The organism is Achromobacter sp. JD-1 (genome assembly GCF_038594925.1).
GTDB classification, from domain to species: Bacteria; Pseudomonadota; Gammaproteobacteria; order Burkholderiales; family Burkholderiaceae_B; genus Achromobacter; species Achromobacter spanius_C.
On record NZ_JBCGCS010000004.1, the window covers coordinates 1 to 110,097 of the forward strand.

Sequence of the window (110,097 nt, forward strand, 5' to 3'; positions counted from 1 at the left end):
AAGGCCTGAGCCCGGTGCAATACCGAGCTCAGGCCTTCGGGCTTTAGTTGACCGTCCAACTTCTGGGGGTCAGTTCATTTGCCCGGGTTTTTTCATGGCCGTCGGGCAGACGAAAAATCGGCCGATGAAGGCCGGGCTCTCTGCTATTCTTGCGCGGATTCCCCTTACGCCCAACCGATGCCGCCATGTCCGCCCGTATCCTGAGCTTGCATATCTACCCGATCAAATCCTGCGCCGGCATCGACCTGGCGGAGTCGCCCATCGACCGGGCCGGCCTGGCGCATGACCGCCGCTGGATGCTGATCGGCGCCGACGGTCAGTTCATGACGCAACGTCAGTGGCCGGCGATGGCCCTGATTCGCACGGCGCTGACCTCCAGCGCGCTGCGTGTCAGCGCGCCCGGCATGTCCGATCTGGACGTGCCTTTGGATGGGTCGGGTTTGGAACCCGGCGCCCAAACCGTGGCGGTCTGGAGCGACACCATTTCTGCCCAGCAAGAAAGTGCCGAGGTCGGGAAATGGTTTTCCGAATTCCTAAAAACGCCGTGCCGGCTCCTCAAGGTGGACCGCGCCGCCGCGCGCAACGCCAAGCCCGACTGGGTCTCGCGCTGGGTAGACGCGCATCCCGACCTGGCCGACGCTTTCGTGGGCGAACACCATTTCGGCTTTGCGGACGGCTTCCCGTTGTTGATCGCCAATCAGGCGTCGCTGGATGACCTGAACGCGCGTCTGCAAGCCAAGGGCGTGGCGCCGGTGCCCATGGACCGTTTCCGCCCCAACATCGTTGTGGAGGGCGAATGGGAACCGTTCGAGGAAGACCATACGGCCATGATCACGGCGGCTGGCGTCAGGATGGCTTTCGTCAAACCATGCACCCGCTGCTCGATTCCGGATATTGACCAGCGCACCGCGCAGCAACACGACGAGCCCGGGCGTACGTTGGCGGGCTATCGCAATCTTGAAATCGGGGTAGTGTTTGGCCAGAACGCCATTCTGGATGCGCCGGCTGGCGGGCGCCTGAAGGTGGGCGACGCGGTCGAGATCGAGCTGGATTTCTGACCGGTCGCCGGGCTGGGGGTGGGTCTGAAGCCGGTTACGCCGAAGACAGTTTCAGGCCGATCAAGCCCAGCACGATCAACGCCACGCTGACGATGCGCATCCAGCTTGTGGATTCGCCGAACAGCACGATGCCGGCCACAAAGGCGCCCACGGTGCCGATGCCTACCCAGACGGCGTAGGCGGTGCCCAGCGGCAGGGTTTTCATGGCCACGGCCAGCAGCCACACGCTGATGGCCATGCCGCCCGCCGTAATCAGGGACGGCCACAGGCGAGTAAAGCCATGGGTGTATTTCAGGCCCACGGCCCAGACGATTTCAAACAGGCCCGCGAGCACCAGGATGATCCAGGTCATTGACGACTCCTCTTGTTGCGTTGCCGGCGTTGCACCGGCAATAAGGGGTCGTCCCCGGATAAAAAAACACCGGTCGTTTGACCGCGCGCAGCAACGGGCCGTCCCGCTGCGGCAAAAATTATAGAATACCGGCTTCCAACGGCAAAACCGGATGCCGGGTATCACCTTAGCTACACGTCGCGGACCGGACCGCGAACCAGGACATTTTCATCATGCAACGCATCATGCTGCGGGCAAAGCTACACCGCGTCACGGTCACCGAAGCCGACCTTCATTACGAAGGCTCTTGCGGCATCGACGAAGACCTGCTGGACGCTGCCGGCATGCGCGAGTTCGAACGCATCGAACTCTACAACGTCACCAATGGTGAACGTTTCGACACCTACATCATCAAGGCGGCCCGCGGCAGCGGCGCCATCTCATTGAACGGCGCCGCGGCGCGCCGGGCGCAGGTGGGTGATCTGTTGATCATCTGCACCTACGGCCCGATGTCCGAAGAAGATTCCGCTACCCACAAGCCGCAAGTGGTGTTGGTGGACGACGCGAATCGCGTCAAGGAAATACGCAAGTTCCCGGCCTGACGCCGGCCCGAGCGCAGCGTCATCCTGGCCCAGCCGGCTGGCGTTCCCGTCAACTCTGAACCGTTTCATCATGAGCTTCCAGGTCATCATCCAACCCAGCAAGCATCAATTCCCGGTCGAGCCCGGCCAGACCGTGCTAGACGGCGCCTTGGCGGCGGGCATCGTGCTGCCTTATAGCTGTCGCAACGGCGCGTGCTCCACCTGCAAGGGCAAAGTGGTGTCCGGGGAGTTCGACGCGGGGCAATATCCGGCCCAGATCCTGTCGCCGGAAGAACTGGCCGACGGCTACACGCTGTTTTGCCAGGCGCGTCCGGAATCGGACATGGTGGTTGAGTCCACCGAAGTCCGCCTGGCCAGCGACATCCAGATCCGCAAGCTGCCATCGCGCGTGCAGACGCTGGAGCGCGTGGCTCCGGACGTTACGGTGATCAAGCTGCAACTGCCGGCTTCCGAACAGTTCCGTTATTACGCGGGGCAGTACATCGAGGTCATTCTCAAGGATGGCCGCCGCCGCAGCTATTCCATGGCCGGCGCGCCGCATACCGGCAGCCCGCTGGAACTGCATATCCGGCACATGCCGGGTGGCTTGTTCACCGACCACGTGTTCGGCGCCGGCGAAACGCAGATGAAAGAACGCGAGATCCTGCGGCTGGAAGGGCCGTTCGGCTCTTTCTTCCTGCGCGAAGACAGCGACAAGCCTATCGTGTTGCTGGCCAGCGGCACGGGTTTCGCGCCGGTGAAGGCCATCGTCGAACACATGATCCACAAGAACATCAGCCGTCCGGTCACGCTGTATTGGGGCGGCCGTCGCCCGCAAGACCTGTACATGGACGCGCTGGCGCAGTCCTGGTCCGGCTTGTTGCCGAACTTCAGCTATGTGCCGGTCGTGTCCAACGCCGTGCCGGAAGACGGCTGGACCGGTCGCACCGGCTTTGTCCACGAAGCCGTCATGCACGACATCGCTGACTTGTCCGGCCATCAGGTCTATGCCTGCGGCACGCCGTTGATGGTGGATGCCGCCCGCCGCGAATTCAGCGTGCAGAATGGCCTGCCGCCGGAAGAGTTCTACGCGGATGCGTTCACGTCCGAGGCCGACCTGGCGAAAGCCGCGTCGTAACCAGACGGCACGAGCCACGGGGGGGCGAATTCACAGGCTGAAAAGCTTGGTGACTTCCGCCCCTTTTTTATACGTAGGCGTAGGCAAATCGGCAGGGTAAACTGCCTTGGCAGCGGCTTGCCAAGGGGGCGGACATCGGGTCCGTGGCCGATTTGGCACGCAAGGAGCAATGCGGGCATGAAAGTAGCGGTATTGGGTAGCGGCATCATCGGAATCTCCAGCGCCTGGTGGCTGACTCAGGCCGGCCACGACGTCGTGGTCATTGATCGCTGCACCGGTCCCGCCCAGGAAACCAGCCTGGCCAACGGCGCGCAGATTTCGGTGTCCTATGCCGAACCCTGGGCCAATCCCCAAGCCCCGTTCAAACTGCTCAAATGGATGTTCCAGGACAATGCGCCGCTGCTGTTCCGGCCGCAGCTTGACTGGCGCCAATGGATGTGGGGGCTTTCCTTCCTGCGCGAATGCCTGCCGAGCCGCCTGGCGCCGAACATCCGCGCCATGGTCCGCATGGCCGAATACAGCCGGGCCACCCTGCGCAGCATGCGCGCAGAAATGGGTATCGAATACGACCACCTTGAGCGCGGCATCCTGAATTTCTATCGCGATCCCCACGAATTCGAAACCTCGCAACGGGCCGCTGGCCTGATGCGTGATTTCGGCGTTGAACGCCGCGTGGTCACGGCTGACGAAGTCATTGCCATCGAGCCGGCGCTGGCCCCGCACAGGAAAACCATCGTCGGCGGCGACTACACGCCCGAAGACGAAAGCGGCGACGTCCATTTGTTCACGGTCGCGCTGGCCGAGCGTTGCGCCCAGGCGGGCGTTGAATTCCGCTACAGTACGCGGGTCACCCGCTTGCTGACCCAGGGCGGCGCGGTGCAAGGCATTGAAATCATTGAACCTGATGGCCGCTATGGCGCTGTCTCCGCCGACGCCTACGTCGTGGCGATGGGCAGTTTCAGCCCCAATCTGCTGCGGCCCTTGGGCATCCCCTGCAACGTCTACCCGGCCAAGGGCTATTCGGCGACGTTTCCGGTCATCAAGCCGGAAGCCGCGCCCATGGTCAGCCTGACGGACAGCAGCCACAAAATCGTGTTCTCGCGCTTGGGCGACCGCCTGCGCATGGCAGGTACCGCAGAGCTGTCGGGATATTCCCGCGGCTTGAATACCGGCCGCTGCGAGGCCCTGACCCATCTGGCGCAAGAACTCTTTCCTGACGCGCTCGATTTCGATCGCGTCAGCTATTGGTCGGGCCTGCGCCCGTCCACACCTTCAAATGTGCCCATCATCGGCCGGACCCGCATCCCCAATTTGTATATCAATACGGGGCACGGTACGCTCGGCTGGACGATGGGTGTTGGCTCAGGCCGGGCTTTGGCCGATCTGCTCAGCGGACGGCGGCCAGAACCGGAATTCCCTTTTCTTGGTCTGTGAACCTATGAAGAATCTGCAATTGGCGGGCGTTGCCCGCGCGATGTTCGCCAGCCGGCGTGCATGGGTATTCGGCGCCGCCATGGCGCTGGCGGGCGTGGCGCATGCCGCTCCCGTTGAAATCCAGGTCTGGCACGCCCTGTCGGACGCCAACAAGGCCGAGTTCGAAAAGCTGGCCAAGCAATACAACAAAGAGCAGGACCAAGTCAGCGTCAAGCTTCGTGGTTTCAAATCGCAAGATGCCTTGAATCTCGAAGCCGTATCGGCCGTCAAGGCCAAGAAGGCGCCGAATCTGCTGCAACTGACCGACAACCATTCACCGGAAGTCGTGGCGCAGCACAAGGCCATTCTGCCGATGTACGAACTGCTGGCCAAATACCCCATCAAGGACTTGAATTGGTTCGTGCCGGGCACCAGCAGCTTCACGCGCGACAGCAAGGGCCGCCTGCTGGCATTCCCCTGGATGGCCGAAGTGCCGGTGATGTTCTACAACACCGCTTCCTACAAAAAGGCCGGGCTGGACCCGAACAAGCCCGCCCGCACCTGGAGCGAGCTGCAAGCCGAACTGCTGAAGCTGCGCGACGTGGCCGACATCGACTGCCCCTACGCGTCGAGCGACCAGGTCACCGTGCACCTGGAGAACCTGGCCCCCATCAACGGCCAGCAGTTCACCAGCAACAACAATGGCCTGGACGCCATTACGAAGAAAAGCGCCGCGCCCGCGATGCAGTTCGACACGCTTTACATGCGCCATATTTCGTTGATGGTCAGCTGGAAGCGTTCGCTGCTGTTCATGGCGCACACTGGCGACGCTTCGGCCGACAAACTCTTCGCCAAGGGCGAGTGCGCCGTGCTGACTGCGAATTCCGGTGCGTTCGGCACGTTCGTGAACACCAAGTCGCTGTCGTTCGGCGTGGCGCCGCTGCCTTACTACGACCAGGCCACCAAGTCCGCCGGCCAGCCGTTTGTCAGCGGTTCGGCGCTGTGGGCGCTTGAAGGCCACCCGCAAGCCCAGGAAAAGGCCACCGCCCAGTTCCTCGCGTGGTTGTCCAAGCCGGTCGTCGCCGCTGAATGGCATCAACGCACGGGCTTCCTGCCGCTGACCGAAGCCGCGTTCCGCGCGTCCGACGTGTCGTTCTACAAGAGCATCCCGGGCGCACAGTCCGTGATCGCCTCGATGAGCAACCGTCCGGCCAGCAACAGCCGCGGCTTCCGCATGGCGAACTACACGCGCATCGAGCCAGTGTTGAATCAACAACTGAACGACGCTTTCGAAGGCAAGGTTCCGCCCGTGGCGGCCTTGAACAATGCCGCCTCGCAAGCACGCAGCATCGCCGCGCAGCGCTGATCTACCGCAGTGAATGGCAGCGGATACGCTGCCGGCCGCGCCCCTCGAAACCCGCTCCGGAAGGATCGGGTTTTTTTTCGTCCGTGCCCAGGCTCGTCGAGGGGGATCAATTCATCCATGCGTACATGCCAGTCTGGCGGCACGCTCGGCCGTCGTCCACCATGCCGTTCATGCGTACCGCTTCCGGTGCGCCTTTTGCTTGCGGTGAGGCATGGTTCGAATCTTCTTCCTGGCGGCAGGCCTGTCCTGCCTGGGGGCTTGCACTAGCTGGCCCGCCAATGGTGGCGCGGGTTCCGCTTGGCAAACCAGCGGGTCCGCCACACGCGGCTTCCGTTTTGATTGGCGCTTGTCGGGCGAACCGGCGGTGGCGCCCATGCAGGTCTTCGACGATGGCAAAGAGGTCTGGCTGCAATTCGCGCCGGGCCAGGCCTTGCCCGCGATATTCGGCCTGCGTGAAGGGCTTGAGCATCCGCTGCCGTATACCCGGCGCGAGCCTTACGCGGTGGTCGCGGGCTCATGGAGCGCACTGCGGTTTCGTGGGGGCAGGTTATCGGCCCGCGCTGAACGTGATGTTGACGCGTCCGTCATTCCCCCTGCATCTACATCTACATCTGCATCTGAGTCTGCATTTGCATCAGCCTCCGCGCTGCCCGATGCCACGCCTTCGGTGGCCATCCCGCCGTCGGGCGTAGGCGAATTGGCTACCCGTGGGCCCTTGGGCAGCGCCGGTGGCGCCCCGGCAAGAGCGGCAGCCGCCGAGTTTGATACGGCCGTTGACGGGGTTCCGACGCATACCGCGCCTGCCATGGCCGCTTCCGTGCCGCCGCTTTCCAGAGATGCCAGCGCACCGGCCCGCTTCTATCGCGCCGCGCCTCCCGACACCACCTTGCGCGCCGTGTTGGCGCGCTGGGCCGGCGATTCCGGTTGGACGTTTCATCCGCAGCACTGGGCCGTGGACGTTGATATCCCCCTGTCCGCCTCGGCTGAATTTTCCGGGGACTTCAAATCCGCCGTCCGTGAATTGCTTAGTGCAACTGAACTTGGCGATAAGCCCTTGCAGCCGTGTTTCTACGGGAACCAGGTGCTACGCGTGGTGCCCCTGGCCCAATCGTGTTCTCGCGCGGTCGTCATGCAAGGAGGTGGGGCATGAGCATTTTTCGCATGATCTGCGTTGTCGCAACCGGGGCGCTGGCGGGCTGTGTGGCGTCTCAACAAGCTGCGGATCTGAACCGCGCGGCGAAGGATCGTCTTGCCGTCGTCTCGGGCCGTCATCAAGCGTTTGCCGATGCGCTGTCCGACCGTCAGGCGCGCATTGCCGCGCAGGACGTGGCCGCGCCCTGGGTGGCCGGCGCGCCGCAGCCTTTGGCTCGCGAAGTGTCGTTGCCGTCCGCCTTGCGCGAAAACGTGCCGACCACGCTGATGCTCGCCGACGAAACCGACCTGTTTGCGCTCGCACAGCGCTTGGGCGCCGCCACCGGCATTCCAGTGCGCGTGCAACCGGAAGCCTTGCTTTCCATTGAACAGTTTCTGCCGCGCCTGGCCGTCACCGGAGGTCTGTCCCTGCCCGCACCCAACCGTATGGAGGTCCAAGACGGCCCTCTGCCGCTTGCCGACTTGCTCGACGCGCTTGCCGCGCGCTTCTCGGTGCATTGGCGGTACGTGCGCAACGCGCTGGAATTCTATCGAACCGAAACCCGGGTGTTCGATGTGCGTGCGCTGTCGCTTGCCAGCGCGGTCAATGTGAGGTTGGGCCGATCGGGCAGCGAAGACGGCGAGGGCTTTGAAAGCACTTCCAGCACCACCTTGTCGGCCAAGGAGCACAACGCCCTGGCGGTCCTGCGCGCAAGCATCGTGCCGTTCCTGACCCGTTCGGGCTTGGTCGCCGACGCCGTGGACGGGGCATCTTCAATTGTTGTCACCGATACGCCCGAAGCGCTGGAGCGCGTGGCGCACTTCCTGGAGCGCGAGAACAAGGCCATGACTCGCCGCGTGCGTCTCGTCTTCGAGGAAATCACCGTCATCGTCAAACAATCAGCATCGGGCGGCCTGGACTGGAATGCGCTTTACGCCGCGGCGGGTTCGTCGGCGCGCTATGTCGTACCTGCCGCGGCCGCCTTGGGCGCGGGCACGCTGGAAGCCTCGGTAGGCAGGGGCCCGCTGCAAGGGTCGCAAGCCATTGTTTCCGCGCTCAGCACCATGGGCGCGATCGTTCGGCACAGCAAGGTCCCTGTGCTGACGCTGAACCGGCGGCCGGTCACCCACGCGGTCCGCACCACGTTCTCGTACATCGATCGTGTGCAAAGCACCGCCGTGCCTGGCACGACGTCGGGCGGCGCCAACGGATCGCTGCCCGCCGTGTCCATTACCCAGAAAGAAGAGACCGTGGGCTCGTTCCTGACGCTTGTGCCGGACATCCAGCAAGACGGCCAGATCTTGCTGTCTGTCGCTTACGACAACGCGGTCGCGCAACCCTTGAAAACCATCACCTTCGGCGAGCGCGGCAATCAAGTCCAGGTGCAGCAGATCACGATTGATGGCAATGGCACGGTGCAGCAGATTGAACTGCGTCCAGGGCAGCCCGTCATCCTGTCCGGCTTCGACCGCAGCACTGATCAACACAACCGTCAGCGTCTGGCGCCCGGCATGCCCCTGCTCGCGGGAGGGCAGGACAGCGCGGCGCAAGAGCGCGAGACCACATTGATGCTGGTGACGGCCCAGGTTGAAGAAGGGTTTTGAGGCGCCATGAAACGAGCTCCGGTTCCCTTCCTGTTTGAATGTCCCGGCGCCAGCCACCAATTGGCGTTCGGCCTGCGGTGGTTGGCGCTGATCGGTTCCGACGTCCCAGCGTTGGCGCGCGCCCGCGGTCGCCGGCTTCGGGCCACGCATTTCATCGTGGGTGGATCACCCGCCACCATGGCGGGCTTTGGCCGCTTGCGTTCAACGTGGCGCAAGGGGCGGGGCAAAGGGGCGCGGCATCAGGGCAGTGCGCATATCCAGGCGGCGGCGCAACTTTATGCATTGTTGTATCCGTTGGGTGGGCATTGCCTGATCCACCTTCCTGGCGGTCGCTATTGGTTGGCCGCGGCACAAGATGGTGTGGTGCTGTCGCAGGCGGACCGCATATTCAATTCGCTGGATGATGCGGTGCAGGCCCAGGCGCGGCTACGTGAGCAGCGCCCAAACCTGGCTGAACACGATGCTGATGCGATATGGGCGGCATTATTGCGTGCCGTGAATCCCGGCGCTCGCATGGTGCGCCTGGCGTCACGCTGGGCGGGGGTGCCGTTTGCCCTGCGTCTGTTCCTGGTGTGCGTGGCGGTGTCGGCCCTTGCGCCACCGCTATGGCGCGCTGTGTCGTCCTACGCGCTTTCTGAGCAACGGGCCTCGCGGGCCGAAAAGAGCGTGCCGGCGGGTCAGCAAAACCCTTATCAGTCGATGCTCGGCACCATGGCTGCACACGAGCCTCTTGAAGTTTCGCGGCTGCTGCGCAGTGTGGGCGAACTCCCTGTTCAGGTGGAGGGCTGGGCGCTGCGCCGGGCGCAATGTGATGCCCAAGCCAATGGGTGGCACTGCGCGGCGGTCTACGTGCGCGCACATCCCCAAGCCACGAACCGTCGGTTGCATGCCCGCCTTCCGGCAGGGTGGCGGGTGTCCTTCAAGCCATTGGACGAAGCCACCTTGACCTGGCGCGTCGAGTCACCGCCTGTCCCCTTGACCCGCTTGATGTTGCCCAGTGCATTGCATGTCGACACCGAGCTTGTCGCCCTATTGCAGCGCTTGCGGCCCGCCTTTTCGTCCATGACCTTGGCGCCCGCCATCGCCTTGTCAACCCCCGCGTCTGCCAATGCGGACACCACTCATGGTGCGCTGACGGGTCCACTGCCCGTCTTGAGGCGGCGCGCATTGCGCCTGCAAGGCCCTTTGCGATCGCTCGCGCTGTTGCCCGCATCCATCGCGCCGGCGCGTTGGTCGCGCCTGGTGGTTGATGTGCAGTCCCAACACCGGCCCACCTTGGCTGCCAGCACGCTGGTCGCCGAGCTTCAAGGAGATTTGTATGAACAGGATTAGGCGCGCCGTTGTCCGTGGCCCGCGCACTGCGGTCTGCCTGGCCGTGACCTTGTCCGTGTGCGCGGTGACGCACGCGCGGGCTTCACCACCTGTTGAAGACGCACAGGCGTGGCCAGAAGTGGAAACGGTGCGCACCTTGCTGCGGGCCGACGCCGCCGCCGCGCTGGCGGATTGCAATGTGCCGGGGATATGTCGGCCCGGCGCGGAACCTGCGGACCCGGAAGAGCGCGCGTCACCGCAGCAGGACGACATCCGCGTGGCGGCCATTTTTGGGTCTACACGGCGGCTCAACGTTGACGTCCTCGTCAATGGCGCGTTGCTGCGCTATCGGGCGGGCCATGGCGCGCCCGTGGCAGGCGCGGTGTCGGCTGGCGCGTACCGATTGCTTGCCGTGGAGGGCGCTTGCGTGCATCTGCGTCGCGACAAACTCCACCGTACCGCGTGCCTTGATGCGGGCAGGGCCTACCCATGACCCCGCCGACCACGGCGCCGGTGCCGCCTGCCTTGCACACCGCCGACGATATTGCCGGTTTGAATCCGCCTTTTGCGCGGGCGCTGGCACGTGAATTCGACCTGGCCTCCTTGGCGGGCAGGCTCTGTCCGGTCATGCTGGACAACGGCGATGCGGTCATTTTTGCCGTCAAGGAATATGTACAGGGCGACGCTGTCGACGAACTGCAGCGCATGGTGATTGCGGCGGGATACCGCTTGGCTGATCCCGCGCGCTATGCGCTGCCCGCGCCCTTGTTGCTGATGATCGCACGCGGGCAATTGACGGCGGCTGGACTGGACCGGCGTGGCGCCGCCGCGCAGGCCGAACGTAGTTCCGGCTTGGCGGCCTTGTTTCTGGATATCGTCCGCTGGGGTGTCCAGCAAGGCGCCAGCGACGTGCATATAAATGTGAATCGACGGCAAGAGGTCTGCGACATCCGCTACACGATCAATGGCGATTACGTCGGCACGCAGCGGTTTGCGGGGCTGTCCAACGAGACCTTGCTGGAGGTGCTTGCGGTGGCATGGATGGACGTGCGCGGCGGCAACGGCGCCGTATTTGATCCCACGATCGAACAGCAAGGCCGCATCGCCTTTACCGTCGATGGCGTTCCTGTGGTTCTGCGGTGGGCGTCGTTGGCAACCGACGCCGGGCCGGCGGTCTGCCTGCGCATCCTGCGTCTGGACGCCACCGCCGACGGCAACCTGCAAGCGTTGGGATATACGTCCCAGCAATTCTCAACTCTGTTGCGCGCCCGCGACCGCGATGGAGGCGCCATTGTGCTGGCCGGGGTGGTGGGGTCAGGCAAATCCACCACCATCGCCAGCCTGATGCGCGGCATTGATCCGACGCGCAAGGTCATCACGCTGGAAGATCCGGTGGAATACATCATTGCCAATGCGTTGCAGAATACCTTGGGCAGCGCGCTGGCTGAATCCGCCTGGCCCGCGTTCGATGCCAAGCTCAAGACGATCAAGCGATCCGCAATGAACGATCTGCTGATCGGCGAAATCCGCGATGTCAACACCGGTCGCGCATTCATGGACCTTGCCAGTTCGGGCGTCAGCCTGTACGCCACCACGCACGCGGGGGCGGCGGCCATGATTCCCGAACGTCTTGCCTCCGACGCCATCGGCGTGTCTCGGGACTTTCTGGCAACGCCTGGCATTCTCAAGCTGCTGGTCTATCAAACCCTGTTGCCGCGCTTATGCACCAGCTGCGCCTTGCCGATAGACAGCCTGTGGCGGGGGCGCGAAGCGGCGACCTTGTCCGAAGGCGCACCAGATTGGCGGGCATGGACAGAAGGCATCCTGAACGCGTATCAGCTGGATGGCTCGGCGCTACGGGTCAGAAATGCGGCGGGGTGCCCGCAATGCCGGCGTGCGCAGCTACCTGAATTGAACGGTACGGCAGGCCGTTGCGTGGCCGCCGAAATGATCGAACCCGAACGCACGGAGGGCTTTCTGGACCGTGTGCGCGCACGCGATAACCACGGCTTGAGCCAAGCGGCGAAGCAGTCTGGATCGGACGGCGGGGCCTGGCGTGAATCGGCCCAACAGGGCTCGCGGGCGCTGCACCACGCATTGCACAAGGTCAGCATTGGTGATGTGGACCCGCGTGCGCTGTTGCGCCGCTTCGATCTACCGTTGACGCCAAGTGAGGTCCAGGCGCCTGACGCGCGTCAGGGTATCGCCAGGGGGCGCTCATGAGCAAGCCGATGCCACCGACACGCTTGGGGGCGAGAACGGCGTTTGAGGCCATTTCGACACGGCTCGACGCCTTGCGCTTTCGTCCGCTGCGTGCAGACTATTTCGGGTATCTGGCTGACCTTATTGAAGGGACGCAAGGACGAAAGAGCCTGCGCGACATCTTCGAGGACGACGCGCGACGCTACGGGCCAGGAACGGTTCGGGGCCGCCTGTCGCGCCATTGGGCGGCCGCGTACCAGGAAGAGGGCGGGGACCTGGGCGTGGCGTGGTGGGGCACGGTGCCGCCGGCTGAATGCCAACTGCTCAGTTGCGTGCAGGAGGAAGGCGGTGATCTTGCCGTCGCGCTGCGAGATTTGGCAGGCGCCGTCCGGCTGGCGGGGCAGGCGTGGCTGGCGGTCATGTCCGCCGCAGCGGCGGGCCTGGTGGCGGCAGCGGTTGCGTTCGCCTTGCTTTGCGCCATCCCGTACTTCAGTGCGCCCCGGTTGCGGGCGGTCTTCCAAATGGTGCCGCCCGAAGACTATGGGCGCCTGACGCGCAATCTCTTCCGACTGGCCCAGGCCCTGGATCAATGGTTATTGCTCTGGCTTGTGCTTAGCCTGGGCGTTGCCGTTCTAAGCCTGTGGTCGCTACCGAACCTCACGGGGGGCTTGCGCTCCGTGCTGGATCGTTGGCTTCTGTGGCGCTTGTATCGCGATTTTCAGGCGATCCGCTTCTTGTGCCTGTTGTCGGTGCTGGTCAGGCAACGAGGCGCGGCGGACACCCGGCTTCGTCGCGCGCTGTCTGTGCAGGCCCGGGGGGCGCCGCCTTGGATGCATGCCCATCTGCAGGCCATGTTGGAGCACGTCGATGCGGGCGAAAGCGGCCCGGAAATATTCGCCACCGGCCTGCTGGATCAAGAAACGTGGTGGTACATGGCCGACATGATGGACGCGCTGGGGCTGGAAGCCGGCTTGGCGCGCGTGCGCCAGCGTGTCGAACTGCGTCTGCTCGCGCGCGTGCGCCAACACGCGTCCGCGTTGCGCTGGTCGCTTCTGATCGTGTCGCTGGCGACGGTCTTGGGCATCACCCTTTGGCACTACGGCGTCATCGACGAATTGCGTCACGCCCTGACCAATTTCTATGCAAGTCAGTAGTACTTCATGCGCGCGCTTTCGGGTTCCGCCCGTACGCGATTGCGCTATCAACCCACGGAGGCAGTGATGCAGCATGTAAGGAATATTCAACCGGGCGCCAGACGCCAGCAGGGATTCTCCTTGATGGAGGTGTCTATCGTGACCGCCATCGTCTTGTTGATTGCGATCGTCGGTATTCCGGCAATCGGTTCATATGTCATTGAAAACAAGGTGCCGAAGGTCGGCGAGGAGATCCAGCGGTTCATTGCCAGCATGAAGATCAATGCCCAGGGAGGTGGCGTCACCCCCTATTTGGGGCTGGACACAGGCGCAATGGCGAATGCGTTGCGAGATTCAAGCGTGCTGGCTGTTCAGGGCAGTGGCGCATCGGCGCGGGTCGTGCACGGCCTGGGGGGCAGCGGCACGGGGCGCAACGGCGTCGTGGAAGTGGCCGCGGCCGCAGCAGGTGGAGGAGGGCTTGGATCCGCGTTCGTTGTCACCTTGACGAACGTCAGCCACGCCGCCTGTCCGGCGTTGGCCTCCGTGTTGCAGCGGGTCTCGGACGTCATTTCCATCGGCGGCGGTGCCGGTGAGACGGTCGTGAAGGATGCGCTGGCGACGCCCGGGATCCCGTACCGCGCCGCGTCGGCGCAGGTGCAATGTAGCCAGGGCGAGGTCAACACTTTCGCGTTCACGGCAAGATGACGCCGGCCATCGTTGTTGGAAAAATGGCACCGCGCGGGCCCGCGCGTCCGCGCCAACGCGGCTTTTCGTTGATGGGGCTGGCGTTGACGCTGGCGCTGACATCCATGATTGCCATCTGGGCGTCAAGCCGGCTGGTCCAGCGTATTGAGGACGCGGCGGCCCGTTCAACGGGGGTTTGGCTGACGCAGGTCAGGCAGGCGGCGGCGGGCGTGCTTGGGCAACACTTCGCCGCACTGGCCAAGGGAGAGCCCCCGCAGGGCGAAGCCGGCGTGTCACTGTTTGTGGATCCCTATGCACCCACGGTTGCCGAATTGCGCGCATCGGCCCACCTGCCGGCCGATTTTCCGGAGCGCGCGGCGATGGGGTTCACGGCGCAGATCAACATCGCCAAGAGCGAAGCCTGCCCGGGCGAGCGATGCCGGATCGACGCGTTGGTCTATAGCGTCAAACCTGTGCTGAAGGCCGGGACGCATGCCCCCGACTTGATCGGCATTGCCGCCGTCATTGACGCAGCCCAGGGGTATGGCGGAGCTGTGTGGCCGGAAGCGCCGGGCCGCGTTCGAGGCGCCGCCTTCAGCTTTCCGAATCCCTTGGCGGCGGGCGCTTCCACGCTTGCGCCGGGCACCGTGGCGCTTTGGGCTGGTGCCGGGGCGCAGGCCGAGACCGATCGCCCGCCAGCCATGCCGGACCTGAGCGCCTACGTCAAGATCGGCGACGTGCGCGATCCCAGGTTGGGTGGCGCACTGACGGTCGCTTCGTCCATCAGCGCGGGCGCTTACCTTGCCGTGGGCGCGCGAGCCGTGGCGCGCCAGCCTTGCTCTGTGGCGACCGGCACGATCGCGTCTTCGCACGATGGCGAGTTGCTGACCTGCCAATTTGGCCTCTGGCAACGCGCCAGTAGTGGTTTTGGCGGCGCCTATAGCTCCAACTATCCCCATGGGTGCAGGCATTACTCCGGCATTTCCACCGCAAACCCTGTGACTGGTCAGTGTTCTTGCCCCCCCGGCTTTGCGGCCGTGATTGTCTCCGCGGGCGGAAAATGGACCGAAACCGAGGGGTGGACCACGGGGTACGTCTGCGTCAGGTAAGGCGTCATCAGGCACCTTTTCCGCGCTTTCGCGCTAAGCCTCTATAATCAAAGATTCGCCTAAATCTGCGTCATCCACGATGAAATCCTCCGAGATTCGCCGCCAGTTTCTGCAATTCTTCAAGTCGAAGGGACACACCATTGTTCCGTCGTCCTCGCTCGTTCCCGGCAACGACCCGACCCTGCTTTTCACCAATTCGGGCATGGTCCAGTTCAAGGACGTGTTCACGGGCAAGGAATCGCGGTCGTACACGCGCGCCACGTCATCGCAGCGCAGCGTGCGCGCGGGTGGCAAGCACAACGACCTGGAGAACGTGGGCTATACCGCCCGCCACCATACGTTCTTCGAAATGCTGGGCAACTTCAGCTTTGGCGACTACTTCAAGCGTGACGCCATCCAGTACGCCTGGGAACTGCTGACGCAGGTCTACAAGCTGCCGGCCGAGAAGCTCTGGGTCACCGTGTACCAGGAAGACGACGAAGCCTACGACATCTGGGCCAAGGAAGTGGGCGTGCCCACCGAGCGCATCATCCGTATCGGCGACAACAAAGGCGCGCGCTACGCTTCCGACAACTTCTGGCAAATGGCCGACACCGGCCCCTGCGGGCCGTGCTCGGAAATCTTCTTCGATCACGGCCCCGAGATCTGGGGCGGCCCACCGGGATCGCCCGAAGAAGATGGCGACCGCTTCATCGAGATCTGGAACCTGGTCTTCATGCAGTTCGAGCGCGACGCCGAAGGCAACATGCCGCGTCTGCCGCGCCCCTGTGTCGATACCGGCATGGGGCTGGAACGCATCGCCGCGGTCTTGCAGGGCGTGCATTCCAATTACGAAATCGATCTGTTCCAGAAGCTGATCCATGCCGCCGCCCGTGAAACTGGCGTCAAGGACCTGGAAAACAATTCGCTCAAGGTCATTGCGGACCACATCCGCGCCTGCTCCTTCCTGATTGTCGACGGCGTCATTCCCAGCAACGAAGGCCGGGGCTACGTGCTGCGCCGCATCGTGCGCCGCGCCTTGCGCCATGGCTACAAGCTGGGCCAGACCAAGCCGTTCTTCCATCGCCTGGTGCCGGATCTGGTTGCCGAAATGGGCGAGGCCTACCCGGAACTGGCATCCATGGCCGACCGTGTTGCTCAGGTGCTCAAGCAGGAAGAAGAGCGTTTCGGTGAAACGCTTGAACACGGCATGCGCATCCTGGACACGGCCTTGGCCAATGTGCCCAAGGGCGGCGTGCTGGACGGCACGACGCTGTTCACGCTGTATGACACCTACGGTTTCCCCGTGGACCTCACCGCCGACATCTGCCGCGAACGCGAAGTGGAAGTCGATATGGCGGGCTTCGAGGTGTCGATGGAGCGGCAGCGCGATCAAGCCCGCGCCGCCGGCAAGTTCAAGATGGCCGAAGGCTTGAGCTACGAAGGCGCCGATACGCGCTTCGAAGGCTACGAAAAGCTGGAGCTCGACAACGTCAAGGTCACGGCCTTGTACGTGGACGGCACGCAGGTTCAGGAAGTGAAAGCCGGCCAGAACGCCGTCGTCGTGCTGGACGCCACCCCGTTCTACGCAGAGTCGGGCGGTCAGGTCGGCGACACCGGTCTGCTGGAAGCGGATGGCGTGCGATTCGCCGTCGCCGACACCCTCAAGATCCAGGGCGGTGTTTTTGGTCACCATGGCGTGCTGGAATCGGGCTCGCTGTCGGTCGGCACCACGCTGCTGGCGCGTGTGGATGCGGTGCGCCGCGCGCGTACGGTTCGCAACCACTCGGCCACCCACCTGATGCACAAGGCATTGCGCCAAGTCTTGGGCGCGCATGTGCAGCAGCGCGGTTCGCTGGTCGATGCCGACAAGACCCGCTTTGACTTCGCTCAGGATTCACCGCTGACCGCCGAGCAGATTGCGCGCGTCGAGGCGATCGTCAACGCTGAAGTGCTGGCCAATCAGCCCACCGTGGCCCAGGTCATGGCTTACGACGACGCCGTCAAGGGCGGCGCCATGGCGCTGTTTGGCGAAAAATACGGCGACACGGTGCGGGTGCTGGACATCGGCTTTTCGCGCGAACTCTGCGGCGGTACGCACGTCAGCCGCACGGGTGACATTGGCCTGTTCAAGATCGTGTCCGAAGGCGGCGTTGCCGCGGGCGTGCGCCGTATTGAAGCCATCACCGGCGACAACGCGCTGACCTGGGTGCAGAACCAGAATGCTTTGCTGACCCAGATCGCCGGCATGTTGCGCAGCACGCCGGCCGATGTGCCGGCGCGTATCGCGCAGGCGCAAGACCAGATCAAGGCGCTTGAAAAAGAGCTGGAGCAATCCCGCAACAAGCTGGCCGCCAGCGCCGGCAACGACCTGGCCACCAGCGCCGCGGTGGACGTCAAGGGCATCAAGGTCCTGGCCGCCAGCATTGGCGACGTGGATCCCAAGGCGCTGCGCGGTATGGTCGACAACCTGAAAGACCGCCTGAAACCGGCCGTCGTGTTGCTGGCCACCGGTTCGGCGGACGGCAAGATCAGCGTGGTGGGCGGCGTTACCGCCGACCTGACCGATCGCATCAAGGCGGGTGATCTGGTGGGTTTTGTCGCCAGCCAGGTGGGCGGCAAGGGCGGTGGCCGCCCCGACATGGCCATGGGCGGCGGTACGGACCTGGCTGCCTTGCCGGCAGCCATCGCGGGCGTGCAGAAGTGGGTTGACGAGCGTCTCTGATGAGCGAGGTGCAAACCGGGGGCGATGCCGGCACACAGGCGCCGGCCTTCCAACAGGAAGTCGATGCCAGTGGCCTGACGTGCCCGCTGCCGATCTTGCGCGCCAAGAAGGCCCTGGCGCAGATGGCAAGCGGCGAGGTGTTGCGCGTCGTCACCACCGACCGCAACGCCATTCGCGACTTTCAAGCCTTTGCCCGCCAGACCGGCAATGCACTCGTCGCGCAGGAAGAGGCTGAAGGCCGCGGCGTGCATTATCTGCGCCGACGCTGATGTCTTTTGCCGGGTAGCGCCCGCCGTCAGTGGGCGCGTTATCCGGTACGCATCCGCAAAAGGCCCGCTTATATCAAGCGGGCCTTTTTTTGCCCAAGCGGCGGGCTTACTTGTGAATGGCGGCGACCACTGCCTGGGTGATCGTGAAATCCACCAGATCCCCTTCCTTGAGCTGTTGCAAGCGTGCTTGCAAGGCAGGGTCCTTGACCTGGATCGTGCGCATACCGCCCTGCGGCCCCTTCAAGGTGACCAGGTTGGCGCTCTTGTTGATGTGCCAGATTTCGGCGGTGATGGTGGTTTGGCGGCCCATTGCGCCGCCCGGCTTGGCGCCCGGGGCGCTGCGCGTCGCCGCCGTTTCGGTCTTGACCTCTGGGGCGCCCGAGCCCGCGGGGCGTACATCCACGCCGACGGATTCGTAGTAATCCAAGGTCAGCATGTCGCCGGGCTTGATCTGCTGGAAATTGCGGACGTCGGGGCCAGCGACGACCTCGACCGTATTGCCGTTGGCGCCTTGCAAGGTGATGGCGCGCGTGGTCGGGTCCACGGCGGTGACCTTGCCTGTGGCGGTGGTCATTGCCGCGCCGACGATGCGGGCGGAGGCCGCAGTGGGCAGCGCCAGCGCGCCCAGTAACAGGCCCGTCAAGGCCAGGCGTGCAACGGGTTTGAAGACGGATGTCGGGTTCTTCATGGTGTGGCGCCCTCCAAGAGAGGAAGTGTTGGGGAAAAAACACGAACGAACAGGCGTAGCGATGCCGGGGGGATGAAATCCGTCGTCAGGGTGAAGGCTGAAAAACAGGGGGGATGCCGTGCCGAAGAGGCACAGCGAAAGGGCGACAAGCGTGGGGTCTGGCGTAGGACGACATAAATCCGATCTCTCCAACCGGGCTATTTCTTCAAACGCACTAAAGACGAATCGCAGGAAAATGCGGGTGAAAGCGTCGGCAGGCGGCTACACTTTGGCCTGCGGCGGGCTTCGGCCCGTTTTGTAGAATACCCGCATGCGGTGTTTTACGATACAAATTGCGCCGCCCCGAACTGATTCAGCACCTGCATTTGCCAGCCGGCTTGTTTAAGTGCTAGAATTTCCCGTTTTTCACAACTAATTCAAGGGATTACCTATGGTGGTGATTCGCCTGGCCCGCGGTGGGTCCAAGAAGCGTCCGTTTTACAACCTGGTGGCCACCGATTCGCGTAACCGTCGCGACGGCCGCTTCATCGAGCGCGTGGGTTTCTACAACCCCGTCGCTAGCGAAGGCACGGAAAACCTGCGCATTGCGCTGGATCGTGTGCAGTACTGGACTGGCAATGGCGCCCAACTGTCGCCCGCCGTCGAACGTCTGGTCAAGGACTACTCGGCCAAGGTTTCCGCCGCGGCTTAATTGCCTGCGTCGTAGCCAAGCCGTTAGTTCAGCTGTAAAAAGCTACCATTCTTAGCTGTTTCATAACTATCAAGAGCGCGATACATGTCTGATGCCGCAACCTCTAACGCGGCGCCTACGGATTTGATCGAGCTGGGCCGCATCACTGCAGCCTACGGTGTGAAAGGCTGGGTTAAGGTGCAGCCTCATTCGGCCAATGCCGAAGTGCTGCTCTCAGCATCTCAATGGTGGTTGACTCGCCCTGTGCCTGAATTGGCGCGGGGCGCTGTCGCGTCTGCGCCTGTCGCAATCAAGGTGTTGCAAGCTCGCTCCCAAGGCGCCACGGTGGTGGCTCAATTGGCGGGTATTGCCGACCGCGATCAGGCTGAAGCCTTGCGGGGCTACTCCGTACAGGCCCCGCGCGGTTCTTTTCCCGCGCCGGAAGAAGACGAATACTACTGGGTCGACCTCATCGGCTGCGCGCTGTATACCAGCGCCAACGGTGATCCCGCGCTGATTGGCGTGGTGGACGAAGTCCTTGATAACGGCGCTCATGCCGTCTTGAAGGTCTTGTGCCAGAAAGTTGGAGCCGAAGGGCCCGAACCCATTCTGAACGCCAAGGGCCGACCCGCCGAAATGCTTGTTCCGTTCGTACGCGCGCACATCCACGCCGTCGATCTGGCTGCCCGCCGCATTGACAGCGACTGGCCGGCGGATCTTTGATGCGATTCGACGTCATTACGCTCTTTCCCGAAATGTTCGGGGTGGTGCGCGATCTGGGTGTCACCGGCCGGGCTCATACCCAGGGCCGGTGGTCTCTGCATGCGTGGAATCCCCGCGATTTCACGCAGGACGTCCATCGCACGGTAGACGATCGCCCTTATGGCGGTGGTCCGGGAATGGTGATGATGGCCGCACCGCTCGAGGCGGCCGTCAATGCCGCCCAGCAAGCGCGTGCCGCGCAAGGCCTGGGGCCTGCCCCCGTGGCATTGCTGGCGCCGGTGGGTCAGCGTTATGACCAGGCTGGCGCTGAATCCCTGGCAGCGGGCGACGGAATCATTCTGATCTGTGGCCGCTACGAAGGCGTGGACCAACGGTTCATTGAACGTTGCGTCACGCATGAAATTTCGCTGGGCGACTTTGTGTTGTCCGGCGGGGAAATCGCCGCGCTTGCGGTGATAGACGCCGCGGTGCGCCTCCTGCCCGGCGTGCTGAACGACGGCGACTCAGCCTTGCAGGACTCGTTCAACGACACCTTGTCCGGTTTGCTGGACAGCCCACACTACACGCGCCCCGAAGTCTATGAAGGCGAGTCCGTGCCTGCGCTGCTCTTGAGCGGCCACCATGCCAATATCGCCCGCTGGCGGCGTGAACGTTCGCTGGCCCTGACGGCGGCGCGCCGCCCCGAGCTGATTGAATCCGCTCGGGTCAAGGGGTGGCTGAACAAGGCGGATGAGCGCTATCTGGCTGAATTGGCCGGCACTTACGACCCCGCTTCCGACGCGCCCAAGCGCCGTCGCAAGCCTGCGTCAAAATCCCCCGCGCAATCCCCCGCGCAATCCCCCAAGACGCCCGACGCGTCCTGATCCTTTCCGTTCTTCAAACTTTTCATGACCGCTAGGGATGTTCCTAGGTTGTGAGTGTTTCGCATGCTCCTTAGTATTGAAAATTACATATAAATGAAATTTTCATATGAGCAGATCCGACTCGGCCACCCCACGGTCAGCCCATTCCGTCCTTGAGCATCGCGCCTCGCTGTCGCCGGCAAGGGCGGCTTCGGTGGCGGGCCGGCCGGAATCCGCCGTGGACATGTGGCTGGGCCAGCAACTGCGGCAGTTGCGCAAGCAGCAAGGTCGATCGCTTGCCGACGTGGCGCGGGCCTGCGGAATGTCCCTTGGACTGCTCAGCCAGATCGAGCGCGGGCTGAGTTCCGCTTCGGTCAAGGTGCTGCACCTGCTGGCGCGCGAATTCCAGGTATCGGTGAATTCGCTGCTGCGCAATGCCGAACATACTCAGGGCGAAGACGGTGGCCGCGTCGCGCGCGCAGGCACCCATCGCTTCATTGATCTCAGCGAAAAAGGCATCAGCAAAGAGATGTACACGCCGCCCGCCTGCAGCAGCATGGATCTGTGCCGCGCCACCATTGAACCAGGCGGTTCCACTGGCAACGAGCTTTTTGTGACGGGGCAGGGCGAGCAGATCGGTGTGGTGCTCAAGGGTTCGCTTGAATTATGGGTGGGCGACCGCGTGATGCTGCTGAATGAAGGCGACAGTTTTTGCTATGCCAGCAGCACTCCGCGGCGCTGGCGCAATCCCGGGTCGCAGACGACCGAGGTCATCTGGGCCATTTCCAACATCACTCAACCCGCGGGGGACGACACGCAACAAGCGCCGTAAGCGCGCAGCATCCACATCGGCGCGATGACTCTGGGGATTGTCGCGCCACCGGACACGCCACGCGTTGCCCGGACTTCTTTGCCACGATGAGGAAATGTCATGAAATTCAAGACTTTGGTTGTCTCTGTATTTGCAGCATTGTCCATGGCCGCGGGCGCGCAAGCCCAAACGGTGTTGAAAGTGGGGTCCACACCCACCGGCAGTCCCTTCACTTTTCTGAACACCAAAACCAATAGCATCGAAGGCGTGATGGTCGACATCGTCAAGGCCGTTGGTAAAGAGGCGGGCTTTGAGGTGCAGATCGAGCCCATGGCGTTTTCCGCATTGATCGGATCGCTGACCTCAAAGCGTATCGACATCGTGTCAGCTGCGATGTTCATCACCCCTCAACGCCAGCAGATTGTGAGCTTTTCCGAGCCCGTCTACCGCTACGGAGAGGGCTTGATGGTGTTGAAGAGCGACAACAAGGAATACAAGTCGTTCGCCGACATGAAAGGCATGACGGTCGGTGTGCAGGTGGGCACGGCTTTTGTCGAACCCGTTCAGAAGAGCGGCGTGTTCAAGGAAGTGAAGCTGTATGACAACCCGCCCGACATGATGCGCGACGCCAATGCCGGCCGCATCCAGGGTGGTTTCATGGACTACCCGATTGCCGCGTACATCCTGACGCAGGGTAACCATCCCAACCTGAAGATGGCGCAGTCTTACCAGCCGACCGTGATGGGCAGCCTGGGGCTGGCCACGCGCAAGGAAGACACGGCGCTGCTGGACCGCATCAATAAAGCGCTGGCCAAGCTCAAGGCGGACGGCACCATCGATGCCATCCTGAAGAAGTGGGGCCTGTCCGGCTCGTGATGCCGGGCTGATCACAAGCAAGCGTTTTTGCAACGGCCAGGCCGGCGCGTCTCCGCGCGTCGGCGGGCGGGACGCCTCCTGCGTGCCCGCGGGCGGTCTAGTCGGGGTGGGGTAGTTCATGACGGAATTCTTCAACGACGCGGCAGAGTACATGCCGATATTGCTGGAAGGCGCCAAGCTGACGATCCTGGTCACGCTGGGCTCGCTTGTGCTGTCAACGTTGCTGGGCTTGGTGTGGGCGCTGATGCGCGTCTCGGGAAATAAATTCCTGTCCAAGTTCAGTGCCGGTGTGATCAATCTGCTGCGCGGTATCCCTATCATCGTGCTGCTGTTCTATATCTATTTTGTGATGCCCGACATGGGGGTGTCGCTGACCGCGGTGCAGGCCGCCATCATCGGCCTGGGCGTGGCGTACTCCGCCTATCAGGCCGAGAATTTCCGCGCCGGCATCCAGGCGATTGACCGTGGCCAGATCGAAGCCGCGATGGCCATGGGCATGAGCTGGAGCATGACGATGCGGCGCGTGGTCTTGCCGCAGGCCGTCAAGATCGTGTTGCCGCCTTACGGCAACATCATGATCATGATGCTCAAGGACTCGTCGCAGGCGTCCACAATCACAGTGGCCGAGCTGGCCCTGCAAGGCAAGCTGATTGCGGTGTCTACCTTCAAGAACGCCACCGTGTTCTCTTTGGTGGCGCTGATGTACCTGGTGATGTGCGTGCCCTTGATCTTGCTGGTGCGCCACCTGGAAAAACGGAGCACCACCAAATGATCGAACTTCGCGGAGTCCGCAAGAGCTTCGGCTCGCTGGAGGTGTTGAAAGGGATTGATGCCGACGTCAGCAAAGGCGAGGTGGTCTGCGTGATCGGTCCTTCCGGTTCGGGAAAATCCACGATCCTGCGCTGCATCAATGGGCTTGAACGCTACAACGCCGGGCACATCACCGTGGACGGAGAGTTGGTCGATGCCGACGCGCCGTCCATCGTGTCCATCCGCACGCAAGTGGCCATGGTGTTTCAGCGCTTCAATTTGTTCCCGCATCGCACCGCGTTGGAAAACGTCATTGAAGGGCCGATTTTCGTGAAGAAAGAGCCGCGTGCGCAAGTGCTTGAGCGTGGCCGCGAACTGCTGGCCAGTGTGGGTTTGGCGGACAAGGCCGATGCGCATCCGAACCAGTTGTCCGGCGGTCAGCAGCAGCGTGTGGCCATCGCGCGGGCGCTGGCCATGCAGCCCAAGGCCATCTTGTTCGACGAACCCACTTCCGCGCTGGATCCCGAACTGGTTGGCGATGTGCTGGGCGTCATGCGCAAGCTGGCCGAAGCGGGCATGACGATGGTTGTCGTGACGCATGAAATGAGTTTCGCGCGCGAGGTTGCCGACCGCGTCATGTTCTTTGACGGCGGGGTCATGGTCGAGCAGGGCGCCGCCCGCGAATTGCTGAATCATCCGCAGCATCCCCGGACGCAGGACTTCCTGCACCGCGTGCTGCATCCCATGTAAGGAACCGTCATGCAGCAAGCGCCGTTTCCCCTTTCCCCGTCCCTGTGGGCAGCGACCGCGGCGCCACCGCCGGCGACCGAGCCGCTGGGCGCGTCAACGCAGGCCGACGTGTTGGTCATCGGTGGCGGTTATGCCGGTTTGAGCACCGCCCTGCACCTGGCCGAGCGGGGCGTGAAGACCGTCGTGCTGGAGGCGCGCGAGATCGGTTTTGGTGGCTCGGGCCGCAATGGCGGTCAGGTGATTCCCGGGCTGAAATACGATCCGGACGACTTGATCGCCATGTTCGGGCCTGAAAAGGGCGAACGGCTATTGCGCTTTGCCGGCAGCACGGCAGATTCGGTGTTCAACCTGATCGACCGCCACGCCATGGACGTGCCGCACATGCGCAAAGGCTGGATCCAGGGCGCGCATACCGCCGAAGCCTTGCGCATTGCGCACGGGCGCGCGGCGCAATGGGCGCGCCACGGTGTGGACGCGCAGCCACTGGATGGCGATCAGGTTGCGCGCTTATTGGGCACGGACCGCTATCTGGGGGGCTGGGTCGACAATCGCGCGGGGGCTGTGCAGCCACTGAGCTACGTGCGCGGCCTGGCGCGCGCCGCCTTGAACGCGGGTGCCCTGATCCACACGGAAACGCCGGTCACTGGCCTGAAGCGTGATGGCGGCAAGTGGATGGCGTCCACCGCGCGCGGCGCAAGCGTGACGGCGGATCGCGTTGTGATGTGCACGAACGCTTATGGCGGCGACCTGTTGCCAGGGCTCAAGACGTCCATCATTGACGCCAACACCTTTCAGGTTGCCACGGCGCCGCTACCGGAATCGGTGCGCGCGGGCATCTTTCCCGAAGGCCACGTCACATCGGACACGCGCAATCTGCTGCTGTACTTCCGGCTGGACCATCAGGGCCGCCTGTTGATGGGCGGACGCGGGCCGTTTCGCGAACCCAAGGGGCCGCAAGATTGGGCGCACCTGGAACGCGTGATGCTCAAGATGTTCCCGCAGGTGGCCGGCACGCCGTTCGAATATCGCTGGTGCGGCCGAGTCGCCATTACGCGCGACTACCTGCCACATTTGCACGAGCCGCAGCCGGGCTTGCTGGTGGACATTGGTTGCCAGGGGCGCGGCGTGGGGCTGCAGACGAGCATGGGGCGCGCCATGGCGGAATATGTGGCCACGGGTGATGCCGCCGCGTTACCGGTGCCCTTGTCGCCGGTGGTGCCGTTTCCGCTTTACGGCTTGCGCCGGCTGTATGTGAATGCGGTTGTCACGTGGTATCGCATGACGGACGGCGGCGTGTAGGCGTCAGGCCGTTAACGTCGGTCAGATAAAAAAACACCCCGGAGCATGAGCGCTCCGGGGTGTTTCGCTTTCGCGCGATCCGCAGTCGCTTATTCGCCCAGCTTGGCGCGCTGTTCGCGCACTTTTTGCAGGGTTTCGCCAAACTGCGCCATGCGCGCCTTCTCCTGTTCAACAACCGCCGCCGGGGCGCGCTCGACAAAGCTGGCGTTCGACAGCTTGCCGTTGGCCTTGGCGATTTCGCCCTCCAGGCGCGCGATTTCCTTGTCCAGGCGGATGCGTTCGGCGGCCACGTCGATCTCAACGTGCAGCATCAGGCGGCTGGCGCCCACCACTTGAACCGGCGCGCCGGCATCCGGCAAGACGTCCAGCACATCGACCTGGCTCAGCTTGGCCAGCGCGGCCAGGTAGGGCGCGTTGCGCTTGAGCGTGGGGGCGTCGCCCTGGGCGCACAACGGCACCTTCTGGGCGGGCGACAGGTTCATTTCGCCACGCAGTGCGCGCACGGCTTCAACTTGCGCCTTCAGCTCGGCTACGTCCGCTTCGGCGGCGGCATCCACGGCGGCCGGATTGGCCTGCGGATACGGCTGCACGCTGACGCTGTCGGCCACGCCTTCCTTGCGCTTGCCCGCCACCACCGACACCTTCTGCCACAACTCTTCGGTGATGAACGGAATGATGGGGTGGGCCAGGCGCAGCACGCATTCCAGCACGCGGATCAGCGTGCGGCGCGTACCCAGTTGCTGGGCCGGCGTGCCGGTCTGGATCTGGACCTTGGCCAGTTCCAGATACCAATCGCAGTATTCGTCCCAGACGTAGCGGTACAGGGCGTTGGCGATGTTGTCGAAGCGGTAGTCGGCAAAGCCGCGCGCCACGTCGGCTTCCAGCGTTTGCATCTGGCTGATGATCCAGCGGTCCACAAAAGAGGTTTCGCCCGCGTCCGAGCCGGTCAGGTCATGGCCTTCGGTGTTCATCAGCACGAAGCGCGTGGCGTTCCACAGCTTGTTGCAGAAGTTGCGATAGCCTTCGCAGCGCTTCAGGTCGAAGTTGATGTTGCGGCCCAGGGTGGCGTAGGCCGCCATCGTGAAGCGCAGCGCATCGGTGCCGAACGCCGGGATGCCATCGGGGTACTGGCGGCGCGTGACCTTTTCGATGTTGCCGGCTTGCTTGGGGTTCATCAGGCCGTAGGTGCGCTTGGCGACCAGGCCATCAAGGTCGATACCGTCGATGAGGTCGACCGGGTCCAGCGTGTTGCCCTTGGACTTGCTCATCTTCTGGCCGTCGGCATCGCGGATCAGGCCGTGCACGTAGACGTGCTTGAACGGGATCTGGCCGGTCATGTGCGTGGTCAGCATGACCATGCGCGCGACCCAGAAGAAGATGATGTCAAAGCCCGTCACCAGCACGCTGGAGGGCAGATAGCGTTGCAGGTCCGGCGTGTTGTCAGGCCAGCCCAGCGTGGTGAAGGGCACGAGACCCGACGAGAACCAGGTGTCCAGCACGTCCGGATCCCGCGTGAGATCGCCCGTGACGCCGGCTGCGCGGGCTTGCTCGATGGCGCCCGCTTCGTCATGTGCCACGAAAACCTGGCCGTCTTCCGAATACCAGGCCGGGATTTGATGGCCCCACCACAGTTGGCGCGAAATGCACCAGTCCTGGATGTTGTTCAGCCACTGGTTGTAGATGGTGGTCCAGTTGTCGGGGTAGAACTTGATACGGCCATCGGCCACCACTTCCAGCGCCACTTCGGTGATGCTCTTGCCCGGGTTCAGTGTGCCTTCCGGCGCGGGCTTGCTCATGGCCACGAACCATTGGTCGGTCAGCATGGGTTCCAGGACGACGCCGGTGCGGTCGCCCTTGGGCTGCATCATCTTGTGCGATTCGACCTTGACCAGATAGCCTTCGGCGTCCAGTTGGGCAACGACCGCCTTGCGGGCTTCGTAGCGTTCCAGACCCTGGAACTGCTTGGGGCCGTTCTCGTTGATGTGCGCGTCCAGCGTGAAGATCACGATCAGGGGCAGATCGTGGCGCATCGCGCAGGCGTAGTCGTTGAAATCGTGCGCACCGGTGATCTTGACGCAGCCCGTGCCGAATTCAGGGTCGACGAAGTCGTCGGCGATGATCGGGATGTTGCGGTCGCACAGCGGCAGTTCGACTTCCTTGCCAACCAGATGCTGATAGCGCGGGTCTTCGGGGTGCACGCACAGTGCACCGTCGGCCAGCATTGTTTCCGGGCGGGTCGTGGCGATGGTCATGCCACGCAAGGTGACGGTCTGGCCGTCTTTGTCGACGATGGTCTGCGGGCCGTCCACGAAGGGATAGAGGATGTGCCACATATGGCCCTCGGTCTCTTCGGACTGCACTTCCAGGTCGGACACGGCGGTCAGCAGCTTCGGGTCCCAGTTGACCAGGCGCTTGCCGCGGTAGATCAGGCCCTGTTTATGCAGGCGCACGAAAGTCTCGACCACGCCGCGCGACATGCGCTCGTCCATGGTGAAGTATTCGCGCGGCCAGTCGGCCGACGCGCCCAGGCGACGCACCTGCTCGGTGATGGCGTTGCCCGACTTTTCCTTCCATTCCCAGACCTTTTCCACGAATTTTTCGCGGCCGAGGTCATGACGGGAAACCTTCTGGGCATCCAGCTGTCTTTCAACAACGATCTGGGTCGCGATGCCAGCGTGGTCGGTGCCCGGGATGAATACGGTGTCGTCGCCCGACATGCGGCGGTAGCGAACCAGGCCGTCCATGATGGTCTGGTTGAAGGCGTGGCCCATGTGCAGGGTGCCCGTCACGTTGGGCGGCGGGAATTGAATAACGTAGGGCTGGTTTTCTGTCCCTGTTTTTACGTGCTGGCCCGCCGTGAAGTATCCGCGCTTGTCCCATTCGGCATACCAGCGCGATTCCAATTCGGAGGGTTCGAAGCTCTTGGAGAGTTCCGGGGTGTCGCTCGCGGGATTCGCGGCGTTCGGGGGAGCAGCTTGAGTCATTACAGGGTTCCGGCAGACAGGGCGCCCGGCGTAGGGATACGGGCAGCAAACCGCTCATTTTAAGATGTAATGCGGTCTTCTCAGCGTGTTAGAATACCGGGTTACTGTAAACCTTTTAGAAGTCCCTGAATTCATTGAGGATTCCTTCAGAAATGTGCGCTTGAAAGCCCACGTTTCGGTATCCTCGACAAGAATCATGGGCACGTCCGATCGGTGGCCAGTGTCGAATCCCTGCCTTGGCAAGCGGTTCAGGCCGGCCCGGAATGTTCAACGGAATCGTTCAAACACGCCGGACCGCCTGCGCGCCCATCGCGCGATGACACTTCAAGGGTGACACCGACAAGTGCAGAGCCACGCCAGGCAATTCATCAGAAACCAGTCAGAAATCAGCTTTCGGAGTTCCTAATGTCCATCCAACGCACCCTCTCGATCATCAAGCCCGACGCCGTCGCCAAGAACGTCATCGGCCAGATCGTCGGCCGCTTCGAGCAAGCCGGCCTGAAGGTCATCGCTGCCCGCCTGGCGCAACTGTCGCGCGCCGATGCCGAGCGTTTCTACGCCGTGCACAAGGAACGCCCCTTCTTCAAGGACCTGGTCGACTTCATGATCTCGGGCCCGGTGTTCGTGCAAGTGCTGGAAGGTGAAGACGCCATCCAGAAGAACCGCGACCTGATGGGCGCCACGGACCCGAAGAAGGCCGAAGCCGGCACCATCCGCGCCGACTTCGCCGACAGCATCGACGCCAACGCCGTGCACGGCTCGGACGCTCCGGAAACGGCTGCCGTTGAAGTTGCTTTCTTCTTCCCCGAAATCAACATCCACAGCCGTTGATTTTCGCGTAAGCACTGAATTAGTTTTTTAGCGTTACCCAGGTCATGGAATCCGTCGAACGAATCAATCTGCTGGGGCTGGATGGCTCCGCCCTGTCCGAACTTGTCGGGCAGTGGGGCGGCAAGCCGTTTCGCGCCCGTCAGTTGCAGCGCTGGATGCACCAGCGCGGCGCCGATTCGTTCGACGCCATGACCGATCTGGCTCGCGAATTCCGCAGCCAGCTCGCGTCCAACTGCCGCATCGAGGCCTTGCCCGTCAATATCGAGCAGCGCTCGACCGACGGCACCCGCAAGTGGCTGTTCGACGTGGGGCAGGGCAATGCCATCGAAACCGTCTTCATTCCCGAAGATGATCGCGGCACCCTTTGTATTTCCAGCCAAGCCGGCTGCGTGGTCAATTGCCGCTTTTGCTCAACCGGGCATCAGGGCTTTAACCGCAACCTGAAAACCAGCGAAATCATCGGCCAGTTGTGGTGGGCCAAGCGCGTGCTGGAAGCCGATATCGGCACCGCCCGCCTGGCGAACGCCAAGGCTACCGAAGACACGCGCGTCGTCAGCAACGTGGTGATGATGGGCATGGGCGAGCCCCTGCTCAATTACGATCAGGTGCTGCCGGCCCTGCGCCTGATGCTGGACGACAACGCCTACGGCCTGTCGCGCCGCCGTGTCACGGTGTCCACGTCGGGCGTGGTGCCCATGATGGACCGCCTGTCGCAAGACTGTCCGGTGGCGCTGGCAGTGTCGCTGCACGCGCCCAACGATGCGCTGCGCGACGAACTCGTGCCGCTGAACAAGAAGTACCCGCTGAAAGAGTTGCTGGCGGCCTGCGAGCGCTATCTGGCGTTTGCCCCGCGCGACTTCATCACTTTTGAATACTGCATGCTGGACGGCATCAACGATACCGACCAGCACGCCAAGGAACTGATCCAAATTGCACGCCAGTTGCGTTGCAAGCTCAATCTGATTCCGTTCAACCCCTTCCCAGAGTCGGGCCTGAAGCGTTCCAACTCCGCCCGCGTGAAGGTGTTTGCGCAGCGGCTGATGGACGCCGGCATCATCACGACCGTGCGCAAGACCCGGGGCGACGACATCGATGCGGCTTGTGGTCAACTGGCCGGAGAAGTGCGCGACCGCACTCGGATTACCGAGCGCAACGCCGCACAGCGCCAGACCATACCAATTAAACAGGTGCATGCATGACGCAGGATGTTGCTTCTGCAGTTTCTGAAACGCCCGCCGGCGATGCTGGCAATATTGGCTCGGCATTGCGCTCGCTGCGCCAGGCCAAGGGCTGGTCGCTGGACGAGGTTTCCAGCCGCATCAAGTTTTCCCCGAAGCAGATCGAAGCTCTAGAAAACGAAGCGTGGGCTGACTTGCCCACGGGCGTTTCCCTGCGTGGCCTGGTCCGTAACTATGCGCGCCTGCTGGGTGCTGATTCCCAAGCCATCGTCGATTCGCTTGACCCCAAGGCCCGCGTTACCGGCCCTGTCAAGCTGAGTCCGGGCGCGCTGCATTCGGCGCACTCCATTCCCCAGTCCAGCGCTGATGACGACCGTTCGTCGTCCACCTCTTGGGGCTGGTTGATCGCCATTGTCCTGGTGCTGGCCGCCGGCGTGGCATATGCCTTCTGGCAAGGCTGGTTGCCGCAGCATTGGCTGCCGTTCGACTGGCTGCCCAAGCCCACCAAGTAAACCGGTTCCACCGATGCAAGATTCCTCTCTGCCTTGCCACGATGCGCCGCCTCCCTCTGTCGGGGCCGCCATGCGCCGCGCCACCCGCTCCGTAGCGGTGAAGTGGGGCGATCGCGTTGTCATGGTTGGGGGCGACGCCCCGGTCGTGGTGCAGTCCATGACCAACACCGATACCGCCGACCCCATCGCCACGGCGATCCAGGTCAAGGAGCTGGCGCTGGCCGGCTCCGAGCTGGTCCGTATCACCGTCAACACGCCCGAGGCGGCCCGCGAAGTGGTCGCCATCCGCGAACAGCTTGATCGCATGGGCGTGAACGTGCCGTTGGTGGGCGATTTCCACTACAACGGCCACAAACTGCTGACGCAGTTTCCGGAGTGCGCACAGGCGCTGTCCAAGTACCGGATCAACCCCGGCAACATGGGCGGCGGCAAGCGGCGCGACGACAACTTTGCACAGATGATCGAAGTGGCTTGCCGTTACGACAAGCCCGTGCGCATCGGCGTGAACTGGGGCAGCCTGGACCACGAACTGATGGCGCGCAAGATGGACGAAAACAGCCGCCGTGCGCAACCCTGGGAGGCCCAGGCCGTGATGCGCGACGCGCTGGTCGTGTCGGCCATCAGCAATGCGCAGCGCGCCGAGGAATTGGGCTTGCGCCGTGACGCTATCATTCTGTCGTGCAAGGTCAGTCACGTGCAGGATTTGATTGCGGTTTACCGCGACCTGTCGGCCCGCTGCGACTATCCGCTGCACCTGGGCCTGACTGAAGCCGGCATGGGAAGCAAGGGCATCGTGGCGTCCACCGCCGCGCTCGCCGTGCTGTTGCAGCAAGGCATCGGCGACACCATTCGTATTTCGTTGACGCCGGAACCTGGCGGCGACCGAAGCCGCGAAGCCATCGTGGCGCAAGAAATCCTGCAGACCATGGGCCTGCGCGCGTTCACTCCCATGGTGGTCGCCTGCCCCGGTTGCGGCCGCACCAGCAGCACGTTCTTCCAGGAACTTGCCGACAGCATTCAGTCCTACCTGCGTCGCCAGATGCCGGTCTGGAAGGCGCAGTACCCCGGCGTCGAAAGCATGAACGTTGCGGTCATGGGCTGTGTGGTCAATGGGCCGGGCGAAAGCCGCCATGCCGATATCGGTATCAGTCTGCCGGGAACGGGTGAAGTGCCCGCTGCGCCGGTATTCGTGGATGGCGAACGCACGGTCACCCTCAAGGGCGACCATATCGCCGAAGAGTTCCAGGCCATCGTCGAAGACTACGTGGCGCGCCGGTACGGCGTGCTCGCCTCTCATTAAAAGAAAGGGTGTAGCCGCAAGCGCGCCGACAGGTGCGCGATGCGGCATGATCAAGATGACTCAAGCTTTCCAGAAAGTCGCCGCCATACGCGGCATGAATGACGTGTTGCCCGGGCCGAGCGCCCGCTGGGAACAATTCGAGGAAATCGTGCGCGGCTGGCTGCGCGGCTACGGCTATCGCAACGTGCGTACGCCCGTGCTTGAGCATACGCGCCTGTTCACGCGCGGCATCGGCGAAGTGACCGACATCGTCGAAAAAGAAATGTACACGTTCACCGACGCCTTGAACGGTGAGTCGTTGACGATGCGTCCTGAAATGACGGCCGGCATCGTGCGCGCTTCCATTGAGCACAACTTGCTCTATGACCGCCCGCAGCGCGTTTATTCGATCGGCCCGGTTTTTCGCCACGAACGCCCGCAGCGCGGTCGCTACCGCCAGTTCCACCAGATCGACGTCGAAGCGCTGGGCTTTGTCGGCCCTGACGTGGATGCCGAGCTCATCGTCATGCTGGCCCGTTTGTGGAAGCTGCTGGGTTTGAAGGACGTGCGCCTTGAGCTTAATTCGCTGGGCCAGCCCGCTGAGCGCGCCGCGCATCGCGCCGCGCTGATCGAACACCTGGAAAAGCACCGCGACATTCTCGACGAAGACGGCCAGCGCCGCCTGTACACCAATCCGCTGCGCGTGCTGGACACCAAGAATCCGGCCATGCAGGAAATGGCGAACAGCGCGCCGCGCCTGTTTGATTTCCTGGGCGATGAATCCCGTGCGCACTTCGAAGGCGTGTGCCAGCGTCTGACCGAAGCCGGCATCGAATACAGCTTGAACCCGCGACTGGTGCGCGGCCTGGACTACTACAACCTGACCGTGTTCGAGTGGGTCACCGACCGTCTCGGTTCCCAAGGCACCGTGTGCGGCGGCGGCCGCTACGACGGCCTGATCGAACTGCTGGGCGGCAAGCCTGCCCCGGCGGTTGGCTTCGCGATCGGCATGGAACGCCTGCTTGATCTCTGGGAGCAAAGCGTCCAGTTGGACGCGCCCGCGGAATGCGATGTCTATGTCGTGCACCAAGGCGACGCGGCACAGCGCCTGGCTGCCAGCGTCGGCGAAACCTTGCGCGACGCCGGTCTGTCCGTGATCGTGCACGCCGGTTCGGCAGGCTTCAAGTCTCAATTCAAGCGTGCGGATGCCAGCGGCGCTCGCGTTGCGGTTATTCTTGGCGCCGATGAAGTCGCGTCGCAGACGGCCAGCGTCAAATATTTGCGTGCGGACGCGCAGGGCGACAACGCGCAGCAGCAGGTGCCGCTTGCGGACCTGGCCGCGGTACTGAACAACAAGGGTTAAGGCATGGCATACGATCTCGAAGAACAGGAAAAGCTGGACGCCATCAAGGCTTGGTGGGCGCGATACGGCACGCTGGTCGTGACGCTGTTTGCCGTGGTGGCGCTGGCGTGGGGCGGATGGTGGGGCTGGAAGGCTTACGAATCGCATCGCACCAACCAGGCCATGGGCTATTTTGAAGCACTGGAAGATGCTGCTCGCCTGGGCGGCGCGGACTCGTCGGTGCGCATCAAGGCCGCCGCCGCCACGCTGCGCGAACAGTATCCTGCAACGGGCTATGCCGCGCGCGGCGCCCTGGTTGCGGCGCAGGCGCTGCAAGCCCAGAAGGACGATGCCGGTGCGCGTGAACAGTTGGAATGGCTGGCTGCGCAAGGCAAGAACCCTGCCATGCAAGCCGTCGCGCGTCTGCGCCTGGCCGGCATGCTGCTGGATCAAAAGCAGTTCGACGCCGCGTTGGCGCAGTTGAACAACCCGCCAGCGGCCTTTGCCGCCTTGTTTGCGGATCGCCGTGGCGATGTCCTTGCCGCTCAAGGCAAGCGCGATGAGGCGCGTGCGGCATGGCAAAGCGCCATTGATGGCCTGGGTACGGCGAATCCGTTGACCCAAGCCGTGCAACTGAAATTGGATGCCCTGAGCGGAGCGTGACTGTAATGCGTAAATTTGCACCTGGTCGTACATGGCGTGGCGTCGTTTGCCTGGCGAGCTTGCTTGCCTTGAGCGGCTGCGGCCTGTTTTCCCATGATGACGGCCGTTACGATCCCGCGCCGTTGACCGAGTACAAGGCCGGCATGTCGGTGCGTCAGATCTGGTCCACGTCGATCGGCAGCGGATCCGGCCTGGGCTTCGCGCCCACCGTGCTGGGGTCCGCCGTTTACGCCGCCACGCCGGATGGTTCGGTCGGCAAATTCGACCTGCAAAGCGGCCGCGCTTTGTGGAAGGCCAAGACCGACTCCAAGCTGTCGGCCGGTGCCGGCAGCGACGGCACCACTACCGCTGTTGCCTCGCCTGACGGCGAAGTCATCGCCTTCGACGACAACGGCAAGGTCAAGTGGAAGGTCCGCGCCACCAGCGACGTCACCGTACCGCCCGTGGTGGGCTACGGCATCGTCGTCGTCCGTAGCGGTGACTACCGCATCCAGGCGTTTGATGCCAATAGCGGCGAACGTGTCTGGAGCGTGCAGCGTCCTGGCCCCTCGTTGGCCTTGCGCAGTGTGTCGCAGATGGTTCTGGCCGAAGGCCTGGTCATCTCGGGCCTGCCCGGCGGCAAGTTGATGGCGATTGCGTCGAATAGCGGCAACGTGCAATGGGAAGGCACCGTGGCCACGCCGCGCGGCGCCAGCGACCTTGAACGCCTGACCGACGTCGTCGGCACACCGCGTATCGCGGGCAATCTGCTTTGCGCAGTGGCCTATCAAGGGCGTATCGTCTGCTTTGACGTTACGGCTGGTGGCCGTCCGCTGTGGGCCAAGGACTTTTCCAGCGTCAGCGGTATGACGCTGGATGACCGCTTTGCCTATTCGGCGGATCAAAATAGCGTCATCAGTGCGTTTGCGCTGGATAATGGCGGCAACGTGTGGAAGCAGGCGGCCCTGAAGAACCGCCAACTGACGGCGCCCGCGCTGTTGGGTGGCGCGCTTGCAGTGGGCGACCTGGACGGCTATCTGCACTTCCTGTCGCGTAGTGATGGCAGCCTGATGGCTCGGCTGTCCGTGGGTGGAGGCGCCGTCGTTTCGCCGCCGCAAACCACCCCCCAAGGTGTGCTGGTCCAGACGGGCAATGGCAATCTCGTCCTGATCGGCACCAACTAAAACTTATAGAACAAAGCCTTACACCGTGTCTTTCAAGCCTGTCGTTGCCCTGGTCGGTCGCCCCAATGTGGGGAAGTCGACCCTTTTCAATCGCCTGACGCGATCTCGCGCCGCGTTGGTGGCCGATTTTTCCGGCCTGACCCGCGATCGCCATTATGGCGAGGGCAGGGTAGGCGAGATCCCGTTCATCGCGATCGATACCGGCGGTTTCGAACCGGTCGCCAAGGACGGTATCTTGCTGGAGATGGCGCGCCAGACCCGGCAGGCCATTGCCGAAGCTGACGTCGTGGTATTTCTCGTCGACGCGCGCGCCGGCTTGAATGCTCACGACCACGAGATCGCCCAACTGCTGCGCAAGTCTGGTCAGCAGCGCGTTCTGCTGGCGGTGAACAAGGCGGAAGGCATGGGCTTGGGCCCCGCCATTTCCGAATTCCACGAACTTGGCCTGGGCCAGCCCTATCCGATTTCGGCGGCGCACGGCGACGGCATCGTCGACCTGATCGAGCTCGCGCTGAAGGATCTGGCCGAGCCGCCAGCGGAAGACGAGCCGTTCGAAGACGGCGAGCATGATCATCGCATCAAGCTTGCCATCGTTGGCCGTCCCAACGTGGGCAAGTCGACGCTCATCAATACGCTGATGGGCGAAGAGCGCGTGATTGCGTTCGACCTGCCCGGCACGACGCGCGACGCCATCGAGATTGATTTCGACCGCGATGGCCGCCGCTACACGCTGATCGACACCGCCGGCCTGCGCAAGCGTGGCAAGGTGTTCGAAGCGGTCGAGAAGTTCTCCGTCATCAAGACGCTGCAGGCCATCGAGGCCAGCAACGTCGTGCTGCTGATGCTGGACGCGCACACCGAGATTTCCGAGCAGGATGCGCACATTGCGGGCTTTGTGCTGGAAACAGGCCGTGCCGTAGTGGTTGCCATCAATAAGTGGGACGGCCTGGACGGCGAGGAAAAGGAACGCATCGAACGCGAGTTCCAGCGCAAGCTGCGCTTCCTGTCGTTCGCGCGCATGCACACGATTTCGGCGTTGCGCGGGCAGGGCATCAAGCCGCTGCTGAAGTCCATCAACGCGGCGCATGCCGCAGCGTTCGCCAAGCTGTCCACCCCGAAGCTGACGCGTGAGCTGCAGGCCGCCATCGAGCAGCAGCAGCCTCCGCGCAAGGGAATCTTCCGCCCCAAGATGCGTTACGCGCACCAAGGTGGTCAGAACCCGCCGTTGGTCGTCATTCACGGCAACGCGCTGGATGCCATTCCCGATTCGTATCGCCGCTATCTGGAAACGCGTTTCCGCAACGCGTTCGATCTGGCTGGCACGCCGCTGCGCATCGAATTCAAGTCGTCGCACAACCCTTACGCGCAGGAAAGCTGATCCATGAGCCGTTTCTGGAGTCCCGTGGTCGGGACGCTCAGTCCGTATGTTCCGGGCGAGCAGCCCAAGCTTCAGAATCTGGTCAAGCTGAACACCAACGAGCATCCTTACGGGCCTTCGCCCAAGGTGCTCGAGGCCATCCGCGCTGCTACTGACGACACGCTAAAGCTTTATCCGGACCCTTCATCCGACCAGCTACGCCAAACCATTGCGGCCACCGTTGGCGTGCAGGCGAGCCAGGTCTTTGTCGGCAACGGTTCCGACGAGGTGCTTGCGCACGCTTTTCTTGCGCTGCTCAAGCACGACAAGCCGCTGCGTTTTCCGGATATCACCTACAGCTTTTATCCCGTCTATTGCGGGCTGTACGGCATCCAGTACGAAACGGTGCCATTGGCGGCGGACTTTTCCATCAATGTTGATGACTACCTGCCGGGGGCGAACGGGCAGTCAGGCGCCATCATCTTCCCGAATCCCAATGCGCCCACCGGCCGAGCCCTGAGCCTGGCTGACATCGAGCGCATTGTGGCAGCCAACCCCGATGCTGTCGTCGTGGTGGACGAAGCCTATGTGGACTTTGGCGGCGAATCCGCGGTGCCGCTGGTGGCTCGTTACGACAACCTGCTGGTGGTGCAGACGCTGTCCAAGTCGCGTTCGCTGGCTGGCCTGCGTGTGGGCTTCGCGGTGGGTAGCGCCGAGCTTATCGATGGGCTTGAGCGCGTAAAGAACAGTTTCAACTCCTACCCCATTGATCGCCTGGCGTCGGCCGGAGCAGTGGCGGCATTGGAGGATACAGAGTACTTTGAACGGACTCGCCAAGCCGTGATCGAAACCCGGTCGCGGATGACGGCGGGCCTGAACGCGTTGGGCTTTGAAGTGTTGCCGTCGGCTGCGAATTTCGTCTTCGCGCGGCATCCCTCGCAAGACGCTGCGGGCCTGGCCGCCGCCCTGCGCGAGCGCAGCATCATCGTGCGCCATTTCCGCCATGCGCGCATCGATCAGTTTCTTCGCATTACCGTCGGCACCAACGAGCAGGTAAACCTGCTTCTGAAAGCGCTTGCGGAGGTGCTGCATACGTGATTTTCAGAGCCTTCTCAGCTTGAAATCTCTGGTGTCACTTTTGCTTCCTGGCCAAGTAGCACGGGCCGGGAAAACCCTGTAGAGTACATGCTTCGATGTGCTCCACCAGTACAAGAAAGCACGTCATCATTCAATAACAAACAAATGGAGCCTGGCCAATGAGCAATAAAGGGCAAACTCTGCAAGATCCGTTCCTGAACACGTTGCGCAAGGATCATGTGCCCGTGTCGATCTACTTGGTGAACGGTATCAAGCTTCAAGGGCAAATCGAATCTTTTGATCAGTACGTGGTGTTGCTGCGCAATACGGTCACGCAAATGGTTTACAAGCATGCCATTTCCACCGTTGTTCCCGCGCGCGCCGTAAATTTCCAGGTGGAAGTCCCTGCTGAATAGTCTCGCTCCAGCTTTACCTTTTTTTGCCCGCCAGACGGTTGACGTCGGCGGGCATTTTCGCTTTGGCTCCAATATGGTGCATGTATGCGCGCTTTGATTATCAGCGTTGACCTGGGTGACCCGGACTTCGCTGCCCACGCCGAGGAATTCGCCATGCTGGCCAAGGGTGCTGGCGCGGAAGTCGTCGGCACGCTGACCGCTCGGCGCGACCGGCCCGACGCCAAGTTCTTCATCGGTTCCGGCAAGGCCGATGAAGCGGTCGGCATGGCGCAAGCCCTGTTGGCCGACATCGTTCTGTTTGACCAACCGTTGTCGCCCGCCCAGCAACGCAACCTTGAACGCGCTTTCAATCTGCGCGTGGTGGACCGCGTTGCCCTCATTCTGGATATTTTCGCGCTACGTGCCAAAAGCCATGAGGGCAAATTGCAGGTCGAGCTGGCACAGTTGCAGCATTTGGCCACGCGCCTGACGCGCATGTGGAGTCACTTGGAGCGTCAGCGCGGCGGTATCGGGATGCGCGGCCCGGGTGAATCGCAGCTTGAGATGGACCGCCGCATGATCGGTGCCAAAGTCAAGACGCTGCGCGAGCGCCTGGACCGGGTTGAACGCCAGCGTGTGACCCAGCGACGAGCGCGGGCGCGCGGCGGTGCCTTGTCGGTGTCTCTGGTGGGTTACACCAACGCCGGGAAGTCCACGCTGTTCAATGCGCTGACGCGTGCGGACAGCTACGCTGCCGACCAGCTTTTTGCGACACTCGATACGACCACCCGCCGTATCTGGATCGAAGGCGCCGGCTCCGTCGTGGTGTCGGACACCGTAGGGTTCATACGCGATCTGCCGCACGGCCTGATCGCGGCGTTTCGCGCAACACTGGAAGAAACGGTGCACGCCGATCTACTGCTGCATGTGGTGGATGCCGCCAGTCCACAGCGCGATGAGCAGATTTTTGAAGTGAACAAGGTACTTGCTGAAATCGGCGCCTCCGCCATCCCGACCATTCTGGTATACAACAAGATTGACCGGGCTGGACTCGAACCCCGGGTGGAGCGCGATGCACATGGTACGATTGCGCGAGTATTTGTAAGCGCTACCGAGCGCGCCGGTTTGGATGCGTTGCGCGGGGCAATTGCGGAGACCGGACAGATTGTGGGAAACAATGCCGCGAATTATCAAACTCTTCAATCTGAATGACCCCGGTTGGGGTCGTGGGAACAACAATGGCTCCGAGCCGCCGCCGAAGCGGCCTCAAGGCAGTGGAGACGGCCCACCTGACCTGGACGAAGTCTGGCGCGATTTCAACAATCGCATCGGCTCGCTGTTCGGTCGCAAGGGCGGTGGCGGTGGTAATAACCGCCCCAACAATCGAGGCGGCATGACGCCGCCTTCGCCGCGTGGCGCGCGCATCGGCCTGGGCGTTATCGCCTTGGTTGCGGCGGGCATCTGGCTGGCCAGTGGCTTCTACATCGTGCAAGAAGGCCAGGTCGCGGTTGTGACCCAGTTCGGCAAATACAAGAGCACGTCGCAAGCCGGTTTCCAGTGGCGTCTGCCGTATCCCATTCAAAGCCACGAAATCGTCAACGTGTCGCAATTGCGCACGTTCGAAGTCGGTTTCCGTGGCGGTTCGCGCAACAAGGTCCTGCCTGAAGCGCTGATGCTGACGACGGACGAGAACATCGTCGACATGCAGTTCGTCGTGCAATACCGTCTGCGTGCCGATGGCGCGCCTGACTATCTGTTCGAAACGCGCGACCCGGACGAATCCGTCCGCCAAGCCTCTGAAACGGCCATGCGCGAAGTCGTGGGCAAACAGACGATGGACTTCGTTCTTTACGAAGGCCGTACCCAGGTGGCCACGCAAGTACAGGAATTGATGCAACAGATCCTGGATCGCTACCAAAGTGGCGTGCAGGTCAGCACCGTGGCCATCCAGAACGTGCAGCCGCCCGAGCAGGTTCAAGCCGCCTTCGACGACGCCGTCAAGGCCGGTCAAGACCGCGAGCGTCAAATCAACGAAGGTCAGGCCTATGCCAACCAGGTTGTGCCGCTGGCCAGTGGCCAGGCGTCGCGCATGACTGAACAGGCTGAAGGCTACAAGGCCAAGGTTGTTGGCGATGCGCAGGGTAATACGTCCCGCTTCACCAGCATTCTGGGTGAATACGAAAAGGCCCCGCTGGTCATGCGCCAGCGCATGTACCTGGAAAGCATGCAGGACATCTTCACACGCGCCACCAAGGTCATGGTCGACACCAAGAGCAACAACAACATGTTGTATTTGCCCTTGGACAAGATCATGAATCTGGCCGCTCAAGACGGTGGCAAGTCCGCCGTCGGCAACCCGGGTTCGCCCGCGTTGATCAGTCCGCCGGTTCAACCGCCGTTGCGTAGCAACGTGGTCCCGGTGCCCCAATCTTCCGGCAGCAGCAATAGCAACACGCTGCCTCGCGACCGCATGTCGCGCTAACCCGGAGGAATTCTGATCATGCAACGTCTCATGCCCATCCTGGTCGGCCTGCTTATCGTGCTGGCTGCCCTGTCGTCCTCAGTCTTCGTCGTGCGCGAGCGCGACTACGCCCTGGTGTTCTCGCTGGGTGAAGTGCGCAAGACCATCAATGAACCTGGCCTGTATTTCAAGGCTCCGCCCCCGTTTCAGAATGTCGTGACGCTGGACAAGCGCATTCTGACTATCGAAACCAACGAAGCCGAACGCATCCAGACTTCTGAAAAGAAGAACCTGCTGATCGATTCCTACGTCAAATGGCGTATTGCGGACCCCCGTCAATACTACGTTTCGACGGGCGGCAACGAGCGCGTCGCGCAAGAGCGCCTGCAAGCGCTGATCCGCGATGCCTTGAATGCTTCGGTGAACGTGCGCACGGTGCGCGATGTGGTCTCGACCGAACGCGACAAGATCATGGCCGAGATCCTTGCCAACGTGGCCAAGCGCGCCGAGCCCTTGGGCGTGCAGATCGTCGACGTGCGCTTGCGCCGCATTGAGTTCGCGCCGGAAATTTCGGAATCGGTCTACCGCCGCATGGAAGCGGAGCGTACGCGCGTCGCCAACGAGCTGCGTTCCATCGGTGCCGCCGAAGGCGAAAAGATCCGCGCCGAAGCGGATCGTACGCGCGAAGAGGTCGTGGCCGAGGCTTATGCCAAGGCGCAGGGCATCATGGGTGAAGGCGACGCCGCCGCCGCCGCGATCTATGCGCAGGCCTATGGCAAGAACCCGCAGTTCTACACGTACTACAAGAGCCTGGAAGCCTACCGCGCATCGTTCTCGAAGCCGGGCGACGTGCTGGTGGTTGACCCCAGCTCCAGTTTCTTCCAGTTCATGAAAGACCCCGCCGGCGAAGCATTGGCGCCGGTGACCGTGCCCCCAGCCAAGTAAGTTGGCGACGCGCCTCGGTGCTGAAAGCCCCTTGGGTATCCAAGGGGCTTTTTCTTGATTCCTGGCTATGGCGAAGGGCGCCCAGAGGTATTAGAGGGACGGTTTGTGGGCCCCTGATCCCGGCTGGCGCTGTTCGCTGACTCATGTACAATACCGCGTAAGCTAGAAAACATTCCGCAGCGGCTGAGCGGGCTTACGCCCCCTCAGCCGCTTTTTCGTTTGGGCGACGCCCACGCATCACTTGGCGTTATTCAGGTAAACATTCATGGGTAACTGGTTGCTGCCCGAGAGCCTTGCCGACGTACTTCCGGCAGAGGCCCGGCGCATCGAGGAATTGCGCCGCGAACTTCTCGATCTGTATCGTACATACGGCTTCGAGCTCGTCGCGCCGCCCCTGGTCGAATACATCGATTCATTGCTGTCGGGCACCGGTAGCGATCTGAATCTGCGCACTTGCAAGCTGGTTGATCAGCTGACGGGGCGCACTCTGGGTGTACGGGCCGACATGACTCCTCAGGTCACGCGCATTGACGCGCACTTGTTGAATCGCGCTGGCGTGACCCGCCTGTGCTATTGCGGCAACGTGCTGCACGCGCGTCCGGCTGATCTGCTGTCCAGCCGCGAGCTGTTGCAGATCGGCGCCGAGATCTACGGTCATGCGGGTTTTGAAGCCGATCTGGAAATCATCCAGCTTGTGCTGGAAACCGTGGCGATTGCCGGGGTGCGTAACCCCCGTCTGGACTTGTGCCATCCGGGTGTGGTTCGCGCCATTGTCGAGTCGGACCCGGCGGCGGTAGAGTTGGCGGAAGATGTAATCCGCCTGCTGCGCGAGAAAGACGTGCCTGGTTTGAGTGAGCTGGCTGCGCGTGCGCCGGGCATGCGGGAAGAGACGCTAAAAGCGTTGACCCTGCTGCCGAATTTGTACGGCGGCCCGGAAGTGCTGAAGAACGCGCGCCGGGAATTGCCGTTGCTGCCCGGTGTGGCAAGCGCACTGGACGCGCTGCAAGCATTGGTGGACGCGATGCCGAATGTGGCGTTTGGCGTCGATCTGGCCGACGTGGGTGGTTATGGTTACCACTCCGGCGTGAAGTTCGCGCTGTACGCGGAAGGCTGGCACGACGCACTGGTCAGCGGCGGCCGCTACGATGACGTCAGCCGTGCATTCGGCCGGGCTCGTCCGGCTACCGGTTTCAGTCTTGATTTACGCAAACTGGCGGCGGGTTTGCCGCCAGCGGAACGGGCGCGTGCGGTTCGTGCGCCCTGGGGGCAGGCCCCCGCCTTGACCGAGGCGGTGCGCCGTCTGCGCCGGTCAGGGGAAATTGTCGTTCAGGTATTGCCCGGTCACGAGCAGGATCAGGACGAATTCGTTTGCGATCGCGAGCTGGCGCTGCAAGATGGCGCCTGGACGGTCAGAACGCTGTGACTAACTCCCTCTTGGAAACGAGAGGGCCGCGGGGAGATTTCCGGATTTCCCGAGAAACTCGATATTGATTCGTAACATGAGCAAGAACGTAGTCGTAATCGGCACCCAATGGGGTGACGAGGGCAAAGGCAAGATCGTCGATTGGTTGGCGGAATCCGTCCAGGGCGTGGTCCGCTTTCAGGGTGGTCACAATGCCGGCCATACGCTGTGGATCAACGGCAAGAAGACGATTTTGCGCCTGATCCCGTCGGGCATCATGCATCCTGGTGTCACCTGCTTCATCGGCAATGGTGTCGTGCTATCCCCGGAAGCCCTGCTCAAGGAAATCGAAGAGCTGGAAGCCGCCGGTCTGGATGTGCGCTCGCGCCTGCAGATCTCTGAAATCTGCCCGCTGATCCTGCCCTATCACGTGGCCATCGACAAGGCGCGCGAGGCGCGCAAGGGCGAAGGCAAGATTGGCACGACCGGTCGCGGCATCGGCCCGGCTTACGAAGACAAGGTTGCTCGCCGCGCTTTGCGCGTGCAGGATTTGTTCAACCCATCTCTGTTTGACGAGAAGCTGGCCGAAGTGCTGGATTACCACAACTTCGTGCTGACCAAGTACCTGGGTGCCGAAGCGGTTTCCGCCAACGAGGTGCGCGATCAGGCCATGGCGCTGGCTCCGGCCATCGCCCCGATGGTCAAGGATGTGTCCAGCAATCTGTACGCAATGCAGCAGGAAGGCAAGCGCATCCTGTTTGAAGGCGCGCAGGGCGCGTTGCTTGACGTCGACCACGGTACGTACCCGTTCGTCACCAGCAGCAATTGCTTGGCTGGCGCCGCGTCCGCAGGTGCTGGCGTCGGCCCGCAGCAGTTGGATTACGTCTTGGGTATCACCAAGGCGTACACCACCCGCGTGGGTTCTGGCCCGTTCCCCACGGAATTGGTCGATGAGATCGGCACCCGCCTGGCCACCATCGGCAAGGAATTTGGTTCGGTCACGGGGCGTCCGCGTCGTTGTGGCTGGTTTGATGGCGCCGCGCTGAAGCGTTCGGTTCGTCTGAATGGAATTTCCGGCCTGTGTATCACCAAGCTGGACGTGCTTGATGGTCTGGAAACGATTCAACTTGGCGTGGGCTATCGGGTGAACGGCGAATTCCGCGACGTGCTGCCTTATGGCGCGCACGCTGTTGCGCAAGCGCAACCGGTTCTGGAAGAACTGCCGGGTTGGTCGGAATCGACTGTCGGCATCACCGAGTACGACAAGCTGCCCGCGGCGGCCCGTCGTTACCTGGAACGTGTTGCGGAAGTCTGCGGTGTGCCGATCGACCTGGTGTCGACGGGACCTGACCGCAATGAAACCATTGTCCTGCGTCATCCCCTGAAGGGCTGATCGGGTTATTATTCCAAAGGCCGCCGCCGGTCTCATACCGGCGGCGGCCTTTTCGTATCTTTAAGCAGGAGATGCTTACCTATGAGCACGCCGACCAATGATGAAAGCCATCTGTGGGTGACGTGGGACGATTACAACCGGTTGATCGAGCGCCTGACCTTGCAGGTGCATCAGTCGGGATGGAAGTTCGACAAGATTTTGTGTCTGGCGCGCGGCGGCATGCGCGTCGGCGATGTTATGTCCCGTATTTTTGACGTGCCGCTTGGCATTCTTGCTACCAGCAGCTATCGCGAAGCCGCCGGCACGAAGCAGGGCGATATGGATATCGCCCAGTTCATCACCATTACGCGCGGCACGCTGTCCGGCCGGGTGTTGCTGGTGGACGACATGGTTGATACGGGGAAAACCTTCAGCAAGGTCTATGACCATCTGAAAAGCCAATTCGCGGATATTACGGAGTTGCGCAGTGCCGTGCTGTGGTGGAAGGGGCATTCCCAAGCCACGCCTGACTATTACGTAGAAAAGCTGCCGACGAACCCCTGGATTCACCAGCCGTTCGAAGATTACGACAGCCTGCGTCCGCATCAGCTGGAAGCCTGGATCCGCAAGGGTCACACGAGCTGATCTGTAGTAAGGATCGGAATGTGGGGGGAGGTGTATGCGCCTGGTGTCCCCCTAGTAGTCAAAGCTGCGCTGACCATGCTAGAATCGCTGGTTATCGCTAAACCGAACTTGGCTTGTTACTCTTTGGGTAGTCTTTGGGTAACGGAAACAGCCAGCGGAAATCCGAGAAAAACGTAAAAACGGCAAGAAGTGGGTCGTGCATCTGGTACTGCTGAAGCAGCGCTGCATGTTTTCCTGCTACGTCATTTTTCAAGAGCTCGGGTTGCGCTTTCAAAGGTTCCACGTTCCGCGGTTATCGCGGACCTGGACCCGCGCAGCGTTGCTGGTAAGCAAGCCAGGTTTGTCATCAACTTTTGTTACCCTACAAGCAGGCCAATCACTTTATGCCTATCGTTCGACTGAAGGAAAACGAACCGTTTGAAGCCGCTCTGCGCCGCTTCAAGCGCACCATCGAAAAGACCGGTTTGCTCACCGAGCTGCGTTCGCGCGAGTTCTATGAGAAGCCCACGGCTGAGCGCAAGCGCAAGCATGCCGCCGCCGTGAAGCGCCACTACAAGCGCATCCGTAGCCAACAACTGCCCCCGCGCCTGTATTGATTTTTGATTCCCGAATCTATTGATTCCAGAATCATTCATCCAGGATCTACTCGCCCGAGTCGACGTCGTCGACGTAGTCGGGCGATATGTGCAGTTGCGAAAGGGTGGGGCCAACTTGCTTGGCCTGTGTCCCTTTCATAACGAAAAAAGTCCGTCATTCACTGTCAGCCCCACCAAGCAGTTTTATCACTGCTTCGGCTGTGGAGCACACGGCAGCGCCATCACTTTCCTGATGGAACATACGGGTACCAGTTTCCCCGAAGCCGTGCGCACGCTCGCGGCTTCGGCGGGAATGACGGTTCCCGAAGAAAATCGCAGTCCACGCCAACAGCAGGAATCCGCGCGCCGCAAGGCCGAGGAATCCCGCCATACACAGGTGCTGGATGCCGCCCAGGCGCATTATCTGAAACAGTTGCGAGCATCGCCCGCTGCGATCCGCTACCTGAAACAGCGCGGCCTGACCGGCGAAATCGCGGCGCATTTCGGCTTGGGGTGGTCAGGCACGGATCGCCACGGCTTGTCGCAGGTTTTTCCCAATTACGAAGATCCCACGCTGGTGGAGTCAGGACTTGTCATCGAATCCGAAGACGGCCGTCGCTATGACCGCTTTCGCGAGCGCGTCATGTTTCCGATCCGCAATGCGCGGGGTAGTCTCATCGGATTTGGCGGGCGCATCATCGGTAAGGGCGAGCCCAAATACCTGAATTCCCCCGAGACGCCGCTGTTCTCCAAGGGACACGAGCTTTATGGTCTGTGGGAAGCGCGCCAAGCCATTCGGCAGGAAGGTCAGGTGATCGTGGTTGAAGGGTACATGGACGTGGTGGGCTTGGCGCAGCAAGGCATCGCCAACGCGGTCGCCACGCTGGGTACGGCGACCACACCGGACCACGTAAAAAAGCTGTTGCGCGCAAGCGATAAGGTCATTTTCAGTTTCGACGGGGATGGAGCGGGTCGCCGGGCTGCCTGGCGGGCATTGCAGGCTTGTCTGCCTGTGCTACGCGACGATATCGCGATACGCTTTTTGTTTTTGCCGTCGGAACACGATCCCGATTCTTACGTCCGCGAATTGGGCGCCGAAGCGTTTCGAGCCTGCTTGGGCGATGCGGTGGCGCTTTCGCGTTTCCTGTTGGATGAGTTGGCCTCGCGCCATAACATGTCCGAAGCGGAAGGGCGCGCCAGTTGCCTGCACGAAGCCAAGCCTTTGCTGGCGACGATTCCCGAGTGCGCGTTGCGCGTTCAAATCGAACGCGAAATGGCCAAGCTGGTGCAACTGACGCCCGAGGAAATGGCACAGATTCTGGCCCAGCAGGCCGCCAAGCCTTTTGCGCCGGCCGGGTCCAAGCATCCTTCTGGCGAAGGGGGCGGCGCAGCAGGAGTTTCTGGCTCGGATCATGATGGCGGGCACTCGGATATGGGTTACGACTTTGCCGGGCATGATTTTCAGGACATTCCCGCCGACGAGCCTGACTATGCCGATTACGGACATATTCCGTCGCAAGGCGCTGAAATGCTTGGCGCTAGCGGCCAAAGGGCGGCTGGAAAACCCGAATGGAAGAGCAAAGGCGACTGGAAGGGCAAGAGCGACTGGAAGGGCGGGAAGGGCAACTGGAAGGGGCGCCGGGACAATGATGTCGGTGGTTTCGAAGGGCGCCGCACGATGCCGTCGCTGGCCAAGCGTTTGCTGGGTCTTTTGCTGGCCCACCCCGAATTAGTGGACTCCATGGGCGATCAGCAGCTTGAAGTCATCGACCATGGCCCCCATCTAGGTTTGGTAAGAGACCTGATCATGCTGGCCCAATCCAGCGGTGCGCGCCATGTGGGCGCCCTGCTGGAGGCCGCCGAGCCAGATTCGGACTTGGCGACCGTCTTGAAGGGGCTGCGCGCGGACATCTTGTCGCAGGAAGATCTGCCCGACCCGCAAACCGAATGGGATGACGCATTGCGGCGTATTGAATTCGATTCAGCCAAGCTCGAAATGGCCAAGCTGGCATCCACCGGGCTGGCCACGGAAGAAGCGCGCAAGCGCTACCTGGAGCTCTCGGGCAGAATGGCCGTGCTGAAAAATGCCGGGATACGTTAAATGCGCTAAAATCAAAGGTTGTCCGTTGGCAGTTGCCGTCGGCTCGTTTGCAATTGAACTCAGTTGAACTGAAGCTGAATTGTTGGACTGCGTTGAAAGTCCCGACGAGCACGAACTCGGCAAATCCGACGGAATCAAATCAGGATGGCGCGATCTAATTCTGAAGTGATGTAGATGGCAGCATTGGTAGAGCGTAGCGGTAGAGTTGTAGCAGCAATAGAGTATCGGTGCTGGGAAAAGAGCACTAGAGAAAAAGTACTAAGAAATTGGAATCGGCATTGAAAATTGGCCGCAGGGTTTAACCGCAGCGGTCGAAATTGTTACATCATTAAATTATTATGGCCAATGGCTGATAGCCAAAGGCTGAGCGGTGAATCAGGCAGTTCAACGACGAGCATTTTTGCGTAGCGTTAGTGGTCTGGGTGCTGTGTCTACATAGCTGCTAGGGGCAATGACCCCATAAGCAAGCAAAGCCTATTTATAGGCAGGCAGCCCCCCCAACGCCCGGAATCCGTCGCGGAATGAGGTTATGCACGTGAAGCGCCCGAACGGTATTGCACCGCCACGTCGCCAAACGGGTTCGAAAGAACTGGCGCTGCGAACAACGCAGCCGCGTGATCTTCGCCGATTTATCTGTTTTACCCGTAGCTGCGTCGCGCTAGGCCACTGTCTGGCGTGGTGCTTGCGCGGTGCAACATGCCCAAACGGGTTGCGACGACCACGGAAGCGACTATGACCAAATCCACCGGCAAATCCTCCTCTGCAATTGATGCGGCTGAAATCAAGGCCCCCGCGGCCAAGCGCGCCGTAAGCATGGCGGCGGAAAAAGCGCCCGCCAAGACGGCGGTGAAGGTCGCCAAGCCTGCTGCTGTCAAAACGGCTGCCAAGAAGGCAACCAAGACGGCTGCGGCTGACAAGCCCGAAAAAGTGACGAAGGCTCGCGCCAAGAAGGCTGAGGACAAGCTCGCCGACCTGGTGGGCGGCAGCGCCCCGCGCTCGGGCCCGGTCCCGAGCGGCCGCCGCCCGGGACGTCCCGCCAAGAACGCCAACAATGATTCCGACGGTTTCGACGACACGATGGACGGCGAAGGCGAAGTCCTGCCCGATCTGAAGCCGCCCAAGCGTGGTGGCAAGCGTGGCAAGGCCGATCCCAAGGATCTGATCGCCCGCGGCCCGGTCACGCCGGAAGAATACGAAGCGCGCCGCAACCGCCTGAAGCAGTTGATCAAGCTGGGCAAGGATCGCGGCTACCTGACGTACGGCGAAATCAACGACCATCTGCCTGATGACTTGGTGGATGCCGAAGCCATTGACGGCATCATCAGCACGTTCAGCGATATGGGTATCGCGGTCTATGATCAGGCACCCGACGCCGAAACTCTGCTGATGAGCGAGAACGCGCCGGTCGCGTCCAACGACGACGACGTCGAAGACGAAGCCGAAGCCGCGCTCACCACCGTGGATTCCGATTTCGGCCGCACCACCGACCCCGTCCGTATGTACATGCGCGAAATGGGTTCGGTCGAGCTGCTGACTCGCGAAGGCGAAATCGAAATCGCCAAGCGCATCGAAGACGGCTTGAAGCACATGGTCATGGCCATTTCGGCCTGCCCGACCACGATCAACGAGATTCTTGCCCACATCCTGCGCGTGCGTGAAGGCCAGGCGCAGATCGACGAAGTCGTTGATGGCCTGGTTGATCCGGAAGACGGCGAAGAATATGCTGGCGCCGGTGTTACCGCGGACGAAGACGAAGGCGATGACGGCCCCGCCGGCGGCATGTCCAGCAAGCAGCTGGAAGACCTGCGCGTGAAAGCGCTGGCAAAATTCGACGAAGTGAGCAAGCAGTTCGACAAGATGCGCCTGTCGTACGAGAAGGACGGCTACAAGTCGGACATCTACGTGCGCGCCCAGGAATCCATCCAGAACGAACTGATGGGTATCCGCTTCACCGCCAAGATGGTCGAGAAGTTGGCTGACACGCTGCGCAGCCAGGTGGAAGAAGTGCGCCAGCTTGAACGCGCCGTCCTGCATACGTGTGTGGACCGTGCGGGCATGCCGCGCTTGCACTTCATCAAGGTCTTCCCTGGCAACGAAACCAATCTGCAATGGGTGGTCGACGAAGTCGCCGCTGGGCATCCCTACGCCGAGACGCTGGAACGCCAGATTCCCGCTGTTCAGGAATTGCAGCAGAAGTTGATCGACCTGCAAACGCGCGTCGTGCTGCCGCTTAAGGACTTGAAGGACGTCAACAAGCGCATGGCCACTGGCGAAGCCAAGGCTCGCAAGGCCAAGCGCGAAATGACCGAGGCCAACCTGCGTCTGGTGATCTCGATTGCGAAGAAGTACACGAACCGTGGCCTGCAGTTCCTGGATTTGATCCAGGAAGGCAACATTGGTTTGATGAAGGCCGTGGACAAGTTCGAATACCGTCGCGGCTACAAGTTCTCGACGTACGCCACGTGGTGGATTCGTCAGGCCATCACGCGTTCCATCGCCGACCAGGCGCGCACCATCCGTATCCCGGTTCACATGATCGAAACGATCAACAAGATGAACCGGATCAGCCGTCAGATTCTGCAGGAAACCGGCGCCGAGCCGGATCCCGCGACCCTGGCGCAGAAGATGGACATGCCCGAGGACAAGATCCGCAAGATCTTGAAGATCGCCAAGGAACCGATCTCGATGGAGACGCCGATTGGTGATGACGATGACTCGCACCTGGGCGATTTCATTGAAGACACCTCGACCCTGGCGCCGTCGGATGCGGCCTTGCATGGTTCCATGCGTGATGTGGTCAAGGAAGTGCTAGACTCTCTCACCCCGCGTGAAGCCAAGGTTCTGCGTATGCGTTTCGGTATCGAAATGAGCACCGACCAGACCCTGGAAGAAGTGGGCAAGCAGTTCGACGTCACTCGCGAGCGCATTCGCCAAATAGAGGCTAAAGCGCTGCGCAAGCTGCGTCACCCCAGCCGGGCCGATAAGCTGAAGAGCTTCCTGGAAGGGCAGTAATCGTTTCCTGGGCCTCTAGCTCATGCCTGGTTAGAGCAGCGGACTCATAAGCGTCTGCTCAGTTTGGAAAAAGTATTTAAAAACAATAAGTTAGAGTGTTTTCTAGGCTCTGCGGATTCGTAAGGCTACGCATAGGCTACAAACGCTGTAAAATCTAGTTCAAGGGGCCTGTAGCTCAGTTGGTCAGAGCGTCCGACTCATAATCGGCTGGTCGTGGGTTCAAGTCCCGCCGGGCCCACCAAATCCCCTCTGAAAGCCACTCTAACGGGTGGCTTTTTTCTTGCCTGCTCCTACCCCATTGGTAGCCTAAAACGACTCTGTAGCCTCGTCAGAGCCTAGCCGTAGCCTTGGGGTCGTCCGTGGCTCAAAACTGCCTCCAAAGCCTGTCCTACAAGTGGCAAAAATCCTCTGTTGGCCTGGTCAAAAAGACTAAAAAAAGACAAGGTATATCAACCACTCAAGAGATAAAAAAACAAAGAAAAAGCCCCGTTTTTGGGGCTATTTTTTTATTGACTATCGCTGTTAAATCTATAGTCTGGATTGTCGTCATAGATTTCAAAATCAGGATCAACAAATCCCTCGTCCTCAATGATTTCGTCATCCTCAGAATCCTCAGTTGTTATTCTGTCAAATGCGTTGAGAAAGTATGTGCTTAGGCGTCCTGCATTCTCAGTGTATTGGTCATAGGTGATGATGTCGTCAGTCATGCTTTCTTGTAATTCTCTGAAAGCGTTTGCATGAGCAATGACTAAATCATTCAAGTTCTCTATGTTGGTGTAAATTTCGCGGTTCATATCCTTTCTCCTGTGGTTGTATATTAGTTATACAAAATAGGAAAAAGAAATCAAGAAACTGACTGAAATTCGATATCTTTATTGTCTAGATTTTCATTTTCTTATCTTTGGTTTTTCCTGCTTTAGCGATTGGTTGAGTGTTCTTGTGGGCTAGGTTATTTCTAAGTTTATTGTGTAGATTTTGCTTTTCAATAAGCTTGAAAATATCATCCACCACGCTTGCGTTTTGACCCATTTGGATAGCAGCCTCTTTTGTTTCATTGAGCATCATGATTGAGCTTTCAGGGACTTTTAGGTTGTGATTGACAATGATATTTTGAGCTACTGATAAACGTCTGTTGTAAATTGCCTCATTGATTGGGCATTCATCCTGATCAAAGATGTCAATGCCTCTTTTGACAAAAACATCAATTACATCGTTGCGTCCGTTTCTTGCGGCCCATAACACTGAGCCTCTGTTTTGGGTATTGATGTCAGCACCGTTCTCTAAAAGTAATTCAACGGTTTCTGCATGTCCATTATTAGAGGCCCAATACAATGCATCATCCTCTCTGGAATGAATATTTGCACCATGCTTTAAAAGCATATCAACGATTTCAGTATGTCCACCTTTTGATGCATTTATTAAGGCTTGGTCATCTCTTTCACTTACCTCTGCACCTAGTTCTATCAAATAATGAACAAAGTCTTTGTGTCCATATTCGGCTGCAAGTATAAGATATGAGTTGTCTTGGTCATGTATGTTTGCACCTTTATCAATTATGCTCTTTGCCATCTCATGTCTGCCATATGCTGCTGCTTGATAAAGGGCGTCGTTGAGTAAGCATGTTTCAGATTTCTCATCATCTGTTGCTTTGCCAAGAACATAATTGACGATATTTTCTTTATCCTCTTTGATTGCGTAATCCATAGCACTAAAACAAAATCTTTGTATTTGATATGTTGTAAGGCTGGTGTTCTCAATAGCGGCGTTTTCAATGGTTTTGAACAATTCAAGATTGCCTTTTGATGCAGCATATGTTAAGCCGTTCCAATCGTCCTCATCCTTGCATAATGGATTAATTCCATTGAGTAGCATTGTCTTTACAACGTCTAAATCCTCTTTGTCGCAAGCGTCTAAAAATAACTGATGTATTGTTTTTGTTTCAATCATGTCTTTCCTTTGTAGTTATCTAATACTTATACAAAATATTCAAAGAAAAGCAATGTTTAAGGCAATAAAAAAGCCCCTTGATAGGGGCTTTGTGCTTTCTGATTTGTATATCAGTAGTCATGTGTGAACATTGCTGTTGTATACCTTGGCTGCTCAGTTCCACATTCAAAATCTGTAATCAAGTAAATGTCTTTACCGTCATCTAACTTGTATTTGCTCAAGAGCCTGCCCTCTGCTGTAGAGATAGCCACAAAGTTTGCAATTTGGTCGTCGTCTGTGAGAACTCCCCAATTGCAATTTGCATGGTTGTAAAAGTAGGGCATGAGATCAATGCCCTTGTCTTGGATATGACTTGCCAAAGCATGATGGCAAAGCGTTTTTCCAAGGTCAAACTCTTTTTGGTTCTTTAGAAAATAGGCCAAGAGAACGGCTTTGACTTTCTTGTGTGAATGATCGGGGTATTCAAATCCGTCCACCAAGAGATTGAGTGCAGATGCAACCTCTGCATTGTCATCATAGATGTCTGCAATCTTTTCGTCGCTGTTCTGCCAAAGGGCAACGATTGCGTCTTTCTTTTCCATTTTCCAAAGTCCTCGTTTGTTTGCAATGATTATATTTTATGTTCACGGTTAGGTGGCGTCCAGGGATAAACGCATTATTTTCATTCTTTTTTGTTGAATGCCCTTGATTTAATCTTTGTTTTTTGTATAACTAAGAGACAACTATTCAACAAAGGAGATCACATGAAAAAAACATTAGTTGCTTTATCTTTATTAGCTTTAGCGAGTGCTGCAAGTGCTCAGGAAATCAACAAACACTTATCTGACGGCTTTGGCGTGTTCGGTGGTGTATCTTTAGGAAATACCGCAGGAGAAAAGTCTACAGGCTATACATTAGGTGTTGATTACACAAAATACTTGAATAACAGTTTCTTTGTTCAGCCATCATTGCAATACATTGACTCAAAAACCGATTACAACGACAAGCACATTGTTGGTTTAATCAATGGTGGCTATACATTCTTACTTGATAACAATGTCACTGTCAGCCCAAAAGCAGGTGTTGGCTATCGTTACACAAGATGGAATAGAACCTACACACAAGGCGAATTAGGTGTTCCTATTCCTAATTGGACTGTTCATGAAAGTGGCAGTGATTCAGGGGTAGTGTTCAATGTCGGTGTTGATGTAGGCTTTGCAAAAAATTGGAATGTGGGCTTGAATCACATCAGAATGAAAGGCAAAAACGGCAATCATGCAGACTACACAAGTTTGACTTTGGGCTACAAGTTCTAAGCCAAAGCACCAAAAGAAAAAGCCCCTTGATTGGGGCTTTGTTTTTTCAAATATGGACTCTTAGAATCCCCATGTTGCACCTACGGATGCACCTTTCATAACTCCACTGCCTACGATTTTCATATTCACTATGGCATTGCCTTGTCTGACTGCAATACCGATGGCCATCGCTGATTTGCCATTGACTGTTGATGCAGCCATGCCAATCTGTCTTTCAAGTCTTGGGTCAAAAACAATCCCTGCTGCTGCCATGCCCATAGCTGCCGCTGAGTATGCGTAGCCCTTGGTCATGTTCTCAAATCCATTCATACGGTTCTCAAGGTTGCCCACTCTGTTGTCAAGCTTTGCAATATCCTTGGTGTTTTCAGCTACTTGCACATTGGTTGCTGCCAAGCCTGTTTGTAAGACTGTAATTGCTCCACCTTGAACGGCAATGTCTGCTGTGTTCTTATTGGTCTGAGTCTCTACCTCTGCAACCTTTGTATTAGTCTGAGCAAGGCCATTTTGCAAGCCTGTGATTTGCTCTGTATGGGTTGCAATGTCAGCCGTGTTCTTTGCTGTTTGAACCTCTACGGTCGCTACTCTTGCTGTGGTTTGAGTAAGTCCGTCTTGTAGCCCTGTAATCTGTCCAGCTTGAACGGCTATGGCTGTGGTGTTTGCGTTGGTCTGTGTCTGCAAGCTTGAGATTTGCCCTGTGTGGGTATCAATCTGACCTTGCAATAGGGCTGTGTCAGTGGTGCCGTTAGAAACGGTCAAGGAACTGATTTGAGCCTGCATGCTGCTGATGTTGCCGTTGGCAGTCTGCATGTCACTAGACAAGGTTGATACCTGGGCTTGTGTCGCAGTCAAAGAACTCTGCATTGAGCTCACATTGGCGGTCGCTGTCTGTGCCTCGGTTTGGGCTGCTTGCGCCTGGCTAGATGCATTGCTTGCCTGTGTGCTTGCGGTAGAAACACTGCTCTCTAGTGTTGATACCTTGGCGTCTGTGGTGGCCTGCTTGCTTTCAATCGCAGTGAGTTGAGAGCTATGGGTGTCAATCTGTGATTGCACTCCTGATAGGTCTGTAGATCCTGAGCCTCCTGATGAGGCTGCAATCAAGCTCTTGACTTGGCCTAGATTGACGGCATCACTATCTAGAACCCCATTGGCGACATTCCCAATGCTTAAGCCTCCAACTGAAAATTGATTGTTTGCTGTGCAGCCGCTTGTGAAATTCGCACTACCAAAAGCAATGCAGTTATAAAAGCCGTTGTCTGACAATCCAATGCCAAACAACATAGACAAAGTATTCTCTGTGTTGTTTGTAATACTGTTGTTATTGCCGAAAACAAAAGCTCTTACTCCTGTTGTGGTAGTTGAGATGTCGTTTTCGTTACCAAAGATTCCCGCATTCTGAGAACGGTTGAAATTGTATGAGCCAAAGATATTTGCCCCATAAGCAGTGTTCGTGTTCCCAAAGCCTGTGATTGTTTGGCCTGATTGAAATAAGGTGTTCTCTAGTCCAACGGTTGTGCTTTCTGATCCTCCTGTTGTTGCCGCGTTTTGAACGTTGCTTTTATCTACTACTACTGATTGAGCAAAAGCTTGGCTTGCACATAAAGCTAGTATTGCTACATAGATTTTCCTTTTCTGTAAGTTCATTGTTATGTCTCCATTGTTGTTGTTATATGGTTATACAAAAAAAGGAAAATAAATCAATAGCAAGAAAAGAAAAAAGCCCCAAAGATTGAGGCTTTCAGCTTGATTTAAGTTTTCTTTAATTGCCAACTATGTTTGTGGGAAATCTCACTACATCGGCAAGAGCTTTACTCATCTTGTTTGAAAGATTGATTTTGACGCTCTTGGTATCAAGAATATCGTTTGTGAACCACTTGTTATAGTTTTGAGTGAATACACCTGTTTGCATTTCTACGGTGATGTAATCGTTCAAGACTTTGCCAAGCTTGGAACCTTTTTGACTCATGATGCCGTATGGGTCAACACTCAAATGGTCGTCTGTTACTATAAAAGCGTCTTTGTCTGATCTTGCTTTGATTGCTGATAATAAAAGAATGTCGTCATAAATCACAATGGCAGGGTTTTGACTGGCTTTTAACTTATCCAAAGCCTCAGTCATGTCTTTGACAACAATCTTGGTGTAGTCAGGTTTAACTGTTTTGTTTCCCTCGTTGTTGATTGAAATGAAATCTACTGCTGATGTGCCGTCTATCACGATAGTGTCAATCTTTTGGCTTTGCTTTCCAATCAAAGTGAATGAGGTAGATGGCAATCTAGCAACTCTCATGTGAGAGATATAAGTAGGGATTGAGAAATCCACATCCTCACGTCTCTTTGCTGTGTTGGTAGTCGCGCCACATTCAAGGTCAATCTTGCCGGTCTTGATGGCATCAATACGGTCTTTAGGTGTCACCATGACCCACTCAGTAGCCAAAGGTTTGCCCAACTTTTTCTCTAAGTAGGCAACAAAGTTTTTGCATATCTCAACGGTTTGACCTGTTGGATTGCCTTGAGCGTCCTTGTAAGACACTGGAACGGCTTTTTCTCTAAAGCCAAGCTTGATAGTGCCTGTCTGTGCAACTCTGTCTAAAGAGTCTGCATGTGCCACCCCTGCCAATAAGGCAAGGGCGATAGTGATTGCTGATTTGGTTTTCATAGTTCTATCTCCTGTTGTTGTTCTTGATTATTTGGTGTCCCATTTGAATGATTTTTCTAAAATCAAAACACTGCAAAGTTTTCCTGTGTTCTTGATAACTACTTTCACATCGTCAGATTTGTAGCTGTTCAAGATAGTGTTTGCTCCTGCCTTATCGCTAAGACTTGTGCAATCAGATTGACCTCTCATACATTGGCCTGGTTGTTCCCATATCTCTGTCAACTCGCATGGCTGTTTAGAAAGCTCTGCTTGTGCTTGAGCTACGCTGAAAGTTGCGTCTGCTGCGAATGCTGTTGTAGCTGTTAAAGCTAAAAGGGTTGCTAATAATTTACTCATGGTTTTCTCCTTTGTTGTTGTGTGAGTAGGTTTGATAAGAGACTTTGACGCCTTTTATCATTGGAATGATCGCAAAATACAAGATATACATATTAACTGTGCCAATGATTGTCAAGTTCAAGCCAATTGGGCCAAAATTACTTGCATTGAAAAGTGCAAAAGCACCAATCAAAAAGTAGTTCCATGTTGAGCCTTTGTTTTCCTTAAAATCGTATTTGAAAGAAAGTAAAGCAATTGCCAAGAACATTGCCAAGGCTGTATAAACATAACCGCTGTCTCCAAAGATTAAGCCGCCTGCTATTGCCAATGTGTTCCAAATAATGATTGCTTTCTTGCTTGGGTGTATAACTTTCATATTCTTGCTCCTATGTAATAGTTATACAAAAATGAAAGACAAAATCAAGAGCATCGCCAAAAATTCGATATCATTGAGCAAAGAAAAAGCCCCAATCAAGGGGCTTTGTTTCATTCTAGGTTGAGGGCGTTTAAGAAATCTTTTGCTCTCTGTGTTCGTGGGTTCTCAAAGAACTCGGCTGTTGGTGTTGCCTCCAAAAGCAACCCTCCTTTTTCAAAGAAAACTACCCTGTTGGATACATGCTTTGCAAAGCTCATTTCGTGGGTCACTACTATCATGGTGGTGCCTTGCTTTGCTATGTCCTCCAAGAGTCTCAAGCTGCCTTTGACAAGTTCAGGATCTAGGGCGCTTGTAGGTTCGTCAAAGAGAATGATTTCAGGGTCCATAGCCAAAGCTCTTGCCACGGCAATACGCTGCTGCTGTCCACCTGATAGCTGACCTGGTAGCTTGTCCTGGTGTGCAGTCATGTCCAGTCTCTCAAGTAGCTCGAGGGCTTTTTTGTGTGCCTCTGCCTTGCTGCGGCCAAGCACTTTCACTTGAGCAAGCACCACGTTTTCAAGGGCTGTGTAGTTGGGGAATAGGTCAAATTTCTGAGACACAAAGCCTACTTTTTTGGCGAGCTCTTTAGGGCTGTAGGCAGTGATTGCCTTGCCGTCTATCTCAATGGTGCCGTGCTGTATTGGCTCTAAGCCGTTGATAGTCTTGATAGCTGTTGATTTACCTGAACCTGATGGGCCTGCAAATACAACTACCTCGCCTTTCTTGATTTCTAAACTTTCTACGTCCAAGGCTTGAGTCTTGCCATAGAACTTTTTGACATTGCTAATTTTTATCATTTGATTTCTCCTGTTGTTATTATTTTTGCTACTTGTCTTAATAGAACACACGCAACCAAGTAGAAAGTTGCTGCAAGCAATATTCCTGACTCAATGGTTCCGTCTCTTTCTCCAATGTGATTGATAGTTGTGAAAAAGTCTGAGAGTCCTACGACATAGCACAATGTTGAGTCATGAAAGATTGCCACTGATTGAGTTGTGATACTCGCAAAGGCATTCTTGAAAGCTTGTGGAATGATGACAAGCATGTAGGTTTGAAATGGGGACATGCCTAAAGCTCTTGCTGCCTCTACTTGTCCTTGAGGTATTGCATTCATTCCTGAACGAATGATTTCTGCAAAATATGCAGCCTCAAATAATGCAAAGCCTATCAATGTGGACGGCAATGCAATGTCTGAATAAATGCCGTTAGCTTTCAAGACTGACATGCCTATCAAGTAAAAACTTGATAAAACCACTAATAAAGGCACGGCTCTAAACGCATTGATATACCACTTGGCAAAGTTGCTGGCTATCTTGTTTTTGCTGTTTCGCATGATTGCCAAGATAGTTCCTAGAAATAAGCCTGATGCAATTCCTGAGAAAGTAATCAATGCCGTTAGCTTGAGTCCTTTCAAAAGCAATCCATACGATTGCCAATATGTTGAAAAATCAAATTCCATCTTGTCTCCTGTTGTTGTCTTTAAGTTATACAAAATATAAAAACAAAATCAAGAGACAAAGACGATGGGCAATAAAAAAACCACTCATTCCTGAGTGGTTCTTTCAATCCATCTTTCAATAACAAACCTTAAAAGTATTGACAAGACGATTGGGCCAACATTACGCCATCTTTGTTCTTTCTGCTGATCTCATAATCAATAGTAAAGTCATGTTGATGACTAAGTAACCGAAAAGAACCAAGAAAAAAGGCTCGTAGACGGCTGATGTGAATTCATTGAGTTGCTTGCATCTGTAGAACAACTCTGCCAAGCCAATCGTTCCTGCAATTGAGGAATTTTTGACGGTACTTAAAAGCTCGTTCACAAGGGCCGGCAAGCTGTTTCTGATGGCCTGTGGAATGAGGATGAGGCCGTAGCTCTGGCCTGTTGTGAACCCCAAGGCTCTAGCTGCTTGTGCCTGGCTGTCTGCAAGGGCCACAAGGGCTGAATAGATGTGTCCTGACACTCTGCACCCCATAAAGAACCCAAGAGCTCCTATGGCTGCTACAAGGCTCAAGGTCAATGGGCTTGCTGTCTCAACGAACTTTGGCGCTAACCAGGCAGGCAAGACAAAGTAGAAAAAAAACATCTGCACCTTGAGAGGGATTGAGCTAAAGAACTCAAAGACGGCGGTTGCTGCCCATGAAAGAGGTCCTGAGCGTGTTCTAGCTGCTCCTATGGCGATACCAAGCACCAAGGCAAGCAAGTAGGCTGTAAGACTCACAAAGGCTGTGTAGCCCATGCCTGCAAGTAGCCAATCAAGATAGGTTTGGCTCTCTCCTGAGCCTACGAGGTGGTTTAAAAAATCAAAGTTCATGTTGTCTCCGTCTGTCGTTGTTGTGGTTTTAAAAAAAGGGCTTGCGCCCCTTTCTTATTTGTTCTCAGCAATGTCGCGTTTGGATTCTGTTGATAAACCGTCTCCAAAGTATTTCTTAGAGTAGGTTTCTAATGTTCCTGCCTTGTATAAAGATTTCACTGTCTCTTTAACTTTGCCTGTGAATTCCTGGTCTTTTGCAGGGGATACGATACCTAATTTGTCATTTTCTTTGATTTTTGTTTCCTCTAAGATAACAAAGTCTTTAGAGTTCTTTTGTTTTGCGATTTCTCCAATCAAGATTGCCTTGTTGGTTATGATTGCATCAATACGCTTTTGTTTAAGCAATAAGAACAATGCGTCATAGTTCTGAGCTTTCTGTAAGTTAGAGTCAGTAACCTCTACGCCTTTGTCAGTAAAGAATTGTCTGATGTTCTTTTCTCCACTGAAAGAGCCGACCATTCCAACTCTTGCTTTAGATAAGTCGTTTAAGTCTTTAATGGATGTTCCTGCTTTGCCTGCTGCTAAGATAGAGTCAGTAAAGTGGATAGAGTAATTTGCAACTGCTAATTTCTCTGCATTGTAAGAACTGCCTGCACACTCTAAATCAATAACGCCTGAGTCAATCAATGTGTAGCGAGTAGTTGTATCTACCTCTTTATATTCAATGGTCAATGGCTTTTTCAAGTCTTTAGACAATGCACTAACAATGTCTTTGCAGATTGCTACTGAATAACCGTCATAAGAGCCGTCTGCTTGAACACTAGAAAATGGTGCTGAACTTGCGCGAACACCTAAGACAACTTTGCCACTGTCTTTGATTTTGTCTAATGTTGTGCCTGCAAAAGCATTGACTGATAATAATGCTGCTAAAGCTAATAATGTTTTTTTCATGGTTTCTTTTCCTTTGTAAAGTTGTTTTATAGTTATACAAAAAAGAAAAAGAAAATCAAGGGTCAATTAAAAGAAAGATGAAAAAAAGCCCCAATCAAGGGGCTTTGCTTTGTCAGGTTAAAGAACGGGTGTGGTTGCAAGTAGCATGACGGCCTTTACAAATGAGCCAACTGCTGCATAAGTTGGAAAGTTCAAGAACTGCCAAATTGTTGTTGCATCGTGGTCGTAACCAAACAAGAACCAATAGAAAACGGTCGCTGTTAGAGCATAGAAAGCAAAGATGGCATTGTTGTTTGTCTGTTCCATTTCAACACTGACTTTGGAAAAGTATTTGTCTCTTTCCTCAGTGGTCTTGAGCATGACTACTTTGAGAAAGTATGAAATATACAAGCCAAGATAGCCTAAGCCGTAAAGAGTTGCATAGCATGGGGCAATGAACGGCAAAAGAATGATTTTTTTAGATAAGGCATTGTTCAAGTGCCAAAGTAAGTCTGTTTTGATTGTTTGTGTGTTCATGGTTTCTCCCTTTGTTATCTCTATCTTATTAAATAGAAAAGAGAAATCAACAAAGAAAAGCAAAAAATCTTAAATTCGATATCAACCAAAAGCCTGTGTTGTGCGTTATAGGTAATGAGGCTCTAAGTCTTGCCGTGCTTGGCTTTGCATGTGATTGGTGTTGGAAAGTCGCCTTGTAGGGGCCTTGACATCGTCCGATTAGTACGCGATAACTAGGGTATAGAAATCTTTATAGGAGAGAGAAAATGATTGAGAAAAGCGTAAGTCGTGGTGTTGCCGGGGGTGTCGCCCTTGGTGGTATGGCTCTTGGTGCGGTCATGGGCAACGTGGCAGGCTTGCCTAAAGAAAGCCGTGTCAAGTTCGTCAAGGGCTTTGTGTTCGTGGTGGTGGCATTCCTTGCGGCTGTCAGTGCCGTCTTTTCCCTTGGCTTGTTCAGTGAGCTTGCAAGGGTTCCTGCTGATGAAAAAAGTTTGGCCGTAGGTGCTGCAATCTTTTTTGCTTTGCCTGCTGCTGGTGTATTTGCTTTCGTTCTGAAAAAGCTCTTTAGCAAATAAGCCAAAAACTCTCTCTCCTTGAAATTAGCCTCTGTAGAAATACAGGGGCTTTTTTTCGTCTATTGATTTTGTATTTCTGTTTGCTATTGTGGACTCATAAGAACAAAAAGGAGTCACAAAATGGCATATCAAAAAAAGAACAAGAAATTTATAGCCGTCGCAAAGAATCAAGTAGATGCACCTGACCATCACTTGGCTTTGTCTGAAAAAGTCGTCGCCAATCTAGAGAGTGTGATTGAGGCGATGGAAACTGCGGGCAAGTGGGACAAGCCTTGGTTTGTGTGTCCTCAACTGCCAAGAAATGCACTGACCAATAAAACATATCAAGGGTGCAATGTCATAGCCCTCATGAGTGCAGGACATGACAATCCTTACTTTGCTACTTACCTACAAATCAAAGAGCTTGATGGGGAAAGACAAGCTGCTCACAAATCCTTGATAAGTCTGCAATCCAAATTCCAAGGTGGGGAAATCTCTGCTACTGACTACCTCAGAGAAAAGAACAAGGCTGAGGCAGTGTTTGAGAAATTGGAAAAGCTCGGCATGGTGGATAGAGACAAGCCCATGCACGTGAAAGCAGGAGAAAAGGGCTGTGCGATTTTCAAGGCTGTGAAATTCAGCTACTTGGATAAGGCTGCTGAGGGTGCAGGGGATGCAGTAGAGGTAGACGGCGAAAATGTCAGCGTCAAAAGCTACATGCGCAATGTCTATGCAGGGTCAGTGTTCAACATCAACCAGGTGGCGAACATGCGAGTTCCTAACGTGCCTGCCTACAAGTTTGAACCCCATGCTGAGGCAGAGCTACATGCTCAAGCCATGATGGCTAAAACCGGCCTCAAGATTGAACACAATGACGGTGGCCGTGCTTTCTACTCTGTGGCCGACCACAAGGTCACAATGCCACGCAAGGACAAGTTCAAGCCTGGTGCCTACTACGACACTTTGAACCATGAACTAGGGCATTCAACGGGTCCTGCTCTTGGCCGTGATTTGTCAGGTGCCTTTGGCTCTCCAAGTTATGCCTTTGAGGAATTGGTAGCTGAACTCACAAGCATGTTCATGGCCTCTGAGCTTGGCATTCCTCACAATCCTGGAACACATGAAAACCATGCTGCCTACTTGAAATCTTGGGCTGCTGCTATGAAAGCAGACAAGAACATGATTTTTAAAGCTGCCTCCAAAGCCCAACAAAGCACCGACTACCAAAACTTTGTTCGCAATGAATACAAGCTTGATTTGGGATTGGTCAAAGAGAATGAGAAATCATCATCCCTCTACCTAGCAGACAAAAAAATCCCTGTATTGAAAAAAGAAAAGCCACTTGCAATGAGCATGTGAGCCAAAGAAAAAGCCCCAATCAAGGGGCTTTGTTATTTCTTGTCGTCGTCTTTTCTTGGTTTCAGAATTGGGCCTAGTCCTTTAGGTGGTAGGGCTTTGTTTGCTGCTCTTGCCTCTGCATAAGTTCTAGGTTTGTTTGGTGTGTTTGGAATTGGTAGTTCAAGCACCTCAGTTATGTATGCTCTGTTCTTTGCATAGAACTCGTCTTTAATGTTGCTGTTCTCAGGCTTATTGCAAGCGATAAAGATTAGCTGCTGATCCTTTTGCAAGTTCTCAGTTAGCTCCATATAAAGACTTGGATTGACTGATAAAGCTTGTGCTGCTACGTGCTGAAAGTAATTGAACTTGATTGCCTCAAGCAAATCTTTTTCAGGTCTGTATTTCGCAATCATGGTAATCATGTGGTTGTCAGGGTGTTGCACAACCTCTGGCGGGAACATAGTCACAAGTCTTGGATTGAACTTGAAAGCCGTCTTGTGAAATTCAGGGGTTCTCAATTTCTCAGGAACATATTGATAGTTGTGCTCGTTCTGAGCCACTGCAAACATAGCAATGTTGAAATCTGCTTTCTGTGCCTCTGACCTGGTGGAATAGGGAAAGTAAGCGTCAATCATGTAGGGTCTATACATCTCATAGTCAGGACTCTCAAAGACTTGCATAGCCTCGGCTGTTTTCTGTCTGTATTCAGCAAGTAGGCCGTCATTGCAAAAAAATGCTTTGTATCTGTCAAACTCTGTTCTGTCGTCTGTCATTTCATAAGTTTTCATTATTTGCTCCATGCTGCTGTAATAGTTATGTGTCTTGAAAAATCATAGCCAAAACTCCCAATAATTCCCGCAATCTGCGACATGATCAATATGCCGGTCAGAATGCCATAGAGGTAACTTTTATCCTCTTTCGTTAATTTGAATGCCATCTTTATCTCCTTTGATTGTTCTTTAGTTATACAAAATAGAAAAAGGAAATCAAGAGAGGGCAAGAAAAAAGCCCCGTAGGGCTTTATTCACATTGCCATTGATTGGCCTTGATTTCTTGTTTGAGTCTGCTTAGGTGCATAGTCGTTGATTTTGGATACTTTGAAATCTGCATCCCATGCCATGTATTTCTTAACTCCGACAATGATTTCTTGAGGTTTGCCGTCTATCTCAACTGTTTTCAAGTTGCCGTGCTTGATTTGAAAATAGCCTCTGACTGCACTTTGCTTGTCTGCATAGTCTTGAGGTTTCAAATACATATCGCTTGTCTTGATTAAACGGGCATACATGACGCCGTTGTTAGAACCCTCTACGGCTGCAATCAAGTGTTTGCCAATTTTCACTACGTCTGCATTGATCCAACCAGGCTTGAAATCCTTGCCCCCTTGTTCGTTTGCAACTGCTGTGAATTTGTTGCCCATGACTGCAATTTGGTCGTTGCCTGCCACACTTTTAAAGTAGGCCATAGCCTCGTTTCTTTCAGTCAAATATTCGTTATTCACTGCTCTTGCCTGGTCAATGACCTTGCCAAGTTTAGGCAAGGTTTCAGGGTTCAAATCTGCACTGTTGAATGCAAGAGTTCTGACTTGTAATTTCTCTTTCTCAAATAACTTGTTGCTGTCGTCTGCTGCTGAATAGCCATGATCTCTGAATTTCATGCCTATTGCATTCTCAGTGAACAAGTAATTGATTTCTTTACGGCTTGGGAAAGTGACTATGATTTGTTCGTTTCTGCTTTCCACATTGATACCGTCAATTTGACCTAAAGAAATGCCTTGTTCTTTTTCTCTTTGTCTTGCTTGTGCAGGTGTTTCGTTTTCTGGTTCTGCTTGAGGAACTTTGCCACTCATTAAGGCTTGCTCCTGCATTGGTTGTTCGCCTAATTCTTTAACTGCGTCCACAACCTTATCAACGACTTTCTTTGCTTTTGATGTTTTCTTTTCTGCCATGACTTTCTCCTTATAATTATTCTAAGACTGACATCAAAACTTTTAGCGCCCAAAAATGACTTGTCAAGGACCTAAAGACATCGTGATTGAAAAAATGACCTCTCAAAATCGTCCAGGACGCGACAAAAGAGGATGGTCAATGGCAGAGTGGCTTGAATTGGGGAAATGGCTCTATGAGGCTAAAAAGCCCCTTGCGGGGCATTTGTCTTTAAATCCTAAATTTCTTGTTTTGAATTCTTTCTTTTAGGTCTGTTGGTGTGATTTCCTCAATGGCGTCTATATCGTCAGCAGTCATTAACGACAAAAGAGTTTCTAAATCAACGTCATTGTTTTCATTCAAGATTGATTGAATGGTCTGAGATAGATTTTGATTGCGTGAAATCTCTTTGAATTGGCTTTGCTCGTCTGCATGTGCTTTGAAAATCAAAGCTGATAGAGCAAGGGCTTTTTTCTTTTTGGCTGCTGCTTTGATAGCTGCATCAAAGTTGTCTGCCCCATAGTCAATCAAGAGTTCTACAACCTCTTTATGGCCTGCTTGTGCTGCCATTCGTAGAGCCTTTGATTTGTCGGCTGTAGCCTCTGCTCCTGCTTGCAAGAGCATTTGGACGGTTAGATAGTCGCCCTGGTTAGAGGCCACTGAAAGGGCATTGCCGTTGCGTGCATTCACATCAACGTCTTTGTCTATCAATCGCTCTATGGTTTCGTGGTCTTGGGTTGCCACGGCTAAAAAGAATTTGTCCTCGTAGTGGTTCATGTTGTCTCCTTGTTGTTATTTCTATCTTATAAAATAGAAAGATTTAATCAAGGATTTGGGCTGAACTCGATATCGTTTTCACAAAAGAAAAAGCCCCTTTCGGGGCATCTCAAATTTTCATTCCAAAGCCTTTGATTTTTGATTTGGTGGCTTTTGGTTTTGGTGTGTTGAGATTTGTTTGTAATTTGTCGTTTAGATTTCTTTTTGCCAATACCTCAAGAGGGTATGTATGACCGTTTTCTTTCAACCAATCAACGGCTGTTGGTGTTGGGTCTGCTCTGTGGTCAAGCAAGATCGTGTGAGTGATTTGTCTTGCATTTGACATTGCTGCCCATCTCAAAGGCTCACAATGGTTGTATTCAAAATCTGCGCCTTTGCTGATTAAGTGATTAAACATTTCTACATTTTCTTTTTCTATGGCCTTAGTCAAAGCATCTTGAATGTTCTTTGCTCCTTTTTCTAGTAGGTAGCTGGTTGTTTGAATGTGTCCACTTTCAGCGGCTTGAGTAAGGCCGTTATCTGGGTTGGCTCCGTTCTCTACTAAGACTTTCACGGTTTCTGTATGGCCTAGCAAAGCCGCGACTCCAAGCAATAGTCCACTCTGTGGCTGATAGTCTCTTGGATTGCTCTTGTAGATTTCATCTGTGGCTTGGTAATTGTTTTGTTTGACTGCTGTCCAAATGTCAATTTGGATATTTCCTGTTGGTGGTAGTGCTGAGGTTGTGCCGTTCACACTCATAAGCATTGATTGCTGTTTGGCTTTTATCTGTTCGGGTGTCATTGTCATGCTGTCTCCTTTATTTGTATTAAATAGTTATACGAGAAAACAAGAATAAATCAAGTGTTTGGACAAAGAAAAAGCCCCTTGTGGGGCTTGTCTTAGTTCATGGTTAGGACTGGTCCTTTTGTTTGTATCTTTGGCTTGCTCACATCAATAGGTATGGACTGCTTGAATATGTCCTTTTCTCCAAGGGCATGAACCATAGTGCAGTTACCCTTTTGGTCAAAGTGGAATGTTCGCTTGATTCCATCTTTCAAATCTCCACCATAGAAATCGTCTTTTGAAAGCCCTAGTTTTTCTTTGACTCGTTCTGCTCGATCAACGGTGTCTCTAAAGTCTCCGTCTGCAAATTTAAGAACCTTGTTGGTTGGAAAACTCACAAGGATTTGCTCATTGGTTGCCTCATCTATCTTTCTGATTGAGATGAAATACTTGCCTACGGCTGTGAGCTCGCCGTCTATGGCAACTGTTCTACCTGGTTGGGCTTTTGGTGCTGCCTGTTTGGTCGGTTGTTCGCCTGTGAATTTCCAAGCATTCTGATAACCGAATAGGTCTATCTCATGCAAGATTTCAGAATTGGTCTTTCTTGCATGAACCAAGGCCATGCCTACTTGCTCATGTGTTCTTGTGTTGGCTAGAGCATCAAGAGGCACAAAGATTTGAATGTCCTTGACGGTTTGGGTTTCATCAAGCGGGGCAACCTTTCCTATGACTTGACCAGGCTTGTTGTTGCCGACAAGTGGAAAGTAGTTGTCGTATCTGTCAGGCATTTGGATGATGTAGCCCTCGTCATTGTGTTTCACTGAAATACCATCTTTGACTCCAAGCTCTAACATGTTGCGCTTGAATCGTGGTGCTTTCCTTTCTATGGTTGATGTTTGAGTTTGCATTTGATTTCTCCTTTGGTATAAATTAGATATACCAAATACAAAATCAAAAACAATAGACAAAGAAAAAGCCCCATTGAGGGGCTTGTTTCATTCGCTCTCCTTGGTTCTCAATTTATCTTTGAGATAGGAGAGGTATAGAGCCAAAGCCATGACTAAGTAAAAGGCAAAGTCGTAGGTGTTCACATGGCTCAAAATCATTGGCTCAAAAAACACCATGAAAATGCAAAGTGAGATTGCTGCAAAGGTTAGGTTCTTTTCAGTGCTGCTCATGATTAACCTATCACACAATATTTCATTGTTTGTCCATTTGGCATTTTCATGCTTTCCTCATGTTGGCCGTCTTTGCATGAACCTTGAACTCTTGGAATCTCAACCTTTGGGGCCACGGTTGCAGGAACTTGAGCTTGAGGCTGTGGCTTAGGTGCTTGAGTAGGTGTTGGAGTATCAGCAGGAACCTTTTTGCAAAGACTTGTAGAACCGATGCATACGGTCTTGAATTGCTGCTCTGTCTCCATTGAGTAGCTGTTTGCCTTGCCGTCAATTTGCTGTTGAACGGTTGGGGTTATGCCTTGTTCTGCCAAGCTCTCAATCTCGTTGTTGTAGGTGTCTTGTGCTGCAACTTGCTCGGCTGCTGCCTTGCTTGTGTCAATGTTGAACCCTGCTGTTTTTGCTGTAGCTCCAAAGCCTGTTGGTGCCATAGCTTTGCCAAGCAAATAACGGTATTGCTGAGGGTCTACGAACAATGCACCCATGTATAACTTGCTGCGTGTGTCATACATCTGCTTGAATGTTCCATCGGGATACTTGATTTTGTAGCCGTATTCAATGTGTGAAACCACGGCTTGAGCATTGGCCTCACTTGGGCTGTTTGCATAGGTCTGAACGGCTTTAATCAAGCCTTTATAGCGTGCTGCTCCACCTGGGCCGACTTTCTCAACGTGATAGACAAGCACGCCTCTTTGGTGCTCTTGCAACTTGTTCCAGGTGGATTGCCCAAACAACTTGATAGCAGGCCCCTCAAAGGCGGGGCGCATGGCCTCGGCTACTGCTGTGGCTTGTGCAGGTGTGATTTCAATACCTGCGGGAACTGCTCCTTGCATGCGTCCATTGATAGACACAATGCTCTTGATCATTGGCTCTGCTATGCCTGCCTTGGTAGCCCATGCACGGTTGTTGGCCGCACTCTGAAAGCTCATGTTCCACCCGTTGCCGACTGCAAAGCCTTGGCCTACGTCGCTGTATGGGCGAGCTCTAAAGCCCTCAACCTCACTCACGATGGATGTGTAGGGTCTGCCTGCCTCAATCTCGGCAATGGCTACCTGGCGGGAAATGCTTGCTGAGTTCCTTGGATAGCTCTCTGCACGCTTAGAACTGCCTTGGGTAGATCCTGGTCCTGCGCTTGAGCCTGTGGCCTCTGTAGGGGCTGAGGCTACTGCTGTGGGCTGTTCTACCTGTGTTGGCTCTGCTTTCCTGTCTACTTGAACATTGTTGAGAATGTCTAAAGCACTGTCATCTTTCTTTTCATTGCAGCCTGCTAAAAATAGGACTGCGATAGATAAGGCTATGATTGTTGGTTTGTTATTTGATTTCATTTAATCTCCTTTGTTGTAATAATAGTTATACAAAAAAGAAAAATAAAATCAAGGGAATGAAAAAAAGAAAAGCCCCTAAAGAGGGGCTTTGTCTATTGTGTGCATATCAAACATCTGTAAAGTTTGGGTCAACGCCTTGCATGATTGCTATGTCTCTGACCCATTGACCACCACGTTTTAGAACACATACGGCTCTTTGTGGAATGTCTAACTCTCCGAACATGTCATCACTTAAGACTTTCACATAGTCTTGCTTGTCGTCTTTTTGATATGTTGAGTAGTGGTGTGTATGTCTGCCTGTCAAATTGAACAATGCAGCGATAGGGCCAAACACTGCGAACTTGACCACATTGAAAGCCCCATTTGTCAATTGACCCATGACTGAGTTTGGTTTGTGTTGTGGGTCGTATTCTTGGAATGACACATCTGTTCTGAATTTCTTGAACATTGCAGCGTCAGGATGAGTAGGGTCAAATTCTGCTCTACTTACCAAATCTCTTGCTGTTTCTCTGAAAGCAATGGCTTTACCTGAATGAGTTACGACTTTGAATGACTTAGTTGTTCCACATTGAGCTTGCATAAGCTCGTCTGCTCTCTTGTCAGTTGTTTTGAAACTGATGAATGAGGCAAAGTTTGCGAACAAGTAATCAGCCGTCGCAGGGTTAGAAATCTTGGAATAGATAGCTGACACTGTTTGAGTTGCAATGACGTTGTAGCAACCACGTGAACGGTCTTTAGGTATGTTGTTCAAGTCGTCAAATTCACTGAATATGTCTTGGAACTCGTCTTGAACCATCATGATTTCAGTAGCCTCTACATCGTCTCTCCAATTGTTTTCTCTGTTTGCAATCGCATTTCTTACTTTTGCTTTACTCAATTGAGTTACGAATGCACCAGCTAAACCAAAGCGTTCAGGTGGCAATGGGATACCTACTTTTTTGCCTTTCAAGCAATCCAAAATATCAACGCTAGATTTTGTTGATTTTGCCCATTTGATGATGTTTTCCTCTTGCATAACAATCTGCATGTAGCCTTGGGCTGTTTTCAAGTATTTCATTGCGAACTCTTGACGCTCAGGGCTTAACTCTGCCTCAATGGATAAAACCAATTGCTCAAGTCTTGGGTCAGTTCCAAAATCAGGGTGGTAAGTAAGCTGTTGTGCAATGATTTTGCCCATGCCGTCAACTGTGACTGATTTGCCGTTGACCTCGCCTGTGTAGTCGCCTTGCAATAACTTGTTCATCAAGTTGTATCTGAACATGTAATTCCACTCAAAGCCGATTGACTCAGAAAAGTATGGGTCAATGTCAGTCATGTCTTTCAAGTATTGGTGTGCCAATGCAGTGTTATAGACAAGCTCTAAAGCTGCTCTGATGAACTCTGCATTTGCTCCCTCTGCTTTTGCGTTATTGACTGCTTGCATGATGGATGTCCATTTAGTTGCATTGACTCCATCAACTAAGCAATAGTCCTCCACAAATCTTGGGTGGATGATTAAGTCAAGAATCTTTCTGCATTCAAAAGCTAACTCGCCTTTACCGTCCATAAGCAACATGCCTAATTTTTTGCCAATCTTTGTGCATGCCTCGTTTGCACCTTTGATGATTTTTCTAAGGGTGTAAGACTTGCCTGTGCCTGGTTTGCCCATCACAAAGATATGCTGCGCCAAGTCGGATAAGTTAAAGCCAATTTGAGTGCCTTTATCTGGACTAGAGAAAACACCTTTCATTTGAAAAATGCCTGTAGCAATCGCTATTTTTAAGAATGGTGCTTTGGCGTCGTCTTTCGCAGCTTGAATGATTTGCTGTTCCATTTGAGCCAAGATTTTTTCATCGTCGCCTAAAGTGTTGGTGTGGTGTCTAGACTGATTAAGCAAGTTGTTTGCTCTTGTTTTCTTGGTCAAGTAGTTGTGAACATAAATGAATGCAGCAGGTAAAAGGAAAGTCGCTGCACCGATAAGACTTGAATTGCCGCCTGCAAAACGAGTTGCATAGGCTGCGCCTCCTGCAAGCAATGCACCCATAAGCAAGTCTGAGAATCCTGCGCCTGCAAGTCTGTAAAGACCTAAACCTACGGCTGCTGCAATAGCAGGGCCATCCATGCCTGTAGAAAGGCTTGCTGTAGAAATCACTCCACCTAGCATCAAAGCAAGAGGTATGGTTTTAAGACCGGAGTCTGAACCATGTGCCCAATCTTGTGCCAAAGTCAAGCCACTGATTAACTTGCCAGTCTTTGAGCGAATGGTTCTTGTCTGTGATTTTCTCAAGTCAGGTGGGCAAATTGGGCTTGTGAAAATTGAACCAGGACTTTTGATTTCGTCCATCCATGCATAAGCGTCATCATGGATAGTGTCATGGTCAATGCCTGCACCAAAAGGACTGACTTTGCTGATTGCAGATGATGCTTTGTCAAAAATGTCTTTGGCTGCATTGCTGTATTTTGATTTTTCTAATTGTGCTAATTTCATTGTTTATCTCCTGTTGTTTATTTTTTGATTTCTAATTCTCTTGCTTTCAAGCTGTCACGTTTTGCCAAGAATTCTTTGTCAGTGACTTTTCCAGCTTTGTAGTTGGCAACTAATTCCTCTGCCTCTTTTGTTAAGTCAGCTAGTTGTTGCTTTTTAAATTCCTCAGCATCGCCATTGGCTTTAATCTGATTTTTGACATAGCTGATACCTACACTTGCTTTGTGTCCTGTGTATGCCAATGCACCAAACGCGACGCCAAAGATTAAGAACCAAAAAGCAATACGTTTTTGTAGCTTGTCTCTCAATACATAGATGTAGCGGTTGGTGTGCAATATGTATTTGTCATTTGCCATGATGGTCTTTGGATTGAAATGACCACGGAAAACGGTCAATCTATCTTTAGGTAAATACCAAACATAGTCAGGAACTCCGATTGAGGCAGGACTTGCAACCAAAGTGGAACCAAGCCAATAGGACACTTTTGAGCCAAAGGTTGCGGCTGCAAAGTGGGTGTTGCTGTTGTCTCTTGCCCATGCTCTATAGCCTTTCTCAAAGAAATCAATATTGTTTCTTGGGTCAGCTTGAACCAATAAGGCTGTTTGCTGTTCAGGGTGCTTGAGTATTTCCAAGCCTGCTGCAATCTCTTTCTTTTTGTCGTCAGTAAGTAAGCCGTCTACATCCTCTTTTTCTTGAATGTCTTTGTCAATCTCTACTGTTGATTTGATTTGCTTGATTAAATCTGCTACTGACGGCTCAAAAGCTCTTTTCTCGTATTTGTTGGTGGTTTTTTTCTCTAAGATTTGGTCTATCTTTTGATTTTGTGGTTTTTGTTGTTGAGTCATTTTTTGTCTCCTGTTGTTGTTCTTATTACTCGTTGAACAAGTTACTGTTTAACAAGTCAATGTCGCTGATTTCGCCGTCTGCTTTCTGTTCTGTTGGGGTGTCTTTTTTCTTTGCACCTTTGAACTCGTAGACCTCTGCCTCATTCAATACCTCAATGAGCATCGCTTTCTGTTCGTCGCATTGCGCCTTTTGCTCGTCAGAGTAGGTCTTGTGGTCAATCGCTTTCTTGTTCTCGTCTCTTAAACGAACAACTAAAACAAAGCCGTTATCTCCCTCAAAGATATAGGCCATAAAGCCCTCTTTGATGTTTTCAAGAAAAATCTTGTCCACGTTCTTGCCAATAGAGCATTCAATGTTGTTTGCATTAAGCTCTTTGGCTAGTTTTGCTAATGTAAGTTTTGCCATTTCTTTTCTCCTTTATAGTTAATGGTCTTGATTTCTTATTTCTTTTTTGTATATTTAAAGTTATACAAAAAGATTTAATGAAAATCAATAGTAAAGGAGAAAATTAAAAATGAATAATGAAAGAGGAAATCCGATATTCGCCAATTTGCAGGATTTGTTGGCAAGTCTCAGTAAGAAAGACCGTGATGATTTCTTGGTTTATCTAAAGAAAAATGAAATCATGGGCAATGAAACATTAGAGCCGTTGGTTCTCGCCTTGTATAACACCGGCCTGTTTGTTGATGTGTCTATGTCTAAGGTTTTGACTGTGTTGCAAGAGATAAATCTTTCAATACAATCTCAAAAGGCAATTTTTGACGCGGCACGTTTGGACTTTGAGAATTCTGTCCAAACTCAAACAAACTTGGCAACCAAAGCAATCAAAGATGAGATTGGCAAGACTGTTGAGATTGCCAATGGTCAGGTAGGCAAAGTCAATACGACTATGATTAACCTTGCAGACAATATCTCTGGATACATTGATAGTTCTGTTGCAAAAATGTTGGCTCAAATTGCTGATTCAAAAATAGAGACAATGAATGAAATGACAACCTACTATGAGCTTGCTAAGACTCAATGGGAAAATGAACTCAAAGCTTTAATGATTGAGCTTTTGAAAAAAGAGTTTCCAGGTCAGTTGAAAGCAAGTGTCAAGGCTCCTATCGCTGATCACTTGAATAAATACTTAAGCTTGATGGATAAGAAAGTCGTTGGAATGGAAAGCAAAATCAATTCTCATGACCCTTGGAACCTTGTCGGTGTAGTCAGAGATTTTGTTGTTTTTGGCGGGGCAAGTGCCTTGGTCTTGTTTCTTGCAAAGACTTTTCATTTCATTTAAGAACATGCAGCCCAAAAAAAAGCCCCTCGTTAGGGGCTTTTCTGTTTTACATTGACATTCTTAAGGTTTTTATCTGTCCTAGTGTCTTGGTCTTTGTTGTAGACACGGTGGTTGATTTCTGAGTTCTAGCATCGTTGTTTCTTGCTATCGCTGCATGGATTTCATTTTTTGTCATGCGTGGCTTTTTAGGGTCTGCATAAGTGTGTTTCCATGTCTTGCCAAGTTTGTGAGCAACAAAGTCTTTGAAAGCATCGCCAAGCTTTGCTAGTTCACCTTTGGTTGGCTCAGGTGTATGTCTGATTATTTCGGGCAAAAACTCATTTCTGAACAATTTCTTTGCACCACTCAAAGCTGATTTCTCTGCATACTCAAAATATGCTTTTTCAACTTTGTGCTTTAGTTTCATTTGCTCAACCTCTTTGTCTGAGGCGTCAAAAGGCATAAGCTTTAACTCTGACTCTTGGTTGTCTTTCATCTGCTTTGCGGCAGGTTGGAAAGAATTCAAAAAGCTCTGCACATCGTTTCTTGCTACTGCATTGTTTCTGTATTCCTCGCCTGTTTTTCCACCAAAGGCAAAGTCTCTGACCTTGGCAAAGTAGTTCACAAGAACGTCAGTCTTTCCACTTACATTGAACTTTTCTTGAGACATTTCTTGCTCAAGGTGTTTAATGTTCAAACGGTCGTCAATTGGTGACATGGTGCTGTAGCTCTCAATGGTCTTGAACTCGTTGAGCTCGGCATGCCCCTTGGCAATCGCTGCTGAGGAACGTGTAGCCGCTGCAAGCATTTCAGGGGTGATGGAGCTACCTGTTGGCTCGTCTTGAGAGGTGCTTGGCTGCTCTACCTGGTCAGTGGGTGCCTTGACCTGTTTCTGAGGCTCTACGGCTGCTTGTGGCACTTGGGCAGGGGTGTTGGTGCTTGGGTTCGCTCTAAGGCTCTGAATCGCTGCCTGTGTGCGTTCCTTGCTCAATGCTCTTGGGGTGTCGGCCTCTAGAGGCATGTTGTCCTCAAAGCCGTAGTTCTGAATCTGGTAGTCAATCGCTGTCATCACGTCCTTGGTGTCTTGGTCCAGATCGGCCGCAGGGGTAGCTACTTGCTCCTTGAATGGGTCAAAGGTTGGTGTAGGTGCCAATCCCCCCATAGCGTTGAACTCGTCCCATGTAGAGGTGTGCTTGGCTGCGAACTCGTCAGCAGTCATGACCTGGCCATCGGCTTTCAAGAACTGTGCTGCAACCTGTGCATGCTCTTGGTATGGGATCTCCTTGGCGTGCTGTGTAGCCTCACTGTCAGCACCGAACTTGGCTGTGTAGCTACTGACTACCTCTTTGCCTATGTGGTCGGCTACTACGGTGGCAACTGTCTGAGTCTGTGCGTCAAATAAAGATGACCACTCTTGTTCTCTTTGTGCATGTTGAGCAATCAAAGCCTGTTTTTCTTTCTCAAACTGTTTTGTAAGCTTTGCCTCTTGCTCTTTCAAAAGCTTTTCTAGTAATTCTTGGAATTCGTTTTTATTGTTCATGAAATCTCCTTTTGTGTATAAATAACTTATACAAAAAAGAAAGAAAAAATCAAGCAAAACGGCATTGAATTGAGAAATAAAAAAGCCCCTTAGTAGGGGCATTTTGTTTAGTGCTTTTCTTTTTCTCGTTTGAGTTCAAGCCCTGTGTATGAGTTGCTGTATTTTTTCTTGTTCTCAAAAGCTGTTTTTTCATAGGGATTGGTAGTGATCGTTTTTGATTTCTTGGAAAGCATGAGTTCAAGCAATTGACGAACTACATTGATTACATGAGAGTCGGCCAAAAGCTCAACGGCTTTGTCTTTAACAATATCCCCCTCAAGTGAATCCTCCTGTTCCTCATGGGTTGGGGTGATGTCGTATTCCTTGGCAAATTTCAAGTTCAATGTTCTTTCGTTGTCATACTGAGGCTTTTCAATGGGTTCATTGTCCATCGGTAAGTCGTCTTGGTCTGCATACTCTTGTGCAAGTTCATCTTTAAAGCGATCAGCAACGGTGTTGGCTTGGCCGTAGTTTGCTTGTGGCTCATGGCCTTTTGCAATCTCTTTGGCTGCAAGTAGAACTCTTGAGTTGTCTTTGATTCTGTTATTGGACTCGGTTGCTCTAATAAATGATGGGTAAACGTCGCCTATGTGGTCGTATTCCTTTCTCAAGAAATACAAATCTTTCGCGCCTGTAGGAATGAACAAGTATTTGATGTAAGGGTCCTCGTTGCGCAACTTGCTTGAAAGCTCTGTTGCAACCATTGCCTTGCCCACATGCTCTTGCCAATTTCCTGAGTAAGAGACATCCCCATTGCTTGCTGTGCTTTGGGATAAATGGAATTTTTCAATTTTCTTGTCGCCAAAACCGTTGATCCAAGAGTTGATATTTTCGTCCAATGGTGCGCCTGCAAGAATTTGAGTGCCAACGGTTCCTCTCCATCCTGCAATAGTTTCTTTGCCATATATACGCTCTGCCTCTGGAATGGTTTGAGTAAGCAATGAAACACTCCACCCGTATTTACGTGCTTGCTGAATAGGGCCTTGCATAACTGGATTGCCTGTGTGGTCGTCAATGCGTCCGACACTTTGAAATTCGTCTAAAAAGAAACTGCCAACGGGGACTTTCTTATCGCCATAAAGCTCTGGCTCTTTGATGAAATTCATAAGGTAAGCAAGGACGTTTGCTGTCACTCCCAATGCCATACGTTCCTCAGACAAACTAGGTCTAATAATGATTGTCTTGATTGGGTAGTCCTTTTCAGTCATGAACCTGTAAAGGCTGATTGTTTTGTCAGTTGGCTTGTTCCAAAAACGGGCTAAGTCCATGAAATATTCCATGAATGAAATCATGTTAATCATGATGCCGCTGACTGTTTGGTTTTGCTCAAGCCCCTCGTCTGTGAGCTCGCCTACAAGTCTTGCTGCATGTGGGTAGAACTTATTGACGATATGAGCAATTTGCTCGTCCTTTAATTGCACTGCGTCTGCAATGTCTTGGAAAGTTGTCTCATCTCCGAAAGTCTCTTTCAAGAATAAGAACAAGGCTGTATTGACCATACGGGCTGCATTCGCCCACATGGGATCTTTGCCTGCTGACGGAATAACACTTGCAACGAACTTTGTAATCATGCCGATACCTTTTAAGTCAGGCATTGGTAGCCAAACATGAGAGCGTGCATCTAAAGGGTCTATCAAAGCTATGGTTGGGTCGTTCTCATTGAAAAGGTATTTTGTCCACTCACTGCCTGGGTCAAGAATGACGGTTTTCAAGCCTGCTGCGATTGAGGCGTCTATCAATGGCTTGGCAATTTGTGACTTACCTGCGCCTGAATTTCCCACAATGAATGCATGTGTTCTACGCAAAGCCTCTGGCAGATAAACACCCTGAGCAATCTCTGCAAATCGTGTGTATTGCTCGGCAAAGATTTTGTAGTCGGGTGCAAGAAACTTGTTGATAGCTACTGCTGCGGCCTCTGCCTCATAAACCTTAGCTCCCTCTTTCTCAATAATGAATTCTGTCTTGAAAAGAAAGCGGTGGGAATTGCAGAAAGCTATAAAGCCTGCTAATGCTGTAGCTGCCGCAATCAAGATGAATCTCAACCAAAGCAAGTAGGTCAAGCCTGCTTGACTCATAAGGCTCATGTAATAGTTGTAGCCCATGATGTCAGGGTATTTCTCATTCAACTGCTCTTGAGTAAGGCTTGAATGCAATGGTGTAGTGAGCTTGAACATTCCAAGCTTTATCCATGCGGGCAAGTGAGTCTCAATGCTGTCGTCTATATGTAGCTCCTGGCCGTTGTAGACGGTGTTCAAAGGTGTTGGTTTTTCAAAGTAGGGGACATTGATTGACCAAACCAAACTTGCTGACAAGAACATGGTTGCCACGGCTGCGCCTACTGTCATGCCCCATGTGATTTCTGAATATCTGCGAAACATTCCAGGTGTAGGCAATGCTTTCATGGGTCTTAATGCCCACTCTTTTCTAATCTTGTCCGGTGTCAGTTCAGACTTGTAGAAAAGTGCCTTGTATAACTTTGTTTGTGTGAATTTCATATTTACCTCTTTTTGTTTTTGTTGTCGGTATAAGGAAAAATGGCTGTGCAGTCTTTTGACTCACAACCATCTATGTCCTTGGGTTTTGCTCAAGCTTTGCTTGATTGTTCGTAGTGTCATTTCCACCTCTTAGGCAAAGAATGCTTTAACTCTGTCCATGACGGTTGCTTTTACTACGATTGCCTCTGCAACTACTGGCTTGTCTCCTAAGCCCCAATATGCTTTTGTCAATGCCTCGTCGTTCTCGTCAAAGTCGCCTGGAACGTCAGAGTTCATTGCTGCTAAGTAAGCGTCGTGTGCTGCAAAGAATTCAATGTCTGATACTTTGGTGTTTAAAATTTCGTTGTTCATGATTTTCTCCTGTTGTTTGGTTCTATTAATATACTTATACAAAATTCAAAGACAAAATCAAGGGCGCTCGGCTGAATTCGATATCATTGGATATCAGAGTTGTTCCAAGAAAGTAGGCAAGAAAAAAGCCCCGTAGGGCTTATATCTTTTTGGCTAGTTCTTTGATTGTGAATTTCTCAGGAAATTTGCTGTCGTAGTCGTAGTAAAGAGCTTTGCTTTTCATGTAGAAAAGAATGTCGGCGTTTACCCAATCTTTGAACCTTTCATAAAGCTGTGCGCTGTAGGTTCCATAAACAAACTCTCCTAGTAGCTCGTCGTCGTCCAAGACTCTGATTTGATAAAGTGGAATGAGCTTGTCCAAAAGTCTGTTGTCCTCGAGGTCAAGGTTGGGTTCATTGGTAAGCACCTGGCTGACAAGAACACACATGCCTAGCTGCTCGGCTACTGTCTTGAGATAGTCTGTGTATCTGAGGATTTGAGTCTCAGCCATGAGCATTTCTTGCCCCTCGTCATAGGCAAAGCCAAAGTTGATTGATAAAGGGTGTTCTATGTTCATATCCACCCCCAATTGTTCAAGACGATTAAGCCCATAACAAACAATGAGCCAAAGAAAACAACCGCAGGCAAATACTTTTCCTTAAAACTGTTCTCTTTGTGAATCTGTGCAATGCGTTCCTCAGTCTCTTTTCTTAAGACTTGTGTTGAGACGATGTGCAACTCGTCAATGTCTCCAATGATTTCTTGGTTGAATACTTGCTCAACTCCGTCTTTCACCACTTTGATTTGATAATTGTTTTTCATGGTGGCTTGGCTCCTTAGTATGTGATTTGATAAATGCCGTTCTTGATTTCCTTTGCGTCAGGGCAGTTCTTTGCAATGTATGCCTTAATGTAGGATTCCATAGCTGCTCTGTCGTCTGTTGAGTAGATAACTTTCTCAACCACAAAGTTAAGCATGCTCAAGATTTTGGTTTTCTTGTTGGTTGATTTCTTGTGAAATCTATAGACTGCTTTTTGCTGTTCGTAGTTAGTGACATGCAAGCCAAGTTCATAGAAAGCCAATAATTCAATCAATGAAAATGTTTTTGTTGTTGGTGTGAAAAAGTTGCTCATGTTATTCTCCTTTGTGTATATAATAGTTATACAAAATTGACAAAGAAAATCAAGAGCTATAGAAAACTTGATATCCTTATTTGAAAAAAAGAAAAGCCCCTTTGTTGGGGCTTTGTTCATTCTTTTGGTTGTTTATATAGTCCGTCGCAGTCAGGGATATTTGGTAAGCCTCTGCCCCATGTGGCGCAATATCTGTCATGACAATAGTTTGTGAATTCATACATGGTTACGGGGATTTCTGATTTCTCTTGGTTTTCCTCTCCCTCAATTTCTACCTCTAAGACTTGCCAATCCATAAAAGGGCAACGCTTGCATGCGCAGTTGTCTTTTGGAAAAATCATTGTTTTTCTATTTTCTGGTGTGTCCCAATTAAGTAAGACTTTGCTTTCATAAACTTTTAGGGCAGTTGTTGGACTTGTTTGTTCTGACATTGTTATTCTCCTTGTTGTTTATAAGTTATACAAAAAACAAAAAGAAAATCAAGGTCTTGTCTTATGGTCGTTGTTTAACTTTCCGACCTTTATCCGACCTTTTCCGACGTTTAGAGCATGGTCGGAAAGTTGGAAAAGCCTTTATTTATAAGGCTTTCAAAGGATTGTTTCCGACCTTTCCGACCTATATCTATAAAAAATAATGCAGAAAAGAAAAAAAGAAATATGAAAGGTTTTGGCGGGTGGCTGGTCGGATTTCTTTGATTGAACAAGTGAAAAGCATTGATAGGCAAGGGTTTAGGAACTTTCCACCCATCTATCAAAGGTCGGATTTAAGGTCGGAAAAGGCCGGATTTGGGCAAAGAAAAAGCCCCTTGGTAGGGGCTAGTCTGTTTTTTTCAAATGAGGACAAGAGAATCAAAGCTGCATTCCTTTGCCTTTTTGTTTTTTCACTCCAACTCTTTGAGGGGTTGGTTGAGTGGGCTGTTGAGGCTTTGCCTGCTGAACTGCTTTGACCTGTTGGGCTAGGTTCGCTTGTTGTGCTGCCATAGCTGCCTGTCTCTGCTTGATGATGGCAATCGGTGGCTTGCGTGGTGCGAACACTGCATTTGAGATTTTTCCAAAGCTCTTAAACTTGGCCTTTAGTGCAGCCATTAGGTTCGGTCTACCTGGTTGAGTGGTAGAGGTAGGGATAGCTGCTATAGCTGTCTGTGTGGCCTGTATGGTGGCGTCCAGTGCTGCTACCTGGTTGGGTGTCACTGCCGGCGCTTGTGGGGTCTGCTGCTGTGCCTTTGCCTGTTGTGCGAGCTCAAGGGCTAGGTCATATAAGTTCTCCTTGCTGTTCTGTCTCTTGAATGCCTCAAGCACTTTCAATTTTTCAGATTTCACTACGGCTGTGTAAGTGATAAAGCGGGCGCGAGTCTGCAACACGTTCCAAAGCTCCTGATCAGCGATTGGGCTTGCTGACAAGTTCCCATAGGCCATGTTGATAGTTAAACCTTGGGACTTGTGGATAGAGATTGCATAGGCCAAAGAAAGCTTTGCAGGGTCTTTCATGGTTTTGACCTTGGAACCTTTGCCCTCGCCAAACTCCACCTCAAAAGAACCGTCTGCATTGATTTTGCTGATTACGCCAAAGTCTCCATTTTTGTATTCTTTAGAGTTCTTGTTGACCATGACTCTATCGCCCACATAGAAATGCTCATCATGGTTCTTAATACTTAAGCCGCCTATATCTCCTGCTGCAAGTCTCTTTTCCTGAATGATTTCATTGTTGGTCTTGATTTCCTCATTGGTCGCGCAAAAGACTGCTTTTTCCATCAAGGTGTTGGTGTCAGCAAGATAGCGGTTGGCGACTGCCTCATTCTTTTCTGTGGTGGTGTCGTATTCCAAAAGACGACCACTGTCCTCAATCATTTTCCAAGATTTCTCTACATGAGAGCCTGCTTGTTTGACTGCTGCCATGTCATCGGCTGCAATGTCTGACAAAGAGGTTGTCTGTGCAATCGCCAAAGAGATAGCATCTTTCTGACGAATGATTTTTCTAAGGTAGCGAACCTTTGATTGATTGGCCTTGATAATGTTTGCGTAGGTATTCCCTGACTGAACACTTTGGATTTGGTTGGTGTCTCCGATTAAGACAACCTTGACATCAATGCCTGCTGCAACTGCTTTATTTATGTGTTTCATAAAACGGTTGTAGTTCTTTGTGCCTATCATCCCTGCCTCGTCAATGAAAATGTTCTGACCATCTTTAATAGTGGTCTTGCCTGCGTCCATATCAATAAGCCACTTATCAATAGTGCCTGTATGGTTTGCAGTGGTGTCAACTCCTGCTGAGGCTGCTACCTTTCCTGTAGGGGCCAAGACAATACATTCAGCACCGGCTTGCTGCTGCAAGATTTCAATTGCTGTGCCCATGACTGTAGATTTGCCTGTTCCTGGGAACCCCTCACAAAGAACAAGGCGAGATCCGTTTTTCTCAACTACGGCTTTCATAAGGTCAACTTGCAAGGCATTAAAACGTCTGCCTTTCTGTTGTGCCTTGATTGCATCTGCTACATGCTGCCTCCAATTTTCTACGCCTGTTGCAGTGTTGTTCTGAACAAGCTTAATAGAGCTTTGGACGTTGTAATACTCCTGACGGGCAAGCAACTTGGTTGTGTGCTGCAAAGGATAAACGGGGTCTTTTTTCTTTGAGAAAGTCTTTTTTCTCTTGGTCTTTTTGGTTTCCTCTATAGGTTGCTGAACCTTAGTGATAAGCAAGCCTGTTTCAGCCCATTCTTTCAATTTCTGTTCGGCTATCTGCTCTGCTTTTGAACCCATCGCTTGGTGCTTGCTCAACTCAATGATCAAGTCAAACTTGGTAAAAAACGGATTGGTGTCAGTAAGCTTTTCTAAGATGGCCTCGTCGTCTAATGGTCTATAGATAGCTCCACGGTCTTTCTCATCCTTGATGGCACTGCCAAGCTCAACTGCCTCTTTGTGCAATTCAACGTCTTTGAGTTCTTTGCCAATGGCTTTCTTTTTCTGCTTGATAGTTAGCCAAACTGCATCACGATTTTTGACACTCTCAATGCGTTTGATAGCTGACTCATGGCCCTTATTGATTGCCTTGATTTGAGCATCTAAGTCTGCAAGGGTTTCCATTTCGGCCTTGTAGCCTGCAAGGTCAGTTGCCTCCCATGTCTTTCTGACTCCATTAACCCATGCTCCTTGTTCATCCTTAACTTTGACTTGTGTTTCTCCTGTCTGTGAGAACCCTGCAAAGTCTCCAACTTTCAAGTTCTGACTTGAGATTGCATTCTCTAAGTCCTTTGACCAAATCTTTTTGGTTTTGCCGTTGGCAAGCTCAAGCTCAACAAAGTAGCTCATGCTTTTGGTTTTGTCGTTTTGGTAGGGTGCTGCACCATGAGACAAGACGACACCGTAGTTAGTAGGCAAGTCAATGCCTTTAAGCTTGGCCTCAAGTGCATCAAATTTCTCTTGCACTGCCATACGTTTCAATTCGGCTCTCTCATACTCATCACGTTTTTGCTGAGAGATAGCTTTGTCAATCAATTCTTTAGATTTGCTGCGTAGTCTTATGACCTCAAGGATTTCGTCGGTAAAAGCTACTCTGTGATTTTCAATGTCCTGCATTTGGAACTTGTCATCACTCTTGATTGCTTGCTTATCTTTGTCGTATGCCTCAACGGGATATTTGTCACCAAACTCTTTCATCCACATTTCTACAAATTTGTTCTTGAACATGGCATCCATCGCTTGGTGGAAATTCTTTTGACGCATGGCAGGCATTTCAATAGACATGACTGTGCCGTCTGCAAGACGAATGACATTACTGATATTTAAGTGAACATGGTGATGCACGTTTCCACTGCGGGCGTCATTGTGGAAATACAAAGAGGCTCCTGTTTCTCCTTGAATACCGTGATAGGTTTCAAGATATTGGCTAAAGCATTCCTTGTAGCTTGCCTCTGCACAATCCATCCATAACTGAGAAAGCTTTACTTGGTCGCTTGCATCCATCAATGCACCGGCATGAGAGAAAGATTGGTCGTGAGAGAAAACAAGCTCAATTGCAGTTTTCTTTTTGAACCCTGACTTGGTTGTTACCTCGTTGGGCTTAAAGTGAATCTTTGAGCCGTATTGGTCCATGTAGTAGCCATTCTTGATGTCCTTGCTATGAACCTCAACGGGGTAGCCGTCTGCACCCATGACGGTTTTGTAGTTGCGTAGGACTGGTTTGATATGGCCCGCGGTTCTTTCGTCCTCTCCAAGCTCAATAGCGCATATCTGGTCAATCTTTTCGTCTGTAAGGTGGCTTTCCTTGGTCAAGCCCCAACGGTCAAAAAGAGCTCCTGTAACGCGGGTGTATCTCTGTAGGTTCTCAATCGGTACTACGGTGCCGTCCTCAAGCACAACAAGGTTGCTTTGGTCCTGCATTACATGCAAGTCAGCCATGTTGTAGTTCTTGTGGACATGGGCGTTCTCCATGACCTCGGCCAATTGCTTTTTCAAATATTTGCTGTAGTTGTATCCACCTTGGGCAACTATGTTTTTCATTCTTATCATGCTGTTATCTCCTTTTTAAGTGCCTGTATGAATTCAATGTCTGCACTGTAGGCATCCAAGAGCTTGTTCAGCATGTCGCTCTGTTGAGCAATCAAGGCGGTTTGCTCATCTATCTTTTTGCTCTGTGTGTCTGTTAAATATCTTTGGTGCTTTAACGCCTCAACCATTGACGCAACTATTCCCTCAAGCTTATTCAGTCTTTCAACGTCCTGTGCTTGTTCAGCGGTTCTTTCTTTCGCCGCCAAGTCTGCAAGATGAGTTATGTATTCGTTCATTGTCATGCCAAGCTTATTTGCTTTATTTATGTGTTCTACATAAATTGATTTACTCCTGTATTTCGTGGTATCCATTTATTTTCTCCTTAAAATTTTTCTTTAATTTGCTGTAGTTGTTTTTCTGTGAATGTCAGGCTTAATCCAAATCTCATACAGCTTGCGATTACGTGTTGCAATACATCTTGCTGATTGTTCAGCTTGTGTGTTGGGATGTAAGGTATATTAATTAGAGTAATACCTTTTTTTCTACAGTTTTTTCTCTTTTGTTCATCCTTGAATTGCTGATAAATTAGGCCATTCTTTTTTCTGTCCGTGTTGTATGGATCAATTTCAAAATGATGTTCTCCGTCATATTCAAAAGCAAGATTGAACTCTTTGCAGTAGCCATCAAGTTCAAGTGGCTTGTTTGTCCAAGGGTTAATATTCCATTCTGGTTTTGAGTTTGGAAATTTATGACCAAAACTAACCTCAAAGATCGCTCTCACTCTGTTTTCGCTGATGTTGCTTTCGTTAGCGCATTGAGGGCACCAGTGGCCTTGTCTTATAACGGTGTCATACCAGGACAACCAAGTTGGGTGTTCTGGATTGTTGCATTTCCAAATTAGGTAATCTCTTGCACTGATATACTCAGTAGAGAGACAGTCGCCACCTTTAGCTTGTGCATGTTCTTTTGCGATTTTAAGAGCCTCTTTGTTTGTTCGGCTTTCTGCTCGTTGTGTAATTCCACATTCAGGGCACCATGAATTAAGCTTTACAACAGAGTCGTGCAAAGCAGTCCAAGCTTGGTGTTGTTCGTCCTCGCATTTCCAAGTAAGCGGCTCTTTTGGTTTTTTTGGTGTAGCAGTAAGGCACACTCCACCTTTTTCTTTTGCATGGTTGTGTGCGATAACAAGGCGTTGTTCGGCTGATAGTTTTGGAGATTGCATCTTTATGCGTGCAACCTCTCTTGAACATTGAGGGCACCAGGTTCCGCAACAGACGACTTTTTTGTATGTCGCGTTCCATTCTTTATGGTCAGGATTGCTGCAACTCCAAGACATAGGAGAGCCGTTATTTATGTATTCGGTTGACAAGCAATTGCCACCTTTGCTTATTGCGTGTGTCTTTGCTATTTCAAGTTTTTGGTCTAGTTTTTCTTTTTTCATATTGTTTCTTTATTCTTGTATTTAATAAAGATAACAAATTAAAAAGAAAAAGCAAGAACGGGCGGAAAAAACCAATAATTTAAAGGGCTGAAAGCCCATTTAGAAAAAACTTTTTCGATTTGTTCTTGTATATCCTTTTCATCCTAAGAAAACGGGAAAAAACAACTGAGCGATGCTAAACGTACTCAAAAAAAGCAAAACGATGCCTTTCGTATCCAATAATCATTCTTTGTGATATGAAAGTGGCTAAATGTTATCTATTGTGTTGACTAATAACATTAATTTGCTAATATCTTTTGTATAACAACAAAGGATGTGTAAATGAATAAACTTGATGAGGTTGGGGCTAAAACAACTGAAAAAATTTTAGAAATTCAAAAAACTGCTTTCAATGGTCGTGGCTCTGTCATGTCTGTTATTCGCTCAAACATTAAACATTGGGAAAGAGACTTAAAGCCTGTTTGTGTTGTTGTGGGTAAAAGCTATAATTCTGCAATCTTGGAAATCTTGGTTGCTTGTGGTTATGAGATTGACTTGAAAACTCTCAATACTTATTTGGGTCGCGCTAAAGAAAAGGTTCTTAAAAAATGAGCGACAAAGATAAGGTGCTTGAAATAACAAGCAGGTTCATATCTGAGTTATCTGCTCAAAAGCCATCTAATCTCATGATGGCCGTTAAGACTCACTATGACCTATGGCAATCTGAGTTAATCGTTCTGCTTAGAGAGAGAAACATTGGTGTCAATGAATTTCTTGCTATGCTGTTGCGTGAATCTGGTTATGAGAATGCAAGTGCTGAGTTGGTCAGGTCTTACATGTCTAGAGTAGGTAAGACGAAACAATCAGCCTCCAAAGCTCATCCGTTACCGGCTCTAGCCATAACTACTCCGTTAGACACGTCCCGCCCTCCTGTGGCTGCTGTAGGGTCTGTGGGTGGTCAAAGGGGTGTTACTGCGCCGGTGGTAGCTCACAAGCCTATGGCTGTGTCTGTAGCTCCTGCTGTGGCATCTACCTCTGCCGTCTATGACCTGGATGAGTTTCCATTCAAGGAACACACTGACAGATTGAATGCTGAGGTCTTGGCTTTCTATGACAAAAAGGGCATGTCCTGGTCAGAGTCAGACGATGAACTCTTGGCCGTTTTCACTCAGATAAGTCAAAGTCGCTTTACCCCTCTTGTAAAACTGACTCAAGCCTTTGGTTCAAACGAGAACCTAAAGCAAAGCTGCTTTGGTGCATTCAAAATCAAATGCAAAGAGTTGGGGGTAGATTTAACCCCTCATGGATTTCAGTAATGGCTATGCCAAAAAGAAAAGCCCCTTGATTGGGGCTTTGTTGTTTATATCTTGAGTGAAAAGGATTGTTTTTTTGTGGCTTTTGTCTTGGGTGTATTGAGATTGACTTGTAGCTTTTCATGCAAGTCTCTTTTTATGATTGATTGTTCTGCATAAGCATATCTTTCTGCCTCTGTTCCTAAGATAGATGTATCTGAAAGACCTTTTAGCCATTCTCTTGTTGTATCTCTGATTGGCATATTTCTATCATGTAGCAAGTAATTGACTATCTCCTTGTTATCAACTTTGACGGCTTGGTAAAAAGCATTGTCATTATTTTCAGTTGGGTCAACTCCGAATTCAATGAGTGTCTTTGCAGCTATGTTGTTCCTGCAAATTACTGACTCGGTTAAGGCTCTTTGTAGTCTTTCTCCTACTGATGACTCCCCATAAGCATTCACAATCATTTCCAAGCTTTCTTTTGAGTGCATGGCTGCATAAATGACGTTAGATGAAAAGTCGTTAAATGAATCTGCCCCTAATGAAATCATTCTTTTAACGATGTCAAAGTCTTGGTTTTGGCATGCTATTGATAAGGCTGCACTACGTTCGGCTTTGGCATCAGCCCCGTTGTCTAGTAAATAGCTCGCTATCTCAATTTGGCTGTAGTTAATGGCTGTGTATAAAGCAGAGTCTCCACCTCGTATTGAATTGACATCGGCGTTGTTCTCAATCAGAAACTTAACCATGTCCATGTGTCCATCCTCAACCATTTGATGTAGTGCTAGGTTTCCGTAGCATTCAACATCTGCGCCTTGCTCTAAAAGTTTCGCTGCATAGTCTTTATCTAGATTTACAACGGCGTCAAAAAATTTCTCGTTCAATGTTTCTCGATTCATAAATTCTCCTTATTGTTATCTAATAGTTATACAAAAAACCATAAGAAAATCAATGGCTATGCCAAAGAAAAAGCCCCAATAACGGGGCTTTTTTGTTGGTCGATATCATGTTGTTCTTGTGTTTTGTTTTTGGTTTGCTATATTTAATAATATAACCATAACAAAAGGGGGGGACATGAAAACAAAAAATCAAAAAGGTTTCACGCTCATTGAGCTAATGATCACGGTTGCAATCGTCGGCATTCTTGCTGCCTTTGCTTTACCTGCCTATCAAGACTATGTTTTAAGGTCGCAAGTATCTGAGGCTTATTTGTTAATGGAACAAGTAAAAGCAGAAATTCAAGAGCAATACGCCAATGATGGAAATCTTGCAGACATAATGGCACAAGGTGGGGTAGGACTTAGAAATAACACAATGCCAATCAATGGCAAATATTCAAGTGTATGGACTATTCAAGACGGTGCAATAATGGCTCAAATGAATGGTCCTGATGCAAGCAAGAAATTTAACTATGATTGGGTTATTTTAAAACCTGTAGAAAGTGGCAGTGGAACATTGATTTGGACTTGCCCCTCTTACGGTGGATTCCCAAAAAGATGGTTGCCAAGTTCTTGCCAAAATGACTCTTGAAACATAAAAACTATACAAAAACAAAAAAGGAAAAAAATGAGACAAACAAAAAACAAACAAAAGGGTTTCACACTTATAGAGCTAATGATAACTGTGGCAATCGTTGGAATTCTTGCAGCAATAGCTTTACCTGCTTATCAGAACTATACAATTCGCGCGCAAGTATCTGAGGGCATTCTTTTAATGGAAAGATTTAAGCCAGTTATCGAAGAATATTATGCCCAAAATGGAACTCTGCCAGATCCGTCTATAAACAATGATGTTGGAACCGCATCAGGAAAATATTCAACTAACTCAATTGTTGCCGGTGGTAATTCAAACACTGTCTATGTATTGGCAACCTTTGGAAATGAGGCAAATGCAAAAATCAACGGAAAAACACTTACATTGATGGCACAAAAGAATTCCAATGGCGGAGACAATTTGATTTGGACATGTAAAGGGGAAAGTGGAATTTCTGGTGACAATATTCCTAATGAATTTTTACCAACATCATGCTTGTAAGGAATAAGTTACTATGAAAGCTCTTTTATCATTCCTCTTGATGGCAAGTGTGTCTGTATGCTCTGCTGCTGAAATCAAAAAGACAATCCAAGTCTCTGCAACCATTGCACCTTACTGTGTGATTGGTTTTGAGCAAGGCAACATGAAATATGTTTGTCGTGGCTATGAGGGTCAAGAAAACAATGTCTCTCGTCATGTGGTCAAGCAAGAGGGCAATGTCACTGTCCTTTACTACTGATTTGAACTATGAATAAACAAAGCCTCATTGATTGGGGCTTATTTATTTTGTATAAGTTTGCTTGACAAATCATTAAAATTTAGTATTATTAATTAAGGTATGGAATTTTCCCGATTGCCATATCTGCCGATAAAAAGGCGTGTGTTTAAATTAGTTATTTTTTTTTGCTTGTGAGAGCGTAGAAAAGCCCCAATCCCTGGGGCTTTTTTATTGGTCTTTTCGTTTGTTGAGTTCAATCTTTTCTTGTCTGCGTTGAGCTTTTTCTGACTTGCCATGTGCTCCTGATTTCTTTTTGAATTGCATAAGGGCTAATGCAACGTGGTTTCTTGGTTTGATTTTCATTGGTGTTCTCCAGTTCTCATTATTTTGAAAAATCGCCGTAGGATTTCATCAAATACATGTAGGCGTCTTTCTTGTTGTCAAAGACATGTTCTTTGCCATTGTCTCCAAGGTAGAACTTGCGGCCTCTTTGTTTTGAGCTATAGGAAAGTGTGGTCAATGTGTTTGGCATGCTGTTTTTGATATGAAAGTAGACTCTGTATAAGTCGTCCAAGGTCACATTTTTGACTGAGTGCAATATTTCTAAGTTGTTGGTAAGTTTTATATCTAATCTCATGGCTTTTCTCCTTTGTGTTATTTATATTTTATTAAATACAAAAGAGAAAGCAATAGAATGAATGAAAGTCGATATCTTTGTTGGGTGAAAAAAGAGAAAGCCCCTTAGTTGGGGCTTTTCTGTTTGTAGCTCATGTTTGATTGCCTCAATACATGGGTTGCTCATCTCTGTTTAATCTGATTTCAAGGGTTCCTGGACTATCGTAGGTCGCTGTTTCGCAATAGACTACTACCTTGTCAGCATTGAGTTCATTTTTGATGATGCAAAATCTTTTGAAAGTTTCACGGTCAAGCTTTTGAGTTATGAAAACTAGCTTTGTGGTGGTCTTGGTTTGGTATGAGCAAATTAGCTCGTCCTGATCAAGAATGACAATGCCATTCTTTGGTTTTTCAGAAAGTTTGCTGTAGTGGCTTAGTAGCTGTTCTCTTGTCTGTTGCATGGCTTTTCTCCTTTAGTATCTTATTAATTCATGGACTTTAGATAAAGCTGAATTTCTTTAAAGTTGGTGTTGTATTCAATGCCCTCATGGACAAAGTATGCTGTCATTGCAAAGTCATAGCATTTTTTAATTTGCCCAAATCTAGCGATTTTGGAAACAAGCTTTCCGTCTTTCATCAATGACATAGTGCTGTAAAGTTTCCCTCTCATTGGGTCGTATTCACCCGTAATAGTCTCAGTTGTTAAAACTAGGTTTGGGTCTTTTCTTAATTTCTGTAAGTTGTATTTCATGATTTCTCCTTTGTGATACTTATATTTTATTAAATACAAAAGAGAAAGCAATAGATAAACCAAAAGTCGATATCTTTGATGAAAAAGAAAAAAGCCTCAGCAATGAGGCTTGATTCAATCAGGATAATGTTTTTCTTTTTTCTGCTCTACCATTGAGCTACTAAACATTGCTGTCTAAGTGAGACTCGAACTCACAACCAAAAAGGTTTGATTGCTGTATTTATCCTATGTTTTAGTTATACAAAAAACAAAAAGAAAATCAATAGCTTTGGTCAAATAAATATCATTCCTTAGCTTGTTGCCGTAGGTGGTTTTGTGGGACCGGCTCGTCCGTGTCTCTCTACTGCTTTGAAAGGGCAGGGTAGATCCACCAAAAGAAAAAAGCCCCGTAGGGCTTAGTCTTAGATTTCTCTTGTTTCTGCTCTTGATAGAGCTACGGAACATTTCTGTTCTATGAGGATTCCATGCTATTCCCTCAAAACGTCTATGTGACTATTTCTAGTTATGAACAAAGACGATAACTTTTAAGCCTTGAACAATCTTGTTTACTTATACCAAATAGAAAAAATAAATCAAGGGCATGAAAAAAGAAAAACCCCTAAAGAGGGGCTTTATCTAAATTTTATTGACCTTGGCTTTCGGTGTCGTGATTGTTTTGTTGGAAAGCTTGTTTTGTAGTTTGTGCTTGATAATTCCAAGTCTGTAGATTTTCTGTGCATATTGAAATGCAGGCAATTTGTAAGTTCCATGTTTTAACCATGCTCTCGTTTCTTTGGAAAATACTCTCTGCTCATCTATGAGTAGCTTGTCTATTCGCTTTTGCTTGTTGTTAATGATAGCCTTGTAGAGTGCCCAATCTTTTTTTACATTCTCAAGGTAGGAGAGGATGGACAAAAGCTTTCGGCATGGCTTTCTGTGGCGTTTCATTGCCCTTGCTTGTTTGAATGCAATATCGTTGCCTGAACGTAGATTTGCTCCATTCATGACAAGAGCTTTAAGCATATCAAGGTGCTTTGACTCAATTGCTCTTTCTACTGCCTCCCCATCAATGGGGTCATAGCCTGGTGTGACTTTGCTACGGTCATAGAGACTCAGAATGAATTCCATTGCTTTGACGTGGCCTGCGCCTGCCACTGAATCAAGTGCTTGTGAGATTGAGGGGCCGTTGTATGGATCGCCAATATGTTGTGCATGCTCGTATAAATACTTTATGAATTCAATATTGCCGTGTTCTGCTGCATAGGCAAGGCTATTGAAACCATCATGAATATATGCCCCTTTCTCAATAAGAATTTTTGCCATCTCCAATCTGTTGTATTGGCATGCAGTCTCAAGGGGTAGGTATCTGTCATCCTCCTGTTGTTCCTCAATCAGTTTTTTGAAAAGGTTGAGGTTGTTGGTCTTGATTGCGTTTTCTGTTTCGCTTTGTTGTTCGTATTCCATAAGTCTCCTTTTTTTGTTGTTTAAATCTTTCTGACCTGTTCCTTTGCTCTTGCAGTCATATTTCTGGTGAGAGTCTTGTATAACTCCCTGTTGGCTATGCCATGCAAAAACCACTCATAACGGCTCCCCATCAAGCTGTCTCTGAGCTCCTGTGTGGGTAGGTAGCCGGTGTGGTGGGTCAAGTGCTTGATGACCTGGTGCAATTCAAGGTAGATAACCTTGAGGACCTGGGCCTCTGTGAGCTCGTAGCCGTGTTCCATGAGCATCAGCACCAATGCGCTTGCCTTACGGTCTAGGGCAAGGCTTACCTGTGCCTCTGTGGCCTGTATGGTGGCTCCAAGGGCTGTGAGAGTCTGTAGGTAGTCGGTTCTGTCGCGTACTATGGCTAGATCGATCGCTGCCTCGTAGTGGTTGGCTCCGTGTTCCACCAGGTAGAGGGCTATGTCCGTGTTGCGGCGTTCTAGAGCCTCTGCAAGAGGTTTCCCCCCAATGCCATTGACGTTGGCGCCGAGTTGAGTGAGTGCATGGACCATCCTCAAGTCGTCGGCTCTTATGGCCTCAATGAGTGCTTGGCCGTCATCGTTGTCTATGTCTGCGCCGTGTTTTACGGCGTCTGCTGCTGCGTCTATGTCTCCTGTGATTGCAGCAATGCTTAAGTTCATGTTGTAGTTCATTCTTTGCTCCATTGTTCTAATAGTTATACAAAAACGAAAAACAAAATCAAGGGTAATGCAATGAATGAACAAAGAAAAAGCCCCAATGAATGGGGCTTTCTTGTTTGTGGAATTAGATTGCACTTGCAATCGCTTTCCCCTCCATCAAAAGTCTATTTAAAAGAGTCTTGACGGCAGGGTCTTGTTTTTCAGATAAAGCCTGATGAATTGTCTTTCCCGCTAGAGCATTTATTCCGGGTTGAGTAAGCTGTGTTCTAACTGTATGAATGGAAACTTGAAAGCGTGGATCGTTTTGCAAAGCTTTCAATGCAATTGATTCTTGCAAAGCTTGCATTGCCAAAGGAACCATTGCAGTAGATTTTGCATTCATCAAACCGTTGTTGATTATGATTTGAATTTTTGCGACAAAGCCGGGCTCATAAAAACTAAAGTCTAGTGGATCAAGATATTGATGAACCAATGCCAAAGTCTCAGGTGCTTTTATGTTGTCGGTGAATGGTATTTGAAATAAAGGCAATGTATTGTTGAATGCAAAAGTATCAAAATACATTTGTGTTCCCTCAATGCCGAATGACTCAAACATAGCGGCTACTGCACGGGCAGGGGTGTCAACAATGCCTCTCGCTCTTTCAATTGCTACTGTATTCACAATCGCTTGTGGATCTCTGTCAATGTTAATGATTGGGCATCCTGTTTTTGAATTTTGTTCTGCCTTTGGTTCTCCATTCTTTGCCTTTTCTGAAAAAGCCTTGTGAATGGTCTTGTTGTCTTTATCAGCATCAAATGTCTCAAACTCAATACCTAATTCGGTAAAGCCTGCTGCTGTCATCTTTAATACTGTTGATTTGCCAACGTCTCCATGAATAGAAAGAGGCATGACTATTGTTTTTGTGTATGGACTGTTCATATTGTTATCTCCGTAGTTGTTCTATAGTTATACAAAAAAGAAATGGAAAATCAAGAGTCTGCACCAATTCTTTTGAATAAAACCTTTTCGTTTTCTCCAATTTGCATGCTTGCGTAGTTCGCAAAGATGTTTAATTTCACTTTGATTGTGTATTTTTCCTCAAGAAAGAACTCACTCACTAAGCAATCTGTGCCGTCAAAAGCAACATAGAAAGTGTTGTCTTGAGCTAGGTTTAAATCTACAACTATGTAGTTGTTGAAATTGTCACTTGCAAGAATGACTTTGTTTTGTGTTTTCTCTGTAGTGTAGATATGCAATAAAAGCCAATCTTTGCTTTCGTAATGTGTTCTCATTTTCTTTGTCTCCTTGTTGTCTAATACTTATACAAAAAAGAAAAAGAAAATCAAGGGCATCAAAGAAATCAGGCAATAAAAAAGCCCCTTGGTCGGGGCTTTTTGTTTATTGGAATTCGTCATATTTTTCTAAATTTAACCTCAAGCTCTGAAAGAGTTTGTTTTGAGAATTCCATGACTAATCCCTGTTTGGCGCAGTGTTGAACTACGTGCCTTGTAAATGCCTCAAAGTCATTGCGGTGCTTGGCATGAATGATTGGAATGTTTATGAGTGTTATGCCATGAGCAAGGCAGTTCTTTTTCTTTTGGTGATCCTTGAATAGCTGATAAGTCATGTCCTTGGGCTTTTTATGTTTTTTGTAGCTCAAGGTCGTGTGGTGTTCTCCATCATGCTCAAAGGCGAGATTGAATTCTTGGCAGTAGCCGTCAAGCTCCAAGGGCATGTTCGTCCAAGGGTTCATGTTCCAAGAGTGTCTAACGGTCGGAAATGCCTTGTTGAAATGAGCCTCAAAAAACAATCGTGTCTTGTCCTCGCTTAGATTTTTCTTTGCACACTCAGCGCACCAATGCCCCTTAGCTATGTTTTGGAATGGGGCCATCCAAGTGGCATGTTCAGGATTTGAGCATTTGAACTCAAGGAGGACATGAGCGTTTTGATAGTGCGTTGATAGGCAAGCGCCACCTTTCGCCTGTGCGATTGCTTGAGCTCGTTCTAGGCCGTCCTTGAGCCTGGTGTGTGAGGTTGTTTTTTCGTTCCCGCACCTTGGACACCATACACCCGCTCTCATAACTCTCACATAGTTGGACTCAAAGGGCTTGTGTTCATGGTTTGAGCACTGAAAAAGCATGCGTGTTTTGCTGTTCGTGTATTCGGTTGTAAGACAAGAGCCTCCTTTCTCAGTCGCCAATTTCTGTAACTCTGCAAGGCCACTTTTGTTAACCTGTTTTTCTTTGCTTTGCTGGATTCCGCACCAAAAGCACCATTGACCTCGTTGAACAACGCAATCATAGGTTGTCTCCCAATTTTCATGATTGGGGTTAGAACAAGCCCATTTGAGCTTTGCCTTTGAGTTTGTATAAATGTCAGATATACACATTCCTCCTTTACTTTCTGCATGTTCTTTGGCCTTGATAAGTCTTGCCTTTTGGTAGTCATTCATATTGATTCCTTGTGTTTTTCCTATCTTAAAAAATAGGATAAAGAAATCAAGAAACTTACTGCAATTAGATATCTTATGAGGTGCAAAAAAAAGGACTCTTTAAAGAGTCCTTTGAGGTAGTTACTGGCATTCGTATGTTGCCACCTTTGTTGTGCGGTCATCATCAAAAGCACATCTGTATCCCTTTGGAGTGCAGGTTCCACCCGGTCTTAATGTCATGTAATTGCATTGAGGGTAAGGACTTGGATTTCCTTTGCCGTATTGCCATCCAAGGGATACCCAAACGCCGCTAGAGCTCTGGCAAGTGTTTGAGGTGGTCTGCCAGGCTGAATACTCAAGTCCTGAGTCTCCTGTTGAAACTGTGCGCTGCTGATTGATAAGCCCTGTCTGTCCTGCGGGACACTGCAAGGTTTGGTATTGGGTCGCTGTGCAGTCGTTGTCTAAGTCTTTCTCAGGCATGGTTTGAGTGCCGACCACTTGACCATTGCGGTAGTAAGTGACTGTGATGACTTGACTCTTTGGATAGTAGGCACTGCCTTGGTATGTAAAGCCTGCTGGACATGAGGCCATCATGTTTCTGACGGATTGGGTTGAGGTTACGGGTGCCATCTGTGAGGTGTTGCTTGCATAGACTGTCTGAGCCTTTGCTTGCTGTGTTGTCATAGTGCCGATTGATCCACCCAAGCATGTTGAGTCGCAATTCATTTCACTTGATTTGTTTTGTGCTTGTGCTGTTCCAATCATTGTCAAAGCAAAAGCTAAGGTATAGAGTATTTTTCTCATTGTGGTTTTCTCCGTGTTGTTCTTATAGTTATACAAAATAGAAAAATCAAATCAAGAGATAGGACACTAAAGACGATATCGGAATGCATCAAAAAAGCCCCTTGATTGGGGCTTTCTTTATTGTGGCTTGGCTGTCTCTATTCCTTGGCTCACTATCAAATGCTTGAAAGCTAAATAGGGCATGTTGAAATCAAAGTAGCCGTAGAGCTCTTTGGCCGTGTAGTCCAAGGTGTTGACTTGGTTCTCTTTGAAATAGGCATGTAGCTCGTCTATGGCGTCCTGTGGAACGTTCTTGTCTAAGCCTTTCAAGTCTTGCCACCATATCTTGCGACTCCAAACGGTTTTGTATGGAATGGCATTTTCATACAAGCGAGTTCTAAAGGTCGTGTAGTTGATGCTCTTGTCTTTTGCCTTGCACTCGTTGAAAAGCTCTCTCATTGTCTTGCTTTCTGTCTCTACCTTTTTCAAGTGTTGGGCGAACCATGACTTTGTCTTGTAGGGTAGTTTTTCTTTGACAAGGATAGCTTTGAGTTTTCTTGTTCCACCGTCATAGCCAGTTTTCTCGGCAAGCTGTTCTAAGGTGTAGTTCTCGGTCTTGAAACGTCTTAAACGGGCTGCAATGGTGCTGATGTCCTGTTCCTTGACCTTGGCCTTGTATTTGGCTTGGTAGGGTCTAAGACTGACTCCAAAGGCTTTCAGAATACGACTGACGTTTGCTGCTGATTGTCCTAAGTATTTTGAGATCGTTGGTGCTGTTATCCATTCGCCTCGTTCATCCATATCTTTAATGATGGCAAGAATGTCCTGCACGTCATTTCTCTTGTTGTTTTGCATGTTGTCTCCTTTTTCTTTTTTGTGGTTATATAGTTATACAAAAACAATAGACAAAATCAAGGGCATAGAGTAGGCAAAATGGAAAAAGCCCCTTGATTGGGGCTTTGCTGTTGGTACTGCTGCTTATGGTTTTCTGTTAATCAAAGACATTAAGATTGGGCTAGGCTTGGCCTGCTTTGCTGTGTTCTTGTAAGTCTTGTTTTTGTATTCAGCTTTCTTTTTTGTCTTTGGCTCTAGGTTGTCAATGTGTTCGTAGACAGCTTTCTTAATCGCTTGCATAAGATACGCTCTGTAAGACATGCCATTTTGAATTTCAAAGTTTCTTTCATGTTTCAATATTGAATGGATTATGTTTCTAGTTCTGCCTGAACGGAAAGAGCCTTGATAATTTGTGTTTTCCTCAAGGTCTTTCAATGAGATGTTGAAATTGGCACGATTAGAGCAATAATCATTCAATGTTTTTCCATCTGAATTTTTTTGTTGGTAATCATTGCTGTCCAAATCTATTTCACTGACAATCCACCCATCTCTTGTTGCAGGCTCCACTTTTGATGTTGCATAGAAACATGATGCATGGTTTCTTAGCCAATACGGTGAAATTGCCATGAACTCATCTTCGAAAAGCTCTTTAAATTCGTCTTGAACAAAATGCATCTCGTCAGTGAGGTGAAAGTCTCCATCATCTGTGATATTGATTTTTTTAAGAACATCAATGTTTTGCCTTGCTAGGATTAGAATTAAATCTTTGTTTTTATCTGTTAACAGTTCTGCGTTTGGTAGTCCATCAATGCGACTTAAGATAATGCAGTCATAGGCGGCTTGTTGGAATTCGTAGTTGGCTGAGTTAGGATCGGCAATTAGTCTTGTAGGAACATCAATAAATTCAAGCTCTGCCCCGAATGGGCTATTCTCTGATTTTTGGTTTTCTTGTGTCATGGTCTTTCTCCTTTGTGTTATTTATATATTATTAAAATGAAATCAAAAAGCAATAGATGAAATACAAAATAATTGATTTTCGATATCCTTTGCCAATGAAAAAAGCCCCATCGTTTGGGGCTTTGTTTTATGCAATCTTGACTCTTAAATGGTCGGGCATTGTTTTGTATAACTTTCTCAATTCAATGGCTGAAAGTTTGCCGTCTGTTCTTGCTTGAGGTTTAGGCTTGTATCTGTTCAAGATTTCTTGAACAAGTCTGACATTCAAGCCGTCTGCTGAAAGAGCCTTGGTGCATCTGAATTCTCTTTCTGTCTCTGTCAAAGACTCATCCACTGAGTAGGCATTGGTAATGGCAATGCGCTTTTGTTCTATATCGTCAATGATTGTGGCCATCTCAAAGTTTGTGAATGCAACCGCAGAGACTTTGTAGATTTGCTCAATAGTTTCGTATTTACCTCTTGTGATGAGTTCTGAAAGACAACTTGAGAAAACAAAAGGAACTTGCACTTGACCAATGACAAAGTTCAAGATGCCTTTTGTTGGTTCTGCATTCATGGCAACCAATACAAATAATTCTTTTGATTTTTCGTATCTGTTATCAATCGCATTCCATAGCACTTGGAACATAGATAGATTGCCGTGTTCTGTGACTGCAACGATTAAGTAAGGCTCTAATTCATCCACTCCTTTCAATGGCTCTGTCAATGATTTCTTGAATAACTCAAAGTCGTTGCTCTCAATTGCATTAAAAGCATTCTCTAAGTGGATAGGCTTAGTTCTGATTGTTGTGATTGTCTTAACTACGTCTTTACCACTTTCTTTCACTGTGGTTTTAATTGTGTGCTGCTCGTAGTAGTCATCAAGACTCTTGATTGTGGTTGAGTTGTTGGTTGTGAAAAACTCTTTAATTTTATTAAGCATGTCGCCTCCTTTGTTGTATTTATAGTTATACAAAAATGACAAAGAAAATCAAGAGCCGTCCAAAAGAAAAAGCCCCAATCATGGGGCTTTTTTATTAGATATTGATATTAAGGCTCTTTGATTTGGTGTGAATCTTGGCAGGTTTTGAGGTGTGCCAATTCTGTCTGACTTGTTCATCTTTATGTTTCTTGTCAATCTCTTTCACAAGTTCGTCAAAGCCTAAAGTGTGCAAGCTGTCTCTCAATTCTTTGCTTACTTTCATGCCTTTGGAATGGATAAGGAAATTGGTCAATAGCTTGTTGTGTGCGTTGGTTGAAACCATACGGTTCATGCTCAAGTTGTTCCTGCGAGACTGAACAAAAAGCTGTTGTCCTGGTGTGGCTGTATAGCTGTCCTCTCTGTGCAGTTCGTAGGTAGCTTGGTCAATCTTGGCTTGTAGAGGCTCTAAGTCAGTCTCTTTCATTCGTTCTACGGCTTGGGCAAGACGCTGCTTGTGCTGTTCCTCTACCTGGTTGTCTATCAAGTCTAAAAGTGCTAACTGAGCAAAGTGCATGTTGTCTAAATATGCAGCATCGTGTGATTGCTCCATAAGCTCTTTGATAGTGGCTTTGTCTTTCTGTTCTTGGTTCATAAAGTCTCCTTGTGGTTATTGTTTTAATATACAAAAATGATTTGAAAAATCAATAGCGATTGACCAAAGAAAAAGCCCCTTGATTGGGGCTTTGTTTATTCCTGCAAAATCAAATCAATGAATTTTTTAAGCTCGTCCTCAGACTCTTGGCAATATCTATCTCTTTTTATCGTTTCGCCTTGAGTGTCTAAAGTTATTCTTGTCAATCGTCTTTCAAATGGTTTTCTATGTTGGCTGTAGATTGAAATGATTTGGTTGTCGTCGTCAGCCTTGATGTCAAAGTGTTCAATTGAACTGCCTGCTTTGGAAAGCAATTTTTCTGTGAAAGACTTTGAGAATAGGTGGTCGTTGTTCATGCTGCCACCTGTTCGCTTTTGGCAAGCTTTTGAATTCTCATTTTTGTAAGTTCTGATTCGTCTATCTCGTCATAGATGTCAACAATATCTAAGACTCTTTCAAAAATCTTTCTGTCGTGCTTTTCAATGCTTGCTGCCTCTAGGTCATAAAGGGCTGATGCATAGGCTCTTGTTGTGTCGCATACGAATTGATTTAAGAATGCTTGTTTTCTTGCTGCTGCTGATAATGTAAATGTGCTCATGGTTTTCTCCTGTTGTTGTTTTTGTTTTTTGTGAGTGGTTTAGTTAAAGATTGCATTCCAAGCTTTGTCCATCGCATTGAATAAGTGAGCAACTGCAATCTCAAATAATTCAATAAGTGGTTTCTTGAATATGAATGCGCCGATTATTCCGATAATTAAGTAGATCATGTCTTTCTCCTGTTGTTATTTATATATTATTAAAATGAAATCAAAAAGCAATAGATGAAATGCAAAATAATTGATTTTCGATATCTTTGTCTTTGATTTTTGAAAAATCGACCTCTCAGAATCGTCTAGGTTGCGTCAAAAGCTTGTGGTCAATGGCAGAGTGGTCTGAGCGTGGCAAATGCGTCTATGAGGCTGTTAGGTGCCTTGGTGGGCATTTCTTGAAAAGTGATTGTTTTAGGCAAAGAAAAAGCCCCTTGAATCGGGGCTTTGCTTTTATCTCTTGCATTTTGCTTTGTTTTCTATAGTTATCTCGTCTAAATCTGTCTTTTGATAGTTCAATTCAAGAACACATATACGATAGTTTGTGTTTTCTCTTTTGAACTCGTCAACATACTTTCTTACTCGTTTCAAGTCTGAGTCTGATAAGTTGTTTTTGTCGTTAAAGAATATCTTTGTCTGTCCGTCAATGACTTGTGCTGAGACAAGTGTTTTCTCAATGACTGTTGAGGTTGCTGCATAAGCTGTAGATGTGAAAGCTATGGCAGTGAATAAGGTTGCTAATACTGATTTCATTTTAGTTTTTCTCCGTGTTGTTGTTCTTGTTTCTTTCTTTCAATTCCTCAATCAATCCTTTGTAGACTGAACGATTGGATAAATTATCTAAGCCTGCTGTGTAGAGTGTTCTTGTGCCAAAGTTGGGCTGTTTGCTTGTATCAAGAAATCCCTCTTTGCCAAAAAATTCAAGTTTATGTTGTGTGTTCATTTTTGTTTTTTCTCCTTTCAATCAAAAATTGGTGTCTGACAATCTTGGTCGCGTAGGTAGCGGTCAAGTAGTGCAGTGTCAGTGCTGCTTTCTGCTCATATAAATCATTCTCGGCTGCTGCATTCAATAAAGGCTGAACGTCTGAGGCCATGTTGATTGTTCTTGTGTAGTGCAAGCCGTCATGGTGGTAGTTGAATTGATATTCAATGTTTATGGGTGTGATTCGCTCATGCATGATGGTCACTGCATTGAACATGGTGCAAGGCTTGCGGCCTGCGCTTGTCTCATAGATAGCTGTCAAATCTACTCGGCCAATCCACTCAGTAAAGAATGTTGGAATTTGGATTTGTAGGTGTTTGTGTGTTGTGAAACCTGGCTCTGTCCAATACTGAACAAGTAGCTCAATCTCTTTTGAAATCTGTGGGTTTCTCTTTGAGATAGATTGCAACCACTCAATCACAAGTTCTTGATTTGTTCGTGGCTTTGGTTTTCTAAATAGTCCAATCATTGCTTTCTCCTGTTGTTATATTTACTTTATTAAATACAAAAGAAAAATCAAGAGTCAATAGATAAATGGATATCTTTGTAGATGGATAAGTCTTGTTGTTTGTCGTGTGCCGTAGGTGGCTGTTTGAGAGCGGCTTGACCGACTCTCTCAACCGCGTTTGTATGTTGGTAAAGTCCTCATTTGAAAAAAGAAAAGCCCCGTAGGGCTTTCTCATATCTTAACGACCTTAGTCTTTTGTTTTGGCGGCAATGTGGCTTTGAGTTTTTGATTGAGGTGGAGCTTTTCAATGTCGTGTATAACTTGTTCTTTATCAATCGTTCTGCCGTCTAGATATTGAATAATCATGCCATTGGCTATGGATTTTTTTGCTAATTCAAGAATTGGTAGGATTTGTAGGCTGTAGTTGTTCTTGATAAATCTTACTGTTGTTACCGTGTGCATTGCATGGTGAGTTTGTATTTCAGTAGCATTTGTCCAGCTTTTAGCTATTTTTCGATACTTGCCAATGAGTTTTCCACTGTAGTGTTTTGGTAGCTTTTGCACTTGTTTTTGGAAAACTTTCTCCAAGACATCGCATTGATTTATCTTGTTAATGATTTCACGGTGTAGCTCGGCAATATCATTAAACAATTTTGCTTGCTCGGCCATTTCCTCTCTTGGGTTTAGGTTCTTTGATAGTTCGCATACTTTCTCAAAAATAGCAGTGATGGCGGCTTGCCTGTCTGAAAGCTCTGTCAATGTTCTTTCTGCCTCACTTTTTCCTATTGTTGAGTCATAGATAAGCTTTGCAGAAATCAAAGCCAAGACTGCGATGTATATGTAAATTGGTGGCATTATTTCTCCTTGTTGTTATCTTTATCTTATTAAAATCAAAAGATAAAGCAAGGATTTGCCTTGAACTCGATATCAATGATTAATAAAAAAGCCCCTTTGGTTGGGGCTTTTTTGTTTATTCGCTTTGTTGTTCGTCTCGGTTCGCATATAGCAGGCCGCAAAAAACTATAAATATGCACAAGGTTTGATAAATCGTTTCAAACAATGATGTTGATGTGTTGTATGAGTGGATTAGAAACCAAATTGTGTATAAAGCTAGGTATATCAATATTCCTGGTGTAATCTTTCTTACAAATTTGTTTATTTTATCTGTCATGTGTTCTCCTTTTGATTTGGTTAATTTGGTTATACAAAATCATAAAAAGAAATCAATATCTAAATCAATTATTTTGTCTATCAGAAATAAAAAAGCCCCAATCAAAGGGGCTTTCATTCAGTAGAAAATGCCTGGTCGGCAGTTGCTCGTTTCGTTGTCTGTAAATCTGAACCTGTGGGTTCCTGCATAGCTGTTGCTGTTCAAGTAGGTAAGGTCTAGCTTGTATTGCCCCATCTGGCTCATTGCGCTGACGGTTTGCGTTGCCTGGGCTATGTGTGCCTCCACCTGGTCAAGAGTCCAGCCGTTGACCTGCTGCATGTGCTTTTTAGTCTGTTCCTCATAGCCTTGTTTTTTGGCAAGGCCAATGTGAACTGCCTTGTGGCAGAGAGGGCATAGGGAACGGATACGCATGAGTTTCTGTGTGCGTGTCACATGGCTAAAGCTCCAATCCTCATGAGCCTCTAGGGCGTGTCCAAAGCCCTGCTTGTGGCCGTTGCTCTTGCATACCTCGCATTGCTTAGGCTGTAGCTTGTATAGCTGTCTGTTGAGGTCGTGGGATCTGTGGGCTATGGCTTGCCAAGTCTTTTGCTCCACTCTAGAGCGAACATTCTTGCCGTGCATGTCCCTTGGAATCATTTCTGATTGAATCTTGCCGCCTGTCGGTGCTGCAACGATTGGTCCGAATTTTGGTTTTCTTTTCTTTGGTATGGCTCCCATATAAATGAGGAACATGCCAAATAAAATTGTCGTTATTGTTATCATTGTCTTTCTCCTTTGTATTGATTACTTATACAAAAAAGAAAGATTTAATCAAGAGCAATGAAAAAAAGAAAAGCCCCTTAGTCGGGGCCTTTTTTATTTATCGTCTTGATTTGTAGGTTTTGCCTAATTTTGGCAATTTCTCGTAGAGCTTGTTTGTTTGCCATGCGTGTTGCATTCCTATTTGTTTGCTTATTTCATCAATGGTCAAGTCTGTGGTGTCTAAAACCATTAGCTTGCTGTCCCAAGTGGATTTTCTTGCATGTTTGAACTTGAGATTGTTCTTTCTCAAAGTCATCAAGATTGAATGGTAGTCTGTGCGGCTCTTTAGATTGAGTTTGGACATGATTTGTTTGATGTTCATGTTCTCAGTGTCTAAAGCCTGCAATGCTGCCAAGTGCTTAAATGGCTTGGTGGTGTCTTTGCGCTTGAATGGCAGATTGTTATTTCTGACTATGTAATAGACATGTGCAAGGGAAAAGTCTTGTCCTACTTTCTCCCATAATTCTTGCACTGTCGTTTGCTCGTTTGCAGTCTCTATGATTGCCTGCACTGTTCCTTTCTTATTATTCATTTCTCTTTATCTCCATATATAAAAGTAATCTGTTGTTGTGAACCTCGTTTTTTTGTATTCCGTAATCTCTGCACTAACTAGGCTGTAGTCATCGTCTGTGAAAAGCTCCTTTAAGAACCTCTCTGACTCTTTCCATGCTCCTAAGTCTGAGACTGAGGCAAGAGCAAGGGTTAGTTCCTGCTGCACCTGGCCGACTGTGTAAATCGTTTTAAGCTCAAATTTGGTAGGTTGGCTTTGCTCAAGTTCTCTTTGCTCGGCTGCCACTGTCTTAGCCTTTTTGATTTTGTCTAGCATGGCTTGTATGTGTGGTGGGTAGGTTTTCTTTGCCATATCAAGCTCTCCCTAAGATGACTAAGTATTTGTCGTGTTGTGCTTGAGCTATAGAGCGTAAAACTGCAACATCGTCTTTCTCTGAGAATTGCCCTTGATAGGTTTCAAAGCCAAACATTCTTTTGATAAGGCTGATGCATTCAGCTTTGGTCATTGTGTTGAAATTTCTCATTTTTTGTCTCCTGTGGTTGTTGTTGTTAAATAAGAGTGCCTAGAGTTTTTGTAATTGCTAGATAGATTGCTGTGCCAACAATCACTAGGAATACAAAGAGCTTGATTTTTTCTTTCATTTGGCTGCTCCTTTGGCAATAAGGTTTTTTGCAGCAGTCAAGTTGTCAACTACGCCTTGGCCTAACTGTGCATTGATGTCCATGATGGAAAGCAAGTGAGCATTGATTTTTTCTTGTGTAGCTCTGTCGTAGCTGCCTGATTTCTTTATGACTTGGGCAACGTCGTCAACTTTCTTGTTTGTTTCAATATCAGCCTTGGCTTTTTCAAAGCCATTTTCCATAGCATCATGGATTTCCTGAGCTTGTTGTTCTTGAGTCTTGGCAGGGACATTATTGATAGATACTGCTGCAATGTCATTCAAAGAATGTGGGTTGCTTAAATTTGAGCTAGTTGCAAGGTTTCCGAAAATGAATGCTGATACCAATACACAAGAAAACATTGTTATCCAATATCTTTGTCTCTGACTTAAAACGGCACCCTCTGAGTTTTGGGCGATGTTGTCAGCCCATTGCTCAAACTTTTGCTCTTTGTGTTTTCTTTCTAGGGCCAATTCCATTCTTTCAGTCTCAGTATTAACTTGCTGCTCATTCTTAAAATCAAAGTCAAATTCTTTGGCTCTGTTTTTTCTGATGGACTGTTCTAGGTGGGGAATGTTGTAGCTGTCATAGTTTTTGTTTTTCTTGTTTAGGAATGGCAAGCTGTCAAAGTCGCCATCTTTCTCTGTTTCATCGGTAGATAAATTGATGCGAGAAAGGATTGAGTCTTTTGACTCAAAAACGCCTTTGTTTCTGAAATCTTGGACAATTGCATTTGTGTTTGCTTTTCTTGTTTGCATGTTCTCTCCTTTGTTATTTATATATTATTAAAAACAAAGAGAAAAGCAATAGCATTTCTAAATAAAAGTCAACTCGATATCTTTGTGTGCGTCTTTTTGATGACTGAGTGATAAAAAGATTGAGTAGATGCGTTGATCTATCTATCTGTAATCAGTTTATTGATTTAACGGGGATAGACATGATTGACACACAAGCAAGAATTGGTAGACCCAAAACAAGCCCTTTGTCTAGAAAAGAGCAAGTCGCTTTGGCTCAACAAAGAAAAAGGGATGCTGACAAGCTTGCAGGACTCAAGCCTTTGAATGTCAATATTTCAAAAGAGGCAAAAGGTTTTGCTGATGCTCTTTGCTCTATCCACAATCTCACTCAAAAAGAATTGATTGAGCGATTGCTTGATAAAGCCATGAGGCAAGGCAGTCTGTTGGCTTAAAATTTGGGTCATGGAAAGACATGACATTGAGGGTGCAATTGGTGTCTGCACCTTGGACGACTTACACCTAGCCCTGAGTCTTGATGACTTGTTGGGCATGCCTCTTGAGGCCAAGTGGCTTGCACTCAACCTCATGCGGGTCAAAAGCCCTGAGACATTCGCTAGGGTTGACCTCATCCACCAATTCACGCCTGAGAGGGCTGTAGCCCTGTTGGTGGTGTCCTCTGTGGGCAATGGGGCCGGCGAGCTCGTCAAGGTTCTGTTCCAGGCTGCACCTGGTCAAAGGCAAGCTGAGGCGCTTGTGACTGCCTATTGCCTCTATGTGGCCTGTTTCCGTCTTGAGACTGTGGCTGAGTGGTCGCCCAACTCTTTTGCTGAGGCTCTAGAGCAAGGGGATTTCACTGATGAGGGGTTCAAGTGGTTCTACCTGCTCCACCTTGGCCGTATGGCACTCAAAGAGGGTAGGGACATCGTGCCTGCTCGGATAGGTAGCAATCTGCACTTATTCTCCCATGAGCATGCGACTGACCTGCTGGACTCCCTCAAGGCTCTGCAATCGTTCGTGAGGGACTACCCAAGGGAACTGCTCAAACACATAAGCGACAAGCGATTTAAAGCCGTTCTAGGCTACTTGCAGGACATCGGCGCCGTTGGACATTTGGACATTGATTTTGATAGTTCTGAGACTGTTTTAAACCTCTATCATTAATCAATCTAAAGTTTTTTTCATTCATCTATATCAACACTCTTGACTTTGCCGTTCGTTTTTGTATAACTAGATTACTACCAAGGTTGATGCCAACTGAAAAGTTGAACTCAAGATAAGGGCCACACTGATAGCGTGGCCTTTTTTCTTTGTGCTTTTACTTTAATACTACCTGACGTAGAAAAATGTGTATAGCCGAAAATTTGAGCAACTTTTCCGCATGGCTGATGACTGGTAAAATGGCTTGTTTTCAACTGACTTGGGACAATCATGAGCCAACACTACCAATTAGATATTAAATTTCAAGACACATCTTATTTTTCATTAATTAGAGGTTTAGAGGAAATCTTGGAAAAATTAAAGAATGATGAGGAAAAAATACAATTTGGAGAAAAATTGGTTTATGAAAGTTCTTATGTTGATGAACCTGATAATGGAAATTATTTATCAACAATAGAAACAATCAAAACATAAAGAAAAAGAGCCTTTGGCTCTTTTTTTATGAACTGCTTTTCTAAATTTTTGAAAATAAATTCATTAATTTCTACGTCAGGTAGACTTTAATAAAGTTGACAATCAATAATTTTTTGCTTTAATAATCTGATTAGAGTTTATGCGTCAGCCTTGGTAGGCTCCCGATTCGGCTCTATGTTGTGAATGAACACAAACTTGCGCAGGTAAAAATATTCTTTCAATGATGTTGATTGATAACTGGAAAAGGCGATAGTGTTAGGTAGCAAATCAATCAGCAATGATTGACAATGAGGCTAGAATGGACCAAATAACAAAGCCCAACGTATTAGCAATCAGAGAGACACGGTTATTTGTGATATTAAGATCACGAACTCTCAAAGCAAAAACACTTATTTGATTTTTGCTCAGTCATGTAGGCACTACTAAGGATTGAAAATTGCTCCCCTTGCCAAATTTATTTTTTGGCTTGTGGGATTAGCTTTGTCAATGCTTAGTAGTGAATGAGCAAAGCGAATGAACGAATAAGCTTGACAAAGTATAGTAAACATCATCTATTCATTTGAATAAATCATCATCAAAGAGAATTCTTTAATCATCATCTAAGCATAAATGAACTCGTAGAGGTTTCACGTTAGTGAAATAAAAAAAGGAACGCGCCGAAAATTCGATATCGTTTGCTTTGTTTTATCACTTGATTGTTTTCTGTGTTTTGCTAATATAAAACAAACAACAAGGATAAGAACATGGATGCAAGAAATTTTGATGCCCTTTGCGCATACTTAGAAAAAAATGACTCTCAAGATAGTTTGAGAGGAAATACAAAAGATAGAGTTGCTTTGACTGAGTTCAAACTTAGCCCCCATCAAAAGGCTCGTCTGAATTCCTCTTTTTCTTGCATTCAAAAGTTTTACTATGGCAATGGTGCAAATGCTTATCGTCTTTATGCTCCTATCGCTTTAAAGGGTCTTTTTGAGTCTCCTGTGATATGGATAATGAAAACTGAGATTGAGCATTCTTTGCCTGCAAAGGGTGTCAAAACAAAGCCTGTGAAAATCTGAGGATGTAGAAATCAAACAAGTCGCTTAGGCGGCTTTTTTTGTGCCTGTAGTAGTGGCTGTAAGGCTGCTGGACGTGCTTGAGGCTCTTGACCAGGTGGAACTATGCCCATGCCGTAGCTCGAGGCCGTAGGTGGCTGTTATGGGACCGGCTCGCCCGTGTCTCCTAAAACGGTGGCATGTGGGTAGAGTCTTTGGAAAAAGAAAAAGCCCCGTAGGGCTTTCGTTGTTTGTGCTGCTGTCGTCAGACTTAGATTGTCATGAACGGTGTAAAAGCAAACTCAAGCTCGCTTTCGTCCTGTAGGTCGAGCATATTTAAAACAAGGTCTTTTTTATTTTTTCCATAGAACTCATACTTTAGATTTCTTGTTCTGTTCTTGTGGTAGACGGTTAGAGTCAATTTGAATCTGTGCAAAGCAATGCCATTGTGTATATCTTTCTCAAGCTTTAATTGTGCTGCGATAGCATTTTCAAAGCCAACTACCATGTCAGCGGCTTTCTTGATTTCTTTCAATGTAATACTGTGCTTTTTGACGATTTTCTTATCCATTTTTGTCTCCTTTGTTTTTCTTGGTGGATAAGATAGTTATACAAAATTGAAATAAAAAATCAAGTCAACCATTTGACTGTTGACATTCATTTTTGTTTTGCTAAAACTAGAGCATGGGGAAAGATTTAATCCTAAATGAATCTTACAATTATTATTATATGAAATCAATGTCTCACAAACAAGAAAGAACCTGCCCCCCATGCAGGTTTTTTTCTTTGGTATATCTCATTTGAAAATGTGGTCTAGGCTTTGACTCCACGCAAACATTGCAGGCTTAAGAGTTGGCAAAGGAATGCTGTAGAAAAGAGCCTTGCCATAGGCTGCATTGACTTGTGAGGCTGCACCAGGCAACTTGCTCAATCCTCCTGCTCTTTGAACCAATTGCTTGTATTCCTTTATATCCATGACAAAGAAACTCACAAAGTCGGTTTCTGCCTTGTTCGTCCATCCATAGAAATAGAAATCAGCCCATAGGTGCTTGAACTCTCCATCTGTTTGGTTCTCTCCCCCAAAGTCGTTGTATAGCTCCTGCGTGAAATCGCCAAAGACAAGCTTGTCGTTTGTTCTGTATTTCTCTTGAATTGAAAAATTGACTTTGGTAGTCAAACTCTCAACCTTAGAGTCAATGCTTGCCTCTTTGTCTAGTTCTAAGCTGTTTAGTTTTTCAACTTTGAATTGGTCTTGATAGTATTCGTCAAATATTGATTTGATGATTTTGTGTGCAGGCTTTCTCATTTTTTCATTAAAGCCTAAAGTTTTCTCAAAGGTGTTCATGTCATCGCTCCTGTTGTTTTTGTTGTATGAGCATCCATACTTAATACTTATACAAAAAACAAACGAAAAATCAAGAGCTTGAAAAATGGACAACCAAAGAAAAAGCCCCTTGAGTTGGGGCTTTGTTATTTCTGCGTCTTGGTCAGTGATTGAATGAATTCTTGCATTTCTAAGTGTGCTTTGTGCTGCATTTCAATTAGCACTCTGTCTCTCACAAAAAACATTGCATTAATAGTTGATAAAGCAGTCGCGTTTTCTACGATTTCAATTTCAGGCAAGTTGTCAGGATTAGCTTGCAAGTAATTCGCTAGAGTTCGCGCATAGACTTGGTAGTAGCCATAGTCAGCACAATAAATCTCCATGAGGAACATTTGAAACTCAAAGCCATTGTCAAAGGAACTTGCAAGACAAAGAGGCTTGCTGACTTTCAAGCCTGTTCTTTCACTTGTCCTTGTGATGTATTTTCCAATGTAGTTTGATTGCATGATTGCTCCTTGTTTTATTGGTTATACAAAAACAAAGAAAGAAATCAAGAGTCAAGGCTGTCAATGGATATCAATAGGCAAGAAAAAAGCCCTGTCGGGCCTCTTTCATATCTTGTTTGGTTTTGCTTTATTCTTTGGCGCTAGTTTCTTGGAAAGCTTTTTGTTTAGCTCTCTGATTTCAAACATGTCTTTGACTGCATTGTATTTATCTTTGTTTGCTATCACTTTTATTTGAGCCTTGTATTCAAGGTCTTTCTCAAAAATAAGCCATTGCAAGAACTCTGTATTGCCTAAAGTATGGCTATAGCAAAGAGTGTCAAACCATTGGGATTTTTCAAGCCCTATCTTGGATAGCTTGATTAGTTCTACATGGTCAAAAATGTAGTCAAGCAAGTCATAGTTGTGTTGTCTGATTGCTTGGATAAATACTGAATGCATGGCGAACTCTGAAAGATTGAGGTTTTCAAATCCTGCTCTTTCGTGAATACCTTTGAAAATAAACAAGTCTCTAGCTATTGCATGTAATGAGTCTCTTGAGTTGTTGTATTGCAATGTGTAGATTGCATAGTCAATGACATCGGTTTCTATGGTTGGTTTGTAGCTGCCATCCTTTTTATAGCAGTTGTCGTTTCTGCCGTTGAGACTTTTGGCATAGTCTTTCTTGTTGTGGTTCATGATTTCTCCTGTTGTTATTTATAGTTTATTAAATCAAAAGAGGAAATCAAGAGATTGCCAAAAATTCGATATCAAAGGCTGTTGACCTGGTCTTGTCCTGGCGAACACCTGGAAAGATGAGCATGGTGTTGCCACGGCTTACACCATTTGGAACCTGTTGCCTACGGCTGAAAACAAAGCAAGGGTTCTTGCAAAGCATCCCAATACAAAGTTCTTGAACGATGAACTTGACGGTTGGGAAACCCTCAAAGCACCTCGCAAAAAGTAAAGCAGACTCAGCAATAGAAAAAGCCCCTTGATTGGGGCTTTCTGCATTTCATCCATCCCTTTCATTGACAAGCCGGTTTTACATGCTCATGCCTTTGGATTTCTTGACGGTTCTGACGGGCTTTGGCTTGTTGTATGGCTGATTGGCTATCTGTTGCTCAAGCTGCTCTTTCTGAGCCGTTTTAAGAGCCTCTACGGCACTCTTGCAGTATTTCTCTGCTACCTGAATGTAGGCAGGCTCTACGGTCGCACCGTGCTTGATAAGGGCTTGGGCTGTCT

General features: G+C 50.9%; 121 protein-coding genes and 1 tRNA gene (1 of these 122 only partly in view). 56 read left to right on the plus strand and 66 right to left on the minus strand.

All coding sequences use genetic code 11. The features are described 5' to 3' along the window. The first annotated feature begins 185 nt into the window (after window positions 1–185). Entirely contained in the window at window positions 186–1,058 is an 873-nt protein-coding gene (locus WBR68_RS07585; RefSeq protein ID WP_230693802.1) for an MOSC domain-containing protein, read from the plus strand. A gap of 34 nt (window positions 1,059–1,092) precedes the next feature. Here the strand turns inward: WBR68_RS07585 and sugE are convergent, their stop codons facing one another. Next, a complete protein-coding gene (gene sugE / locus WBR68_RS07590) occupies window positions 1,093–1,410 on the minus strand; it encodes a quaternary ammonium compound efflux SMR transporter SugE (protein ID WP_046803706.1) in 318 nt (105 codons plus the stop codon). Window positions 1,411–1,622: 212 nt separating this feature from the next. Here sugE and panD point away from each other — a divergent pair, with 212 nt between their 5' ends. The 14 genes from panD (at window position 1,623) to WBR68_RS07660 (ending at window position 18,035) form a co-directional block, all read left to right on the plus strand. After that, the gene (panD, locus tag WBR68_RS07595) at window positions 1,623–1,991 is read left to right on the plus strand and encodes an aspartate 1-decarboxylase (RefSeq protein WP_050446262.1); all 369 of its coding nucleotides are present in this window, start codon (window positions 1,623–1,625) and stop codon (window positions 1,989–1,991) included. Window positions 1,992–2,061: 70 nt separating this feature from the next. Beyond that, entirely contained in the window at window positions 2,062–3,108 is a 1,047-nt protein-coding gene (locus WBR68_RS07600) for a CDP-6-deoxy-delta-3,4-glucoseen reductase (protein WP_050446263.1), read from the plus strand. A gap of 177 nt (window positions 3,109–3,285) precedes the next feature. Continuing rightward, a complete protein-coding gene (locus WBR68_RS07605) occupies window positions 3,286–4,542 on the plus strand; it encodes a D-amino acid dehydrogenase (RefSeq protein WP_050446264.1) in 1,257 nt (418 codons plus the stop codon). Window positions 4,543–4,546: 4 nt separating this feature from the next. After that, the gene (locus WBR68_RS07610) at window positions 4,547–5,887 is read left to right on the plus strand and encodes an extracellular solute-binding protein (protein ID WP_050446265.1); all 1,341 of its coding nucleotides are present in this window, start codon (window positions 4,547–4,549) and stop codon (window positions 5,885–5,887) included. A 211-nt stretch (window positions 5,888–6,098) separates the two neighbouring features. Further along, a complete protein-coding gene (locus WBR68_RS07615; protein ID WP_230693803.1) occupies window positions 6,099–7,037 on the plus strand; it encodes a TcpQ domain-containing protein in 939 nt (312 codons plus the stop codon). After that, a complete protein-coding gene (locus WBR68_RS07620; protein ID WP_050446267.1) occupies window positions 7,034–8,623 on the plus strand; it encodes a type II secretion system protein GspD in 1,590 nt (529 codons plus the stop codon). The genes WBR68_RS07615 and WBR68_RS07620 overlap by 4 nt, the downstream gene beginning before the upstream one ends. 6 nt (window positions 8,624–8,629) lie before the next feature. Continuing rightward, the gene (locus WBR68_RS07625; protein ID WP_230693804.1) at window positions 8,630–9,955 is read left to right on the plus strand and encodes a hypothetical protein; all 1,326 of its coding nucleotides are present in this window, start codon (window positions 8,630–8,632) and stop codon (window positions 9,953–9,955) included. Further along, the gene (locus WBR68_RS07630) at window positions 9,942–10,427 is read left to right on the plus strand and encodes a hypothetical protein (protein ID WP_198158146.1); all 486 of its coding nucleotides are present in this window, start codon (window positions 9,942–9,944) and stop codon (window positions 10,425–10,427) included. Before WBR68_RS07625 ends, WBR68_RS07630 begins: the two co-directional genes overlap by 14 nt. Next, window positions 10,424–12,157 carry an ATPase, T2SS/T4P/T4SS family gene (locus tag WBR68_RS07635; protein ID WP_230693805.1) on the plus strand — a complete coding sequence of 578 codons (1,734 nt, stop codon included), beginning with the start codon at window positions 10,424–10,426 and terminating at the stop codon, window positions 12,155–12,157. The genes WBR68_RS07630 and WBR68_RS07635 overlap by 4 nt, the downstream gene beginning before the upstream one ends. Continuing rightward, on the plus strand, window positions 12,154–13,290 hold the full coding sequence (locus tag WBR68_RS07640; RefSeq protein ID WP_230693806.1) for a general secretion pathway protein: 1,137 nt from the start codon (window positions 12,154–12,156) through the stop codon (window positions 13,288–13,290). Before WBR68_RS07635 ends, WBR68_RS07640 begins: the two co-directional genes overlap by 4 nt. A 66-nt stretch (window positions 13,291–13,356) precedes the next feature. Then, the gene (locus tag WBR68_RS07645) at window positions 13,357–13,974 is read left to right on the plus strand and encodes a type 4 pilus major pilin (RefSeq protein WP_050446270.1); all 618 of its coding nucleotides are present in this window, start codon (window positions 13,357–13,359) and stop codon (window positions 13,972–13,974) included. 23 nt (window positions 13,975–13,997) lie between these two features. Next, a complete protein-coding gene (locus WBR68_RS07650; RefSeq protein ID WP_230693807.1) occupies window positions 13,998–15,062 on the plus strand; it encodes a type II secretion system protein in 1,065 nt (354 codons plus the stop codon). A 79-nt stretch (window positions 15,063–15,141) separates the two neighbouring features. Beyond that, window positions 15,142–17,766 carry an alanine--tRNA ligase gene (gene alaS / locus WBR68_RS07655; RefSeq protein ID WP_050446272.1) on the plus strand — a complete coding sequence of 875 codons (2,625 nt, stop codon included), beginning with the start codon at window positions 15,142–15,144 and terminating at the stop codon, window positions 17,764–17,766. Beyond that, complete coding sequence (locus WBR68_RS07660) at window positions 17,766–18,035, plus strand: sulfurtransferase TusA family protein (RefSeq protein ID WP_050446273.1); 270 nt, start codon at window positions 17,766–17,768, stop codon at window positions 18,033–18,035. The genes alaS and WBR68_RS07660 overlap by 1 nt, the downstream gene beginning before the upstream one ends. Before the next feature lie 106 nt (window positions 18,036–18,141). On the opposite strand, the gene WBR68_RS07665 is transcribed toward WBR68_RS07660, so the two are convergent. Continuing rightward, a complete protein-coding gene (locus WBR68_RS07665) occupies window positions 18,142–18,723 on the minus strand; it encodes a hypothetical protein (protein WP_050446274.1) in 582 nt (193 codons plus the stop codon). A gap of 430 nt (window positions 18,724–19,153) precedes the next feature. On the opposite strand from WBR68_RS07665, the gene rpsP reads away from it, so the two are divergent. The 8 genes from rpsP to WBR68_RS07705 all read left to right on the plus strand — a co-directional run bounded on the left by rpsP (window position 19,154) and on the right by WBR68_RS07705 (window position 25,444). After that, on the plus strand, window positions 19,154–19,414 hold the full coding sequence (rpsP, locus tag WBR68_RS07670; protein ID WP_006218566.1) for a 30S ribosomal protein S16: 261 nt from the start codon (window positions 19,154–19,156) through the stop codon (window positions 19,412–19,414). A gap of 84 nt (window positions 19,415–19,498) precedes the next feature. Next, a complete protein-coding gene (gene rimM, locus WBR68_RS07675) occupies window positions 19,499–20,116 on the plus strand; it encodes a ribosome maturation factor RimM (RefSeq protein WP_050446275.1) in 618 nt (205 codons plus the stop codon). Beyond that, a complete protein-coding gene (gene trmD, locus WBR68_RS07680; RefSeq protein ID WP_230693808.1) occupies window positions 20,116–20,979 on the plus strand; it encodes a tRNA (guanosine(37)-N1)-methyltransferase TrmD in 864 nt (287 codons plus the stop codon). The genes rimM and trmD overlap by 1 nt, the downstream gene beginning before the upstream one ends. A gap of 106 nt (window positions 20,980–21,085) precedes the next feature. Next, entirely contained in the window at window positions 21,086–21,790 is a 705-nt protein-coding gene (locus tag WBR68_RS07685) for a helix-turn-helix domain-containing protein (protein ID WP_050446277.1), read from the plus strand. A gap of 99 nt (window positions 21,791–21,889) precedes the next feature. Continuing rightward, window positions 21,890–22,645: an ABC transporter substrate-binding protein gene (locus WBR68_RS07690; protein ID WP_050446278.1), complete on the plus strand. Its 756-nt coding sequence runs from the start codon at window positions 21,890–21,892 to the stop codon at window positions 22,643–22,645. Between the two features lie 118 nt (window positions 22,646–22,763). Next, complete coding sequence (locus WBR68_RS07695) at window positions 22,764–23,417, plus strand: amino acid ABC transporter permease (protein ID WP_050446279.1); 654 nt, start codon at window positions 22,764–22,766, stop codon at window positions 23,415–23,417. Next, window positions 23,414–24,145, plus strand: coding sequence for an amino acid ABC transporter ATP-binding protein (locus WBR68_RS07700; protein WP_050446280.1), 732 nt, complete (start codon window positions 23,414–23,416; stop codon window positions 24,143–24,145). Before WBR68_RS07695 ends, WBR68_RS07700 begins: the two co-directional genes overlap by 4 nt. A 9-nt stretch (window positions 24,146–24,154) precedes the next feature. Then, window positions 24,155–25,444: an NAD(P)/FAD-dependent oxidoreductase gene (locus tag WBR68_RS07705; RefSeq protein WP_230693809.1), complete on the plus strand. Its 1,290-nt coding sequence runs from the start codon at window positions 24,155–24,157 to the stop codon at window positions 25,442–25,444. Window positions 25,445–25,533: 89 nt separating this feature from the next. On the opposite strand, the gene WBR68_RS07710 is transcribed toward WBR68_RS07705, so the two are convergent. Next, window positions 25,534–28,428, minus strand: a complete 2,895-nt coding sequence (locus tag WBR68_RS07710; protein WP_127183976.1) for a valine--tRNA ligase — start codon at window positions 28,426–28,428, stop codon at window positions 25,534–25,536. Window positions 28,429–28,833: 405 nt separating this feature from the next. On the opposite strand from WBR68_RS07710, the gene ndk reads away from it, so the two are divergent. The 20 genes from ndk to WBR68_RS07810 all read left to right on the plus strand — a co-directional run bounded on the left by ndk (window position 28,834) and on the right by WBR68_RS07810 (window position 50,979). Continuing rightward, complete coding sequence (ndk, locus tag WBR68_RS07715) at window positions 28,834–29,259, plus strand: nucleoside-diphosphate kinase (RefSeq protein ID WP_006218576.1); 426 nt, start codon at window positions 28,834–28,836, stop codon at window positions 29,257–29,259. A gap of 44 nt (window positions 29,260–29,303) precedes the next feature. Then, entirely contained in the window at window positions 29,304–30,458 is a 1,155-nt protein-coding gene (gene rlmN, locus WBR68_RS07720; RefSeq protein WP_050446283.1) for a 23S rRNA (adenine(2503)-C(2))-methyltransferase RlmN, read from the plus strand. Beyond that, window positions 30,455–30,949 (plus strand): helix-turn-helix domain-containing protein, encoded by a 495-nt coding sequence (locus tag WBR68_RS07725; RefSeq protein ID WP_050446284.1) that lies wholly within the window; start codon window positions 30,455–30,457, stop codon window positions 30,947–30,949. The genes rlmN and WBR68_RS07725 overlap by 4 nt, the downstream gene beginning before the upstream one ends. Before the next feature lie 13 nt (window positions 30,950–30,962). Next, window positions 30,963–32,249, plus strand: a complete 1,287-nt coding sequence (ispG, locus tag WBR68_RS07730; RefSeq protein WP_050446285.1) for a flavodoxin-dependent (E)-4-hydroxy-3-methylbut-2-enyl-diphosphate synthase — start codon at window positions 30,963–30,965, stop codon at window positions 32,247–32,249. A gap of 55 nt (window positions 32,250–32,304) precedes the next feature. Continuing rightward, window positions 32,305–33,591 carry a histidine--tRNA ligase gene (hisS, locus tag WBR68_RS07735; RefSeq protein WP_127183977.1) on the plus strand — a complete coding sequence of 429 codons (1,287 nt, stop codon included), beginning with the start codon at window positions 32,305–32,307 and terminating at the stop codon, window positions 33,589–33,591. Window positions 33,592–33,594: 3 nt separating this feature from the next. Next, window positions 33,595–34,233, plus strand: coding sequence for a YfgM family protein (locus WBR68_RS07740; protein ID WP_050446287.1), 639 nt, complete (start codon window positions 33,595–33,597; stop codon window positions 34,231–34,233). A 5-nt stretch (window positions 34,234–34,238) separates the two neighbouring features. After that, a complete protein-coding gene (gene bamB / locus WBR68_RS07745) occupies window positions 34,239–35,396 on the plus strand; it encodes an outer membrane protein assembly factor BamB (RefSeq protein WP_230693810.1) in 1,158 nt (385 codons plus the stop codon). Window positions 35,397–35,421: 25 nt separating this feature from the next. Next, window positions 35,422–36,774 carry a ribosome biogenesis GTPase Der gene (gene der / locus WBR68_RS07750; protein WP_050446289.1) on the plus strand — a complete coding sequence of 451 codons (1,353 nt, stop codon included), beginning with the start codon at window positions 35,422–35,424 and terminating at the stop codon, window positions 36,772–36,774. A 3-nt stretch (window positions 36,775–36,777) separates the two neighbouring features. Further along, the gene (gene hisC, locus WBR68_RS07755) at window positions 36,778–37,851 is read left to right on the plus strand and encodes a histidinol-phosphate transaminase (RefSeq protein WP_230693811.1); all 1,074 of its coding nucleotides are present in this window, start codon (window positions 36,778–36,780) and stop codon (window positions 37,849–37,851) included. Between the two features lie 158 nt (window positions 37,852–38,009). Continuing rightward, window positions 38,010–38,246: an RNA chaperone Hfq gene (gene hfq / locus WBR68_RS07760; RefSeq protein WP_006218585.1), complete on the plus strand. Its 237-nt coding sequence runs from the start codon at window positions 38,010–38,012 to the stop codon at window positions 38,244–38,246. A gap of 84 nt (window positions 38,247–38,330) precedes the next feature. Next, the gene (gene hflX, locus WBR68_RS07765; protein ID WP_050446291.1) at window positions 38,331–39,437 is read left to right on the plus strand and encodes a GTPase HflX; all 1,107 of its coding nucleotides are present in this window, start codon (window positions 38,331–38,333) and stop codon (window positions 39,435–39,437) included. After that, window positions 39,403–40,707, plus strand: coding sequence for an FtsH protease activity modulator HflK (hflK, locus tag WBR68_RS07770; RefSeq protein ID WP_050446292.1), 1,305 nt, complete (start codon window positions 39,403–39,405; stop codon window positions 40,705–40,707). Before hflX ends, hflK begins: the two co-directional genes overlap by 35 nt. A gap of 18 nt (window positions 40,708–40,725) precedes the next feature. Next, the gene (gene hflC / locus WBR68_RS07775; protein WP_050446293.1) at window positions 40,726–41,631 is read left to right on the plus strand and encodes a protease modulator HflC; all 906 of its coding nucleotides are present in this window, start codon (window positions 40,726–40,728) and stop codon (window positions 41,629–41,631) included. 265 nt (window positions 41,632–41,896) lie between these two features. Then, window positions 41,897–43,054: an ATP phosphoribosyltransferase regulatory subunit gene (locus WBR68_RS07780; protein WP_050446294.1), complete on the plus strand. Its 1,158-nt coding sequence runs from the start codon at window positions 41,897–41,899 to the stop codon at window positions 43,052–43,054. A 76-nt stretch (window positions 43,055–43,130) separates the two neighbouring features. Next, on the plus strand, window positions 43,131–44,426 hold the full coding sequence (locus WBR68_RS07785; protein WP_230693812.1) for an adenylosuccinate synthase: 1,296 nt from the start codon (window positions 43,131–43,133) through the stop codon (window positions 44,424–44,426). 81 nt (window positions 44,427–44,507) lie between these two features. Then, complete coding sequence (locus tag WBR68_RS07790; RefSeq protein ID WP_050446296.1) at window positions 44,508–45,050, plus strand: phosphoribosyltransferase; 543 nt, start codon at window positions 44,508–44,510, stop codon at window positions 45,048–45,050. Window positions 45,051–45,433: 383 nt separating this feature from the next. Next, window positions 45,434–45,646, plus strand: a complete 213-nt coding sequence (gene rpsU / locus WBR68_RS07795) for a 30S ribosomal protein S21 (protein WP_006218592.1) — start codon at window positions 45,434–45,436, stop codon at window positions 45,644–45,646. 19 nt (window positions 45,647–45,665) lie between these two features. After that, window positions 45,666–47,726 (plus strand): DNA primase, encoded by a 2,061-nt coding sequence (dnaG, locus tag WBR68_RS07800; RefSeq protein WP_230693813.1) that lies wholly within the window; start codon window positions 45,666–45,668, stop codon window positions 47,724–47,726. A 732-nt stretch (window positions 47,727–48,458) separates the two neighbouring features. Then, entirely contained in the window at window positions 48,459–50,738 is a 2,280-nt protein-coding gene (rpoD, locus tag WBR68_RS07805) for an RNA polymerase sigma factor RpoD (protein ID WP_050446298.1), read from the plus strand. A gap of 164 nt (window positions 50,739–50,902) precedes the next feature. Continuing rightward, window positions 50,903–50,979, plus strand: a tRNA-Ile gene (locus WBR68_RS07810). Between the two features lie 265 nt (window positions 50,980–51,244). On the opposite strand, the gene WBR68_RS07815 is transcribed toward WBR68_RS07810, so the two are convergent. From WBR68_RS07815 to WBR68_RS07825, 3 genes are all read right to left on the minus strand, one after another. Then, a complete protein-coding gene (locus WBR68_RS07815) occupies window positions 51,245–51,532 on the minus strand; it encodes a hypothetical protein (protein ID WP_230693814.1) in 288 nt (95 codons plus the stop codon). An 85-nt stretch (window positions 51,533–51,617) separates the two neighbouring features. Beyond that, window positions 51,618–52,685, minus strand: coding sequence for an ankyrin repeat domain-containing protein (locus WBR68_RS07820; protein ID WP_230693815.1), 1,068 nt, complete (start codon window positions 52,683–52,685; stop codon window positions 51,618–51,620). 110 nt (window positions 52,686–52,795) lie between these two features. Beyond that, entirely contained in the window at window positions 52,796–53,266 is a 471-nt protein-coding gene (locus tag WBR68_RS07825; protein ID WP_230693816.1) for a hypothetical protein, read from the minus strand. A 162-nt stretch (window positions 53,267–53,428) separates the two neighbouring features. Between WBR68_RS07825 and WBR68_RS07830 the strand changes: the two genes are divergently transcribed. After that, window positions 53,429–53,980, plus strand: coding sequence for an outer membrane beta-barrel protein (locus WBR68_RS07830; protein WP_230693817.1), 552 nt, complete (start codon window positions 53,429–53,431; stop codon window positions 53,978–53,980). Between the two features lie 60 nt (window positions 53,981–54,040). On the opposite strand, the gene WBR68_RS07835 is transcribed toward WBR68_RS07830, so the two are convergent. The 9 genes from WBR68_RS07835 to WBR68_RS07875 all read right to left on the minus strand — a co-directional run bounded on the left by WBR68_RS07835 (window position 54,041) and on the right by WBR68_RS07875 (window position 61,085). Continuing rightward, the gene (locus tag WBR68_RS07835) at window positions 54,041–55,621 is read right to left on the minus strand and encodes a hypothetical protein (protein ID WP_230693818.1); all 1,581 of its coding nucleotides are present in this window, start codon (window positions 55,619–55,621) and stop codon (window positions 54,041–54,043) included. A 115-nt stretch (window positions 55,622–55,736) separates the two neighbouring features. Then, window positions 55,737–56,633, minus strand: coding sequence for a transporter substrate-binding domain-containing protein (locus tag WBR68_RS07840; protein WP_230693819.1), 897 nt, complete (start codon window positions 56,631–56,633; stop codon window positions 55,737–55,739). A gap of 27 nt (window positions 56,634–56,660) precedes the next feature. Next, on the minus strand, window positions 56,661–56,969 hold the full coding sequence (locus WBR68_RS07845) for a hypothetical protein (RefSeq protein WP_230693820.1): 309 nt from the start codon (window positions 56,967–56,969) through the stop codon (window positions 56,661–56,663). Further along, window positions 56,962–57,324, minus strand: coding sequence for a hypothetical protein (locus WBR68_RS07850; protein WP_230693821.1), 363 nt, complete (start codon window positions 57,322–57,324; stop codon window positions 56,962–56,964). Before WBR68_RS07850 ends, WBR68_RS07845 begins: the two co-directional genes overlap by 8 nt. A 110-nt stretch (window positions 57,325–57,434) precedes the next feature. Further along, complete coding sequence (locus tag WBR68_RS07855) at window positions 57,435–58,160, minus strand: amino acid ABC transporter ATP-binding protein (protein ID WP_230693822.1); 726 nt, start codon at window positions 58,158–58,160, stop codon at window positions 57,435–57,437. Further along, the gene (locus WBR68_RS07860) at window positions 58,157–58,822 is read right to left on the minus strand and encodes an amino acid ABC transporter permease (protein WP_230693823.1); all 666 of its coding nucleotides are present in this window, start codon (window positions 58,820–58,822) and stop codon (window positions 58,157–58,159) included. Before WBR68_RS07860 ends, WBR68_RS07855 begins: the two co-directional genes overlap by 4 nt. 160 nt (window positions 58,823–58,982) lie before the next feature. Further along, window positions 58,983–59,678, minus strand: coding sequence for an amino acid ABC transporter permease (locus tag WBR68_RS07865; protein WP_230693824.1), 696 nt, complete (start codon window positions 59,676–59,678; stop codon window positions 58,983–58,985). A 54-nt stretch (window positions 59,679–59,732) separates the two neighbouring features. Then, window positions 59,733–60,569, minus strand: a complete 837-nt coding sequence (locus WBR68_RS07870) for a transporter substrate-binding domain-containing protein (protein WP_230693825.1) — start codon at window positions 60,567–60,569, stop codon at window positions 59,733–59,735. A gap of 117 nt (window positions 60,570–60,686) precedes the next feature. Further along, window positions 60,687–61,085, minus strand: coding sequence for a hypothetical protein (locus tag WBR68_RS07875; protein WP_230693826.1), 399 nt, complete (start codon window positions 61,083–61,085; stop codon window positions 60,687–60,689). Between the two features lie 245 nt (window positions 61,086–61,330). Between WBR68_RS07875 and WBR68_RS07880 the strand changes: the two genes are divergently transcribed. Beyond that, complete coding sequence (locus WBR68_RS07880; protein ID WP_230693827.1) at window positions 61,331–61,639, plus strand: hypothetical protein; 309 nt, start codon at window positions 61,331–61,333, stop codon at window positions 61,637–61,639. A gap of 120 nt (window positions 61,640–61,759) precedes the next feature. After that, a complete protein-coding gene (locus WBR68_RS07885) occupies window positions 61,760–62,977 on the plus strand; it encodes an ArdC family protein (RefSeq protein WP_230693828.1) in 1,218 nt (405 codons plus the stop codon). 32 nt (window positions 62,978–63,009) lie between these two features. On the opposite strand, the gene WBR68_RS07890 is transcribed toward WBR68_RS07885, so the two are convergent. The 11 genes from WBR68_RS07890 to WBR68_RS07940 form a co-directional block, all read right to left on the minus strand. Then, window positions 63,010–63,744, minus strand: coding sequence for a DUF4116 domain-containing protein (locus WBR68_RS07890; RefSeq protein WP_230693829.1), 735 nt, complete (start codon window positions 63,742–63,744; stop codon window positions 63,010–63,012). Then, entirely contained in the window at window positions 63,744–63,893 is a 150-nt protein-coding gene (locus WBR68_RS07895; protein WP_230693830.1) for a hypothetical protein, read from the minus strand. The genes WBR68_RS07890 and WBR68_RS07895 overlap by 1 nt, the downstream gene beginning before the upstream one ends. Before the next feature lie 87 nt (window positions 63,894–63,980). Then, complete coding sequence (locus tag WBR68_RS07900; RefSeq protein WP_230693831.1) at window positions 63,981–64,901, minus strand: hypothetical protein; 921 nt, start codon at window positions 64,899–64,901, stop codon at window positions 63,981–63,983. A 208-nt stretch (window positions 64,902–65,109) separates the two neighbouring features. Then, window positions 65,110–65,655, minus strand: coding sequence for an ankyrin repeat domain-containing protein (locus tag WBR68_RS07905; RefSeq protein WP_230693832.1), 546 nt, complete (start codon window positions 65,653–65,655; stop codon window positions 65,110–65,112). A gap of 109 nt (window positions 65,656–65,764) precedes the next feature. Continuing rightward, complete coding sequence (locus tag WBR68_RS07910) at window positions 65,765–66,442, minus strand: ankyrin repeat domain-containing protein (RefSeq protein WP_230693833.1); 678 nt, start codon at window positions 66,440–66,442, stop codon at window positions 65,765–65,767. 92 nt (window positions 66,443–66,534) lie between these two features. Then, window positions 66,535–67,326, minus strand: coding sequence for a hypothetical protein (locus tag WBR68_RS07915; protein ID WP_230693834.1), 792 nt, complete (start codon window positions 67,324–67,326; stop codon window positions 66,535–66,537). Between the two features lie 87 nt (window positions 67,327–67,413). Further along, window positions 67,414–67,596, minus strand: coding sequence for a hypothetical protein (locus WBR68_RS07920; RefSeq protein ID WP_230693835.1), 183 nt, complete (start codon window positions 67,594–67,596; stop codon window positions 67,414–67,416). 2 nt (window positions 67,597–67,598) lie between these two features. Continuing rightward, entirely contained in the window at window positions 67,599–68,918 is a 1,320-nt protein-coding gene (locus WBR68_RS07925; RefSeq protein ID WP_230693836.1) for a hypothetical protein, read from the minus strand. Between the two features lie 106 nt (window positions 68,919–69,024). Further along, entirely contained in the window at window positions 69,025–71,385 is a 2,361-nt protein-coding gene (locus tag WBR68_RS07930) for a DUF87 domain-containing protein (protein ID WP_230693837.1), read from the minus strand. Window positions 71,386–71,402: 17 nt separating this feature from the next. Beyond that, complete coding sequence (locus WBR68_RS07935; RefSeq protein WP_230693838.1) at window positions 71,403–72,227, minus strand: hypothetical protein; 825 nt, start codon at window positions 72,225–72,227, stop codon at window positions 71,403–71,405. Between the two features lie 25 nt (window positions 72,228–72,252). Next, window positions 72,253–72,633, minus strand: a complete 381-nt coding sequence (locus WBR68_RS07940) for a hypothetical protein (protein ID WP_230693839.1) — start codon at window positions 72,631–72,633, stop codon at window positions 72,253–72,255. Between the two features lie 109 nt (window positions 72,634–72,742). Between WBR68_RS07940 and WBR68_RS07945 the strand changes: the two genes are divergently transcribed. Beyond that, window positions 72,743–73,510, plus strand: a complete 768-nt coding sequence (locus WBR68_RS07945) for a hypothetical protein (RefSeq protein WP_230693840.1) — start codon at window positions 72,743–72,745, stop codon at window positions 73,508–73,510. Between the two features lie 46 nt (window positions 73,511–73,556). Here the strand turns inward: WBR68_RS07945 and WBR68_RS07950 are convergent, their stop codons facing one another. From WBR68_RS07950 to WBR68_RS07995, 10 genes are all read right to left on the minus strand, one after another. Further along, entirely contained in the window at window positions 73,557–75,029 is a 1,473-nt protein-coding gene (locus tag WBR68_RS07950) for a hypothetical protein (RefSeq protein WP_230693841.1), read from the minus strand. 107 nt (window positions 75,030–75,136) lie between these two features. Next, window positions 75,137–77,563, minus strand: coding sequence for a type IV secretory system conjugative DNA transfer family protein (locus WBR68_RS07955; protein WP_230693842.1), 2,427 nt, complete (start codon window positions 77,561–77,563; stop codon window positions 75,137–75,139). A 129-nt stretch (window positions 77,564–77,692) separates the two neighbouring features. Further along, a complete protein-coding gene (locus WBR68_RS07960; RefSeq protein ID WP_230693843.1) occupies window positions 77,693–77,914 on the minus strand; it encodes a hypothetical protein in 222 nt (73 codons plus the stop codon). 139 nt (window positions 77,915–78,053) lie between these two features. After that, entirely contained in the window at window positions 78,054–78,470 is a 417-nt protein-coding gene (locus WBR68_RS07965; RefSeq protein WP_230693844.1) for a hypothetical protein, read from the minus strand. Then, window positions 78,467–78,715, minus strand: a complete 249-nt coding sequence (locus WBR68_RS07970; RefSeq protein WP_230693845.1) for a hypothetical protein — start codon at window positions 78,713–78,715, stop codon at window positions 78,467–78,469. The genes WBR68_RS07965 and WBR68_RS07970 overlap by 4 nt, the downstream gene beginning before the upstream one ends. A gap of 14 nt (window positions 78,716–78,729) precedes the next feature. Continuing rightward, a complete protein-coding gene (locus WBR68_RS07975; protein ID WP_230693846.1) occupies window positions 78,730–79,026 on the minus strand; it encodes a hypothetical protein in 297 nt (98 codons plus the stop codon). Window positions 79,027–79,142: 116 nt separating this feature from the next. Next, window positions 79,143–79,457 (minus strand): hypothetical protein, encoded by a 315-nt coding sequence (locus WBR68_RS07980; protein ID WP_230693847.1) that lies wholly within the window; start codon window positions 79,455–79,457, stop codon window positions 79,143–79,145. Between the two features lie 417 nt (window positions 79,458–79,874). Beyond that, window positions 79,875–83,531, minus strand: coding sequence for an ATP-dependent DNA helicase (locus WBR68_RS07985; RefSeq protein ID WP_230693848.1), 3,657 nt, complete (start codon window positions 83,529–83,531; stop codon window positions 79,875–79,877). Beyond that, window positions 83,528–83,881, minus strand: a complete 354-nt coding sequence (locus WBR68_RS07990; protein ID WP_230693849.1) for a hypothetical protein — start codon at window positions 83,879–83,881, stop codon at window positions 83,528–83,530. The genes WBR68_RS07985 and WBR68_RS07990 overlap by 4 nt, the downstream gene beginning before the upstream one ends. An 11-nt stretch (window positions 83,882–83,892) precedes the next feature. Further along, on the minus strand, window positions 83,893–84,951 hold the full coding sequence (locus WBR68_RS07995; RefSeq protein ID WP_230693850.1) for a hypothetical protein: 1,059 nt from the start codon (window positions 84,949–84,951) through the stop codon (window positions 83,893–83,895). Window positions 84,952–85,272: 321 nt separating this feature from the next. On the opposite strand from WBR68_RS07995, the gene WBR68_RS08000 reads away from it, so the two are divergent. Both WBR68_RS08000 and WBR68_RS08005 read left to right on the plus strand, forming a co-directional pair. Then, window positions 85,273–85,542 (plus strand): hypothetical protein, encoded by a 270-nt coding sequence (locus WBR68_RS08000; protein WP_230693851.1) that lies wholly within the window; start codon window positions 85,273–85,275, stop codon window positions 85,540–85,542. Further along, the gene (locus tag WBR68_RS08005) at window positions 85,539–86,246 is read left to right on the plus strand and encodes a hypothetical protein (RefSeq protein WP_230693852.1); all 708 of its coding nucleotides are present in this window, start codon (window positions 85,539–85,541) and stop codon (window positions 86,244–86,246) included. Before WBR68_RS08000 ends, WBR68_RS08005 begins: the two co-directional genes overlap by 4 nt. A 44-nt stretch (window positions 86,247–86,290) precedes the next feature. On the opposite strand, the gene WBR68_RS08010 is transcribed toward WBR68_RS08005, so the two are convergent. Continuing rightward, a complete protein-coding gene (locus WBR68_RS08010) occupies window positions 86,291–87,124 on the minus strand; it encodes an ankyrin repeat domain-containing protein (protein ID WP_230693853.1) in 834 nt (277 codons plus the stop codon). Window positions 87,125–87,299: 175 nt separating this feature from the next. On the opposite strand from WBR68_RS08010, the gene WBR68_RS08015 reads away from it, so the two are divergent. Genes WBR68_RS08015 through WBR68_RS08025 form a run of 3 tightly spaced genes read left to right on the plus strand, consistent with a single transcriptional unit; the run spans window position 87,300 to window position 88,497 of the window. Next, window positions 87,300–87,755 (plus strand): pilin, encoded by a 456-nt coding sequence (locus WBR68_RS08015; protein WP_288069634.1) that lies wholly within the window; start codon window positions 87,300–87,302, stop codon window positions 87,753–87,755. A 36-nt stretch (window positions 87,756–87,791) separates the two neighbouring features. Then, window positions 87,792–88,259 (plus strand): pilin, encoded by a 468-nt coding sequence (locus tag WBR68_RS08020; RefSeq protein ID WP_288069636.1) that lies wholly within the window; start codon window positions 87,792–87,794, stop codon window positions 88,257–88,259. Between the two features lie 13 nt (window positions 88,260–88,272). After that, the gene (locus WBR68_RS08025) at window positions 88,273–88,497 is read left to right on the plus strand and encodes a hypothetical protein (RefSeq protein ID WP_230693854.1); all 225 of its coding nucleotides are present in this window, start codon (window positions 88,273–88,275) and stop codon (window positions 88,495–88,497) included. Window positions 88,498–88,704: 207 nt separating this feature from the next. Here the strand turns inward: WBR68_RS08025 and WBR68_RS08030 are convergent, their stop codons facing one another. The 24 genes from WBR68_RS08030 to WBR68_RS08145 form a co-directional block, all read right to left on the minus strand. Continuing rightward, entirely contained in the window at window positions 88,705–88,839 is a 135-nt protein-coding gene (locus WBR68_RS08030) for a hypothetical protein (RefSeq protein ID WP_255695938.1), read from the minus strand. 419 nt (window positions 88,840–89,258) lie between these two features. Further along, window positions 89,259–89,552, minus strand: a complete 294-nt coding sequence (locus tag WBR68_RS08035) for a hypothetical protein (RefSeq protein ID WP_230693855.1) — start codon at window positions 89,550–89,552, stop codon at window positions 89,259–89,261. 23 nt (window positions 89,553–89,575) lie between these two features. Beyond that, the gene (locus WBR68_RS08040; RefSeq protein ID WP_230693856.1) at window positions 89,576–89,842 is read right to left on the minus strand and encodes a hypothetical protein; all 267 of its coding nucleotides are present in this window, start codon (window positions 89,840–89,842) and stop codon (window positions 89,576–89,578) included. 615 nt (window positions 89,843–90,457) lie between these two features. Continuing rightward, window positions 90,458–91,285, minus strand: coding sequence for an ankyrin repeat domain-containing protein (locus WBR68_RS08045; RefSeq protein WP_230693857.1), 828 nt, complete (start codon window positions 91,283–91,285; stop codon window positions 90,458–90,460). A gap of 20 nt (window positions 91,286–91,305) precedes the next feature. Next, window positions 91,306–91,959: an ankyrin repeat domain-containing protein gene (locus WBR68_RS08050; RefSeq protein ID WP_230693858.1), complete on the minus strand. Its 654-nt coding sequence runs from the start codon at window positions 91,957–91,959 to the stop codon at window positions 91,306–91,308. Between the two features lie 112 nt (window positions 91,960–92,071). Further along, the gene (locus tag WBR68_RS08055) at window positions 92,072–92,866 is read right to left on the minus strand and encodes a hypothetical protein (RefSeq protein ID WP_230693859.1); all 795 of its coding nucleotides are present in this window, start codon (window positions 92,864–92,866) and stop codon (window positions 92,072–92,074) included. 50 nt (window positions 92,867–92,916) lie between these two features. Beyond that, window positions 92,917–93,219: a hypothetical protein gene (locus WBR68_RS08060; protein ID WP_230693860.1), complete on the minus strand. Its 303-nt coding sequence runs from the start codon at window positions 93,217–93,219 to the stop codon at window positions 92,917–92,919. Window positions 93,220–93,338: 119 nt separating this feature from the next. Then, window positions 93,339–94,379, minus strand: coding sequence for a hypothetical protein (locus tag WBR68_RS08065; protein WP_230693861.1), 1,041 nt, complete (start codon window positions 94,377–94,379; stop codon window positions 93,339–93,341). 120 nt (window positions 94,380–94,499) lie between these two features. Next, a complete protein-coding gene (locus WBR68_RS08070) occupies window positions 94,500–95,162 on the minus strand; it encodes a hypothetical protein (protein WP_230693862.1) in 663 nt (220 codons plus the stop codon). Window positions 95,163–95,279: 117 nt separating this feature from the next. Beyond that, the gene (locus tag WBR68_RS08075; protein WP_230693863.1) at window positions 95,280–95,996 is read right to left on the minus strand and encodes a hypothetical protein; all 717 of its coding nucleotides are present in this window, start codon (window positions 95,994–95,996) and stop codon (window positions 95,280–95,282) included. A gap of 123 nt (window positions 95,997–96,119) precedes the next feature. Beyond that, window positions 96,120–96,932, minus strand: coding sequence for a hypothetical protein (locus tag WBR68_RS08080; RefSeq protein ID WP_230693864.1), 813 nt, complete (start codon window positions 96,930–96,932; stop codon window positions 96,120–96,122). Between the two features lie 127 nt (window positions 96,933–97,059). Further along, the gene (locus WBR68_RS08085) at window positions 97,060–97,854 is read right to left on the minus strand and encodes a hypothetical protein (RefSeq protein ID WP_230693865.1); all 795 of its coding nucleotides are present in this window, start codon (window positions 97,852–97,854) and stop codon (window positions 97,060–97,062) included. 94 nt (window positions 97,855–97,948) lie between these two features. After that, on the minus strand, window positions 97,949–98,485 hold the full coding sequence (locus tag WBR68_RS08090) for a hypothetical protein (protein ID WP_230693866.1): 537 nt from the start codon (window positions 98,483–98,485) through the stop codon (window positions 97,949–97,951). A gap of 95 nt (window positions 98,486–98,580) precedes the next feature. Beyond that, on the minus strand, window positions 98,581–98,841 hold the full coding sequence (locus WBR68_RS08095; RefSeq protein WP_230693867.1) for a hypothetical protein: 261 nt from the start codon (window positions 98,839–98,841) through the stop codon (window positions 98,581–98,583). Further along, window positions 98,838–99,083, minus strand: a complete 246-nt coding sequence (locus WBR68_RS08100) for a hypothetical protein (RefSeq protein WP_230693868.1) — start codon at window positions 99,081–99,083, stop codon at window positions 98,838–98,840. Before WBR68_RS08100 ends, WBR68_RS08095 begins: the two co-directional genes overlap by 4 nt. A gap of 441 nt (window positions 99,084–99,524) precedes the next feature. Next, window positions 99,525–99,824: a hypothetical protein gene (locus WBR68_RS08105; RefSeq protein ID WP_230693869.1), complete on the minus strand. Its 300-nt coding sequence runs from the start codon at window positions 99,822–99,824 to the stop codon at window positions 99,525–99,527. Between the two features lies 1 nt (window position 99,825). Continuing rightward, a complete protein-coding gene (locus WBR68_RS08110; protein WP_230693870.1) occupies window positions 99,826–100,014 on the minus strand; it encodes a hypothetical protein in 189 nt (62 codons plus the stop codon). Beyond that, the gene (locus WBR68_RS08115; RefSeq protein ID WP_230693871.1) at window positions 99,998–100,522 is read right to left on the minus strand and encodes a hypothetical protein; all 525 of its coding nucleotides are present in this window, start codon (window positions 100,520–100,522) and stop codon (window positions 99,998–100,000) included. The genes WBR68_RS08110 and WBR68_RS08115 overlap by 17 nt, the downstream gene beginning before the upstream one ends. A 210-nt stretch (window positions 100,523–100,732) precedes the next feature. Beyond that, window positions 100,733–101,356 (minus strand): hypothetical protein, encoded by a 624-nt coding sequence (locus tag WBR68_RS08120; protein WP_230693872.1) that lies wholly within the window; start codon window positions 101,354–101,356, stop codon window positions 100,733–100,735. A gap of 433 nt (window positions 101,357–101,789) precedes the next feature. Next, on the minus strand, window positions 101,790–102,434 hold the full coding sequence (locus tag WBR68_RS08125; RefSeq protein ID WP_230693873.1) for a hypothetical protein: 645 nt from the start codon (window positions 102,432–102,434) through the stop codon (window positions 101,790–101,792). Window positions 102,435–102,531: 97 nt separating this feature from the next. Beyond that, window positions 102,532–103,005 carry a hypothetical protein gene (locus WBR68_RS08130; protein WP_230693874.1) on the minus strand — a complete coding sequence of 158 codons (474 nt, stop codon included), beginning with the start codon at window positions 103,003–103,005 and terminating at the stop codon, window positions 102,532–102,534. A gap of 6 nt (window positions 103,006–103,011) precedes the next feature. After that, window positions 103,012–103,335 (minus strand): hypothetical protein, encoded by a 324-nt coding sequence (locus WBR68_RS08135; RefSeq protein ID WP_230693875.1) that lies wholly within the window; start codon window positions 103,333–103,335, stop codon window positions 103,012–103,014. A 1-nt stretch (window position 103,336) separates the two neighbouring features. Next, window positions 103,337–103,507 carry a hypothetical protein gene (locus tag WBR68_RS08140; protein ID WP_230693876.1) on the minus strand — a complete coding sequence of 57 codons (171 nt, stop codon included), beginning with the start codon at window positions 103,505–103,507 and terminating at the stop codon, window positions 103,337–103,339. Between the two features lie 114 nt (window positions 103,508–103,621). After that, a complete protein-coding gene (locus WBR68_RS08145; RefSeq protein WP_230693877.1) occupies window positions 103,622–104,401 on the minus strand; it encodes a hypothetical protein in 780 nt (259 codons plus the stop codon). A gap of 179 nt (window positions 104,402–104,580) precedes the next feature. Here WBR68_RS08145 and WBR68_RS08150 point away from each other — a divergent pair, with 179 nt between their 5' ends. The 4 genes from WBR68_RS08150 to WBR68_RS08165 all read left to right on the plus strand — a co-directional run bounded on the left by WBR68_RS08150 (window position 104,581) and on the right by WBR68_RS08165 (window position 107,070). Next, the gene (locus tag WBR68_RS08150; protein ID WP_230693878.1) at window positions 104,581–104,832 is read left to right on the plus strand and encodes a RepB family protein; all 252 of its coding nucleotides are present in this window, start codon (window positions 104,581–104,583) and stop codon (window positions 104,830–104,832) included. A gap of 10 nt (window positions 104,833–104,842) precedes the next feature. Continuing rightward, on the plus strand, window positions 104,843–105,541 hold the full coding sequence (locus WBR68_RS08155; RefSeq protein WP_230693879.1) for a hypothetical protein: 699 nt from the start codon (window positions 104,843–104,845) through the stop codon (window positions 105,539–105,541). Between the two features lie 267 nt (window positions 105,542–105,808). Next, window positions 105,809–106,012, plus strand: coding sequence for a hypothetical protein (locus tag WBR68_RS08160; RefSeq protein ID WP_230693880.1), 204 nt, complete (start codon window positions 105,809–105,811; stop codon window positions 106,010–106,012). Window positions 106,013–106,755: 743 nt separating this feature from the next. Beyond that, a complete protein-coding gene (locus WBR68_RS08165) occupies window positions 106,756–107,070 on the plus strand; it encodes a hypothetical protein (RefSeq protein WP_230693881.1) in 315 nt (104 codons plus the stop codon). Between the two features lie 247 nt (window positions 107,071–107,317). On the opposite strand, the gene WBR68_RS08170 is transcribed toward WBR68_RS08165, so the two are convergent. The 5 genes from WBR68_RS08170 to WBR68_RS08190 form a co-directional block, all read right to left on the minus strand. Then, on the minus strand, window positions 107,318–107,617 hold the full coding sequence (locus WBR68_RS08170; protein WP_230693882.1) for a hypothetical protein: 300 nt from the start codon (window positions 107,615–107,617) through the stop codon (window positions 107,318–107,320). Window positions 107,618–107,842: 225 nt separating this feature from the next. Next, a complete protein-coding gene (locus WBR68_RS08175; RefSeq protein ID WP_230693883.1) occupies window positions 107,843–108,391 on the minus strand; it encodes a hypothetical protein in 549 nt (182 codons plus the stop codon). A gap of 125 nt (window positions 108,392–108,516) precedes the next feature. Then, window positions 108,517–108,876, minus strand: a complete 360-nt coding sequence (locus WBR68_RS08180) for a hypothetical protein (protein WP_230693884.1) — start codon at window positions 108,874–108,876, stop codon at window positions 108,517–108,519. 105 nt (window positions 108,877–108,981) lie between these two features. Continuing rightward, window positions 108,982–109,551, minus strand: a complete 570-nt coding sequence (locus WBR68_RS08185) for a hypothetical protein (RefSeq protein WP_230693885.1) — start codon at window positions 109,549–109,551, stop codon at window positions 108,982–108,984. A gap of 346 nt (window positions 109,552–109,897) precedes the next feature. Continuing rightward, window positions 109,898–110,097 carry the 3' portion of a hypothetical protein gene (locus WBR68_RS08190; RefSeq protein WP_230693886.1) on the minus strand. Its footprint extends 643 nt past the window's final position, so the window shows 200 of its 843 coding nt (coding positions 644–843); its start codon lies beyond the right edge, outside the window; its stop codon occupies window positions 109,898–109,900.

What these genes read in the sequence shown, in the direction of transcription:
- WBR68_RS07585 (WP_230693802.1), top strand. Translation starts at nt 186, where the DNA reads ATGTCCGCCCGTATCCTGAGCTTGCATATCTACCCGATCAAATCCTGC.
- sugE (WP_046803706.1), bottom strand. Translation starts at nt 1,410, where the DNA reads ATGACCTGGATCATCCTGGTGCTCGCGGGCCTGTTTGAAATCGTCTGG.
- panD (WP_050446262.1), top strand. Translation starts at nt 1,623, where the DNA reads ATGCAACGCATCATGCTGCGGGCAAAGCTACACCGCGTCACGGTCACC.
- WBR68_RS07600 (WP_050446263.1), top strand. Translation starts at nt 2,062, where the DNA reads ATGAGCTTCCAGGTCATCATCCAACCCAGCAAGCATCAATTCCCGGTC.
- WBR68_RS07605 (WP_050446264.1), top strand. Translation starts at nt 3,286, where the DNA reads ATGAAAGTAGCGGTATTGGGTAGCGGCATCATCGGAATCTCCAGCGCC.
- WBR68_RS07610 (WP_050446265.1), top strand. Translation starts at nt 4,547, where the DNA reads ATGAAGAATCTGCAATTGGCGGGCGTTGCCCGCGCGATGTTCGCCAGC.
- WBR68_RS07615 (WP_230693803.1), top strand. Translation starts at nt 6,099, where the DNA reads ATGGTTCGAATCTTCTTCCTGGCGGCAGGCCTGTCCTGCCTGGGGGCT.
- WBR68_RS07620 (WP_050446267.1), top strand. Translation starts at nt 7,034, where the DNA reads ATGAGCATTTTTCGCATGATCTGCGTTGTCGCAACCGGGGCGCTGGCG.
- WBR68_RS07625 (WP_230693804.1), top strand. Translation starts at nt 8,630, where the DNA reads ATGAAACGAGCTCCGGTTCCCTTCCTGTTTGAATGTCCCGGCGCCAGC.
- WBR68_RS07630 (WP_198158146.1), top strand. Translation starts at nt 9,942, where the DNA reads ATGAACAGGATTAGGCGCGCCGTTGTCCGTGGCCCGCGCACTGCGGTC.
- WBR68_RS07635 (WP_230693805.1), top strand. Translation starts at nt 10,424, where the DNA reads ATGACCCCGCCGACCACGGCGCCGGTGCCGCCTGCCTTGCACACCGCC.
- WBR68_RS07640 (WP_230693806.1), top strand. Translation starts at nt 12,154, where the DNA reads ATGAGCAAGCCGATGCCACCGACACGCTTGGGGGCGAGAACGGCGTTT.
- WBR68_RS07645 (WP_050446270.1), top strand. Translation starts at nt 13,357, where the DNA reads ATGCAGCATGTAAGGAATATTCAACCGGGCGCCAGACGCCAGCAGGGA.
- WBR68_RS07650 (WP_230693807.1), top strand. Translation starts at nt 13,998, where the DNA reads ATGGCACCGCGCGGGCCCGCGCGTCCGCGCCAACGCGGCTTTTCGTTG.
- alaS (WP_050446272.1), top strand. Translation starts at nt 15,142, where the DNA reads ATGAAATCCTCCGAGATTCGCCGCCAGTTTCTGCAATTCTTCAAGTCG.
- WBR68_RS07660 (WP_050446273.1), top strand. Translation starts at nt 17,766, where the DNA reads ATGAGCGAGGTGCAAACCGGGGGCGATGCCGGCACACAGGCGCCGGCC.
- WBR68_RS07665 (WP_050446274.1), bottom strand. Translation starts at nt 18,723, where the DNA reads ATGAAGAACCCGACATCCGTCTTCAAACCCGTTGCACGCCTGGCCTTG.
- rpsP (WP_006218566.1), top strand. Translation starts at nt 19,154, where the DNA reads ATGGTGGTGATTCGCCTGGCCCGCGGTGGGTCCAAGAAGCGTCCGTTT.
- rimM (WP_050446275.1), top strand. Translation starts at nt 19,499, where the DNA reads ATGTCTGATGCCGCAACCTCTAACGCGGCGCCTACGGATTTGATCGAG.
- trmD (WP_230693808.1), top strand. Translation starts at nt 20,116, where the DNA reads ATGCGATTCGACGTCATTACGCTCTTTCCCGAAATGTTCGGGGTGGTG.
- WBR68_RS07685 (WP_050446277.1), top strand. Translation starts at nt 21,086, where the DNA reads ATGAGCAGATCCGACTCGGCCACCCCACGGTCAGCCCATTCCGTCCTT.
- WBR68_RS07690 (WP_050446278.1), top strand. Translation starts at nt 21,890, where the DNA reads ATGAAATTCAAGACTTTGGTTGTCTCTGTATTTGCAGCATTGTCCATG.
- WBR68_RS07695 (WP_050446279.1), top strand. Translation starts at nt 22,764, where the DNA reads ATGACGGAATTCTTCAACGACGCGGCAGAGTACATGCCGATATTGCTG.
- WBR68_RS07700 (WP_050446280.1), top strand. Translation starts at nt 23,414, where the DNA reads ATGATCGAACTTCGCGGAGTCCGCAAGAGCTTCGGCTCGCTGGAGGTG.
- WBR68_RS07705 (WP_230693809.1), top strand. Translation starts at nt 24,155, where the DNA reads ATGCAGCAAGCGCCGTTTCCCCTTTCCCCGTCCCTGTGGGCAGCGACC.
- WBR68_RS07710 (WP_127183976.1), bottom strand. Translation starts at nt 28,428, where the DNA reads ATGACTCAAGCTGCTCCCCCGAACGCCGCGAATCCCGCGAGCGACACC.
- ndk (WP_006218576.1), top strand. Translation starts at nt 28,834, where the DNA reads ATGTCCATCCAACGCACCCTCTCGATCATCAAGCCCGACGCCGTCGCC.
- rlmN (WP_050446283.1), top strand. Translation starts at nt 29,304, where the DNA reads ATGGAATCCGTCGAACGAATCAATCTGCTGGGGCTGGATGGCTCCGCC.
- WBR68_RS07725 (WP_050446284.1), top strand. Translation starts at nt 30,455, where the DNA reads ATGACGCAGGATGTTGCTTCTGCAGTTTCTGAAACGCCCGCCGGCGAT.
- ispG (WP_050446285.1), top strand. Translation starts at nt 30,963, where the DNA reads ATGCAAGATTCCTCTCTGCCTTGCCACGATGCGCCGCCTCCCTCTGTC.
- hisS (WP_127183977.1), top strand. Translation starts at nt 32,305, where the DNA reads ATGACTCAAGCTTTCCAGAAAGTCGCCGCCATACGCGGCATGAATGAC.
- WBR68_RS07740 (WP_050446287.1), top strand. Translation starts at nt 33,595, where the DNA reads ATGGCATACGATCTCGAAGAACAGGAAAAGCTGGACGCCATCAAGGCT.
- bamB (WP_230693810.1), top strand. Translation starts at nt 34,239, where the DNA reads ATGCGTAAATTTGCACCTGGTCGTACATGGCGTGGCGTCGTTTGCCTG.
- hisC (WP_230693811.1), top strand. Translation starts at nt 36,778, where the DNA reads ATGAGCCGTTTCTGGAGTCCCGTGGTCGGGACGCTCAGTCCGTATGTT.
- hfq (WP_006218585.1), top strand. Translation starts at nt 38,010, where the DNA reads ATGAGCAATAAAGGGCAAACTCTGCAAGATCCGTTCCTGAACACGTTG.
- hflX (WP_050446291.1), top strand. Translation starts at nt 38,331, where the DNA reads ATGCGCGCTTTGATTATCAGCGTTGACCTGGGTGACCCGGACTTCGCT.
- hflK (WP_050446292.1), top strand. Translation starts at nt 39,403, where the DNA reads ATGCCGCGAATTATCAAACTCTTCAATCTGAATGACCCCGGTTGGGGT.
- hflC (WP_050446293.1), top strand. Translation starts at nt 40,726, where the DNA reads ATGCAACGTCTCATGCCCATCCTGGTCGGCCTGCTTATCGTGCTGGCT.
- WBR68_RS07780 (WP_050446294.1), top strand. Translation starts at nt 41,897, where the DNA reads ATGGGTAACTGGTTGCTGCCCGAGAGCCTTGCCGACGTACTTCCGGCA.
- WBR68_RS07785 (WP_230693812.1), top strand. Translation starts at nt 43,131, where the DNA reads ATGAGCAAGAACGTAGTCGTAATCGGCACCCAATGGGGTGACGAGGGC.
- WBR68_RS07790 (WP_050446296.1), top strand. Translation starts at nt 44,508, where the DNA reads ATGAGCACGCCGACCAATGATGAAAGCCATCTGTGGGTGACGTGGGAC.
- rpsU (WP_006218592.1), top strand. Translation starts at nt 45,434, where the DNA reads ATGCCTATCGTTCGACTGAAGGAAAACGAACCGTTTGAAGCCGCTCTG.
- rpoD (WP_050446298.1), top strand. Translation starts at nt 48,459, where the DNA reads ATGACCAAATCCACCGGCAAATCCTCCTCTGCAATTGATGCGGCTGAA.
- WBR68_RS07815 (WP_230693814.1), bottom strand. Translation starts at nt 51,532, where the DNA reads ATGAACCGCGAAATTTACACCAACATAGAGAACTTGAATGATTTAGTC.
- WBR68_RS07820 (WP_230693815.1), bottom strand. Translation starts at nt 52,685, where the DNA reads ATGATTGAAACAAAAACAATACATCAGTTATTTTTAGACGCTTGCGAC.
- WBR68_RS07825 (WP_230693816.1), bottom strand. Translation starts at nt 53,266, where the DNA reads ATGGAAAAGAAAGACGCAATCGTTGCCCTTTGGCAGAACAGCGACGAA.
- WBR68_RS07830 (WP_230693817.1), top strand. Translation starts at nt 53,429, where the DNA reads ATGAAAAAAACATTAGTTGCTTTATCTTTATTAGCTTTAGCGAGTGCT.
- WBR68_RS07835 (WP_230693818.1), bottom strand. Translation starts at nt 55,621, where the DNA reads ATGAACTTACAGAAAAGGAAAATCTATGTAGCAATACTAGCTTTATGT.
- WBR68_RS07840 (WP_230693819.1), bottom strand. Translation starts at nt 56,633, where the DNA reads ATGAAAACCAAATCAGCAATCACTATCGCCCTTGCCTTATTGGCAGGG.
- WBR68_RS07845 (WP_230693820.1), bottom strand. Translation starts at nt 56,969, where the DNA reads ATGAGTAAATTATTAGCAACCCTTTTAGCTTTAACAGCTACAACAGCA.
- WBR68_RS07850 (WP_230693821.1), bottom strand. Translation starts at nt 57,324, where the DNA reads ATGAAAGTTATACACCCAAGCAAGAAAGCAATCATTATTTGGAACACA.
- WBR68_RS07855 (WP_230693822.1), bottom strand. Translation starts at nt 58,160, where the DNA reads ATGATAAAAATTAGCAATGTCAAAAAGTTCTATGGCAAGACTCAAGCC.
- WBR68_RS07860 (WP_230693823.1), bottom strand. Translation starts at nt 58,822, where the DNA reads ATGGAATTTGATTTTTCAACATATTGGCAATCGTATGGATTGCTTTTG.
- WBR68_RS07865 (WP_230693824.1), bottom strand. Translation starts at nt 59,678, where the DNA reads ATGAACTTTGATTTTTTAAACCACCTCGTAGGCTCAGGAGAGAGCCAA.
- WBR68_RS07870 (WP_230693825.1), bottom strand. Translation starts at nt 60,569, where the DNA reads ATGAAAAAAACATTATTAGCTTTAGCAGCATTATTATCAGTCAATGCT.
- WBR68_RS07875 (WP_230693826.1), bottom strand. Translation starts at nt 61,085, where the DNA reads ATGAACACACAAACAATCAAAACAGACTTACTTTGGCACTTGAACAAT.
- WBR68_RS07880 (WP_230693827.1), top strand. Translation starts at nt 61,331, where the DNA reads ATGATTGAGAAAAGCGTAAGTCGTGGTGTTGCCGGGGGTGTCGCCCTT.
- WBR68_RS07885 (WP_230693828.1), top strand. Translation starts at nt 61,760, where the DNA reads ATGGCATATCAAAAAAAGAACAAGAAATTTATAGCCGTCGCAAAGAAT.
- WBR68_RS07890 (WP_230693829.1), bottom strand. Translation starts at nt 63,744, where the DNA reads ATGAAAACTTATGAAATGACAGACGACAGAACAGAGTTTGACAGATAC.
- WBR68_RS07895 (WP_230693830.1), bottom strand. Translation starts at nt 63,893, where the DNA reads ATGGCATTCAAATTAACGAAAGAGGATAAAAGTTACCTCTATGGCATT.
- WBR68_RS07900 (WP_230693831.1), bottom strand. Translation starts at nt 64,901, where the DNA reads ATGGCAGAAAAGAAAACATCAAAAGCAAAGAAAGTCGTTGATAAGGTT.
- WBR68_RS07905 (WP_230693832.1), bottom strand. Translation starts at nt 65,655, where the DNA reads ATGAACCACTACGAGGACAAATTCTTTTTAGCCGTGGCAACCCAAGAC.
- WBR68_RS07910 (WP_230693833.1), bottom strand. Translation starts at nt 66,442, where the DNA reads ATGACAATGACACCCGAACAGATAAAAGCCAAACAGCAATCAATGCTT.
- WBR68_RS07915 (WP_230693834.1), bottom strand. Translation starts at nt 67,326, where the DNA reads ATGCAAACTCAAACATCAACCATAGAAAGGAAAGCACCACGATTCAAG.
- WBR68_RS07920 (WP_230693835.1), bottom strand. Translation starts at nt 67,596, where the DNA reads ATGAGCAGCACTGAAAAGAACCTAACCTTTGCAGCAATCTCACTTTGC.
- WBR68_RS07925 (WP_230693836.1), bottom strand. Translation starts at nt 68,918, where the DNA reads ATGAAATCAAATAACAAACCAACAATCATAGCCTTATCTATCGCAGTC.
- WBR68_RS07930 (WP_230693837.1), bottom strand. Translation starts at nt 71,385, where the DNA reads ATGAAATTAGCACAATTAGAAAAATCAAAATACAGCAATGCAGCCAAA.
- WBR68_RS07935 (WP_230693838.1), bottom strand. Translation starts at nt 72,227, where the DNA reads ATGACTCAACAACAAAAACCACAAAATCAAAAGATAGACCAAATCTTA.
- WBR68_RS07940 (WP_230693839.1), bottom strand. Translation starts at nt 72,633, where the DNA reads ATGGCAAAACTTACATTAGCAAAACTAGCCAAAGAGCTTAATGCAAAC.
- WBR68_RS07945 (WP_230693840.1), top strand. Translation starts at nt 72,743, where the DNA reads ATGAATAATGAAAGAGGAAATCCGATATTCGCCAATTTGCAGGATTTG.
- WBR68_RS07950 (WP_230693841.1), bottom strand. Translation starts at nt 75,029, where the DNA reads ATGAACAATAAAAACGAATTCCAAGAATTACTAGAAAAGCTTTTGAAA.
- WBR68_RS07955 (WP_230693842.1), bottom strand. Translation starts at nt 77,563, where the DNA reads ATGAAATTCACACAAACAAAGTTATACAAGGCACTTTTCTACAAGTCT.
- WBR68_RS07960 (WP_230693843.1), bottom strand. Translation starts at nt 77,914, where the DNA reads ATGAACAACGAAATTTTAAACACCAAAGTATCAGACATTGAATTCTTT.
- WBR68_RS07965 (WP_230693844.1), bottom strand. Translation starts at nt 78,470, where the DNA reads ATGAACATAGAACACCCTTTATCAATCAACTTTGGCTTTGCCTATGAC.
- WBR68_RS07970 (WP_230693845.1), bottom strand. Translation starts at nt 78,715, where the DNA reads ATGAAAAACAATTATCAAATCAAAGTGGTGAAAGACGGAGTTGAGCAA.
- WBR68_RS07975 (WP_230693846.1), bottom strand. Translation starts at nt 79,026, where the DNA reads ATGAGCAACTTTTTCACACCAACAACAAAAACATTTTCATTGATTGAA.
- WBR68_RS07980 (WP_230693847.1), bottom strand. Translation starts at nt 79,457, where the DNA reads ATGTCAGAACAAACAAGTCCAACAACTGCCCTAAAAGTTTATGAAAGC.
- WBR68_RS07985 (WP_230693848.1), bottom strand. Translation starts at nt 83,531, where the DNA reads ATGATAAGAATGAAAAACATAGTTGCCCAAGGTGGATACAACTACAGC.
- WBR68_RS07990 (WP_230693849.1), bottom strand. Translation starts at nt 83,881, where the DNA reads ATGGATACCACGAAATACAGGAGTAAATCAATTTATGTAGAACACATA.
- WBR68_RS07995 (WP_230693850.1), bottom strand. Translation starts at nt 84,951, where the DNA reads ATGAAAAAAGAAAAACTAGACCAAAAACTTGAAATAGCAAAGACACAC.
- WBR68_RS08000 (WP_230693851.1), top strand. Translation starts at nt 85,273, where the DNA reads ATGAATAAACTTGATGAGGTTGGGGCTAAAACAACTGAAAAAATTTTA.
- WBR68_RS08005 (WP_230693852.1), top strand. Translation starts at nt 85,539, where the DNA reads ATGAGCGACAAAGATAAGGTGCTTGAAATAACAAGCAGGTTCATATCT.
- WBR68_RS08010 (WP_230693853.1), bottom strand. Translation starts at nt 87,124, where the DNA reads ATGAATCGAGAAACATTGAACGAGAAATTTTTTGACGCCGTTGTAAAT.
- WBR68_RS08015 (WP_288069634.1), top strand. Translation starts at nt 87,300, where the DNA reads ATGAAAACAAAAAATCAAAAAGGTTTCACGCTCATTGAGCTAATGATC.
- WBR68_RS08020 (WP_288069636.1), top strand. Translation starts at nt 87,792, where the DNA reads ATGAGACAAACAAAAAACAAACAAAAGGGTTTCACACTTATAGAGCTA.
- WBR68_RS08025 (WP_230693854.1), top strand. Translation starts at nt 88,273, where the DNA reads ATGAAAGCTCTTTTATCATTCCTCTTGATGGCAAGTGTGTCTGTATGC.
- WBR68_RS08030 (WP_255695938.1), bottom strand. Translation starts at nt 88,839, where the DNA reads ATGAAAATCAAACCAAGAAACCACGTTGCATTAGCCCTTATGCAATTC.
- WBR68_RS08035 (WP_230693855.1), bottom strand. Translation starts at nt 89,552, where the DNA reads ATGCAACAGACAAGAGAACAGCTACTAAGCCACTACAGCAAACTTTCT.
- WBR68_RS08040 (WP_230693856.1), bottom strand. Translation starts at nt 89,842, where the DNA reads ATGAAATACAACTTACAGAAATTAAGAAAAGACCCAAACCTAGTTTTA.
- WBR68_RS08045 (WP_230693857.1), bottom strand. Translation starts at nt 91,285, where the DNA reads ATGGAATACGAACAACAAAGCGAAACAGAAAACGCAATCAAGACCAAC.
- WBR68_RS08050 (WP_230693858.1), bottom strand. Translation starts at nt 91,959, where the DNA reads ATGAACTACAACATGAACTTAAGCATTGCTGCAATCACAGGAGACATA.
- WBR68_RS08055 (WP_230693859.1), bottom strand. Translation starts at nt 92,866, where the DNA reads ATGAACAGTCCATACACAAAAACAATAGTCATGCCTCTTTCTATTCAT.
- WBR68_RS08060 (WP_230693860.1), bottom strand. Translation starts at nt 93,219, where the DNA reads ATGAGAACACATTACGAAAGCAAAGATTGGCTTTTATTGCATATCTAC.
- WBR68_RS08065 (WP_230693861.1), bottom strand. Translation starts at nt 94,379, where the DNA reads ATGAATGACTACCAAAAGGCAAGACTTATCAAGGCCAAAGAACATGCA.
- WBR68_RS08070 (WP_230693862.1), bottom strand. Translation starts at nt 95,162, where the DNA reads ATGAGAAAAATACTCTATACCTTAGCTTTTGCTTTGACAATGATTGGA.
- WBR68_RS08075 (WP_230693863.1), bottom strand. Translation starts at nt 95,996, where the DNA reads ATGCAAAACAACAAGAGAAATGACGTGCAGGACATTCTTGCCATCATT.
- WBR68_RS08080 (WP_230693864.1), bottom strand. Translation starts at nt 96,932, where the DNA reads ATGACACAAGAAAACCAAAAATCAGAGAATAGCCCATTCGGGGCAGAG.
- WBR68_RS08085 (WP_230693865.1), bottom strand. Translation starts at nt 97,854, where the DNA reads ATGCTTAATAAAATTAAAGAGTTTTTCACAACCAACAACTCAACCACA.
- WBR68_RS08090 (WP_230693866.1), bottom strand. Translation starts at nt 98,485, where the DNA reads ATGAACCAAGAACAGAAAGACAAAGCCACTATCAAAGAGCTTATGGAG.
- WBR68_RS08095 (WP_230693867.1), bottom strand. Translation starts at nt 98,841, where the DNA reads ATGAACAACGACCACCTATTCTCAAAGTCTTTCACAGAAAAATTGCTT.
- WBR68_RS08100 (WP_230693868.1), bottom strand. Translation starts at nt 99,083, where the DNA reads ATGAGCACATTTACATTATCAGCAGCAGCAAGAAAACAAGCATTCTTA.
- WBR68_RS08105 (WP_230693869.1), bottom strand. Translation starts at nt 99,824, where the DNA reads ATGAAATCAGTATTAGCAACCTTATTCACTGCCATAGCTTTCACATCT.
- WBR68_RS08110 (WP_230693870.1), bottom strand. Translation starts at nt 100,014, where the DNA reads ATGAACACACAACATAAACTTGAATTTTTTGGCAAAGAGGGATTTCTT.
- WBR68_RS08115 (WP_230693871.1), bottom strand. Translation starts at nt 100,522, where the DNA reads ATGATTGGACTATTTAGAAAACCAAAGCCACGAACAAATCAAGAACTT.
- WBR68_RS08120 (WP_230693872.1), bottom strand. Translation starts at nt 101,356, where the DNA reads ATGCCACCAATTTACATATACATCGCAGTCTTGGCTTTGATTTCTGCA.
- WBR68_RS08125 (WP_230693873.1), bottom strand. Translation starts at nt 102,434, where the DNA reads ATGATAACAATAACGACAATTTTATTTGGCATGTTCCTCATTTATATG.
- WBR68_RS08130 (WP_230693874.1), bottom strand. Translation starts at nt 103,005, where the DNA reads ATGAATAATAAGAAAGGAACAGTGCAGGCAATCATAGAGACTGCAAAC.
- WBR68_RS08135 (WP_230693875.1), bottom strand. Translation starts at nt 103,335, where the DNA reads ATGGCAAAGAAAACCTACCCACCACACATACAAGCCATGCTAGACAAA.
- WBR68_RS08140 (WP_230693876.1), bottom strand. Translation starts at nt 103,507, where the DNA reads ATGAGAAATTTCAACACAATGACCAAAGCTGAATGCATCAGCCTTATC.
- WBR68_RS08145 (WP_230693877.1), bottom strand. Translation starts at nt 104,401, where the DNA reads ATGCAAACAAGAAAAGCAAACACAAATGCAATTGTCCAAGATTTCAGA.
- WBR68_RS08150 (WP_230693878.1), top strand. Translation starts at nt 104,581, where the DNA reads ATGATTGACACACAAGCAAGAATTGGTAGACCCAAAACAAGCCCTTTG.
- WBR68_RS08155 (WP_230693879.1), top strand. Translation starts at nt 104,843, where the DNA reads ATGGAAAGACATGACATTGAGGGTGCAATTGGTGTCTGCACCTTGGAC.
- WBR68_RS08160 (WP_230693880.1), top strand. Translation starts at nt 105,809, where the DNA reads ATGAGCCAACACTACCAATTAGATATTAAATTTCAAGACACATCTTAT.
- WBR68_RS08165 (WP_230693881.1), top strand. Translation starts at nt 106,756, where the DNA reads ATGGATGCAAGAAATTTTGATGCCCTTTGCGCATACTTAGAAAAAAAT.
- WBR68_RS08170 (WP_230693882.1), bottom strand. Translation starts at nt 107,617, where the DNA reads ATGGATAAGAAAATCGTCAAAAAGCACAGTATTACATTGAAAGAAATC.
- WBR68_RS08175 (WP_230693883.1), bottom strand. Translation starts at nt 108,391, where the DNA reads ATGAACACCTTTGAGAAAACTTTAGGCTTTAATGAAAAAATGAGAAAG.
- WBR68_RS08180 (WP_230693884.1), bottom strand. Translation starts at nt 108,876, where the DNA reads ATGCAATCAAACTACATTGGAAAATACATCACAAGGACAAGTGAAAGA.
- WBR68_RS08185 (WP_230693885.1), bottom strand. Translation starts at nt 109,551, where the DNA reads ATGAACCACAACAAGAAAGACTATGCCAAAAGTCTCAACGGCAGAAAC.